This is a genomic window from Phytohalomonas tamaricis (assembly GCF_003012345.1).
Lineage (GTDB): Bacteria > Pseudomonadota > Gammaproteobacteria > Pseudomonadales > Halomonadaceae > Phytohalomonas > Phytohalomonas tamaricis.
The window spans coordinates 515,916-631,258 of record NZ_PVRV01000020.1 but is presented as its reverse complement, the minus strand read 5'-3'; the positions used below and the strand labels follow the sequence as shown (position 1 = coordinate 631,258).

Annotated in this window: 105 protein-coding genes, 1 tRNA gene and 1 pseudogene (2 of these 107 cut by a window edge); 50 read left to right on the top strand and 57 right to left on the bottom strand. The window is 55.0% G+C overall.

From position 1 onward, the window contains the following. Window positions 1-71, bottom strand: partial view of a monovalent cation/H+ antiporter subunit A gene (locus C3Z11_RS08340; protein WP_106477467.1) — the 5' end (the start) only. It extends 2,725 nt beyond the left edge of the window; the window shows 71 of its 2,796 coding nt (coding positions 1-71); its start codon is at window positions 69-71; the stop codon falls past the left edge of the window. A gap of 106 nt (window positions 72-177) precedes the next feature. Then, window positions 178-315, bottom strand: a complete 138-nt coding sequence (locus tag C3Z11_RS16790; protein WP_158700962.1) for a hypothetical protein — start codon at window positions 313-315, stop codon at window positions 178-180. Between the two features lie 414 nt (window positions 316-729). Between C3Z11_RS16790 and C3Z11_RS08335 the strand changes: the two genes are divergently transcribed. The 4 genes from C3Z11_RS08335 to C3Z11_RS08320 all read left to right on the top strand — a co-directional run bounded on the left by C3Z11_RS08335 (window position 730) and on the right by C3Z11_RS08320 (window position 4,147). Continuing rightward, on the top strand, window positions 730-1,203 hold the full coding sequence (locus C3Z11_RS08335) for a DUF3429 domain-containing protein (protein ID WP_106477466.1): 474 nt from the start codon (window positions 730-732) through the stop codon (window positions 1,201-1,203). A gap of 170 nt (window positions 1,204-1,373) precedes the next feature. Further along, the gene (locus C3Z11_RS08330) at window positions 1,374-2,441 is read left to right on the top strand and encodes a DUF748 domain-containing protein (protein ID WP_106477465.1); all 1,068 of its coding nucleotides are present in this window, start codon (window positions 1,374-1,376) and stop codon (window positions 2,439-2,441) included. A gap of 55 nt (window positions 2,442-2,496) precedes the next feature. Next, window positions 2,497-3,615 (top strand): mechanosensitive ion channel family protein, encoded by a 1,119-nt coding sequence (locus C3Z11_RS08325; RefSeq protein ID WP_262927303.1) that lies wholly within the window; start codon window positions 2,497-2,499, stop codon window positions 3,613-3,615. 37 nt (window positions 3,616-3,652) lie between these two features. Continuing rightward, a complete protein-coding gene (locus C3Z11_RS08320; RefSeq protein ID WP_106477464.1) occupies window positions 3,653-4,147 on the top strand; it encodes an OsmC family protein in 495 nt (164 codons plus the stop codon). Here the strand turns inward: C3Z11_RS08320 and C3Z11_RS08315 are convergent. Both C3Z11_RS08315 and C3Z11_RS08310 read right to left on the bottom strand, forming a co-directional pair. Further along, a complete protein-coding gene (locus tag C3Z11_RS08315; protein WP_106477463.1) occupies window positions 4,119-5,024 on the bottom strand; it encodes a cation diffusion facilitator family transporter in 906 nt (301 codons plus the stop codon). The genes C3Z11_RS08320 and C3Z11_RS08315 overlap by 29 nt on opposite strands. A gap of 86 nt (window positions 5,025-5,110) precedes the next feature. After that, a complete protein-coding gene (locus C3Z11_RS08310) occupies window positions 5,111-5,833 on the bottom strand; it encodes a 16S rRNA (uracil(1498)-N(3))-methyltransferase (protein WP_106477462.1) in 723 nt (240 codons plus the stop codon). A 264-nt stretch (window positions 5,834-6,097) separates the two neighbouring features. On the opposite strand from C3Z11_RS08310, the gene purD reads away from it, so the two are divergent. The 3 genes from purD to C3Z11_RS08295 all read left to right on the top strand — a co-directional run bounded on the left by purD (window position 6,098) and on the right by C3Z11_RS08295 (window position 8,843). Continuing rightward, the gene (purD, locus tag C3Z11_RS08305; RefSeq protein WP_106477461.1) at window positions 6,098-7,381 is read left to right on the top strand and encodes a phosphoribosylamine--glycine ligase; all 1,284 of its coding nucleotides are present in this window, start codon (window positions 6,098-6,100) and stop codon (window positions 7,379-7,381) included. 161 nt (window positions 7,382-7,542) lie between these two features. Then, window positions 7,543-8,415 (top strand): phosphoribulokinase, encoded by an 873-nt coding sequence (locus C3Z11_RS08300; RefSeq protein WP_106477460.1) that lies wholly within the window; start codon window positions 7,543-7,545, stop codon window positions 8,413-8,415. Between the two features lie 86 nt (window positions 8,416-8,501). Then, the gene (locus C3Z11_RS08295) at window positions 8,502-8,843 is read left to right on the top strand and encodes a histidine triad nucleotide-binding protein (RefSeq protein ID WP_106477459.1); all 342 of its coding nucleotides are present in this window, start codon (window positions 8,502-8,504) and stop codon (window positions 8,841-8,843) included. Window positions 8,844-8,853: 10 nt separating this feature from the next. On the opposite strand, the gene C3Z11_RS08290 is transcribed toward C3Z11_RS08295, so the two are convergent. Next, window positions 8,854-10,092 carry a CmpA/NrtA family ABC transporter substrate-binding protein gene (locus C3Z11_RS08290; protein WP_106477458.1) on the bottom strand — a complete coding sequence of 413 codons (1,239 nt, stop codon included), beginning with the start codon at window positions 10,090-10,092 and terminating at the stop codon, window positions 8,854-8,856. 1 nt (window position 10,093) lies between these two features. Further along, entirely contained in the window at window positions 10,094-10,672 is a 579-nt protein-coding gene (locus C3Z11_RS08285; RefSeq protein ID WP_106477457.1) for an ANTAR domain-containing response regulator, read from the bottom strand. A 348-nt stretch (window positions 10,673-11,020) separates the two neighbouring features. Here C3Z11_RS08285 and C3Z11_RS08280 point away from each other — a divergent pair, with 348 nt between their 5' ends. Then, window positions 11,021-12,376, top strand: coding sequence for an MFS transporter (locus C3Z11_RS08280; protein ID WP_106477456.1), 1,356 nt, complete (start codon window positions 11,021-11,023; stop codon window positions 12,374-12,376). 193 nt (window positions 12,377-12,569) lie between these two features. Next, window positions 12,570-13,211 carry a 2-polyprenyl-3-methyl-6-methoxy-1,4-benzoquinone monooxygenase gene (gene coq7, locus C3Z11_RS08275; protein WP_106477455.1) on the top strand — a complete coding sequence of 214 codons (642 nt, stop codon included), beginning with the start codon at window positions 12,570-12,572 and terminating at the stop codon, window positions 13,209-13,211. Between the two features lie 65 nt (window positions 13,212-13,276). Here coq7 and C3Z11_RS08270 read toward each other — a convergent pair whose 3' ends face one another. From C3Z11_RS08270 to C3Z11_RS08250, 5 genes are all read right to left on the bottom strand, one after another. Continuing rightward, on the bottom strand, window positions 13,277-14,335 hold the full coding sequence (locus C3Z11_RS08270) for an AI-2E family transporter (protein ID WP_106477454.1): 1,059 nt from the start codon (window positions 14,333-14,335) through the stop codon (window positions 13,277-13,279). A gap of 165 nt (window positions 14,336-14,500) precedes the next feature. Further along, window positions 14,501-15,295: an adenosylmethionine decarboxylase gene (gene speD / locus C3Z11_RS08265; RefSeq protein WP_106477453.1), complete on the bottom strand. Its 795-nt coding sequence runs from the start codon at window positions 15,293-15,295 to the stop codon at window positions 14,501-14,503. A gap of 178 nt (window positions 15,296-15,473) precedes the next feature. After that, window positions 15,474-15,893 carry an OsmC family protein gene (locus C3Z11_RS08260; RefSeq protein ID WP_106477452.1) on the bottom strand — a complete coding sequence of 140 codons (420 nt, stop codon included), beginning with the start codon at window positions 15,891-15,893 and terminating at the stop codon, window positions 15,474-15,476. Window positions 15,894-15,935: 42 nt separating this feature from the next. Then, window positions 15,936-16,604, bottom strand: coding sequence for an N-acetylmuramate alpha-1-phosphate uridylyltransferase MurU (murU, locus tag C3Z11_RS08255; RefSeq protein ID WP_106477451.1), 669 nt, complete (start codon window positions 16,602-16,604; stop codon window positions 15,936-15,938). Continuing rightward, window positions 16,601-17,617 carry an aminoglycoside phosphotransferase family protein gene (locus C3Z11_RS08250; protein WP_106477450.1) on the bottom strand — a complete coding sequence of 339 codons (1,017 nt, stop codon included), beginning with the start codon at window positions 17,615-17,617 and terminating at the stop codon, window positions 16,601-16,603. The genes murU and C3Z11_RS08250 overlap by 4 nt, the downstream gene beginning before the upstream one ends. 161 nt (window positions 17,618-17,778) lie before the next feature. On the opposite strand from C3Z11_RS08250, the gene C3Z11_RS08245 reads away from it, so the two are divergent. The 8 genes from C3Z11_RS08245 to C3Z11_RS08210 all read left to right on the top strand — a co-directional run bounded on the left by C3Z11_RS08245 (window position 17,779) and on the right by C3Z11_RS08210 (window position 26,172). Then, entirely contained in the window at window positions 17,779-20,187 is a 2,409-nt protein-coding gene (locus tag C3Z11_RS08245; protein WP_106477449.1) for an LPS-assembly protein LptD, read from the top strand. A 30-nt stretch (window positions 20,188-20,217) separates the two neighbouring features. Next, complete coding sequence (locus C3Z11_RS08240) at window positions 20,218-21,549, top strand: peptidylprolyl isomerase (protein ID WP_106477448.1); 1,332 nt, start codon at window positions 20,218-20,220, stop codon at window positions 21,547-21,549. Between the two features lie 8 nt (window positions 21,550-21,557). Then, complete coding sequence (gene pdxA / locus C3Z11_RS08235; RefSeq protein ID WP_106477447.1) at window positions 21,558-22,577, top strand: 4-hydroxythreonine-4-phosphate dehydrogenase PdxA; 1,020 nt, start codon at window positions 21,558-21,560, stop codon at window positions 22,575-22,577. A 16-nt stretch (window positions 22,578-22,593) separates the two neighbouring features. Beyond that, a complete protein-coding gene (gene rsmA / locus C3Z11_RS08230) occupies window positions 22,594-23,397 on the top strand; it encodes a 16S rRNA (adenine(1518)-N(6)/adenine(1519)-N(6))-dimethyltransferase RsmA (protein WP_106477446.1) in 804 nt (267 codons plus the stop codon). Next, complete coding sequence (apaG, locus tag C3Z11_RS08225) at window positions 23,394-23,777, top strand: Co2+/Mg2+ efflux protein ApaG (RefSeq protein ID WP_106477445.1); 384 nt, start codon at window positions 23,394-23,396, stop codon at window positions 23,775-23,777. The genes rsmA and apaG overlap by 4 nt, the downstream gene beginning before the upstream one ends. Before the next feature lie 78 nt (window positions 23,778-23,855). Continuing rightward, window positions 23,856-24,677, top strand: a complete 822-nt coding sequence (locus C3Z11_RS08220) for a symmetrical bis(5'-nucleosyl)-tetraphosphatase (RefSeq protein WP_106477444.1) — start codon at window positions 23,856-23,858, stop codon at window positions 24,675-24,677. Window positions 24,678-24,731: 54 nt separating this feature from the next. After that, window positions 24,732-25,046 (top strand): thiosulfate sulfurtransferase GlpE, encoded by a 315-nt coding sequence (gene glpE, locus C3Z11_RS08215; RefSeq protein WP_106477443.1) that lies wholly within the window; start codon window positions 24,732-24,734, stop codon window positions 25,044-25,046. Window positions 25,047-25,050: 4 nt separating this feature from the next. Then, entirely contained in the window at window positions 25,051-26,172 is a 1,122-nt protein-coding gene (locus tag C3Z11_RS08210; protein WP_106477442.1) for a polynucleotide adenylyltransferase, read from the top strand. 2 nt (window positions 26,173-26,174) lie between these two features. Here C3Z11_RS08210 and folK read toward each other — a convergent pair whose 3' ends face one another. The 3 genes from folK to tsaD are packed head-to-tail and all read right to left on the bottom strand — an operon-like array spanning window position 26,175 to window position 28,151. Then, entirely contained in the window at window positions 26,175-26,693 is a 519-nt protein-coding gene (gene folK, locus C3Z11_RS08205; protein WP_106477441.1) for a 2-amino-4-hydroxy-6-hydroxymethyldihydropteridine diphosphokinase, read from the bottom strand. Then, a complete protein-coding gene (gene folB / locus C3Z11_RS08200; RefSeq protein ID WP_106477440.1) occupies window positions 26,693-27,064 on the bottom strand; it encodes a dihydroneopterin aldolase in 372 nt (123 codons plus the stop codon). Before folB ends, folK begins: the two co-directional genes overlap by 1 nt. A gap of 55 nt (window positions 27,065-27,119) precedes the next feature. Further along, window positions 27,120-28,151 carry a tRNA (adenosine(37)-N6)-threonylcarbamoyltransferase complex transferase subunit TsaD gene (gene tsaD / locus C3Z11_RS08195; protein ID WP_106477439.1) on the bottom strand — a complete coding sequence of 344 codons (1,032 nt, stop codon included), beginning with the start codon at window positions 28,149-28,151 and terminating at the stop codon, window positions 27,120-27,122. A 279-nt stretch (window positions 28,152-28,430) separates the two neighbouring features. On the opposite strand from tsaD, the gene rpsU reads away from it, so the two are divergent. From rpsU to C3Z11_RS08175, 4 genes are all read left to right on the top strand, one after another. Further along, window positions 28,431-28,646 carry a 30S ribosomal protein S21 gene (gene rpsU / locus C3Z11_RS08190; protein WP_106477438.1) on the top strand — a complete coding sequence of 72 codons (216 nt, stop codon included), beginning with the start codon at window positions 28,431-28,433 and terminating at the stop codon, window positions 28,644-28,646. 171 nt (window positions 28,647-28,817) lie between these two features. Beyond that, window positions 28,818-30,686, top strand: a complete 1,869-nt coding sequence (gene dnaG / locus C3Z11_RS08185) for a DNA primase (RefSeq protein WP_106477437.1) — start codon at window positions 28,818-28,820, stop codon at window positions 30,684-30,686. 195 nt (window positions 30,687-30,881) lie between these two features. Next, entirely contained in the window at window positions 30,882-32,744 is a 1,863-nt protein-coding gene (rpoD, locus tag C3Z11_RS08180) for an RNA polymerase sigma factor RpoD (protein ID WP_106477436.1), read from the top strand. 638 nt (window positions 32,745-33,382) lie between these two features. Continuing rightward, entirely contained in the window at window positions 33,383-34,117 is a 735-nt protein-coding gene (locus tag C3Z11_RS08175) for a Crp/Fnr family transcriptional regulator (protein ID WP_106477435.1), read from the top strand. Here the strand turns inward: C3Z11_RS08175 and C3Z11_RS08170 are convergent, their stop codons facing one another. Then, window positions 34,118-35,023 carry a LysR family transcriptional regulator gene (locus C3Z11_RS08170; RefSeq protein WP_106477434.1) on the bottom strand — a complete coding sequence of 302 codons (906 nt, stop codon included), beginning with the start codon at window positions 35,021-35,023 and terminating at the stop codon, window positions 34,118-34,120. Between the two features lie 158 nt (window positions 35,024-35,181). Between C3Z11_RS08170 and C3Z11_RS08165 the strand changes: the two genes are divergently transcribed. Further along, window positions 35,182-36,291, top strand: coding sequence for an S-(hydroxymethyl)glutathione dehydrogenase/class III alcohol dehydrogenase (locus C3Z11_RS08165; protein WP_106477433.1), 1,110 nt, complete (start codon window positions 35,182-35,184; stop codon window positions 36,289-36,291). A gap of 78 nt (window positions 36,292-36,369) precedes the next feature. Beyond that, entirely contained in the window at window positions 36,370-37,224 is an 855-nt protein-coding gene (fghA, locus tag C3Z11_RS08160; protein ID WP_106477432.1) for an S-formylglutathione hydrolase, read from the top strand. 64 nt (window positions 37,225-37,288) lie between these two features. Here the strand turns inward: fghA and C3Z11_RS08155 are convergent, their stop codons facing one another. From C3Z11_RS08155 to C3Z11_RS08140, 4 genes are all read right to left on the bottom strand, one after another. Next, the gene (locus C3Z11_RS08155) at window positions 37,289-38,671 is read right to left on the bottom strand and encodes an amidase (protein ID WP_106477431.1); all 1,383 of its coding nucleotides are present in this window, start codon (window positions 38,669-38,671) and stop codon (window positions 37,289-37,291) included. A gap of 235 nt (window positions 38,672-38,906) precedes the next feature. Next, window positions 38,907-39,248 (bottom strand): AzlD domain-containing protein, encoded by a 342-nt coding sequence (locus C3Z11_RS08150; protein WP_106477430.1) that lies wholly within the window; start codon window positions 39,246-39,248, stop codon window positions 38,907-38,909. Beyond that, window positions 39,245-39,934, bottom strand: coding sequence for an AzlC family ABC transporter permease (locus C3Z11_RS08145; protein ID WP_106477429.1), 690 nt, complete (start codon window positions 39,932-39,934; stop codon window positions 39,245-39,247). Before C3Z11_RS08145 ends, C3Z11_RS08150 begins: the two co-directional genes overlap by 4 nt. Next, window positions 39,931-40,476: a helix-turn-helix domain-containing protein gene (locus tag C3Z11_RS08140; RefSeq protein WP_106477428.1), complete on the bottom strand. Its 546-nt coding sequence runs from the start codon at window positions 40,474-40,476 to the stop codon at window positions 39,931-39,933. The genes C3Z11_RS08145 and C3Z11_RS08140 overlap by 4 nt, the downstream gene beginning before the upstream one ends. A gap of 165 nt (window positions 40,477-40,641) precedes the next feature. Between C3Z11_RS08140 and mtgA the strand changes: the two genes are divergently transcribed. The 4 genes from mtgA to C3Z11_RS08125 all read left to right on the top strand — a co-directional run bounded on the left by mtgA (window position 40,642) and on the right by C3Z11_RS08125 (window position 44,140). Continuing rightward, window positions 40,642-41,334 (top strand): monofunctional biosynthetic peptidoglycan transglycosylase, encoded by a 693-nt coding sequence (mtgA, locus tag C3Z11_RS08135; protein WP_262927302.1) that lies wholly within the window; start codon window positions 40,642-40,644, stop codon window positions 41,332-41,334. A gap of 242 nt (window positions 41,335-41,576) precedes the next feature. Beyond that, complete coding sequence (locus C3Z11_RS08130) at window positions 41,577-43,337, top strand: putative bifunctional diguanylate cyclase/phosphodiesterase (protein WP_158700960.1); 1,761 nt, start codon at window positions 41,577-41,579, stop codon at window positions 43,335-43,337. Between the two features lie 10 nt (window positions 43,338-43,347). After that, on the top strand, window positions 43,348-43,500 hold the full coding sequence (locus tag C3Z11_RS16785) for a hypothetical protein (protein ID WP_158700958.1): 153 nt from the start codon (window positions 43,348-43,350) through the stop codon (window positions 43,498-43,500). A 40-nt stretch (window positions 43,501-43,540) separates the two neighbouring features. Beyond that, a complete protein-coding gene (locus tag C3Z11_RS08125; protein ID WP_158700956.1) occupies window positions 43,541-44,140 on the top strand; it encodes an HNH endonuclease in 600 nt (199 codons plus the stop codon). Between the two features lie 127 nt (window positions 44,141-44,267). Here the strand turns inward: C3Z11_RS08125 and C3Z11_RS08120 are convergent, their stop codons facing one another. Then, complete coding sequence (locus C3Z11_RS08120) at window positions 44,268-44,798, bottom strand: DUF421 domain-containing protein (protein WP_106477424.1); 531 nt, start codon at window positions 44,796-44,798, stop codon at window positions 44,268-44,270. Window positions 44,799-45,114: 316 nt separating this feature from the next. Here C3Z11_RS08120 and C3Z11_RS08115 point away from each other — a divergent pair, with 316 nt between their 5' ends. Then, complete coding sequence (locus C3Z11_RS08115; RefSeq protein ID WP_106477423.1) at window positions 45,115-45,525, top strand: DUF4168 domain-containing protein; 411 nt, start codon at window positions 45,115-45,117, stop codon at window positions 45,523-45,525. 205 nt (window positions 45,526-45,730) lie between these two features. On the opposite strand, the gene C3Z11_RS08110 is transcribed toward C3Z11_RS08115, so the two are convergent. The 4 genes from C3Z11_RS08110 to C3Z11_RS08095 form a co-directional block, all read right to left on the bottom strand. Then, window positions 45,731-46,612 carry an AEC family transporter gene (locus C3Z11_RS08110; protein ID WP_106477422.1) on the bottom strand — a complete coding sequence of 294 codons (882 nt, stop codon included), beginning with the start codon at window positions 46,610-46,612 and terminating at the stop codon, window positions 45,731-45,733. 124 nt (window positions 46,613-46,736) lie between these two features. Continuing rightward, window positions 46,737-47,231, bottom strand: a complete 495-nt coding sequence (locus C3Z11_RS08105) for a group I truncated hemoglobin (RefSeq protein ID WP_106477421.1) — start codon at window positions 47,229-47,231, stop codon at window positions 46,737-46,739. A gap of 54 nt (window positions 47,232-47,285) precedes the next feature. Beyond that, window positions 47,286-49,625, bottom strand: coding sequence for a bifunctional diguanylate cyclase/phosphodiesterase (locus C3Z11_RS08100; RefSeq protein WP_106477420.1), 2,340 nt, complete (start codon window positions 49,623-49,625; stop codon window positions 47,286-47,288). Between the two features lie 10 nt (window positions 49,626-49,635). Next, window positions 49,636-50,379, bottom strand: a complete 744-nt coding sequence (locus tag C3Z11_RS08095; RefSeq protein ID WP_158700954.1) for a hypothetical protein — start codon at window positions 50,377-50,379, stop codon at window positions 49,636-49,638. Window positions 50,380-50,750: 371 nt separating this feature from the next. Here C3Z11_RS08095 and C3Z11_RS08090 point away from each other — a divergent pair, with 371 nt between their 5' ends. The 3 genes from C3Z11_RS08090 (at window position 50,751) to fhuF (ending at window position 55,430) form a co-directional block, all read left to right on the top strand. Continuing rightward, complete coding sequence (locus tag C3Z11_RS08090; RefSeq protein WP_106477418.1) at window positions 50,751-52,409, top strand: multidrug ABC transporter permease/ATP-binding protein; 1,659 nt, start codon at window positions 50,751-50,753, stop codon at window positions 52,407-52,409. Between the two features lie 159 nt (window positions 52,410-52,568). Beyond that, the gene (locus C3Z11_RS08085) at window positions 52,569-54,686 is read left to right on the top strand and encodes a TonB-dependent siderophore receptor (RefSeq protein ID WP_106477770.1); all 2,118 of its coding nucleotides are present in this window, start codon (window positions 52,569-52,571) and stop codon (window positions 54,684-54,686) included. A 6-nt stretch (window positions 54,687-54,692) separates the two neighbouring features. After that, window positions 54,693-55,430 (top strand): siderophore-iron reductase FhuF, encoded by a 738-nt coding sequence (gene fhuF / locus C3Z11_RS08080; RefSeq protein WP_106477417.1) that lies wholly within the window; start codon window positions 54,693-54,695, stop codon window positions 55,428-55,430. Window positions 55,431-55,449: 19 nt separating this feature from the next. On the opposite strand, the gene fhuB is transcribed toward fhuF, so the two are convergent. The 5 genes from fhuB to lpxO all read right to left on the bottom strand — a co-directional run bounded on the left by fhuB (window position 55,450) and on the right by lpxO (window position 61,118). After that, a complete protein-coding gene (gene fhuB, locus C3Z11_RS08075; RefSeq protein ID WP_106477416.1) occupies window positions 55,450-57,453 on the bottom strand; it encodes a Fe(3+)-hydroxamate ABC transporter permease FhuB in 2,004 nt (667 codons plus the stop codon). Further along, entirely contained in the window at window positions 57,450-58,418 is a 969-nt protein-coding gene (locus C3Z11_RS08070) for an ABC transporter substrate-binding protein (protein ID WP_106477415.1), read from the bottom strand. The genes fhuB and C3Z11_RS08070 overlap by 4 nt, the downstream gene beginning before the upstream one ends. Next, entirely contained in the window at window positions 58,418-59,185 is a 768-nt protein-coding gene (locus C3Z11_RS08065; protein WP_106477414.1) for an ATP-binding cassette domain-containing protein, read from the bottom strand. Before C3Z11_RS08065 ends, C3Z11_RS08070 begins: the two co-directional genes overlap by 1 nt. A gap of 87 nt (window positions 59,186-59,272) precedes the next feature. Next, on the bottom strand, window positions 59,273-60,019 hold the full coding sequence (locus C3Z11_RS08060; protein WP_106477413.1) for a 4'-phosphopantetheinyl transferase family protein: 747 nt from the start codon (window positions 60,017-60,019) through the stop codon (window positions 59,273-59,275). 10 nt (window positions 60,020-60,029) lie between these two features. Next, the gene (lpxO, locus tag C3Z11_RS08055; RefSeq protein ID WP_262927301.1) at window positions 60,030-61,118 is read right to left on the bottom strand and encodes a lipid A hydroxylase LpxO; all 1,089 of its coding nucleotides are present in this window, start codon (window positions 61,116-61,118) and stop codon (window positions 60,030-60,032) included. A gap of 49 nt (window positions 61,119-61,167) precedes the next feature. On the opposite strand from lpxO, the gene glyA reads away from it, so the two are divergent. Together glyA and dkgB are read left to right on the top strand one after the other, a co-directional pair. Beyond that, window positions 61,168-62,469 (top strand): serine hydroxymethyltransferase, encoded by a 1,302-nt coding sequence (gene glyA / locus C3Z11_RS08050; protein WP_106477412.1) that lies wholly within the window; start codon window positions 61,168-61,170, stop codon window positions 62,467-62,469. 210 nt (window positions 62,470-62,679) lie between these two features. Then, window positions 62,680-63,480 (top strand): 2,5-didehydrogluconate reductase DkgB, encoded by an 801-nt coding sequence (gene dkgB, locus C3Z11_RS08045; RefSeq protein WP_106477411.1) that lies wholly within the window; start codon window positions 62,680-62,682, stop codon window positions 63,478-63,480. A 90-nt stretch (window positions 63,481-63,570) separates the two neighbouring features. Here the strand turns inward: dkgB and C3Z11_RS08040 are convergent, their stop codons facing one another. After that, window positions 63,571-64,152 carry a hypothetical protein gene (locus tag C3Z11_RS08040; RefSeq protein WP_106477410.1) on the bottom strand — a complete coding sequence of 194 codons (582 nt, stop codon included), beginning with the start codon at window positions 64,150-64,152 and terminating at the stop codon, window positions 63,571-63,573. Window positions 64,153-64,226: 74 nt separating this feature from the next. Between C3Z11_RS08040 and C3Z11_RS08035 the strand changes: the two genes are divergently transcribed. Next, window positions 64,227-64,303, top strand: a tRNA-Ile gene (locus tag C3Z11_RS08035). A 321-nt stretch (window positions 64,304-64,624) separates the two neighbouring features. Here the strand turns inward: C3Z11_RS08035 and C3Z11_RS17285 are convergent. Further along, complete coding sequence (locus C3Z11_RS17285) at window positions 64,625-64,843, bottom strand: DUF551 domain-containing protein (protein ID WP_394810204.1); 219 nt, start codon at window positions 64,841-64,843, stop codon at window positions 64,625-64,627. Between the two features lie 178 nt (window positions 64,844-65,021). Next, window positions 65,022-65,216 (bottom strand): hypothetical protein, encoded by a 195-nt coding sequence (locus tag C3Z11_RS08025; protein WP_106477408.1) that lies wholly within the window; start codon window positions 65,214-65,216, stop codon window positions 65,022-65,024. A 661-nt stretch (window positions 65,217-65,877) separates the two neighbouring features. Here C3Z11_RS08025 and C3Z11_RS08020 point away from each other — a divergent pair. The 3 genes from C3Z11_RS08020 to C3Z11_RS16780 all read left to right on the top strand — a co-directional run bounded on the left by C3Z11_RS08020 (window position 65,878) and on the right by C3Z11_RS16780 (window position 67,903). Beyond that, window positions 65,878-66,066, top strand: a complete 189-nt coding sequence (locus C3Z11_RS08020) for a YodC family protein (RefSeq protein ID WP_106477407.1) — start codon at window positions 65,878-65,880, stop codon at window positions 66,064-66,066. Between the two features lie 99 nt (window positions 66,067-66,165). Next, window positions 66,166-66,876: a hypothetical protein gene (locus C3Z11_RS08015; protein WP_106477406.1), complete on the top strand. Its 711-nt coding sequence runs from the start codon at window positions 66,166-66,168 to the stop codon at window positions 66,874-66,876. 766 nt (window positions 66,877-67,642) lie between these two features. Further along, window positions 67,643-67,903 (top strand): transcriptional regulator, encoded by a 261-nt coding sequence (locus C3Z11_RS16780; protein ID WP_158700953.1) that lies wholly within the window; start codon window positions 67,643-67,645, stop codon window positions 67,901-67,903. 1,021 nt (window positions 67,904-68,924) lie between these two features. Here C3Z11_RS16780 and C3Z11_RS08010 read toward each other — a convergent pair. From C3Z11_RS08010 to C3Z11_RS07950, 13 genes are all read right to left on the bottom strand, one after another. Next, the gene (locus tag C3Z11_RS08010) at window positions 68,925-70,832 is read right to left on the bottom strand and encodes an alpha/beta hydrolase family protein (protein WP_106477405.1); all 1,908 of its coding nucleotides are present in this window, start codon (window positions 70,830-70,832) and stop codon (window positions 68,925-68,927) included. Next, complete coding sequence (gene pqqE, locus C3Z11_RS08005) at window positions 70,798-71,946, bottom strand: pyrroloquinoline quinone biosynthesis protein PqqE (protein WP_106477404.1); 1,149 nt, start codon at window positions 71,944-71,946, stop codon at window positions 70,798-70,800. Before pqqE ends, C3Z11_RS08010 begins: the two co-directional genes overlap by 35 nt. Then, complete coding sequence (gene pqqD / locus C3Z11_RS08000; protein WP_106477403.1) at window positions 71,918-72,208, bottom strand: pyrroloquinoline quinone biosynthesis peptide chaperone PqqD; 291 nt, start codon at window positions 72,206-72,208, stop codon at window positions 71,918-71,920. The genes pqqE and pqqD overlap by 29 nt, the downstream gene beginning before the upstream one ends. Beyond that, window positions 72,205-72,957: a pyrroloquinoline-quinone synthase PqqC gene (gene pqqC, locus C3Z11_RS07995; RefSeq protein ID WP_106477402.1), complete on the bottom strand. Its 753-nt coding sequence runs from the start codon at window positions 72,955-72,957 to the stop codon at window positions 72,205-72,207. Before pqqC ends, pqqD begins: the two co-directional genes overlap by 4 nt. Before the next feature lie 9 nt (window positions 72,958-72,966). Beyond that, window positions 72,967-73,878 carry a pyrroloquinoline quinone biosynthesis protein PqqB gene (pqqB, locus tag C3Z11_RS07990; protein WP_106477401.1) on the bottom strand — a complete coding sequence of 304 codons (912 nt, stop codon included), beginning with the start codon at window positions 73,876-73,878 and terminating at the stop codon, window positions 72,967-72,969. A 94-nt stretch (window positions 73,879-73,972) separates the two neighbouring features. After that, complete coding sequence (gene pqqA, locus C3Z11_RS07985; RefSeq protein ID WP_106477768.1) at window positions 73,973-74,044, bottom strand: pyrroloquinoline quinone precursor peptide PqqA; 72 nt, start codon at window positions 74,042-74,044, stop codon at window positions 73,973-73,975. A gap of 192 nt (window positions 74,045-74,236) precedes the next feature. Next, on the bottom strand, window positions 74,237-76,726 hold the full coding sequence (locus C3Z11_RS07980) for a glucose/quinate/shikimate family membrane-bound PQQ-dependent dehydrogenase (protein ID WP_106477400.1): 2,490 nt from the start codon (window positions 76,724-76,726) through the stop codon (window positions 74,237-74,239). 373 nt (window positions 76,727-77,099) lie between these two features. Beyond that, a complete protein-coding gene (gene pqqF / locus C3Z11_RS07975) occupies window positions 77,100-79,892 on the bottom strand; it encodes a pyrroloquinoline quinone biosynthesis protein PqqF (RefSeq protein ID WP_158700952.1) in 2,793 nt (930 codons plus the stop codon). A gap of 568 nt (window positions 79,893-80,460) precedes the next feature. Continuing rightward, window positions 80,461-80,670, bottom strand: a complete 210-nt coding sequence (locus C3Z11_RS07970; protein ID WP_106477398.1) for a hypothetical protein — start codon at window positions 80,668-80,670, stop codon at window positions 80,461-80,463. Window positions 80,671-80,930: 260 nt separating this feature from the next. After that, window positions 80,931-81,911: an SDR family oxidoreductase gene (locus C3Z11_RS07965; RefSeq protein ID WP_106477397.1), complete on the bottom strand. Its 981-nt coding sequence runs from the start codon at window positions 81,909-81,911 to the stop codon at window positions 80,931-80,933. Window positions 81,912-81,974: 63 nt separating this feature from the next. Continuing rightward, complete coding sequence (locus C3Z11_RS07960; RefSeq protein WP_106477396.1) at window positions 81,975-83,441, bottom strand: dihydrolipoyl dehydrogenase; 1,467 nt, start codon at window positions 83,439-83,441, stop codon at window positions 81,975-81,977. Window positions 83,442-83,627: 186 nt separating this feature from the next. Continuing rightward, window positions 83,628-83,933, bottom strand: coding sequence for a hypothetical protein (locus tag C3Z11_RS07955; protein ID WP_106477395.1), 306 nt, complete (start codon window positions 83,931-83,933; stop codon window positions 83,628-83,630). A 257-nt stretch (window positions 83,934-84,190) separates the two neighbouring features. After that, window positions 84,191-84,685: a 20S proteasome subunit A/B gene (locus C3Z11_RS07950; RefSeq protein ID WP_262927300.1), complete on the bottom strand. Its 495-nt coding sequence runs from the start codon at window positions 84,683-84,685 to the stop codon at window positions 84,191-84,193. A gap of 265 nt (window positions 84,686-84,950) precedes the next feature. Between C3Z11_RS07950 and C3Z11_RS07945 the strand changes: the two genes are divergently transcribed. Continuing rightward, window positions 84,951-85,157, top strand: a complete 207-nt coding sequence (locus C3Z11_RS07945) for a hypothetical protein (protein WP_106477394.1) — start codon at window positions 84,951-84,953, stop codon at window positions 85,155-85,157. 70 nt (window positions 85,158-85,227) lie between these two features. On the opposite strand, the gene C3Z11_RS07940 is transcribed toward C3Z11_RS07945, so the two are convergent. Next, the gene (locus tag C3Z11_RS07940) at window positions 85,228-85,734 is read right to left on the bottom strand and encodes a hypothetical protein (RefSeq protein ID WP_158700951.1); all 507 of its coding nucleotides are present in this window, start codon (window positions 85,732-85,734) and stop codon (window positions 85,228-85,230) included. Window positions 85,735-85,832: 98 nt separating this feature from the next. Between C3Z11_RS07940 and C3Z11_RS07935 the strand changes: the two genes are divergently transcribed. Further along, the gene (locus tag C3Z11_RS07935) at window positions 85,833-86,267 is read left to right on the top strand and encodes a copper resistance protein NlpE N-terminal domain-containing protein (RefSeq protein ID WP_106477392.1); all 435 of its coding nucleotides are present in this window, start codon (window positions 85,833-85,835) and stop codon (window positions 86,265-86,267) included. Between the two features lie 205 nt (window positions 86,268-86,472). Next, on the top strand, window positions 86,473-86,697 hold the full coding sequence (locus tag C3Z11_RS07930; protein WP_106477391.1) for a hypothetical protein: 225 nt from the start codon (window positions 86,473-86,475) through the stop codon (window positions 86,695-86,697). Window positions 86,698-86,784: 87 nt separating this feature from the next. Here the strand turns inward: C3Z11_RS07930 and C3Z11_RS17280 are convergent, their stop codons facing one another. From C3Z11_RS17280 to C3Z11_RS07910, 4 genes are read right to left on the bottom strand one after another with little or no spacing between them, the layout of a single operon-like run. Next, entirely contained in the window at window positions 86,785-86,964 is a 180-nt protein-coding gene (locus tag C3Z11_RS17280; RefSeq protein ID WP_106477390.1) for a hypothetical protein, read from the bottom strand. A 58-nt stretch (window positions 86,965-87,022) separates the two neighbouring features. Then, on the bottom strand, window positions 87,023-87,409 hold the full coding sequence (gene nirD / locus C3Z11_RS07920; RefSeq protein WP_106477389.1) for a nitrite reductase small subunit NirD: 387 nt from the start codon (window positions 87,407-87,409) through the stop codon (window positions 87,023-87,025). Beyond that, entirely contained in the window at window positions 87,409-89,964 is a 2,556-nt protein-coding gene (gene nirB / locus C3Z11_RS07915) for a nitrite reductase large subunit NirB (RefSeq protein ID WP_106477388.1), read from the bottom strand. Before nirB ends, nirD begins: the two co-directional genes overlap by 1 nt. Further along, entirely contained in the window at window positions 89,961-91,235 is a 1,275-nt protein-coding gene (locus tag C3Z11_RS07910) for an NAD(P)/FAD-dependent oxidoreductase (protein WP_106477387.1), read from the bottom strand. Before C3Z11_RS07910 ends, nirB begins: the two co-directional genes overlap by 4 nt. Window positions 91,236-91,889: 654 nt before the next feature. Between C3Z11_RS07910 and C3Z11_RS07905 the strand changes: the two genes are divergently transcribed. The 5 genes from C3Z11_RS07905 (at window position 91,890) to C3Z11_RS07885 (ending at window position 99,751) form a co-directional block, all read left to right on the top strand. Next, the gene (locus tag C3Z11_RS07905; RefSeq protein ID WP_106477386.1) at window positions 91,890-94,625 is read left to right on the top strand and encodes a nitrate reductase; all 2,736 of its coding nucleotides are present in this window, start codon (window positions 91,890-91,892) and stop codon (window positions 94,623-94,625) included. An 82-nt stretch (window positions 94,626-94,707) separates the two neighbouring features. Next, on the top strand, window positions 94,708-95,505 hold the full coding sequence (gene cobA / locus C3Z11_RS07900) for a uroporphyrinogen-III C-methyltransferase (protein ID WP_106477767.1): 798 nt from the start codon (window positions 94,708-94,710) through the stop codon (window positions 95,503-95,505). A gap of 97 nt (window positions 95,506-95,602) precedes the next feature. Further along, entirely contained in the window at window positions 95,603-97,405 is a 1,803-nt protein-coding gene (locus C3Z11_RS07895) for an AsmA family protein (RefSeq protein WP_106477385.1), read from the top strand. Between the two features lie 104 nt (window positions 97,406-97,509). Then, window positions 97,510-98,130, top strand: coding sequence for a TetR/AcrR family transcriptional regulator (locus C3Z11_RS07890; protein WP_106477384.1), 621 nt, complete (start codon window positions 97,510-97,512; stop codon window positions 98,128-98,130). 70 nt (window positions 98,131-98,200) lie between these two features. Further along, complete coding sequence (locus C3Z11_RS07885) at window positions 98,201-99,751, top strand: efflux transporter outer membrane subunit (RefSeq protein ID WP_262927298.1); 1,551 nt, start codon at window positions 98,201-98,203, stop codon at window positions 99,749-99,751. A gap of 288 nt (window positions 99,752-100,039) precedes the next feature. On the opposite strand, the gene preA is transcribed toward C3Z11_RS07885, so the two are convergent. The 5 genes and pseudogenes from preA to C3Z11_RS07865 form a co-directional block, all read right to left on the bottom strand. Beyond that, on the bottom strand, window positions 100,040-101,374 hold the full coding sequence (gene preA, locus C3Z11_RS07880; protein WP_262927297.1) for an NAD-dependent dihydropyrimidine dehydrogenase subunit PreA: 1,335 nt from the start codon (window positions 101,372-101,374) through the stop codon (window positions 100,040-100,042). Then, window positions 101,371-102,285, bottom strand: coding sequence for an FAD-dependent oxidoreductase (locus C3Z11_RS07875; protein ID WP_262927331.1), 915 nt, complete (start codon window positions 102,283-102,285; stop codon window positions 101,371-101,373). The genes preA and C3Z11_RS07875 overlap by 4 nt, the downstream gene beginning before the upstream one ends. Window positions 102,286-102,426: 141 nt before the next feature. Then, a pseudogene (locus C3Z11_RS17275) lies at window positions 102,427-102,738 on the bottom strand (dihydropyrimidine dehydrogenase); the annotation flags it as partial. A gap of 56 nt (window positions 102,739-102,794) precedes the next feature. Next, a complete protein-coding gene (gene hydA, locus C3Z11_RS07870; RefSeq protein ID WP_106477382.1) occupies window positions 102,795-104,234 on the bottom strand; it encodes a dihydropyrimidinase in 1,440 nt (479 codons plus the stop codon). Between the two features lie 181 nt (window positions 104,235-104,415). Next, window positions 104,416-105,282, bottom strand: coding sequence for a nitrilase-related carbon-nitrogen hydrolase (locus C3Z11_RS07865; protein ID WP_106477381.1), 867 nt, complete (start codon window positions 105,280-105,282; stop codon window positions 104,416-104,418). A 610-nt stretch (window positions 105,283-105,892) separates the two neighbouring features. Between C3Z11_RS07865 and C3Z11_RS07860 the strand changes: the two genes are divergently transcribed. Next, entirely contained in the window at window positions 105,893-107,383 is a 1,491-nt protein-coding gene (locus C3Z11_RS07860) for an NCS1 family nucleobase:cation symporter-1 (RefSeq protein ID WP_106477380.1), read from the top strand. Window positions 107,384-107,457: 74 nt separating this feature from the next. On the opposite strand, the gene C3Z11_RS07855 is transcribed toward C3Z11_RS07860, so the two are convergent. After that, window positions 107,458-108,804, bottom strand: coding sequence for a peptidoglycan DD-metalloendopeptidase family protein (locus tag C3Z11_RS07855; RefSeq protein ID WP_317450659.1), 1,347 nt, complete (start codon window positions 108,802-108,804; stop codon window positions 107,458-107,460). 919 nt (window positions 108,805-109,723) lie between these two features. Between C3Z11_RS07855 and C3Z11_RS07850 the strand changes: the two genes are divergently transcribed. Continuing rightward, on the top strand, window positions 109,724-110,686 hold the full coding sequence (locus tag C3Z11_RS07850) for a LysR family transcriptional regulator (protein WP_106477378.1): 963 nt from the start codon (window positions 109,724-109,726) through the stop codon (window positions 110,684-110,686). 73 nt (window positions 110,687-110,759) lie between these two features. Beyond that, entirely contained in the window at window positions 110,760-111,764 is a 1,005-nt protein-coding gene (locus tag C3Z11_RS07845) for a glutathione S-transferase family protein (protein ID WP_106477377.1), read from the top strand. A gap of 6 nt (window positions 111,765-111,770) precedes the next feature. Here the strand turns inward: C3Z11_RS07845 and C3Z11_RS07840 are convergent, their stop codons facing one another. Beyond that, window positions 111,771-112,226 carry a YaiI/YqxD family protein gene (locus C3Z11_RS07840; RefSeq protein ID WP_106477376.1) on the bottom strand — a complete coding sequence of 152 codons (456 nt, stop codon included), beginning with the start codon at window positions 112,224-112,226 and terminating at the stop codon, window positions 111,771-111,773. Between the two features lie 458 nt (window positions 112,227-112,684). On the opposite strand from C3Z11_RS07840, the gene C3Z11_RS07835 reads away from it, so the two are divergent. Both C3Z11_RS07835 and C3Z11_RS07830 read left to right on the top strand, forming a co-directional pair. Then, window positions 112,685-114,421 carry a DEAD/DEAH box helicase gene (locus C3Z11_RS07835; RefSeq protein ID WP_106477375.1) on the top strand — a complete coding sequence of 579 codons (1,737 nt, stop codon included), beginning with the start codon at window positions 112,685-112,687 and terminating at the stop codon, window positions 114,419-114,421. A 138-nt stretch (window positions 114,422-114,559) separates the two neighbouring features. Beyond that, window positions 114,560-115,343, top strand: the 5' portion of a protein-coding gene (locus tag C3Z11_RS07830; RefSeq protein WP_106477374.1) for a DMT family transporter. It continues 140 nt past the right edge of the window; 784 of the gene's 924 nt are visible here — the first part of the coding sequence; it begins with the start codon at window positions 114,560-114,562; the stop codon falls past the right edge of the window.

Sequence of the window (115,343 nt, the reverse complement as noted above, 5' to 3'; positions counted from 1 at the left end):
CCTGCGCGTATGCCTATCAAAGGCACAAGCGTGCCTAGAAGAGGCAATAACACGATCAGCAGCAGGGTCATGGAAGACTCGCTCTTGTCGTTGAGGTGATGAAGCTACAGCAAAGGGTAGCTAACAAAACAGTGTAAAGCCGCGTACAACAAGCCCAGCGGCGCAAAATATACTGTTTCAGGCAGGTGGGTCTGTCAGATAGGGCCGGCGAACGGCGCGTGGAGCATGTATCCAGCGTGGGGCCTGATCAGCGTTACCCCTGGCAGAGTAGCGGGCGTTGCCGCAGCGCAGCAATGTCGCGCTTTTTGCTGTCATGAGGGTCTCCTTGCATCCCGAGCGCCTTGCTAAGGCGTCACGTAGGTCCGTGATCTTATTGAAAGTTTTAAGTTGTATCGCCTGTTAACCCCGGAAATGTACCATGTGGACCTGAGGTGGGCCAGTACGATAAGTTCATTATGCGGATGCATCCTCGCATGATGGCCTTAACTGGACTTGAGGCTGGCCTGCTATGCAGGCAACCGCCATCTTGCCGCCGAGCTGATACTGGCATATGCGACATATGTTCTTTTCAGGAGCGAAATGCGGGCGTTATCAAGCGCTAATGACGTCATCCGCTCAAGATGAAGCATTGCCGTAATAGTCATTGGCGTTCAACTTAGTCTCGTATAAACGGTGCCTCATCATTTTTTTGAATACGGCAAACATTCATTTCAGCGCTGGGGTGGGCTTATGGTCGATCATTATTCCAAGCCGTCGGAGAAACACTTCGGCGTGGCTCATGCCCTCGGTCTGGCCGGGCTGGTTCCTTTTATATTGGGGGCGTCAGGCGCGTTTCTTGTGCCGCTGCCTTGGCAGGGCCTGTTCATCCAGGCGTTTCTTTATTACAGCGCATTGATTCTTTCTTTCCTTGGAGGCATTCACTGGGGCGTAGGGATGAGCCTGGATCGCGTCAATAGCCCTGGATTCAATGCACGTCTTGGCATCAGCGTGGTGCCCAGTCTGCTGGCCTGGCCGGCCCTCTTTCTTGACGTACGCTATGCAACACTTGTGTTGATGGGGGGCTTTCTATTCATGCGCCTTTACGAGCGTCAGCGTGAAAGCATTGAGCTTTTGCCGGTCTGGTATAGAAGCCTGCGCACCTGGCTAACGGCTATTGTGGTATTGGCTCACCTGGCCATTATCGTGCGTGTATCGATGTTGTGAGCCGTTTGGTTGGCTATTTCCAATGGTTTTCCTAATCTTGCAGTAAGATGCTCCTGTCCACGCAACAGCTCTGCAAGTGAGTTGTGCGTGGCTGTTTTGTGAAGCAAACCTGCTGTGTATATCGATCGATACTCGGCTAGTCATCACCCGTACTTACAAGGCAGAAGACAATGAAGAAACGCTATGGATGGCCTCTCATCATTGTGGCTATTGTCATCGTTGCAGTCGTAATCCTGCGTGCCATGCTACCGGGGCTGGTGCGGGACTACCTTAATGACCAGCTTGCGGACATGGGCGATTACCGAGGCCATGTCGAAAATGTCGATTTACACCTCTGGCGTGGTGCCTACACCATTACCGATTTGAGTATCACCAAAGCTGACAATGGTGTATCCGTTCCGCTTTTTCAGTCAGATAGTATTGATCTTGCGGTCAGCTGGGGGGCGCTGCTGGATGGCGCACTGGTAGGTGAAGTGGATTTCAATAGTCCGAAAATCAACTTTGTCGATGCGCAAAGCGATGATGATGATCAGGCTGGTGAAGGTGTCGACTGGCGTGAGCAGCTAAAGCAATTATTGCCGATCCAGATCAACCGTCTCGGTATCCATAATGGCCGGGTGCATTTTCGCAACTTCAGCTCCGAGCCTCCGGTCGATCTGGAAGTGTCGGAAATCAATGGTCAGGTGACCAACCTGGGTAACAAGAAGCAGCACAGCGGTGACGGTGATCAATCTAACTCGCGTGTCGCCCATCTGTCGCTTGAGGGATTACTGCTCAATCAGGCGCACACCGAGCTGAGCGCTAGCTTCGATCCGCTGAGTGAACTGAAGAATTTTGATTTCAACTTTAAGACCACCAACCTTGATCTGACACGCCTGAATGAATTCGCGCGTGCCTACGGCAACTTCGACTTCAAATCCGGCGAAGGTGACTTCGTTATGGAACTCTCCGCGCGCAATAGCCAGCTTGATGGCTATGCCAAGCCACTGTTTCATGATGTGGAGATATTCGATCTTGACCAGGATGCCGATAAAGGCGCGCTTGAAGCGACATGGCAGGCGCTGGTCGGCGCAACGGCCTGGTTATTTGAAAACCACAGCAAGGATCAAATCGCTACTCGGATCAACATCCAAGGCAACCTGAACCAGGAAAATATCAGTGCATGGCAGGCATTTGGATCGATTCTGCGTAATGCATTCATCGAGGCCTATCGAGCCAACTTCGAATCAGGTGAGTGATACCTTATCAAGCCCACAGGAAAGTGGGTGAGTTTCCAACAGGGAGAAAGGACGCATGGGTGAGTTAGGCCGGTTAGAAGCGTTTATCGCTGACAGTTCGCTTTCGCAGTGGATTTTCGCGGTCAGCATCGCCGTTGTTATCATCGTGGTCACAATGGTTTTCAAAAAAAAGGGGCTGGACCGGCTTGAGCACCTGACACGCCTGACCCACTCGGTGGCGCTCAATTCTGCAGTGGAGGGGCTGCGTGCCACACGGCTGTGGCTGGTGGTGTTGTTCGCTATCCTGTTTGGCTGCCAGTATCTCGATCTGAGCTTGCGTCTGGACAGTATCATTACAAAATTGGCGACCATCGTTGCCTTTGTTCAGGTTGGACTGTGGCTCAATCGTGCGCTTGCTTATATCGTTGAGCAGTCCAAGCAGAAGGCGATGAAGACCAGTGCCAGTTCGGCCACCAGTCTGAGCGCAATTGGCTTCGTCGGGCGCATGGTGTTATGGGCCATCATTGCGCTGCTGATGCTCGACAATCTGGGTATCGATATCACTGCGCTGGTCGCTGGATTGGGGATCGGCGGCATCGCTGTAGCGCTGGCAGTACAAAGCACCCTGAGTGATTTACTCGCCTCGCTGTCGATCGTCATTGACAAACCGTTCGTACTCGGTGATTTCATCATCGTCGATGATTACATGGGCACGGTCGAGAATATTGGCGTGAAGACGACGCGGTTGCGCAGCCTGGGTGGTGAGCAGCTGGTGTTCGCTAACAGCGATCTGCTCAAGACCCGCATCCGCAATTACAAACGTATGTACGAGCGTCGCGTGGTGTTCGGCTTCAATATCACGCTCAACACCTCGCCTGACAAGCTTGAGTGGATAGGCGGTGCGGTTAAGAACATTATCACTTCGCAGCAGAATACACGCTTCGATCGTGCTCACTTCTTCGGCTTTGGCGAGAGCTACTTCACCTTCGAAGTGGTGTACTACGTACTTAGTCCCGACTACAACATTTACATGGATATTCAGCAGAGCATCAATCTGGCCATGCTGCGCGCCTTCGAGGAGAAAGAGGTCAAGCTGGCCGCGCCAGCGCGGGTACTCCATGTCGACAATGAAATGTTCAATTCTCCGCAGCAGAATAATGCCAGCGGTAGCACACCTCCGCTATCAACGAACTGAACAACGTTAAGTACTGCACCAAAAAGGATATGACACGATGGCAAGTGGGATAGAGCACGAGTATTCAGTCAAGACAGTATGGACGGGTAACAAGGGGGAGGGCACGAGCGACTATCGTGCCTATAATCGTAATTATGAGCTTCAGGTTGATGGCAAGGTGGTCATTTCCGGCTCTGCTCACCCTGCCTTCCTGGGTGATCCGACACTGCATAATGCCGAGGATATGTTTGTCGGCGCGCTGTCGACCTGTCATATGCTTTGGTATCTGCATCTATGTGCCGATGCAGGTGTGGTCGTCACCGACTATGTCGACCAAGCAGTCGGCATGATGGCGATAGAGCGCAAGGGAAGCGGCTATTTCAGCGAAGTTACATTGCATCCACGTATTTCAATCACGGCAGAATCGGATCGTGACAAGGCGCTTGCGCTGCATGAAGATGCGCACCGTTTCTGCTTCGTGGCTAACTCGGTCAATTTTCCGGTGCGCTGCGAGCCGGAAATCATCAGCATGCCCACTTCTCATCACCCGTAAATGAGATGGTCAGCCAGCGCTGCGGGCTGGCCTTGCCTAGCGCATCAGCGATTTCCTGGCGTATCTCGTCGAGGGTGCCGATGTGCGTCAACGGGTAGTCGGGTGGAAGTACGACATGGATCTCGATAAAGCGCGCCCGGCCTTCCTTCTGGACATAGGACTGATAATGACCAAGGCCGCGCCGGGCCACGATGTCATCCATAACGTCAGTGACTTTCTGGTCAAGCGCATCGGGTACGATACGCAGAATGTCCCGCAACGCGGGGGCCAGAATTCTCGCCGTGGTAGGCAGCATGATTAGCGCTACAACCACTAAAATGGCGGGATCAAGAAATGGCGTCCAATGTTGCCAGGCGGTGCCTGTCAGTAACCAGGCCAGAGCAAAGCTGCAAAATAGGCCTAACGTCAATAGGCCATCAGCCAGCCAGCCCACGCAGTCCATGCGTAGCATGTCTGAACCGATCTGACGGTTGCGGCGCTTTAGATAGTTGTAATAAAACAGGCTGGACACGCTGATGATCGCGGCATACAGCGAGGCGAAACCGAAGTTGACGTGATGGCCACCATGAATCAAGCCGAAGATGCCGTTGGCGAGGGCATAGATGCAAATCAGCAGCATCAGCGCGCCATCAAAGGCAATGACCATCGGTTCAAGATGCCAGAAGCCGAACTGGAAGCGCACGCTCGATTCCTTGGCAATCAGTCGCGCCGTGATCAGCATCATCACCTTAATGACCGCAGCGACCAACGAAAAGATGCCATCGAATAGAATCGATTGCGAACTGGTGAAAAGGCCAAAAACAAGGCCCGAGAATGCGACAAACAGCATCATTGCAATCGACTGCTTGAGCAGCCGCTGTTCATTAGTGACCGCCATTAAAACGCCTTGCTCATGAGAGCGTGGGGAAATGGGCCGAAATGTTCAGGCATAGATAAAAATACAATTCCCGTATAGCCCGATACTCAGAATAATCGTGCCAGCAGCGCCACTACGGCAGTTTCGACGCGGAGGATGCGCGCCCCGAGATGAACACCTTCAAAGCCGGCTGCTAGCAGATGATCCACCTCATAAGGAATGAATCCTCCCTCTGGCCCAATCGCCAGCACTACTTCCCGCGGTTGCTGTGCTGATATATCGTAAGGGCAGGCCTGCGCCATGCCGGGGTGGGCCAGGAGGGCGTGTCGATCACGGATCAGCTCGGGCAGCTGATCTTCGATGAACGGCTTGAATCGTGTCGCGAAGTCGACGTGTGGCATGATCGTGTCGCGTGCCTGCTCCAGCCCCAAAACTAAGTGCTCGCGGATGCTGGCGGGTGATAGCTCCGGTGATTGCCAGTAACTTTTCTCGACGCGCTGGGTATGCATTAACGTAAGACGTTTGACGCCTAGGGCCGCAATATTTTCCAACGTTCGCGCCAACATGCGTGGCCGGGGCAAGGCGAGCAGAAGATGCAACGGCAGCGCGGCGGGCGGGGGCAGATCGAGCTGCAGCTCGAAATCGGCTCTGTCAGCATCGAGACGTGTCAGCTGTCCGCGGCCCATATTGCCTCCTTCCAGGCCAACGGTGAATGCATCACCTAAAGCAGCGCGGTGCACCTCGTGTAAATGGCGCAGGCGGCGCGGATCGGTAATGGACGCATGATGTGCATCGGTGAGGTCTTGCTCGGACAGCAGTATCAGGTTCATGGCTTTGACAATATCGGCAGAAGCGCGTGCAGGCGCAGTGCATCACGCTGAAGAAGCTGGATGACAGAGAGGATGATGGAGCGGGATGATAGCGCAATCGCTTTGCGCCGTCAGATTCATTATCGGTGTCTAGTCTGGTGGGATCGACATGGGTTTCTTCAAGGCATGTCCGCATTGCGCTTTTTTGTCGTTACGCGCTGTATAGCTTACTTTTCTGCAATAATAAGCAACTGACTTTTTACTCCTGGCGCAGGACGATTAGAAATGAAGGTTTTGATTATCGGTGGCGGTGGTCGCGAGCACGCATTGGCCTGGAAGGTCGCACAGTCTTCAGACGTTGAGCATGTCTTTGTCGCGCCCGGAAATGCCGGTACGGCGCGCGAGCATAAGATGAGTAATGCTGCAGTGGCCGCCAACGATATTAATGGGTTGGTCGCTTTTGCCCAGAATGAGCGGATCGATCTGACCATCGTCGGGCCGGAAGGGCCGCTGGTCGCAGGCGTTGTCGATCGCTTCCAGTCACATGGGCTGGCAGTCTTCGGGCCGACTGCGGCCGCGGCGCAGCTCGAAGGCTCCAAGGCCTTCACCAAGGACTTCCTTGCCCGCCACTCGATTCCTACCGCTGCGTACAAGAGCTTCACCGCCGTCGAGCCAGCGCTGGCCTATCTGGCCGAACAGGGCGCGCCGATCGTGATCAAGGCTGATGGCCTCGCCGCTGGTAAGGGTGTGGTCGTGGCGATGAGCGAGCAGGAAGCAGAAGACGCGATTCGCGATATGCTGTCGGGTAACGCTTTCGGTGATGCCGGCGCCCGCGTCGTGATTGAAGAGTTCCTCGACGGTGAGGAGGCCAGCTTCATCGTCATGGTGGATGGTGAGCATGTGCTGCCGATGGCGACCAGCCAGGACCACAAACGCGTCGGTGAGGGCGACAGCGGCCCCAATACCGGCGGCATGGGCGCCTACTCTCCTGCACCCGTGGTGACCGAAGAAGTCTATCAGCGTGTGATGGATGAGGTTATCTGGCCTACGGTGCGAGGTATGGCTCAGGAAGGTAATACCTATACAGGCTTTCTCTATGCGGGCTTGATGATCGACACCACCGGTGCCCCCAAAGTGATCGAGTACAACTGCCGCTTCGGCGACCCTGAAACGCAGCCGATCATGCTACGCCTGAAGTCCAATCTGGTCTCGCTATGCCGGGCGGCGCTTGACGGTCGGCTTGATCAGGCGACATGTGAGTGGGACTCCCGCGCTTCGGTGGGGGTTGTGCTGGCGGCGGGAGGCTATCCCGGCGAGTACCGCAAGGGCGATGAGATTGAAGGCTTGGCCGCCGCTGAGACGACGGGTTGCAAGGTGTTCCATGCCGGTACCAGCGAAAGCGAAAATGGTCGTGTGATCACCAGCGGTGGACGCGTACTTTGTGTTACTGCGCTTGGCGATAGCGTGGCCAAGGCGTGCGAGCAGGTCTATCGCGGTGTCGATCAAATTGCGTTTGAAGGTGTATTTTGTCGCCGCGATATCGCCCATCGTGCGATAGGGCGAGGTTGATAAGCCCTTGCCACTTAGGGCAAAAAGCGGCTTGAATCAGTTGGCGCAACGCTAGCGGCTCGGCTAACGTGGGGTCAATCAACGACGCGCTGTAGAGGTTGCCGGCAGCGCGTCAATAATCTCAAGCCTATGACCCAGGGGTCGAGACGCAGGAGAAGCCGATGTCGCGCGAATATCCTATTGTCGCGGTGACAGGTTCGTCAGGGGCAGGGACCACTACCGTACGTCGGGCCTTTGAACGGATGTTTGCCCGTGAGGCTACGCATGCGGCGTTCGTGGATGGTGATGCCTTCCATCGCTATACGCGTGATGACCTGGCTCGCCTGCATCGTGAAGAACCCGATCGCAAGCATCAACTTTCGCACTTTGCCGTTGAGGCTAACCTGCTCGACCGGCTGGAGAATCTGTTCGTTGAATATGGCGAGCATGGCACAGGCACATGCCGCCATTATATTCACGCTGAAGACAAGCGTATGCTGGAGGCGGGTTATCGGGTGGGTACATTCACAGAATGGCGCCCGTTACCCAGCGGGACCGATCTGCTGTTCTATGAAGGATTGCATGGTGGGTTGGTCACTGCCGAACATGATATTGCCAAGCATGTCGATCTGCTGGTTGGCGTCGCGCCGACTGTGAATCTTGAGTGGATTCAGAAAATCGACCGAGACATCAACATGCGGGGTTATTCCCACGAAGCGGTTGTCGACACTATTCTGGGGCGCATGCATGACTACGTGCGCTATATTCAGCCGCAGTTCTCGCGTACGCATATCAATTTTCAGCGCGTGCCTACTGTCGATACCTCCAATCCTTTCGAGCCTCAGGCGATTCCGACCGATGCAGAATCGTTCGTCGTTATCCGCTTTCGTGACCGGATGAAAATCGATTTTCCTTATCTGCTGGCGATGATTCAGGACTCCTTCATGGCACGCCCACATACGCTCGTGGTACCGGGCGCGAAGATGCCGCTTGCCATCGAGCTGATTCTGGCACCCAAGGTGGAGGCCTTGCTCGCCCAGCGCCGTTTCCGCTAAGAGGCTCGTGAGAGAAGGCTGCTTGGCGTGGTATCCGCTAGCCGTTACTCTCAAGAGCGCTTTTTCTTTTATTACAAGGAACTGTCATGACGACATTATTTACCAAGATCATCAATCGTGAGATTCCCGCCGATATCGTCTACGAGGACGATGACGTGCTGGCATTTAACGACATCAATCCGCAGGCGCCGGTTCATATCCTGATCATTCCCAAGAAGCCGATCGCAACGCTCAATGACCTTACCGAGGAGGATCTAGCTCTGGTCGGCCGGTTGCACCTGACCGCCGCCAATATCGCCAAGCAGCAAGGATTCGCTGAAGAAGGCTACCGTGTATTGATGAACTGTAATGAGCATGGGGGCCAGACGGTTTATCACATCCACCTTCATCTAATGGGCGGGCGTCAGTTTACCTGGCCCGCCGGTTGATAAGCGGCATTTACGAGCGCTGCGAAGGAAGATGTTCCTCAAGGTGATACGGGTCGAACTGCGCGCCATCCAGAAATAGATCTGGCCCCATGAAAAGATCGCCCTTCGTCGTGGGGAGCGTCCATGGTGCAGCATGGGTTCCCTCGCTTTTCATATCTTCATCGGGGGACGCAAGGCCCAGATCATCGGCGGCTTGACGATACAGATCGGGACGCGTACAGCGTAGAACCGCGTCATGCACTATGGCGGTATCCTTGATGTGTCCCCAGCGGGCCATTTGCGTGGCAAACCACAGCGTATGCGAACGCCAGGGGAAGTTGGCGGAGTAACGGTGAAAGAGCACCCCATGCTCCAGCCCGTTGGCAACTAGCGTCTCTTCGACAATATGAGGGGGAACATCGAGGTAGCCGCCATCGACGAGGAGTGAAGCGGCGATGCGGCGATGCTCGATATCGGCATCAAGCCAGGCGCAGGCTTGGATCAAGGCCCGCAACAAGGCGCGATGTGTGTCAGGGTGCGTCTTGACCCACTCTTCGCGTACACCCAGCACTTTCTCCTGTCCGTTCTGCCAAATGTTTTCACTACTAGCCAGCACGACACCACTGGTACGCTTGGCCGCCATAGTGTTCCATGGATCACCGACACAATAGCCATCAATTTGCCCAGCCTCCAGTTGCGCTGCCATCTGCGGTGGTGGTACGACACGAAGATCAAGATCACGGTCAGGATCGATACCGGCGCTGGCAAGCCAATATCTCAACAAATAGCGGTGTGAAGAAAACGTATAAACGGTAGCAAAGCGTAGTGGCTCAAGCCCCTGTTGCTGACGTGCCTTGATGATCTGTGACAATGCCGCAGCCGTGGTCGTACTATCATGGGCCTGAGTGGGGGCAAGCGCGAGCATCTGCTGATAAACATCGTTTGAGACGGTAATGGCATTACCGTTCAGGTTGAGCGTCATAGCACTCAGTATTGCAGTCTTGCGTCCATCGAGGCCCAAGGATGACGCCAGCGGCATTAACGCTAGCATCTGAGCGGCATCAAGCGATCCAAGCTGCATTTTGTCGCGAATATTCGCCCATGAGGCTTCAACCGAGAGCGTAACTTCCAGTCCTTCACGTTCAAAAAAGCCATTATGCACGGCAACCACTAGTGGCGCTGCATCGCTGAGCGGGAGCATACCTATCGACAGTTGGGGCTGTTCAGGAGGAAGCCGCTCAGCGTTGGTGATGACCTCATCGTTGTTCATCTCAATCTCCTTTCTCGATCGCCTTGAGTAGATCGCGCGCCAGCTCATACATCGACAGCCGGCGGTCCATGGCGATCTTGCGAAGATACTGATAGGCAGCATCTTCGCTCATGCTCCGGCGCTCCATGAGCGTGGTCTTGGCGCGGTCGATCGTGCGCCGCTGAGTAATGGTTTCCCTGGTGCGGTTGAGTTCACTCTTGAGGGCGTGATGCGACTCGAAGCTGGAGATGGCGACATTGACCATGGAGCGCACCAGCGCGGGCTGAAGATGATCAACCACATAGGCGCTGACGCCGGCTTGGGTCGCTTCACGGGTGAGCTCTGGCGTTTCTTCCTGTGCCAGCATGATCATCGGTTTGGGGTAACGCTTGCCGAGTTGTCCCAGATGCTCAAGCGTGTCACGGCTGGGCAGGGAGGTATCGATAATGACAGCATCGGGTTTCAGCCGCTTCATCACGGCATAAAGATCATCGTCTTGACTCACCGTCATGAGGACATCGAAGCCTGCTTCACGCAGGGCTTGATCCAGTGCCTGAGAGCGCTCCGCCTTGGTGTCCACGATCAGTACGCGCACATTCATGCCATCTCCTCACATGCCGTGACCTTCGGGTTGTTGTCTTCAGCGGACATCTATCTTGCCGTGTTAATGAAAGGTCTTGCCAGTATTTATCGCTCGCCCACATCATGTTGCGATGCAGTGCGCACTACTCGCTTGGTGCACCATCATGTGCCGTCGAGAGCCAATCATGTCATCAGGAACCAATGTATACCATTGATTTTGTATAATTAAATTAAAATGGCACGCCAGTTGCTTGTCTTATCGCATGTGAGACGTGGACCAGGCTTGCCCGGCAAGTACGAGTGCGTCGAATGAGCGGTCCTCAATAATGAGGGCTTCCGTCGACCGTGCGACTTGAGGGGAAGCGCCATGGAGTTTCGCAACAAAGCGACTCGTATCCGCCTGTTTGATTTCAAAACGCCGCAGATGCGGGCATTTCATATGTCCTGGCTGGCATTTCACGTCTGTTTCTTCGGCTGGTTCGGCATCGCGCCAATGATGGCTGTAGTGCGGGATGATCTGAACCTTACCAAATCCCAGATCGGTAACACCATCATTGCCTCTGTAGCCGTGACTGTATTGGTGCGCCTGATGATTGGGTTGTTATGCGACAAAATCGGGCCGCGTAAGGCGTATACCTGGCTGTTATGTCTCGGCTCGCTGCCGGTAATGGCAATCGGCTTTGCAAACAGTTTCGAATCCTTCTTGTTGGCACGCCTGGCCATTGGCGCCATTGGTGCCTCCTTTGTCATCACCCAATATCACACCTCAATCATGTTCGGGCCCAATGTCGTCGGGACGGCGAATGCGACAACGGCGGGGTGGGGCAACCTTGGTGGCGGTACAACGCAAATTCTGATGCCGCTCGTGCTAGGCGGGCTGTTGATGCTTGGCGTCAATGAGACACTTGGCTGGCGTCTAGCGATGGTGGTTCCGGGTATCGTGTTGTTCCTGATGGGGATTGCCTATTACTTTCTGACCCAGGATGCGCCTAACGGCAACTTCAAGGAGCTACGTGCGCGTGGTGAACTACCGGAGGCAAACAAGGAAAATGGCGCCAAGGCCAGCTTTATGGCGGCAGCCAAGGATATCCGGGTATGGGCGCTATTTGTTGTCTATGCCGCCTGCTTCGGTGTTGAGCTGACCATCAATAATATCGCGGCGCTTTACTACTTCGATAACTTCTCTTTGAGTCTGGGAACGGCGGGGCTGATTGCAGGCCTGTTCGGTTTGATGAACCTGTTCGCTCGAGCGCTTGGCGGCATGTTCTCTGACTTCTTCGCTCGCAAGAGTGGCGTACAAGGCCGTGTGCGCTGGTTGTTCATTGCGATGTTTTGTGAAGGCATCGCACTGATATTCTTCTCTCAAATGCAAGTATTGGCCATAGCCATTGCGACAATGCTGGTCTTCAGCCTGTTTGTACAGATGGCCGAGGGTGCGACATTCGGCGTGGTACCGTTCGTCAACAAGAAAGCGCTGGGTGCGGTAGCCGGCATCGTTGGCGCGGGGGGTAATGCCGGTGCGGTAGCTGCGGGCTTCTTGTTCAAGTCTGAGTCACTGACTTATCAGCAAGGGCTTTTGTATCTGGGAATTGCTGTAACCCTGGCTGCCTTCTGCACGCTGCTGGTGCGCTTTTCCAGTCAGGCGCAGGCGGAGGAAAAATACGCTTACCAGCAATCTGCAGAAGGCCAGACACCGGTTTATTCCGCTAGCGTAACAAACTAGCCTGCCTTAATAGACGCAGCTCTACGGACAGAACGCCGCCTTCGTGCCTCTTCGGTGCGAAGGCGGCGTTTTAGTGAGGCGGTTTAGTCAAACACAGTAGACTTTGCGTATCGACGTCGCTTATACAAACGCCTACTCTGTGGGGCATGTTAGTTCCTCCAACGTGCCAGACATCCTTGCGGAGATTTGCTTAATGGCTCGCCAGTTGACTCGCACCGATCATATGATTCGCCAGTTTGATACCGTGCTGCGTACGCTTATGCCTGGAGGTGCCCAGGCAACGCGGCCGTCACCGTCTACGCTCGTTACGGATGATGTTATGAGCGAGCAAGAGCGCCAGCACTCTGCCGGATTGATGCGGGTGAATCATACTGAGGAGGTATGCGTTCAAGCGCTCTACCAAGGCCAGAGCCTGACGGCTGGATATACAGAGGGGCATGAGCAATTAAATACAGCGGTCAATGAGGAACTCGATCATCTGGCATGGTGCAAGGCGCGTCTGCATGAACTCGATAGCCACACTAGTCGACTTGATCCGCTTTTCTATGTCACCTCGTTTGGCGTCGGTGCGATTGCCGGGCGGCTTGGCAATTCGGTCAGTCTTGGCTTCGTCAATGCTGCAGAAGAGCGGGTCGGTAAACGGCTTGAAGATCACATGACGCGTTTGCCAATGGCTGACAGACGCTCCAGGGCGGTGGTTGAAAAGATCATCGAAGAAGAAGCCCACCATGCTCACAATGCGCTTGAAGCAGGCGGCAAGCGGTTTTCATTGCCGGCACGCCTGGGCATCAGAGCTGTGGATGCTCTGGTGAGCAGGGTGGCTTATCGTCTCTGACCAGTTCGTGTGACATGCGTTATCAACGTGCGCTGGACGTCGATAACGCGTTTGTCGCGTCCTGGTTAGCTTTCCTGCTCATTGCCTTTGTTTTCACTGAACAGTGTCCAGGCGGCAATGAACAGCGCCGCGATCAATGGGCCGATGACAAAACCGTTCAGGCCGAACAGCGACATCCCGCCCAAAGTGGAGATTAGCACCACGTAATCGGGCATCTTGGTATCCTTGCCGACCAGAATCGGACGTAGCAGGTTATCGACCAGTCCAATCGCAAAGACGCCAACAATAATCAGCACGATGCCCTCCAGGTGTGCTCCGGTCAGCAGGAAGTATATGGCCACCGGTAACCAGACCAGCGCGGCGCCCACCGCCGGTATGAGTGATAGAAAAGCCATCAGCACGCCCCACAGCAGCGCACCTTCAATGCCTAGCGCCCAGAAAGCCATGCCGCCGATAGCCCCTTGAGTAGCTGCAACGATGATGTTTCCTTTGACGGTGGCGCGCGTCACGGCAATGAACTTGCTCAAAAGGTTTGATTTGTGCCGTTCGCTTAGGGGAATGGCCTTTTTTATCTTGCTGGCCAACTGCGGGCCGTCCCTTAGCAAAAAGAACAGTAAATAAAGCATTACCCCGAAGCTGACCATGAAGTGCAGCGTATTCTGACCAATGTTGACGGCTTGGGAGGCCACCAGCTGACTACCTTGCATCGCGCCAGAAGAAAGCTTCTCGCGTAGGCTGGAAAAGTCATCTACCCCGAAGTGCCCCAGCAGTTGTTTGGCCGAGGAGGGCAGCGCCATCCTGGCTTGCTCTACGAACATGCCTAGATCCAGATTGCCTGACCTGATGCGTTGGTAAAGACTGGTGCCTTCCTGAACCAGGGAGCCGGCGATGGCAATGACCGGGATAATGACAATAACGAGACAGACCATCAGCGTGATCAACGCGGCAAGATTGCGTCGTCCCTTTAACTTGGCCTCCAGACGGCGTTTCAGCGGGGAAAAGAGCAGGGCAAGAATCGCGCCCCAGAAGACCGCGCTGTAGTACGGTAGCAACAGCCAGATGAAGGCAAGTGAAACGATCACGAGCAGCAGGATGAATGCCTTCTTTTCAATTAGTTTTTCCATTGTCTCTCCTTAATGAGAGGGCTCTGCATTGAACATTGATCAGCTTAACGCATTCGGCGTCTGGTGCTGCTCGTACTTTTTGATTTGGCTGTTCCGATACAAAACAAAAAACCCAGCGATTACTCGCTGGGTTTTTCTTTTCTTGCCTCGCTGGTGCGCGACGGCTTAATCCAGATTGCGGGAATAAAAGATTTCCAGCATCTCACGACGCAGACGACGTTCGATATCGTCGGCTTCCTCGAAGGATAGATCTCGGCGGGACGTACCGAACAGATAATTATCGAGGTTGAAGTCTTTCAGGAGCATTTTGGTATGGAACATGTTCTCCTGATAGACGTTCACGTCAATCATCTGATAGGCACGCTTGGTGTCTTCAGCCAGATAATCCTGAATCGACGTGATGTCATGGTCGATGAACAGCTTGCGGCCATCAACATCACGCGTGAAACCACGTACGCGATAATCGGTCGTGACGATATCCGAATCGAAACTGTGAATCAGATAGTTCAGCGCCTTCAATGGCGAGATCATGCCGCAGGTCGAGACATCGATATCGAGTCGGAACGTACTGATACCGTTATCCGGATGGGATTCCGGATAGGTATGAACAGTGACATGACTCTTGTCGAGATGACCGAGCACCGTCTGGGGCAGCGGGCCGGGACCCGGCTCTGTATGTCCTGATTCGCTCTGTTCCAGTTCGTGCTCAGCGATCAGAATTGTCACGCTCGCACCGTGCGGTTCATAGTCCTGGCGTGCGATGTTGAGAACGTGAGCACCAATGATATTGGTGACGTCCTTTAGGATCTGCGTCAGACGTTCGGCATTGTAGAGCTCATCGATATAGTCGATGTAAGCGCGACGCTGCTCTTCCGTCTTGGCGTAGCAGATGTCATAGATGTTGAAGCTCAACGAGCTGGTCAGGTTGTTGAACCCGTGGAGTCGGAGCGTGTCGGTCAATTCCGAGCCTCCTGATGTGCAGGTGTGGTCCATCCGGCGAGCTTGCACCGGAACCCGGGAGGATGCCTGACGGCACTCCAGATAATCATGGCGAAGCGCCTTTTGAGAAGGCGCGTATTATGCACACGTGATATGGCCGATGCACTCGTCTTTTTCAAATTGAGGCAAATAGCCACATTCACGCGTCGTGAATCTCATAAGAATGGCTGACATCGACGCCGCCGCGTACAAGCATCAATGAGGCGCTGCAGTATTTCTCTGCTGACAATTCGACAGCGCGTTTTACCTGTGCTTCCTTGAGCCCGACGCCGCTAACAACGAAATGGACATGAATCTTGGTAAATACGGCAGGCGTACCATCGGCGCGTTCGGCCTCCAGTTCAGCGACGCAGCCGGTCACCTTTTGACGCGCCTTCTCAAGGATGTTGATCACATCATAGGATGTGCAGCCACCCAGTCCCATTAATACCATTTCCATCGGCCGCGGGCCGGTATTGCGTCCGCCATTATCAGGGTTGCCATCAATGACCACGGCATGGCCGCTGCCGGATTCGGTCACGAACTGGCGGCCATCGGTCCATTTGATAGTAGCTTTCATTACAGCATCATCCTCGGCTGAAAAGTAGTCGATGTTGGGTGTTCATGCCTGGCTGAGATGTGATTGCAGAGCGGTAAGACGTTCGGGTGTGCCGATATCGAACCATTGGCCACGGTGATGCAGGCCACCGACGTAGCCATCATTCATCGCATCTTTCAGCAGGGGAGCGAGTTTAACGGGGTGGCCTGGCGTAAGCGAGACCACCAACGCCGGGTCATACAGGCCAATCCCGGCGTAAGTCAGTTGAGGCTGGCCGGTGACATGCACGCGTCCTTGACGGTCAAGATGGAAATCGCCATTAGGGTGATGCGCCGGGTTATCAACCAATACCAGCCGGGCTAGGTCATTGCCCAGCGGAGCAAGCGTTTTCACATCAAAATCGCTCCATACGTCACCGTTGACCAGGACGAAGGGAGCGGCGCCAAGCAAAGAGATTGCCTTGCGAATGCCGCCGGCCGTTTCCAGCGGCGTCTGCTCACGGCTCCAGGCAATCGAGACGCCATAGGCCGAACCATCGCCGAGTGTCGTGATGATGCTGTCGGCCAGATGGCTGACATTGATGACCAGTTCAGTAATGCCCGCGTCACGCAACCGCTCGATATGGTGCACGATAAGCGGCTTACCGCCAGCTTTCAGTAGTGGTTTGGGGCAGTGGTCGGTGAGCGGACGCATTCGCGTGCCGAGCCCTGCGGCGAGAATCATCGCTTTCATTGTGTCCTCTCTATGGTGACCGAGTGGCGTTGTAAGGCTGAAGTAAGTGAGGGGGTGAAATCGTTATCGAGCCACGCCGTGAAATTTTCATGGCCAAGCAGGCTTAATGCTTGACGCAAGTGGGTAAGGAAGTGGGGCATCATGGCGAGATAACGATGTTTACCGTCACGCAGGCTGAGTCGACAGAATAGACCCAGTACCTTTAGGCTGCGTTGCGCTGTGGTCTGTGCGACCAGTACCTGAAAATTTTCAGCACTCATCGGGGCAAGCAGGCCAGCTTGCTCGGCGCGATATTGGTAGGCTTCGATCCAGTGCTTCTGAGTAGCGGCAGGCCAGGGTGCATTGCGGTCGCGTAACAACGAGGCAAGATCATAGGTCAGAGCGCCGCGCCATGCTCCCTGGAAATCGATGACCCACAGACGCTCGTCATGGCATATCAGGTTCTGTGCATGATAATCACGGTGCGTGGTGACCTGCGGTTGGGCGAGCACGCTGGTGATCAGATCATTGCGCAGAGCTTCCCAACTTGCGGGAGCCGCAATATCCAGCCATTGTAACAAGCACCATTCAGGAAACAGATCGAGTTCGAACGCGAGGCGTTGATGATCGTAAGGTGGCAGTTCATCAGCGGGCTGAAGAGCAATATCGATCGCCAGAGAGAGTGCCTGTTGGATATAGGGTTCGGCGCGGTGTTCATCTTCAAGCCGTTGACGTAGCATAACGTCGCCAAGATCCTGCATTTCGATGAAGCCGGCATCCAGATCAATGGCGTTAAGGCGCGGTACAGGTAGACCGCCTTGCCGCCAGCGCTTGGCGATCGTCACGAAAGGACGGCTGTCTTCCTTGTCGGGAGGCGCATCCATCAGGATCCGCGTCGAGCCATCAGGTAGGCGGACACGAAAATAACGGCGAAAACTGGCATCATCGGCGACAACGCAGAGATTTATGGCGTCGGGGGAAAGGCCGTGACCCGCGGCAATCCACTGTCGCAGGGCATCAATACGTGCTGTCATGAAATCTCCTAGGTTGACGGTCCCCGCTGTGCGCAGCATGCTGAGCACTATTCGGCTCGCAGCGTGGAGGCGAGCTGCGGATTCGTGGCGTTTTATAAAGCAAGAACATCAAATTGTTAAAGCAACAACACCGATTCCATAAAGCAAGGATACAAAGGATCATGGGCCAGCGTACCTTCTGGACCACCGCCTTGACGGGGTTGATCTCCTCGGCGACCGTCCATGCGGCACCACCGGCATCACTGCCGGCTGATCAGCTTGACTGGCAGCGCTGGGGCGATGATAAACCGTCAAATGCGTTGTGCACTGGACATTATGTTATTCCCGGTTATCAGATCGATGTGGCTCCCAACCCGACACAGATACGCAGTGAGTCAAGCGGGGCTGGGTATGGTGATAACGGTGAAACCATCCTGCAAGGTGAGGTAGTGCTGCGCAAGGAAGATCAGCAGCTCGAGGCTCCCGAAATCATCATTAACCGCGAGCGTACCAACGCCCATGTCAATGGCCCTTTGGCCTATCGTCGCAACGGGATGCTGGTGCGCGGTGACTCGGCCGATGTCGCACTAAACAGTGATGCGGCACAGATCGATAACGCACATTACGTTTTTCATGATGCCCAGGCGCGTGGAGATGCCACGCAGTTGGCACGCCTGGAAGATGGCAGATACCAGCTGACCGAGGCGACCTTCACTACCTGTGAGCCGCAGAGCAGTTTGTGGAAGATGGTCGGCAGTAACGTGATCATCGACCGTGCTGCTGGCTATGGCACAGCCCACCATGCCCGTCTCGAAGTCGAAGACATTCCGGTCTTCTACTGGCCGTGGATTCGCTTTCCTATCGATGATCGTCGTCATACCGGCTTGCTGTGGCCGACATTAGGTTATGGCAACGACAACGGTTTCGACTATTCCCAGCCGATCTATCTAAATCTTGCGCCCAACTACGATGCCACGATTACGCCGCGCTATATTCAGCGCCGTGGCGAGATGCTGGGTGGCGAGTTCCGTTATCTGTTCGGTGAAGAGGCAGGCACTGTTGAAGGGGCGTACATGGCCCATGACAGTGGCGACGAGGACGACGATCACGAGGGAGAGAAACGCTGGTATTTCAACTATACCCACAACGGTCGTTTCTCGCCGCGCACGGTCTATAACCTGCGCTACGGAGCGGCCAGTGATGGCGATTACTTCGACGATTTCGGCCGCGACTTCGCCGAGCAGGACACCGACAACCTGCAGCGTCTGGCGCGCATCGATTACGCCGGCGACGTCTGGCATCTGCAGGCCCGCGCGCGCGGCTTCCAGAAGATGGACGACCCGTTATCTGATAATGACAAGCCGTTCTACGAGCTGCCGTCATTGACCGCCAATGGCCGCTGGCATCAGCAAAGCGGCTTCTACGAGGAATGGAACTCCAATGCGACCTATTTCTGGCGTGATGTCGATGCAGAAAAAGTTCGGCCTTACGAATCAGCAACAGGCTCGCGCGTTCACCTGGCACCGGCGCTAGGCTGGCGCCAGGCGCCTTCGTGGGGATTCTTTGAGCCGCGTGTCGAGATGCTCTATACCCAGTACGATCTTGATTGGCACAACCGCACCGGTACTGAAGGGCGTGATGAAACGCCGGATCGCACCTTGCCAGTATACTCAGTCGATTCGGGATTGGTCTTCGAGCGCCAGACTGAGCTGTTCGGTCGCAATTGGCGTCAGACACTGGAGCCGCGGTTGTACTATGCCTATGTGCCGTATCGCGACCAGTCGGAATATCCTGAGTTCGATACCGATGAATTGCCGATCTCCTACGGTCAGCTATGGTCACCGTATCGCTTTACTGGGGTGGATCGTATCGGTGATGTGAACAAGCTTTCCTATGGCGTCTCGACGCGCTTCCTTGAGGATGCCAGCGGACGCGAGCGCCTGGCACTGTCGGTCGGCCAGAGCCGTTACTTCGAAAACCGCCACGTCGTTGATGATGCAGATTACGCCGCATCGCAGCAGGAAGGCTCTGAACAGTGGTATCAGAATCACCGTGATCGCTCGCCGGTTATTGGGCAGGCTGATTGGCAGGTGAGCGATCGCTGGCAGGCGAGTCAGGCGATCTTTTACGACACGCATCGTGACATGACCGAAAAGTCCGCTACCTATCTGCGCTACCGTCACCCTGAAGGGCATGTATTGAACCTTGGCTATCGCTATGAAGTCGAAGGCTTCGACCCTTCCGGTGACGCGGAGGATCGCCTCGGTTACAACCGTGACGAATACGATGTCTCGTTTGCCTGGAAGGCGACGCCGGCGGTGTCAGTAGTGGGCCGTTACCTGTACGATCATACCAATAGCCGCTCGCTGGAAACGTTAGCGGGCCTACAGTTCAATGACTGCTGTTATGGTGTCGAGGTCGCCTGGCGTGAGTGGGTCGATGACGAAGACACCGCCAATGATATTGACGATGATGAAACCAAGCGCGGTCTGTTCCTGCGCTTCATCTTCAAGGGGCTAGGCGGTATCGGCCAGCAGGCGGATCCTTATCTGACCGAGGCGATCCCTGGTTATGATCCTCAGCAGTTCTAATTTTGAGACAGTGAGAGCAACGCAGTGAGAGTGAGCGCCCTACGCAAGTTTGCAATTGCCCCTCTGGGCATGGCTTTGGCCTTGGCATTAACGCCCATGGCAGAGGCGGCCGTACAACCGCTTGATCAGATCGTGGCGGTGGTCAACAAGGACGCCATCATGCAGAGCGATCTCGACAGACGCGTGACGCAGGTGCGTCAACAGATGGCGGGGCGCAACATTCCCATGCCGTCTGACGAAGTGCTGCGCCGTCAGGTGCTGGATCGCATGATCACTGAGCAGATCGAACTGCAGATGGCACAAAAGGCTAACCTGACCGTTGATGATGAGCAGCTCAATCGTGCATTGCGCGATGTTGCCGCACAAAACGATATGTCGCTTGAGCAGTTTGCCGATACGCTTGAGCGTGAAGGTATGTCAATTGCCGATGTCCGCGAGCAGGTGCGTCGTGAGATGTTGATCAGTCAGGTGCAACAGCATAATGTTGCCTCGCAGGTGCGTATCTCCGACCGCGAAGTCGATCAATACCTCGACAATGCCGGCAGTGGTGCCAACGTTCAGTATCATCTGGCTCATATCCTTGTGGCCGTACCGCAGAGCCCTACGCCAGAGCAGGTCGAAGCTGCGCGTCACAAGGCTGAAGCGCTACGTCAGCAGATTGTCACTGAACACGCCGACTTTCAGCAGGTCGCGGCAGGGCAGTCCAATGGGGGGGAGGCTTTCGAAGGCGGTGATCTTGGTTGGCGGCCGCGTGCGGAACTACCCACCATTTTTGCTGATGTCGTACCCGGTATGACAGTGGGTGAGGTCAGTGAGCCGATCAGAAGCCCGAGCGGTTTTCATCTTGTCAAGCTTGTCGAGAAGCGCGGTGATACACAGCAGATGATCGAACAGGTGAAAGCGCGCCATATTCTTGTCAGCCCCAACCCCAATCGTAGCGATGAGCAGGCCAAACAGCTTGCTACTCAACTACATGACCGTATTGCCAGCGGTGAAGATTTTGCCACCCTGGCGCAGCAGTACAGTGATGACAAGGGAAGCGCACTCAATGGCGGTGAACTGGGTTGGGTCAATCCCGGTGAATCGGTACCAGCCTTTGAGCAGGCGTTGTCGTCACTGTCAAAAGGCGAGCTTTCTCAGCCGGTACATTCGCGTTTTGGCTGGCATGTCATTCAGCTGGAAGATCGCCGTCAGCGTGATGTGACGGCCTCCAACCAGCGTGATCAGATTCGCCGTACCCTGTTCCAGCGCAAGGCCAATGAAGAGCTTGAAGCCTGGCTGCAGCAAATTCGTGCCGAGGCTTATATCGATAACCGTCTGGAAGATGACAGTGCTTCCGCTAACAATGGTGGTCAGGGATAAGCGCAGTGATGGTTGATCTTCCTGTAGTGGCGTTGACGGCAGGCGAGCCTGCTGGCATCGGTCCTGAATTGATCGCGGCGCTTGCCTGCCAGGGCTTTGGCAAAAAGCGTGCTCGGGCACGCTTCGTCGCGGTGGCTGATCCTGCGCTGCTGGCCGCTCGAGCCAGTGCGCTGGGCTTGGCATTGACGATACGGGAATGCGATACCAACCAGCCAGTACAAGAGTTTACCGCTGGCGTGCTTGATGTCTGGCCGGTGACGCTTAGCCAGTCCAGCCAGGCCGGTAAGCTTGATGTGGCCAACAGTGACTACGTACTGAAGACGCTCGACGTTGCCATTGAGGCGTGTCTGCATGGACGTGCTCAGGCGATGGTAACGGCGCCACTGCACAAGGGCGTGATCATCGAGGCTGGCCATCTGGAGTTCACTGGCCATACCGAGTATCTGCGTGATGCTTGCGGTGTCGATGAGGTTGTGATGATGCTGGCAACTCAACGGCTGCGTGTGGCGCTGGCAACTACGCATCTGCCGCTGCGTGAGGTGGCCGATGCCATCGCTGCGCCGTCACTGACCCGCGTGCTACGCATTCTCAACCATGATTTACAGCGCTATTTCGGCATTGCACAGCCACGTATCGCGGTATGCGGACTCAACCCTCATGCCGGAGAAGGAGGGCATCTCGGCCGAGAGGAGCTCGACGTCATCATTCCTGTCTTGGATGCGTTACGCCAAGAGGGCTTGAAACTCGATGGTCCTCTACCCGCTGATACCTTATTTACACCGCGTCACCTTGACCATGCTGACGCCGTTTTGGCCATGTATCATGACCAAGGCTTACCGGTACTCAAGCACGCCGGTTTTGGCCAAGCTGCCAACATCACGTTGGGACTCCCCATCATTCGTACCTCTGTCGATCACGGCACTGCGCTGGATCTCGCGGGAACCGGACGCGCAGACAACGGAAGTCTTAAGACCGCGATCGATGTCGCCATTGAAATGGCATTGGCTTCACAGTCAGGTTCCGCCTGAAAGGATTTTTCACTTCATGTCGCAACAACCCTTGACGCATCGGGCGCGTAAGCGTTTCGGGCAGAATTTTCTCAATGATCCCGGCGTCATCTCTCGCATTATCAAAAGTATTCGCCCGCGCGAAGGAGACCGCTTGGTAGAGATCGGTCCGGGCCAGGGCGCATTGACCGAGGGGCTGCTTGACGCGACCGGCAAGCTTGATGTTATCGAACTTGACCGTGATCTTATCCCACGGCTTCGCACGCAGTTCTTCAACTATCCTGATTTTCATATCTTCGAGGGTGATGCGCTGGCCTTTGACTTTACTGCGTTGAAAGGCGAGGGCGAGCCGCTAAGGGTGGTCGGAAATCTACCTTACAATATTTCTACTCCGCTGATCTTCCACCTGCTTGAGGCGAAGGATGCGATTCTCGATATGCATTTCATGCTGCAAAAAGAGGTCGTCGAACGGCTCTCCGCCGAGCCGGGGTCAGGGCAGTGGGGGCGGTTATCAATCATGGCGCAATACCGTTGTCAGGTCATGTCACTGTTTGATGTACCTCCTGAGGCGTTCACGCCAAGCCCCAAGGTCGACTCAGCGATTGTACGCCTGATTCCACATCGGGAACTGCCGCATCCAGCCGATGATGAGCAGGTGCTGGCAGAGGTGGTACGTCAATCCTTTGGGCAGCGGCGCAAGACACTTCGGAACAATCTAAAAGGCGTGATCGATGCCGATACGCTGGAATCTTTGGGCATTTCCCCATCGCGGCGCCCCGAAACGCTGACACTTTCCGAGTACGTGTCGCTGGCTAACCATATTGCCAAGGAGCGTTCATGAGTGAACTGTCGCAACAGGTAAAGGTAATGGTTGAACCTTTCTATCTTGATGGCGATTCTTCCATGACAGAAAACCGATTCGTGTTCGGTTATACCGTGACGATTCGCAACGACAGTGAGCAGGCAATTCAGCTATTGGCTCGCTATTGGAAAATCACCCCAGGCAATGGGCAGGTGCAAGAAGTGCGTGGAGAAGGCGTTGTGGGCGAGCAACCCTTAATTGCAGCCGGTGAGCACTTTCGTTATACCAGTCGAGCCGTACTCGACTGCGCCGTTGGCGTAATGGAAGGCACTTACACCTGTATTGATAACGCTACGCAGACGACCTTCGAAGTACCTATCAAGCCGTTCCGGCTAGCCAGCCCATTACACGTTCACTAGGGTGTGGATACACCGCTAGCGTATCGTGCCGGTACGTACGCGGCTTTGCTTATTGCTGAAAACATTAGGCCAAAAAATATGAGTATGTATGCCATAGGTGATCTTCACGGCTGCCATGTGGAGTTCGAGGCACTACTTGAGAAAATTGGTTTCGAACCTGCCAGGGATATGCTTTGGTTGACAGGCGATCTAGTCAATCGCGGCCCAGATTCGCTGACCTGTCTGCGTCGGGTCAAAGCGCTGGGTGAGAGCGTGCGCGTAGTGCTGGGCAATCACGACCTGCATTTGCTGGCGGTTGCTTATGGCGCGGGGAAGCTTAAGAAGTCCGATACGCTGGATGCCATTCTTGAGGCGCCTGATCGCATCGAGTTGCTTGACTGGCTACGCTGTCAGCCGTTGATGGTAGCCACTTCAGACAGTACAACCGTCATGACGCATGCGGGTCTTTTGCCGCAGTGGTCCGTAAAAAAAACCGCCATATTGGCGCGTGAGGCTGAAAGTGTGTTGTCGTCTGACCAGGCTGGCGATTTCATTCATCACATGTACGGTAACAGTCCCGCGCGCTTCGTGGACGATCTTGAGGGTTGGGATCGCATCCGTGCGATTGTCAATGTGTTTACCCGCATGCGTTTCATTGCGGCAGACGGTACGCTCGATTTTGATGCCAAGGAAGGCATTGAGACTGCCCCGGGCGGTTTTGCCCCTTGGTTCCAGTTTGCTCGTGAACATGATGATCCTCGAATCATCTTCGGACACTGGGCCTCGCTTGAAGGGCGAACACCTAAGGCACGGGTGAATGTCGAAGCCCTTGATACCGGTTGCATGTGGGGCGGCGCGCTTACAGCGCTGGATCTGACAAGCGGTGAAAGAGTTGCGATACCGAGCCAGTCGGCACGTTAACGTTTACGATATGTGGAACACCTTTTCATACTCATCCTGCTTCGGAGCAAGGCGATGGCATTCAAACACCTCGATATCAAGACGCTGAGCACGTGGCTCGAAGAAGGGCGCAGCGTCAGCTTGGTGGATATCCGCGACCCACTGAGTTTTGCCAACGGTCACATTGCCGGAAGCTGCCATCTGGATAACACCAGCGTCGCTGAGTTCGTCGATAATACTTCTGCCGAACAGCCGGTCGTTGTGGTGTGTTATCACGGCAATTCAAGTCAGCAGGCTGCTGCATGGCTCGATGGCCAAGGCTTTGAGCATGTCTATAGCCTGGACGGTGGATTTACTGCCTGGCAGGCTGTACATCCGGATAACGGTTGAGACGATGCGCCAGTCATTTTGTGATGCCGATCCCGCCCTTGATGGGCTCGAGGTTTATCGTGTTGGCGGCGCGGTGCGGGATGAGCGGCTAGGTCGGCCTTGTTTCGATCAGGATTGGGTCGTGGTGGGTGCTACACCCGAGCAGATGCTCTCACGTGGCTTTCGCCCGGTAGGGCGTGACTTTCCTGTTTTTCTTCATCCTGAAACGCATGAAGAGTATGCGCTGGCGCGTACCGAGCGTAAGCAGGGGCACGGCTACACAGGCTTTACGGTGCACGCCGAGCCGAGCGTGACGCTTGAAGAGGATCTTGAACGGCGCGATTTGACCATCAATGCAATGGCCCAAGCATGCGATGGACAGTTGATCGACCCCTTTGGCGGCGCTCATGATTGCGACGCGCGTCTGCTGCGTCATGTCTCGATGGCCTTCGTTGAGGATCCGCTGCGCGTGCTGCGCGTGGCGCGATTTTTGGCGCGTTTCAAGCCACTGGGATTTACTATCGCCAACGAGACACAAGCGCTAATGCGTCTCATGGTTGAAAGCGGCGAAATTGAGCATCTGGTAGCTGAAAGGGTATGGCAGGAAACCGAGAAGGCACTCGGGGAGCCTTGTCCGCAGGCGTACTTCACCGTATTGAAAACCTGTGGTGCGCTAGAGGTGCTACTGCCTGAGCTGGCAGAAAGCAACCGCTTGGCCACTGCGCTGACGCGAATGACGCAGGCAGATCAGCGTGAACAGCGTTGGGCATTGCTATTGGCGGAGATGGATAGCGCAGTGCTTGAGACGCTGTGTCAACGTTTGCGGGTGCCGAATGCTTACCGCGAGCTGGCTATTCTGCTTTCCCGAAGCTGGGGGCTGGCTGATGAAGAGCTCGATGCCGAGCGTATTGTGGCATGGCTGGGGCTTGTCGATGCCTGGAGACGTCCAGAGCGTTTCAAGTTGCTGCTAGATACTCTGGCAGCAGGAGGGCAGACAAACATGGCAGAGCAACTTGAAAGCGCTTATCAACGCGCTAGTGAGATATCGCCACAGCAGCTAATGCAGCAAGGTTTCAAAGGAGCGGAACTTGGCAAGGCGCTGACACGGCACCGGTGCGAAGCGGTTGCACAGATACTCAATACCTGACATTAGTCAGCGCGGGATACCTGTTTCCCCTGCCAGAAAAAATCGACGGGCCACAGACGTTGCGCGCCTGGATTAAAAGCTTTCCACATATCGATATAGCGCTGACCACTGAGCGGATGGCGGCTCTCAGGAAACAGCTCTGCCAAGGGTTGCAGCACGAAAGCGTTATGACCGATTTCGCTGCGAGGAAGCGAGACGCCATCGATGTCGCCGCTGAGGTCGTCTACGCACAAGATATCGATATCCAGTGAGCGTGAGCTAAACTTGGGAGCGTTGGGCTCGCGGCCGTTGGCGAATTCGATGTTCTTGCACCAACGCTGCAGTTTGCCAACCGCCATCGGACAGCTAAATCCCACGACAAGATTGTAGAAGTTGCGCTGACTGGCAAACCCCACAGGTTCACTTTCAAAGACGCGTGAAATGGCCAGTTCACCGAACTGCTCATATAACGCATCAAGTGCCGTCCGGATATGATGCTCGCGGTCGATATTGCTGCCAAGACTCACCAGTACATGCGCCATCAGTTTACCTCGCTGGTGCGGTATTCGCCCCGTTCTATACGTACCCCGACGAAGGAGGCGTTGGCCACTGCGCCCGGCTTCTTGAGGGTGAGCCGCACCCATGGCACAGCGAACTCGTTGCGTAGTAATTCACATATACGTTCTGCGAAGGTTTCGACCAGTTCGAAGCTATTGGCGGTGCAGTAGTCACGAATACGCTCGCTGATAGCGGCGTAATTAAGCGTTGCGTCAAGATCATCTTTTGCAGCCGCTGCGCGGATATCCCAACCGAGCGCCAGATCGATGAGTAAATGCTGGCGAATGCGCTTTTCCCATTCATACACGCCAATAACTGCTTCTACGGCAAGTCCTTCAATTAATACAGTATCCATATGAGCGGCCTCGCTATAACTGCAATATTGAGTAATCGTAATGGGTAACATGGCATCATGACTGCGGCGGAACGAGGTCCTTGATCGGCCAGCGCGGTGTGGCGCGCATTGTGCTGTCATCATGTTCTCCGGCGACCAAGCGTTGGGCGCCGACATAGGCAATCATTGCACCATTGTCGGTACAGAAGCGACCGCGTGGGTAGTAAGTCTTTATATTGCGCTTGGCCAATGCTTCACAAAGACGCTCGCGAAGTCGAACGTTGGCACTGACGCCACCGGCAACGACCAATCGCTTGAGACCGGTCTGCTCAAGCGCCCGGCGGCACTTTATCGTTAGCGTATCGATGGTAGCGTCCTCGAAGGCGCGCGCGATATCGGCACGTGCCTGATCATCAAGCGTTCCGGCAGCCTTGAGCTGATTGAGTGTTGTCAGCGTATGCGTTTTCAGCCCGGAAAAACTGAAGTCGAGCCCTGGTCGGTCGGTCATGGGGCGCGGAAAGCGAAAGCGTGTCGGATTACCTTGTTCCGCCAGCTTGGCGACTTGAGGTCCGCCAGGGTAGGGTAACCCTAACATTTTGGCTGTCTTGTCGAAGGCTTCGCCAGCAGCGTCATCAACGGATTCGCCCAGCAATTTGTACTGGCCTAACCCCTTTACTTCGACCAGCTGTGTATGGCCACCGGAAACCAGTAGCGCAACGAAAGGATACTCGGGGGGCTCATCTTCAAGCATGGGGGCAAGCAGATGCCCCTCCATATGATGAACGCCAAGGACGGGTATCTTCCATGCCTTGGCTAGCCCATGTGCTGTTGATGCGCCAACCATCAGGGCGCCGACCAGACCCGGCCCGGCGGTATAGGCGATGCCGTCGATATCTGCTCGGCTAAGTTCGGCTTGCTTAAGTACCTGTTCAATCATGGGCAGCAGTTTGCGGACATGATCGCGCGAGGCAAGTTCCGGTACGACACCGCCATATTCGGCGTGCATGGCAATCTGACTATGCAAGGCATCGGCCAGTAAGCCATGTTCGGTGTCGTAAAGGGCGACGCCGGTTTCGTCGCAAGAGGTCTCGATGCCCAAAACACGCATGATGGCGAAGCTGCTCCTTTGAGATAAGCTACGGACACTGAAAAAAGATAGAGTTCCATTTTACGCATTTTGCGGTCTGTACGTCAGTGAGATTTGCAAAGGATGGCGGGCATCACTATAATGCTCGACTCTAAAAGATGGGCTGTGCTTGAACTGTAAGGCTTGCCGTTGAGAGGCGGTTATCCTGATGCATAGTTACTTGAATATGCAGTGAGGGATAGGCTTACGGCAATTAAGCACGTTCTAACTGATCAAAATACCCAAGGTGGTGATTGCTTAATGCCTTCTGTCAAAGTACGCGATAACGAGCCGTTCGACGTTGCTCTGCGTCGTTTCAAGCGCTCTTGCGAAAAAGCAGGTGTTCTTTCCGAAGTACGCCGTCGTGAGCATTATGAAAAGCCTACGGCAGTGCGTAAGCGTAAGGCAGCCGCTGCTGTCAAGCGCCATGCGAAGAAAGTGCAGCGCGAGCGCAAGCGTTTCGAACGGTTATATTGATCCGTACGTGAAGCGGTAGCCCACCGCTTCAAGAGGGATGCCAAGCGGCCGCCATTAGGTGGCCGTTTGTTTTTGATATGTTCCGTTTTGGCACGCTAGCTTGCAGAAGGGTAGAATTGATGCTCTTTGCATGCGTTACAATGTAATTCCCGCCCAATTGCTGCGAACATCATGGCCGGTCACATACCTCAGCGCTTCATTGAAGACCTGCTTGCCCGTGTTGATGTAACGGAAATTATTGGCGAGCGGCTAAAGTTAAAAAAAGCTGGACGTAGCTTTTTGGCGCTATGTCCTTTTCATGATGAAAAATCGCCGTCATTTAACGTGGTGCCGGATAAGCAGTTCTATCACTGCTTTGGCTGTGGGGCGCACGGCAATGCACTACGCTTTTTGATGGAATATGACCGTATGGCATTTCCCGAAGCCGTAGAACATCTGGCTTCCCGTATGGGGCTTGAGGTGCCTCGGGAAGGCAATGATGATCCACATGCTCGGGCCAGAGATAAAGCACGTGATCAAAAGCGGGAAGAAGGGACTAATCTTCTAGAGTTGGCTGTGCGTTTCTATCGCAATCAGCTCACGCTTGAAAATGCATCACATGCTCGCGACTATCTTGAGGGCCGTGGCCTTTCAGCTGACATCATCGATAGGTTTGCTATCGGTTATGCCCCGGACAGCTGGGACAGTCTCAAGCATTATTTGAATCAGCAGAATGTAACTGAAGCGGTGCAAGTTGAATATGGCCTGCTGGTACAAAAGGAAGATAGTGGACGCACCTATGATCGTTTTCGCGACAGGGTGGTCTTTCCTATTCGTGATTGGAAGGGACGCACTGTAGGGTTTGGCGGCCGTGTGCTTGGCGATGCTAAACCTAAATATCTTAACTCGCCCGAAACGCCGGTATTTCACAAAGGTCGAGAACTCTATGGTCTCTACGAGGCGCGTCAGGCTGATGTAAAGCTTGAACGTTTACTGATCGTTGAAGGCTATATGGATGTTGTGGCGCTGGCACAGTACGGTATTCGTAATGTCGTTGCGACATTGGGGACAGCCACGACAGAAGACCATCTGCGGCGTCTGTTCAGACTGGTGGGAGAGGTGGTGTTCTGCTTCGATGGTGATAACGCTGGTCGTCAGGCGGCGCGTCGAGCGTTGAATACTGTCTTGCCATTGATGATCGATGGTCGTCAGGCACGTTTTCTCTTTTTGCCGGAAGGGGAAGATCCAGACTCCCTGGTTCGTCGAGAGGGGCAGGAAGGTTTCGAGCGGCGCGTAGTATGTGCCAGTCCGCTTTCAGAGTTTCTTTTCGAGCAGGCCGAAGAGGGTAGAAACCTCAAGCGTATCGAAGAGCGCGAGCGTGTTATAAGCGCATCGATAGAATGGCTTGGGCACTTGCCGGAAGGTGTATTGAAAACCTTACTGTTGCGTGAGGTGTCTAAACGCTATGACATTGAAGAGGCTCGTGTCGAAGCGTTGATGAACGGTCGGGAAGAAATGCGCTTATCTGACGATAAGTCTAGGCAGAATGGCAGCGTTTCTACGTCATCGTCTTCTCAGGTACAGAGAAACGGTGGCGCTCAAAGTGGTCGGCACGTACGCCAGAAGCAAATCGGGGCGCTATCGATGAGTGCCAAGGCTCTTCATCTTCTGATGCATTCGCCTGCGCTTGTCGAGCACTTGCCAGAAGGCGATAGCTGGTGCCCTGATGATGATGATGGTCACTTGTTGCGTGAGGTAGCCATGCTCTTGAGAGCCGGTCGCTATCGTTCTTCACAGGTTATACTCGCCCATTTCCATGGCTCGAGCCATTTTGAGCGATTATGTGAGCTGATGCAGCGTGAGCCGTTGATTCCCCAGGCATCACGCGTAACCGAGATTAAGGGCCTGCTGGCGCACTTCGATCATCAGCGCATTCATGTATCGCCGCGCAGCGAGTACGAGGCATTACTTGCCAAGGAGAAGCAGGGCGAGAAGTTATCCAGGGAAGATGCGCTGCGTTTGTGGCAGCTCATACAGGAGCTAAAGCAAAGTAGGGGTTGAAATACGTATTTTATCCCATATTTAAGGGATATACGTATTACAAGATAACCGACCAAACTAGCACACCTGGAATGCGAAACAAATAGGCCACGTGGCAGTATGTGGGTAGTAGCGCTATAATGGCCTGCTTGACGCTTAGGCTTTTCTACTTAATGCGTCCAGGTGCTTCATTCTTCTTCGTCGAGATAGGTTTCTATGGCTGGAAATACACAGCAGTCACGTCTGAAGGAGTTGATCGCGCGAGGTAAGGAACAAGGCTTCCTGACCTACGCTGAGGTCAACGACCATCTACCTGAGGATATCGCGGACCCCGATCAGGTGGAAGACATCATCGGCATGATCAACGACATGGGTATCAGTGTCGTCGAAGAAGCGCCTGATGAAGATACGTTGATGATGTCCGATCAGTCTGCGGACGAAACGGCAGCTGAAGAGGCTGTTGCCGCTTTGGCGGCGGTTGAAAGTGATGTTGGACGTACGACTGATCCCGTACGCATGTATATGCGTGAAATGGGGACTGTCGAGCTTCTGACGCGCGAAGGTGAAATTGAGATTGCCAAGCGTATTGAAGAAGGTACGCGTGAGGTTATGTCTGCACTGGCTTATTTGCCGGGTGCTGTCGATTCGATTCTAAGCGCTTATGATGCCACGCAGGATGAAGAGATGCCGGGCCGTTTGTCCGATCTTTTCAGCGGTTTCATTGATCCTGATGAAGGCGTGCCTGGTGTAGCTGAGGTTGAGGAAGTCGAGCCTGAATTCATTGTTGCCGCTGTCGAAAGCGATGAGGATGAAGATGAAGGCGAAGAGGGTGAAGAGGGCGAAGACGACGATAACGCCAGCGAAGGCGGTCCAGATCCGGAGCTTGCGCGCGTTCGCTTTGAGCAGATTCGCGAGCAGAACGACCATGTCAAGACACTGATCGACAAGTATGGCCCGAACTCGCCGGAAGTTAAGGCTGAACAGGAGCGTCTTGCCGAGCTGTTTGCACCGATCAAGCTAGTGCCAAAACATTTCGAGCGTCTGGTTGGGCAGGTCCGCTTGAGCGTTGAGCAAGTGCGTGGTCAGGAACGGTTGATCATGCAGCTTTTCGTTAAGAAAGGAAAAGTGCCGCGCAAGACGTTTATTGCTTCTTTCCCAGGTAATGAGTCTAATCTGACTTGGGTGGATGAATTTGTCACGGGTAACAGCAAGTACGCTGGCAATATTGAGCCTTTCCGTGGCGACATACAGCGAGCTCAGCGCAAGATTGCTTTTGAAGAAGAGCTGGTCAACCTGCCTGTCAGCGGTATCAAGGAAGTCAATCGTAAGCTGTCAATTGGCGAAGCCAAGGCACGCCGCGCCAAGAAAGAAATGGTTGAGGCCAACCTTCGTTTGGTTATTTCGATTGCCAAGAAGTATACCAATCGTGGTTTACAGTTCCTGGATCTGATTCAGGAAGGTAACATTGGCCTGATGAAGGCTGTTGACAAATTCGAGTATCGTCGAGGTTATAAATTCTCAACCTATGCGACATGGTGGATTCGTCAGGCGATTACCCGTTCGATTGCCGATCAGGCGCGTACTATTCGTATCCCTGTGCATATGATCGAGACGATCAATAAGTTAAATCGTGTTTCTCGGCAAATGCTTCAGGAAATGGGACGAGAGCCGACGCCTGAAGAGTTGGGTGAACGGCTTGAAATGCCGGAAGATAAAGTACGTAAAGTGCTTAAAATCGCCAAAGAGCCGATTTCGATGGAAACACCGATCGGGGATGATGATGATTCACATCTTGGTGACTTTATCGAAGACGGTGCTATGGTATCACCGATCGATTCTGCCACTGGCGAAGGCCTGATTGAGGCGACACGCAACGTGTTGGGTGGCTTGACGGCACGTGAAGCGAAAGTATTGCGCATGCGCTTTGGCATCGATATGAATACCGACCATACGCTTGAGGAGGTTGGTAAACAGTTTGACGTCACGCGGGAGCGTATTCGTCAGATTGAAGCCAAGGCGTTGCGTAAGCTTCGTCATCCTTCACGGTCCGAGTCGCTGCGCTCATTCATTGATGAATGAGTATAGGTAGTTAGGTTAAAAGGCGCCTTTGGGGCGCCTTTTTTTATGCAGGCTGTTCCGTTGCCAATGTGCATCAGGCCGTCTGTACTGATAAGTGCCCTCCAGAAAGCAGTCTTGAATACAATTTATTCGCGGATCGCCAGACGGATAAAAAATCTCTTGAGTAGAGCGCAATGCCGTCGCCGCAGTAAAGAAAGTCAATGCAGCACAACTGGCACTAAATGGTGGGCGGTATACATAGTGTTTTTCTTGATAAGGCGACCCGTACCATGTGTGAGAAGCGACGCAATATGCTAGAGAGATATGGAATGTTCTCCCGAGGAAACTTAGCCCAAGTTTAATAAAAGGCTAAGTTGGTCATTAGGTTTTCTTATCAAATGTACTTGAGAATGCTTTTTAGTCGGAAGAGGTTGAAAAACCTAATAATTTTAGCGAAATCATATAACTCAGGTTATACCTGAACTACGCAGTTAGCACTGACAATAACCCTTCTCAACAACAGGCTGACGAGTGCGGCAAAGATTGTGAGGCGCCAAATTGGTAATGGCTTGAATTAGAAAGGTACTGACGCATCTACCTTGGATTTTTGCGTCCATGCCAAAGAGGAATATTCAATCTTCTGTTAAGGAGGCTGCCTTATGAGCAATCCCGAAAGCTGCATTGTTCGTCACTTTAGTCATTACTGCGATTTGACTGAGCACGACATGGACATTTTGCTCGAATTGGAAAAGAGCCCACTGAATGTTTTTGCCAATGACGTGCTCTGGGAAGAAGGTGCCAAGGCCGATAATATTTGTACCGTGAAAGAGGGGTGGGCCTATTCCTACCGCTCAATGAACGATGGTACACGTCAGGTAATGGATATTTATCTGCCCGGCGATGTTATCGGCATGCGTGAGTTTGCTTTTCAGGAACGTCTTACCGGTGTTGCCATGCTGACCGATGGGATTGTCTGTCGCTTTCCTAATAAAAGCATGATCGACATTTTTACTAATTCTCCACAATTGACCGCGGTATTTTTTGCCATTTCTGCGCGCCAGCAGGCCTTGTTGACCGAGCGCCTAGTTAATCTTGGACGCCGAAACGCACGCGAAAAAGTGGCTCATTTCGTGTATGAAATGTATGTTCGCTTAAGACGCACCAACCCTGATATTGGCAATTATTTCAGTCTGCCGCTCTCTCAGCAGATATTTGCCGACATTCTTGGGCTTAGTGCCGTACATATCAGTCGCACGTTTTCCGAGCTGCGTGAGGAAGGATTGATATTTCGCGACCGTAATCGCGTCGAGATTCCTGATCTTGCTCGTCTTGCTGAAGTCTCGGGTTTTTCAGACAAATATTTAAATGACCATTTAAACGATTACTTTACTTGATCATTCTTCTTGTGCGTTTTTCTTTCTAGCATGATCAATCGCCATCCGTTCAGCCAGAAAGTCGACGAAGTTGCGGACCTTAGGCGAAAGATGGCGATGGCGCGGATAGACGACCCATATACCCATTTGGGGATATTGGTAGGCCTCCAACAGAGCGACGAGTTCACCGCTTTTCAGATAGTCAGCTACGTAATAGTCGGGGAGCTGGGCAAGACCCAGCCCCTTGAGCGTTGCATCAAGCAGCGCCGGACCTGAATTGGCGCGCCAGTTGCCAGAAATGCGCACCTCGCGGCGCTGTCCTTTTACTTCGAACAGCCAACTCGGTTTCGAACCAACCAGACAGTTATGATGGGTCAGGTCAGCCAGTGTATTTGGCTGTCCATGTCGTGCCAGATAATCTGGTGAGCCCACTACATATTCATGACGGGCACCGAGGCGGCGTGCTATCAGAGTTGAATCTTCGAGCACGCCCAGGCGGATCGCCACATCGTACCCTTCATCGATCAGGTCTACGCGCCGGTTGGTGAAGTGCATATCAATTTCAAGCTGAGGGTGGCGGCGCTGGAAATCATTGACCAGCGGCGCGATGTAGCGCTCGCCGAATGTGGTTGCCGAAGTCAGCTTGAGCACGCCTTTGGGCTGATCCTGTAGTTCCTGAATCGCCTGGTGAGCGCTCTTAAAGCCCTCGAACAGCTGATGGCAATGCTCAAAATAGACACGTCCCGCATCGGTCAGGCGCAGCTGGCGCGTCGTACGATAGAGCAACTGCGTGCCCAGTTGACTCTCTAGCTGTCCGATTAAACGGCTAACATGTGAGCTTGATACACGAAGCTGCCGAGCAGCAGCGGAGAAGCTGCCGAGACGGACAACTTCGACGAAGGCTTCGATGCGATCCCAACGCTGCATGCTTGGCTATCCTATGGGTTGCGACGAATGCCGTAACTCCCGTGATTATTGCTCGCTGGCAATACTCTTGTGAGTCGGGCAGGGTTCAATGGTACTCAATGATTCCCTACACTGCTGAGCTATATGCTGTTTCGCATTGATTCGTACTGGAGAAATAAATGAAATCACGTGCCGCTGTCGCCTGGGAGGCAGGTAAGCCTCTTGAAATTGAGGAGATCGACGTTCAGGGGCCCAAAGAAGGCGAGGTGCTGGTGCGCGTCGTTGCCACCGGTGTCTGCCACACTGATGCCTACACGCTTTCTGGCAAGGACCCCGAGGGCCTGTTTCCCTCCGTGCTTGGCCACGAAGGCGGTGCGATCGTCGAGGAAGTCGGCCCGGGCGTCACCACGCTTAAGCCTGGCGATCATGTCATCCCGCTCTATACCGCCGAGTGCGGCAAGTGCAAATACTGCCTGTCCGGCAAGACCAACCTGTGCCAGGCCGTGCGCGCCACCCAAGGCAAGGGACTGATGCCCGATGGCACGTCGCGCTTCTCGCATAATGGCAAGATGCTCCACCATTATATGGGCACCTCAACATTCTCCGAGTATACCGTGCTGCCGGAGATCTCGTTGGCCAAGATCAGTAATGAAGCCCCGCTCGACAAGGTTTGTCTGCTCGGATGCGGCATCACCACCGGCATCGGCGCGGTGCTCAACACGGCTAAGGTTGAGCCGGGCTCGACGGTGGCCGTGTTCGGCCTCGGCGCGATCGGCCTGTCGGTGATCCAGGGCGCGGTGCTGGCCAAGGCTTCGCGGATCATCGCCATCGATATCAACGAAGGCAAGTTCGAGTTTGCCCGCCAGCTCGGCGCTACTGACTGCGTCAATCCCAACGACTACGACATTCCGTTCCAGCAGGTTATCGTCGACATGACCGACGGCGGCGTCGACTACTCGTTTGAGTGCATCGGTAACGTTAACCTGATGCGTCAGGCACTTGAGTGTTGCCACAAGGGCTGGGGCGAGTCGGTGATCATCGGCGTCGCCGGTGCCGGTGAAGAGATATCCACCCGACCATTCCAACTGGTGACCGGCCGCGTCTGGCGCGGCAGCGCCTTCGGTGGCGTCAAGGGCCGCTCCGAGCTGCCGGGCTACGTCGAGCGTTACATGCAAGGTGCGATCAACATTGATGACTTCGTCACCCATACCATGGGCCTTGAGGACATCAACAAGGCGTTCGACCTGATGCATGAAGGCAAGAGCATCCGCTCGGTCATCCTGTATTGATCTGGCTTAGATACGTTTAACGGCATGCAGGGCCTCGTTGATACGGCGAGGCCCTGCTGCCTTTTCAGGGAGGATTTCATGGCTACGCAACAACTCGAACAGATCGCCGCCAATAAGAGCTTCGGTGGCTGGCACAAGCGCTTTCGTCATCACTCGGACGTGCTCGACTGCGACATGATCTTTGGCGTCTATATACCGCCCCAGGCCGAGACGCAGCCGGTGCCGGTGCTGTGGTGGCTGTCGGGCCTGACCTGCAATGATGAAAATTTCTTGCAGAAGGCCGGCGCGCAACGTCTGGCCGCCGAGCTAGGCATCATGATCGTCTGCCCTGACACCAGCCCGCGTGGCACCGATTTTCCGGGTGAACACGACAGCTACGACTTCGGTTCCGGCGCTGGTTTCTATGTCAATGCCACGCAAAAGCCATGGTCGTCGCACTACCGCATGTACGACTACGTCACCGAGGAGCTGCCTGCGCTGGTCAAGGCCAACTTCCCTGTTTCGGAGCAGGAATCGATCAGCGGCCATTCTATGGGCGGTCATGGCGCGTTGATTTGCGCACTCAAGCAGCCGGGACGCTACGCCTCGGTATCGGCTTTCGCGCCGATTGCCAACCCGATCGCCTGCCCGTGGGGCGAGAAGGCATTTTCCAACTATCTCGGTGCGGATCAGGCTGGCTGGATTGAATACGACGCCTGTGAACTCGTGCTCAATGGCAAGTCGAAGCAGGAGCTGTTCGTTGACCAGGGCGAAGCGGATAACTTCCTCGCCGAGCAGCTCAAGCCCGATCGTCTCGAGAAGGCGTGTCACATTCAGGGCGTACCGTTAATCCTGCGCCGTCAACCCGACTACGACCACAGCTATTTTTTCATCGCCACCTTTATCGACGATCACCTGCGCTATCACGCGCGCTACCTTGGCTTGATTGACTGACACAAAGTCGCAAGACGACAAAGCCCGCCAATGAGCGGGCTTTGTCGCGTCAGGTGAAGAGATATTAGCCTGCGGCGAAGCGTTCGCACCACGCCTCTAGCACGCTGGCGGTCTGCAGCAGGCGCGCGTCCTCGCCCTGTGGCGCCGCCACCATCAGACCAATTGGCAGCGCCGCGCCCGGCGCGATGAACGGCAGCGACAGCGCTGCGGCGTCAAGATAATTGAAGACGTTGGTGTTGCGCAGCGCACGGCGATTGGCGTCGATGAAGACCTCGCTTTCTTGTTCGAGGCGCTCACGTTCAGGCGGAAGTAAAGGCGCGGTCGGCAGCAGGACGGCGTCGAAGCCGACCAGCTCGGCGCAAAAATCGCGCTGTAATGCCGCACGTGGCTGCAGCCGCTCGATATAAGCGTGAGCGGGAATGTCGAGCCCGCCTTCGAGGCGCTTGTAGACCTGTGGATCGTAAAGCGCACCGTGTCGGGCCAGCTGCTCGCGATGCAGCGCGGCGGCTTCAGGCACGACCAGTCCGCCGCGTTGGTTAATAGCGTAAACCGCATCAAGGGCGTTAATCGTCAGGTGTTCGAGGTGACAGCCTTGGGCACGCAGATAATCGCAGGCCAGTGCAAACGCCTGGGCGACTTCGATGTCAAGCTCCTCAAGTAATCCGCCTTCGGGTACGGCCAAGCGCAGTGGCCGCGGCGTCTCGTCGAGAGTGGGCATGTCGCGGCGGGCCAGCACGCTCCACAGCCGCGCGCAGCAATCGACACTGGGAGCGATCGGGCCGACGCAATCAAGGCTCGGCGCGAGCGGGTAGGCACCATCGAGCGGCACGCTCGCTTGCGATGGTTTGAAGCCGGTTAGGCCGCAGAAAGCGGCCGGAATGCGCAGCGAGCCACCGGTATCGCTGCCAAGCGTCGCCGCAGCGAGTCCGAATGCGACCGAGGCAGCGCCGCCGGAACTCGAACCGCCGGTAATGCGTTTGCCATCGAACGGGTTGGGCGGCGAACCGTAGTGCGGATTGAGGCCAAGCCCGGAGAAGGCAAACTCTGTCATGGTGGTGCGTCCGCACAGCTGTGCGCCAGCACTGCGCAGGCGCGCGACGGCGCTGGCATCGCGTTCGGCCGGCGCGGCGCCGGCCAGCACACGCGAGCCGGCCCGGGTTACCTCACCCGTGGTGTCGAAAAGATCCTTGATGCTGACCGGCACGCCCGCCAGTGGTCCGGCGCTGAGCTGCCACTGTGCCGGTGCGCTGTCGCGCAGACGATTGGGCTCGAACGCGATATAGGTAGCACGTGTCACCTCGGGTAGCGACTCGACGCGACGAATCAACGCCTCGCTCGCCTCCTGGGGTGAGAAATCGCCGCGCTGATACGCTGCTTCGAGATCGCGCAATCGCCGACTGCGTGGCGCACGCTGCCAAAAGGCATCGGCCTGAGCCGTGGTGGTCATCGGAGTCACTCCGCTATCGGTAGAGAGGAGAATGATACGTGTATGTCAGCATCTCGCCATATATTGATATATTGACTCAAGCGGTTTTGCGAAAACACGCCTAGCCGAATAATTAAGATGATGGTTCTATCTCCTTGAAATCGACCATGTCTGCGCCGTTATAGGCACTGACATGTGGTATATGCTTGGCATCGTCCACCGTCACGACCGCAGGCCTTATCCACGAAGGACCAGCCTACACCAGCGCAGCGGCGAGCCAAATCACAACGCCGTAGCTCAACACGCCGGCGAGAATCGGTATGCCTAGCGCGCGATATCGCCACCACACCAGTGCGGTCACTGTCAGCCCGACCGCGACTGCGCCCCATGCTGCGGCACTTGGTGGACTCGGCACGCTTGAGACGCCGAGCAGCGCGGCGATCAATAGTGGCCCCGAGAGGCCCAGCCAGGCGGGCGGCGGTGCGCTCTGCTCGCTGCGCCGCGATAGGTGGCGTTGCATCCAATGCAGCGGCACGGCGCGCATCAGGAACGTGCCGCTGGCAACAATAAGCAAAGCGATAGCGACTTCGGTGGTCATGACAGCCTCCAGTAGGCCAGGGCGCCACACAGCGCAGCGAGTGGCAGGCCGAGGTTAGGGAGATCGAAGGCGGCGAACAGCGCCCCTGCGATGGCGGCGATTGTCAGCGCTGTACTCCAGCGCTTTGATCCGAAGCGCGGTGCGATCAGAACGAGGAACAGTGCCGGTAGCGCGAAGGGCAATACTTGAGCCAGCAGCGGCCAGTGGCTGGTCAACCACTCGCCTGCCAGGCTACCGATCAGCGTGCCTGCAACCCAGCTCGACCAGGCACCGAGCGCCACACCGGTCAGCCAGTCAATGCGCTGCGCCCAAGGCTGCCGAGTCAAGCCTGCACTGGCCAGGGCGAAGACCTCATCGGTCAGCCCGTGTGCCAGCCAGCGCAGCCGCGGATGGCAGGGCAGTTCGGCGGCCAGACTTGGCCCATAGACGATGTGACGCAGGTTGATCAGCAGCGCCAATGCGGCGGCCAGCCACGGCGATGCGCCATTGGCGAGCAGGGCGATGAACAAAAACTGACTGGCACCGGAATACATCAACGTCGACACGAGTGTGGCGGCAAGCGGGGACAGTCCAGCCTGGGTGGCGATCACGCCAAAGGCGACCGCTACCGGCATGTAGCCGCTGACGATAGGCAGACTATGGCGTAGACCGAGACGAACACTCGGCAGGATGATAACGGATGTCATGCCGGATGGTCCTGGGTGACGGGTGGATAGATGATGGTGACCAGCATCGCGACATCTTCATCAAGGGCGCGATAGATGTGGACATGATCGGCCGCAAAACGAGTCGTCTCGCCGGGCCCGAGCTGCCTTGTAGCGTCATGATGACCAACTTCGACCTCACCCTTGAGCACCATGATGTGCTCCTCGCTGCCACAAGTATGCGGTTCGGCCAACCGGCTCGCGCCCGCCTCGACGCGCATCAGATAGGCATCGATCGGGTGGGCGGCGCTGCCCTGGCCGAGCAGAGTGATATACATGCCATTGTCAATCACACTGGAGGCCATGCCGACCTCGGTGGCGATCAGAACACCGAACGGCACTTTGAGCTGCTTGGCCAGCCGCCAGAGGGTGTCCAAAGTCGGGTTACCTCGTCCCTGTTCGAGATTCGAAAGGTTGGATTTGGCGACGCCGGCCTTGACCGCCAGCGCCGACAGTGACAGTTCGCGTGCCTGACGCAGCGTGGTGATGCGCCGGCCGAGCGCCTCGAGCATGGCGATATCCATGGGAATTACCTGCGTTCTTTAAAACGAGCGTTCTATATAAAGAACAAAGACGTGTCAAGACGCTTGCCAATCAACGGGCTCAACAAGATAGGGGTAAGGAGAGACGGTTGATATACTGCAGCGAATACAATCTTCAAGAGTCGCTTCATGGTGCAGGGAACCTTCATGCAACGCTTATGGCGAGCCCTCGGGGTCGCGCTCGGGCTGTTCGTCGGCGTGTCAGTGCTGGCTGTCGTGCTGTTTCGCTTCGTGCCGCTGCCATGGTCTTCGGTAATGCTCGAACGCCAAATCGAATCGTGGCGTGATGGTGAACCACTTCAGCTGCAGTACGTCTGGGTTCCCTACGAGCGAATGTCCAGCCAGGCCAAGATCGCCGTGATCGCCAGTGAGGATCAGCGCTTTCCCTTTCATCACGGCTTTGATACCCATCAGATACAACTGGCGTTCGACGCCTGGCTGGAGGGCAAGTCACTGCGTGGGGCGAGCACGATCAGCCAGCAGACCGCCAAGAATGCTTTCCTGTGGTCAGGCCGCAGTTGGGTGCGCAAGGGGTTGGAGGCGTGGTTCACCGGGCTGATCGAACTGATCTGGCCCAAGCAGCGCATCCTTGAGGTCTATCTCAATATCGCTGAATGGGATCATGGTGTCTTCGGTTTGCAGGCCGCAGCGCGCCATTACTACGGTGTCGACGCTGGCCGCTTGAGCGCCGAGCAGGCGGCGCGCCTCGCTGCCGTGTTGCCCAATCCGCTCGGCTGGAGCCCGGTACGCCCCACGCCGCGCGTGGCGGGGCGAGCACGCTGGATTCGCCAGCAGATGCGTCAGCTAGGCGGCCCCGATTATTTGCGCCATCTCAAATAATGAATGCCGTTACTGTCATTCGTATAAGCAATAAGCGTTCCTGCATCGATAAAAGTGCCGCTGGAACGCACGTTGCGTTGACCGTTGCGTTAATTCTGCTCGTAAGCCAAGCCACGTTTAACTGATAACATACCTGGCCTATATTGCCGGGCTGTCAATCGCATAAGCCTAGGGAGAGTGCGTCGCGAATATGTGACTGCCTGGCGTCATTTCCTGAATACAACAAAATATGGGGCAAGGCGGTGAGTGAAACACATGCAGCGGAGCGGGTCAGTGACAGCCTGTTGAGCTGTGATTCAATCGAGGAAACGCCGGAGGCGCGCGACCATACGCAGTGCGCCTCTTCCGAGTACCAGCATCTCGTCCACGGCGGGATCAACGCCTCGGTGGACGGCATCATCATTACCGATGCACGTGGGGTGATTCAGTCGGTCAATTCCCGCTTCACGCTCTTGACCGGTTACAGTGCCGAGGAGAGTGTTGGCAACCGTCCCGGCCTACTGAGCTCAGGCCGCCAGTCCGCGGGATTCTATCGCACCATGTGGCGCACACTGCTTGAACAGGACTACTGGCAGGGCGAGATCTGGAGCCGGAACAAGAACGGGGAGGTCTTTCCCGAGTGGCTGACGATCAATGCGATCCGCGATGCCAGCGGCCAGCTCCAGCAGTTCGCTGCGATATTCAGCGACACCACGGCCCGTAAACGTCAGGAGGTTCAGATCCGCAGGCTCGTTTATTGCGATGATCTGACGGGGCTGGCCAACCGCCGGCTGTTTCTTGAACGGCTCGAACAAGCGCGCGCCATGGCTCACCGCGAAAGTCGTCGTATGGCGGTGATAGTGCTTGATCTCGACTTGTTTAAACGCATCAATTGTACCCTTGGTCATCGCGTCGGCGATCAGGTGCTGAGCACGATCGCCACACGCCTGCAGGCTACCGTTGGTGAAGAGGAGTCGGTGGCGCGACTTGGCGGCGATGAATTTAGCGTGCTGGTACACCAAGTGGAAAGTCTCGATGCGCTTGGAACGCTGGCCACGCAACTGATCGAGAGCATTTGTTGTCCGTTCGAGATACATGACTCTCCTCTCACTCTTTCGGCCAGCATTGGCATCAGTGTCTATCCCGAGCATGGCGAGAGCAGCGAAGCGTTGCTCAAGCACGCCGACACGGCGGTGTACCGTGCCAAGGCGGCGGGCCGTAAGCAGTGGCGCTTTTATCAGCCGTACATGGGCCAGCATAACCAGCAGGTGCTGACGCTGGAGCAGAGCCTGCGCCGTGCGCTCGACGCCAACGAACTGGACGTGGTTTATCAGCCTCAGGCCACCCTGAAAGAGGGACGGTTGGTCGGTTTCGAGGCGCTGCTGCGCTGGACCGATCCCGTGCTGGGTGTAGTGCCTCCGCTGCAGTTCATCCCGCTGGCTGAAAAGCTTGGCCTCATCGATCATATCGGTCGCTGGGTGCTGGATCGTGTCTGTTCTCAGCTCCACGCCTGGCGCCATTTGCCCCGAGTGCCGGTAGCGATCAATGTCTCGGCGCTGCAACTCAACGACGAGCGCTTCGTGGATGAGGTCGAACGTTGTCTGGCGCGCTACTCACTGCCGCCCGAATTGATCGAGCTGGAGCTGACCGAGAGTTGTCTGATCCCGAATGCCGAGGTGGTGCACAAGGTATTGCAGCGTCTGCGTGAGCGCAGAATTCGGCTACTGCTTGACGATTTCGGCACCGGCTATTCGTCGCTCTCCTACCTGCGACGGCTGCCGATCAGCGTGCTCAAGATTGATGCCAGCTTCATTCGTGAGTTGCCCGGCAATTATGAGGATGGCGAACTGGTCAGTGCGATTCTCAGCATGGCAAAGGCGCTGGGATTGGAGGTGATCGCCGAAGGACTTGAAACCGACGCCCAGGCCGATTTCCTGCGTACGCTGGGCTGCGGTGTTGCCCAGGGATTCTGGCTGGCACCCCCGCTTAATGTACCGAGCGCTACCGACTGGCTGATGCGCTAGCCTCTGGCGAATGTACCCACGCAATCACGTTCATCCGCACTACGGCGAGATCCAGGCGCAGGGCGTCGAGGCTGTTCTGGTCAACAAGGCGTTATCTGAAAAAGCCTACTCTGTCATGATTTTTCTTGACAGCTGGGCAGTTGTCATCGTAATGACACGTTAGCTTAAGATCGTGGTTAGACCGTTTGGCGGGGAGAAACACCGTGAGCAGTCCCATGGTATTGCGGCTATACGCATCCGGCGTTCCTATCGACTGGCTGACACTTGAAGAAGCAGCCGTTCTCATGTCACGCCGCTCCGAGGGGGCGATTGTCTGGACCGATGGTGACGGCACTCATCGGCTCCATGGCGGCACCAATGCCCTGAGCGGCAAACAATCCTATATCGACATTCCTGACGTCATCGGCGTCGCCCAGCACGCCAACACACCGCTGGCCTATGAACACACCGGCTTTAACAGCGCGCTATGCAAGCATCGAGAAGGTTTGCAGTGTGCCTACTGCGGCTCTTCTTTGTCACGCCAGGCACTGACCATTGATCATGTGCTGCCGCGCTCGCGCGGCGGGCGATTATCTATGCTCAATGCGGTTGCCTGTTGTCAGCGATGTAACAGCTTCAAGGCCAATCGCACCCCTGAGGAGGCGGGCATGGCGTTACTGCTTGAGCCCTTCGTGCCGACCATGGCGGAAGTGCTTTACATGATGCGGCCCCGCCAGGTCACGCCGTTGCAACTGTGGTATCTCAGGCAGCAATTCAGAAATGCCGCTCTACGCACTTACCTCAGCGAGGCGCTGGCGGCGTGAGCGATGAAGCGATGCGAGGCCGTCAGATTATTTTTGGCTAAGCAGCTGCGCCCTTGCTTTAAAAAGCAACGGGCGCGGCTGAGCTGAAAGGAGTGATTAATGAAAAGTCGCCATGATGGCCAACTGATCAGCGTGGCGTTTGCTCCTGGTGTGCATTGCTCTCGCTGCGAAAGGGCTCGACATCCTTGAGGGCAGAATTGGTGTCGCCAAGTTCTGGAATGACGCTGAAACCGCCGTCTGTCTCCAGAATAACGGCACTGACCTTTTCGACATCAGCAATACCGTTCTCGCGGATTGCGGCGCGTACCTCCGCTTCGACAACTCGTTCGCTGTGCATGGTGTCGTAGCGATACTCACCGCGATAGAACAAAAGTGTCGGCTCAGCCTTGATGAGCTTGCGCATGCCCACTGAGCGGACCGAGAAGAAGGTGATCACGAACTGCAATAACACGATGACGATAAATGCGGTCACGCTTTGCCCCAGTGTAACGCTATTCGACATCAATGAGGTTGCCAGCGTGGAACCCAGGGCGATAGTGACGATGAAATCAAAGGCGTTCCATTTCGACAGCGTGCGCTTACCCGAGACGCGCAGTACGATAATCAGGGCGATGTAGCTGAGTGTTCCGATAATGATGGTGTGCCAGATCGGTGACATGTTGGCCTGCTCCTTGGCGATGATTTAATAAATGATCCTGTATTAGCGTAGATCGAGTGCAGCGATGACAACAGCCGCTAGCCAAAGAGCGCATACAGTCAGCGTGAAAAAAATGTCGGGCGAGGTTAACGAGAAGACCTGAGGAGGCGGAGGTTTAAAGACGTAAAGTCACCGTTACGGGCTGAAAGATCCGCCTGGGTAGCGCTTGCCTTTCAGCATGAAACACATCTTTTCATTAAATTACTGTTGTTATTTGAACTCTTTAGCTTCAATGCCCTCTGATAGGATGTCACAAACGTGAAAATGGAGAATGTTCATGAAACGGACCACCGCGCTTTTTTCTGCCGCACTTCTTGCCTCGGGGATGGCAGCAGGAACTGCATATGCTCAGAGCAGCTCCGCACAAACCCAGAGCAGCTCAGCACAGACTCAGAGCGGCGTGCAGCAGGGTCAGGCTCAGCAAAACTTCTCCGATAAGCAGCTGCAGAACTTTGCTTCCGCTTCTCAGGAAATCGCTGGTATTTCTCAGAACTACACCCAGAAGCTGCAGAACACTCAAGATGCCGATAAGCAGCAAGAGGTGCGTCAGGAAGCCAACGATAAAATGGTCAAGGCTGTTCAAGACAGCGGTCTTCAGGTTGAGCAGTTCAACCAGATTGGCCAAGCCGTACAGAACGATCCAAAGCTGATGCAGAAAGTTCAGCAAATGGCGCAACAGAAGCAGTAAGCCAATAGGTTCGCTCAGTATGCAAAAAGCCACCTTTTGGTGGCTTTTTTTATGGATATTTTTACCGCTGACGGGGCCAGCCGGATCAGCTAGTAGACCGTATAGCCGCTGGCAACGGTGCGACCAATCGCGGTGAATGCAGCCATATCGGCTACTGTCCCGGAGCAAGCCGCGCGTAATTTGATGATGTGTGGAAAGCTGTCGGTCAATCGAGAGATAGCACCCAAGAGAGCAGGATCGGCAGATAAAGAAACGACAGTAGCGTCGAACACAGTACCAGGCTCGCTACCTTTTCGGGCGAGCGTCCAGCCTTGAGCGCGAACAGATAGTTATAGACCGCCACCGGCATGCACATCTGCAGCATCAGCTGGGCCATTTCCTGCTCGGGCAGCGACAGTGCCCAGCCGATGGCGAGGCTGATCACGGCGGCAATGGCGACGCGCATCAGGCCGAAACTCACCCCGACGCCGATATTGCGTGCCCTGATACTGGCCAGCGACACGCCGAGCGTGATCAGCATCATTGGAATGGTAAAGCCGGCCAGCAACTCAACGCTATTAGCCAGCCACTGCGGTAGGGTAATGCCGTAGGCCATCATGATCAGGGCGATGACGATGGCATAGATTGTCGGCGTGCGCACAATGCTGCGCAGCGGGCGTTTGCTTGCTGTCAGGCTACCGACCACGAATTGCAGCAGCGACATCACCACGAAGACAGCGACAGCGTAACCGAAGCCCTGCTGACCGAAGGCATAAAGTGAAATCGGCAGGCCCATGTTGCCGGTATTAGGAAAGGCCATGGCGGGAACAACGGTTTGCCATTCGAGCTTGCGCCAATACGCCAGTGCCGCGCCGATTAGTGCCATTATCGCGACGACCAGGAGTGTCGCCAGCGTCATGTCCTTGAACGCTTCGATGTCGATGTGAGTCTGTGACAGTGAACCAATGATCAGACATGGCGTACCGACGTTCAACACCAGCTTGGTAATGAACTCGGTAGGGTAGGGCTGCTTGAACTTGACCCAGAAAAAACCAACGCCCGCACCGGCCAGTACCGGCGCCATGACGGCGAAGAGTTGCGCAAACATGGATGATCCTTTCGATCAGATTTAACTATCTACGTCTAAGTGCTCAAGTGCTGAGTATTGCGTCATTTTAGGCATGAAGTTCGTCAATAAGCCACATGACGACTTGTCCCCAGCCACGTGGTACTTATAGCCCGACGATGCCGTCATGCAGTTGAGCCATGCGCTCAAGTAACTGTTGCTGGGTGGGGACGGGAACATCCTGCCGATACAGGGCATAGGAGAAATCTTCCACCACCGCCTGATATTCAGCTTCTGTGATCTTCATGCCTTTATGCACGCGTACCATGGAATCCCCGCTGTAGTGACACGGGCCGCCGCTCAACATACATACCTGCTCGTTAAGCACTTTCTGGACGTAATCGATCTGTCTGGGGTCGAAACGACGCACGACGCGATCATCATCAGCTAGGCGGTAGAGAAAGGTTTCGACGATGGCGGCAATGCCCGTTTGGCCGCCTAATGCCTGATAAAGCTGGTCTCCTTCATACTTGGCGGCGATCTGAGCGGTTAGCGTGGGAGTGGTGGCATTATCGGTGGCGGGGGATGTTGTGCCACAGCCTGACAGGATGACAAGAGGCAGGCATAACAATAGCGAAAGCGTGCTTCGCGCGATGGACATCACTAATTCCTCAGAAGAAAGATAAGGGCGGATATCAAGGGCATGGGGTGATGGCTATGACGTGGTGTCGGTGCTTTTTGCCGTATGGCGCCGGTAGTTCTCTAGCCATTCGGGGAGCTGATCGACCTTGAGGGGCCGGGCAAAGAAATAGCCCTGTGCCGTGTCGCAGCCCATTTCTTGCAGCAGTGCCAGACTGGCAGCATTCTCGACGCCTTCTGCGGTGACCTTGAGCCCCAGGTTGTGACCTAGGTCGATGGTCGAGCGCACGATCATCATATCCTCGGGCTGACTGTCGAGCTTGAGGATGAATGACTTGTCGATCTTGAGTTCGTCAATAGGCAGCTGCCGCAGTTGCGACAATGATGAGTAGCCAGTGCCAAAGTCGTCGATTGCGATTGAGAAGCCATGCTCGCGCAGCGTACTGAGCAGGCTCGTGGCTTGTACCGGGTCTTTCATCAACGTGCTCTCGGTGATTTCCAGCGAGAGTTGATTAGGATCCAGGCCACGATCCTTGATCCGCTGTACGATGCGTTTGGGCAGTGTTTCATTGCTGAGGTCATGCACAGAGAGATTGATCGCTACGCGAAAGTGCTGGCCTTGCTGGATCCAGTCATGGAGCTGACGAGTAACATGTTCGATGACCCAGTCGGTCAGCAAACCGATATTGCCCGAGCGCTCGGCCAAGGCAATGAACTCATCGGGAGGCACATAACCCAAGGTCTTGTGCTGCCAGCGGATCAGCGCTTCGAATTCGTAGACGTTGCCGCTGGCCACATCGATCTTGGGTTGATAGACCATATACAGTTGATTGCTTTGAAGTGCATCGCGAAGGTCATTGATGAGCATGACCTGACGCAGATGATTTTCGTCCATGCCAGGCACATAACTTAAACATTTCTGTGCCGAGCGACGCGCGCTGTGCAGGGTTATTTCCGAGCGCCGCGCCAGTATTTGGGCATTGTCGCCATGTTCGGGGTAATGCACTTCACCTGCCGACAGAGACACGATGACCGGTGACAGGTCGCGCACCAGTGGGGTCATCGTCAGCCGGACGAGGGCACGCCGGCGCACGTCGCACGGCGCAAAAGGCGGCATGTAGAGCAACAGATACTCATCGCCACCGATGCGGAATACATGCTCGGGCGCGACGGCTAACGTCTGTAGACGCTGTCCCATTTCGATCAGTACTTTATCGCCGATGGTGTAGCCAAAGGTGTCATTGATCTGCTTGAAGTCATTAATGCATACGCGCTGCATTACAAACGACTGCTGGCGCATGACCAATGTCTCTATAGTGAGCTCGGCCGATTGCCGGTTGGGTAATCCTGTCAGCACATCCTGACGAGACTTCGCGAGCAGTTCGGTTTCTCGCTGCGCCAGGTCATCCTGCATGGTGATCAAGGTACTGGCGAGCAGCCCGATCTCTCCATTGTCCTTGATGTTCGGGTCCACGCGCTCGCCGCGGCCGATGCGTCGGGCAGTGTCGGTCAGACGCTGAAGAGGACGGCTAATGGTGCGCGAAGCAAAATAGGCCATGAGCAACGCACCGATGATCGTCACACAGAAGATCACCAGTAACTGCAGCTTGAGATGTTCATAGGGCGCCAGCAAGGCGGCTCTCGACATCTGCAGGATGGCCGATACTTGACCGTCCTGCGTACGGCCGAGCAGCACCTGACGAGACAAATAGTTATCACCATGGCGCATGAAGGCGTGTCCGGAGTTCGGCACGCTTTCATCCAACGGAAGGTCAAGCAAGCCCCAACGTTCGTGACTGGTGCGTGTGGATGATAGATAAGGCAGGTAAGTGTTCTGTTGCCCTATAAAAGCAACGTCCAGATGAGTGATATGCCCCAGCGTATGGGCTATGGCGTCATCAAGAAGAAACCCCATGCCGACCCAGGCGATGATGTTTGGGGCATAAACAGGAACCAGCACGAACTGATAGGGGGCTCCCTGGAGCATGACGATGGCTGATGTGCCGCTTTGGGCTTGCGCTTTCTCCCATACGCCGGGAAACGGGAAACCGGGATGCGTACTTACATTATGATGACTGCTGGCGACTAATTGCCCATCGGTGTTGGCCAGCATAACCAGATCAGCGGCGATGCGTTCGCCATGGTTGGCTAATACCGATGCAAGCGTCGCGGTGTCTGCCGTAGCGATGGCCGCTTTAAATCCATAGTCTGCCGCCAATATCTCTACGCCGCTGCGCAGACGCAGGCTACGATCATCAAACATGCGTGTAAGCACACGTGAGCCGATATCAAGGCTCTCGCGGCCGCGTTGTAGGGCATCGATATTGCCAGTACCCAGAACGGCAACAATGACCGCAGCCTGCGAGATGAACAGCAGGGCGAACATCATGAGATAAAGGCGAGTTCGGAAGGCCATGAGGATTGTCTTAATGTGCGGTTGCTTCGCGGAAGCGGCGCTGTAATGCCGATTCCGAAGGCATGACGCGTTTGGGCATCGTCAATGCCAAGGCGACATCGAGAGTCTGAGCGTCATGCAGGTTAATCTGTTTTTCCCAACGATAGTTCTGGTTGGTGGATAACCTGGGGTGCCATACCGTGACGCGGTAGGGGCCGTCAGGGAGATCGATAAAACGAGCGCTACCGTTAGCATCGGCCTGGGCGAAATAGGGGGCGTCAGAGACTAGAATAAAGGCCTGCATCTGATCATGGATATTGCAGCCGAGCGCGACGATGCCGGGTTTGTCAAAGCTGATGGGGGCCTGTGGCTCGCCGACGTAGAGACGGGTGGTGAACACCTTGGCCTCTGACAGCGAGTAAACCTGATGACGCGTAGTGTCTGCATTAGGGAAATTGACCACATCACCTACCGCGATGGCGAGCACATGCGGAACGAAGCGCATGTTTTGCTGAGCCATGGTGGCTGTCATCGTGATGGAGGAAGTTTTCTTGGACGTATCGGTTTTCAGCGGAAAAAGTTCCACGACGGCGTCATGCAGCGCACTCTGTGTAGACTCATCATGAATGGAAGCGGTAAGCATCGCTGCTTCAAGCCGGGGCGAGAATGAGATCAGGCCTACCGTCATCAACCCTACCAGGGTCCAGGCAAGCAACCGTGAGCTACGGTGACTCCGGAAATGCGAAAATAGAGAAGAGTGCACGTCGATAATCAATTGGCCAACCTAGCGATGTTCAATGAAACGATCCATGACGCCGTTCCGATATTCGTCGTGCTCGGCATGGGCTAATGTCTTCTGAATGTCGAATGAACAATGACCGATTGCTTGATATGGTCTTTGTTTATCTCCTCTCTAACGGCTGGCCTGCGCTTTTCTTAAGAGGAAGTCACCCGTAACGCGATGTTTTTAGCCAGGCTGCGCTGTGCCAAGGCTATGTACCGAAAAAGGATGGTGCACCGGCAATCATTGGACGCTCTGCGGGTCGACCCCTTATGCTTGGCCGCCGGTTTTTGGCGCGATTACTGCTCGCGTGTCTACGTCAGTTCTCCTCCTTCGGTTAGACATGTTTATTCACGGATACTGTCATGAAACTGCTGAGTGTCGTATTTCATCACTATCGTTGGCCGTTTCTGGGCGTGCTGCTGCTAAGTGCGGTCAGCGCGGGGCTGGGGATCGGGGTGATTGCTTTCATCAACCAGCGCCTGATCGAGTCCAGCGTTGATTCGTTGGCAGCGCTGCCGCAGTTTATAGGCCTTGTACTGGTGCTGTTGGTCATATCCATCGCTGCCCAGCTGTCATTGACCGTGCTCGGACACCACTTCGTCTATCAGCTACGCGGGCGCTTGATCAAGCGTATCCTCGATACCGATATCGAGCGTCTTGAGCGCCTCGGCAGTGCGCATCTGCTGGCCAGCCTGACTAGTGACGTGCGTAACGTCACCATTGCCTTCGTGCGCTTGCCTGAGCTGGTCCAGGGCGGCGTCTTGACCGCCGCTTCGATCACTTACCTGCTGTGGTTGTCTCCGAAGATGCTCTTGGTCACAGCCCTGTGGATTGTGGTGACGATGGCGGTGGGCTGGTGGCTGGTCTCGAAAGTCTATCAGCACCTTCACCGCATGCGTGATGCCGAGGACCGACTTTATGAGGACTTCGAGGCGGTGATCGACGGGCGAAAGGAGCTGGCGCTCAATCGCGACCGCGCGCGACGGATATTCAACGAGCGTTATGATGTTGATGCCCGCACTTACCGACACCACATCATCCGCGCCGATACCTTTCATCTCACGGCCAATAACTGGACCAATATCATGATGCTCGGCGCGATTGGCGTGGCGTTCTTTCTCGCCAACGGTTTGGGCTGGGCCACGACTTCCGTAGCGGCGACCTATGCGCTGACGATTTTGTTTTTACGTACGCCGCTGATCCAGGCTGTCGGTGCGCTGCCGACACTGCTCGCCGCCCAAGTCGCTTTTGACAAGCTGGAGGCGCTGACATTGGCCGACTATCGCCCCGACTTCGATCTCGAGCACGCAGAGTTCACCGGTTGGCAGACGCTGGAACTACGCGGGGTGACCTATCGCTACGCCGAGCAAAGTGGCGTCGAAGGCTTCGATGTCGGCCCGATCGATCTGCGCCTTGAACGCGGCGAGCTGGTCTTTTTGATCGGCGGCAACGGCAGCGGCAAGTCGACGCTAGCCCGGCTGCTGACGGGTCTTTATATCCCGCTCACTGGCGAGATTCTGATCGATGGTCAAGCGCTGAGCGCATCACAGTGGCAGAGTTATCGTCAGCGTTTCGCAGCGGTATTCACGGACTTCTATCTGTTTGATCGTTTGATGGGCCCAAGCGGTGAGCCGGCTGATACGGTATTTGTCGAACAGTGGCTAAAGCGCCTGGGAATGGTTACAAAACTGCAGCTGGAGCAGGATCGGATTATTAATCCTCAGCTTTCCCAGGGGCAGCGCAAGCGCGTGGCGCTGCTGCTGGCCGTGGCCGAGCAGCGTGACATCCTGCTACTTGACGAATGGGCAGCCGATCAGGACCCGGTATTCCGGCGCATATTCTATCGTGAGCTGCTGCCGCAGCTGCGCGCCCAAGGCAAGACAATCTTTGCCATTACCCATGATGACCACTATTTCGAACATGCCGACCGGCTATTGAAGATGAGCGGTGGACAGCTATGTGAGCTTACTGGCCATGAACGTGAACTCGCCACTTGCGATGTGGTGCGCCAAGTTGAGTGAGCCTCGTTGTCAATGTAGGAACGGCGTTCCGCTTTTCAGGTTGAAGTAATTGCGCTTAGAAATGATTTTCATTACCGTGACGGAATTCAAACTACTACTATATTAACGGTCGTGGCCGCGCCCCCGTGGCCGGGCCGATGCTCGGGATCGAAAATGAACATGTCACGGTCGCATGCTGTCGCGCCTCGCCTTGCTTACCCCTCGCTTTTTCAGCGTACTACTTTAGCCTCCGCCGTTTTCTTGGCCTGTACATCGCTTGCCCATGGTGAGACGGAGAGCATCGAGACGCAGCAAGCGGACACGATAGTTGTCGTAAGTACTGCACTCAAGGTGGCTACACCGCTGGCAGAGACGCCACGCAGCGCCTCGAAGGTCGAGCGTGAAGACATGAACTTGCGCAATGCTCAGACGATTCCCGAAGCGCTCAATTACACCGCAGGTGTGCTGGCGGCGCCCTATGGCGCCGACAACAAGGCGGACTGGCTCAAGTCACGCGGTTTCGATCAGTCGTTCTACCGTGACGGTCTGCGTCTTTTCAGCGAAGGCTTCTATACTTGGCAAATCGAGCCATTCGGACTGGAGAGCATCGAAGTGCTCAAAGGACCAGCCTCGACCCTATACGGCCAGACGCCCCCGGGCGGTATCATCAATGAGGTCAGCAAACGTCCAACTGATGAGCCGTATCATCAGTTGCAGCTGCAGGCGGGTAACTGGGATCGTAAGCAGATCGCGATCGATACCTCCGGGCCGCTGAACGAGCAGGGTGATATCCGTTATCGTGTAGTGGGGCTGATCCATGACAACGGCAGTCAGGTGCATCGCCTCGGTACAGACCGCTACTATCTGGCACCGAGCCTGGCGATCGATCTGGGTGATGATACCCAGCTGACGCTGCTTTCCAGCTTCCAGAAGGATACTGGTGATCCGCTGGCGCAGTTCTGGCTGCCGACCGGTACGTTGCATGACACCCAGTACGGTGAAGTCGGTAGTGACAAGACCGTCGGTGAACCTGATTATGATCGCCTCAACCGTAGCCAGCTGATGCTGGGGTATGAATTCGATCATCGATTCAATGATACGTGGTCATTTGCACAGAATTTTCGCTACAACCATCTTGATCTTGACCTGCGTACCACTTATGGCCTGAGCGTCAATGACGAACAGCGTACCATCAATCGCGGCCTGACCTACCGTGACGGCACGGCGCGTGATTACACTATCGACAACCGTTTTGTGGGGCATTGGCGCGGTGATCGGTTGGAACATACGCTGCTGCTGGGCGTCGATTATCAACATCTCGATATTGACAGTCGTGAAGCGGACGCTTACTCATTTGGCGCGCCACTGGACATGTACGATCCGGATTACGGCAACTATACGCCGGTACAGAGTAGCGACATCATCAGGCGCGACATTACCCGCGAGCAGCTCGGACTCTACGTTCAGGATGAGATCCGTCTCGATGACCGCTGGGTAGCGACAGTAGGTACCCGCTACGATCATGCCAAGGCGGATAACGACAACCGTACGGCTGGCACAGGCTTCAGTCTTGATGATGAAGAGATGTCCTGGTCGGCGGGACTGATGTATCTGGCCGATAACGGTCTGTCGCCCTATATCAGCTATTCCGAGTCATTCGAGCCGACCGCCTCAACCGATATCAATGGCAATGCCTATGAGCCCACCACTGCCAAGCAGTACGAAGCCGGTGTCAAATATGCACCCGAAGGTTTCGACGGCTTCCTTTCGGCCGCGGTGTTCGAGATCCATCAGGACAATTTGCTGACTACCGATCCCCAGAATCCTTACTATCAAGTACAGACCGGCGAAGCACGTTCACGCGGTGTTGAACTGGAAGGTACTGCTTACGTAACTGATCAGTGGAAGCTACATGTGGCGTATACCTATACTGAGGCCGAGCAGCGTAAATCTACTAACGAAGACTATATCGGCAAGCAATTGCCGTTAATTCCCAAGCATCAGGCCAAGCTATGGAGTGACTATAGCTTCGAAGGCGGCGCTGCAGAGGGGCTGGTCGTGGGCGGAGGCGTACGCTATGTCGGTCACAGCTACGGTGATCAGGATAATAGCAGTGAGTACCGTGTCGGCTCCTATGCGCTGCTTGATGCAATGGCGCGCTATCAGCTTGATGAGAACTGGCAGCTTCAGCTCAACGTTGACAACCTCACCGACCGTGAGTACGTCGCCAGCTGTAATTATTACTGCTACTACGGTCAGCGTCGCAGCATCCTGACGACCGTCAGCTATAACTGGTAAGCCCTGATGCAGGCTGAGCTGGCGATATTATTTGCGGGTGAGTTCGCCCCTTTCGCAAGCTTCGCGGACACTCTGGTTATCGACTCTTCCCGCTCGGCAATGCCCGGGCGGGATTATGTCAGCTTTGCGAATATGAATGATCATTTGATCCGTTTTGCTCCGCAGTGGTGGCATGCAGATCGGCGGGCGTTGGTCTCGGAGTGGTCTCGTTATTATCTAATGCGTCTGGTGGTGCCCGTTGTCGCAGCGCAGATGTTGTTGGAGCGGGCCCTGCCGATTGGCTTCGATGATGTGGGGATCATCGACAGTGAAGATGGCACTCCTCGGCAGTTCGTACTGAGGGGATTGGGAGAGTGCAGGCCGGAAGAAATGGGCGCGGCGCGTTTCCTGCCGCTGATCGATGGCTATCTTGCGCCGCTGTTCGACGCGCTCTGTATGTATGCGCCGCTGTCATCGCGGGTCTTATGGAGCAATGCCGGCAATGGCCTGGAGTGGGCGGTGACGACCTGGGCGCGTCACCCTCAGGTCTCGCCAGTGGCGCTTCACGACGCACAGACGCTATTGAAGACGGAAACATTGCCTGACGGGCGCAAGAATCCTTTCTATCAACCGGTGCGCTATATCGATGTCGGGGAAACCGAACCCTGGCGGCAGCGGCGTCTGTGTTGCATTCGCTACTGTCTGCCTGGCGAGGAATTGTGCTCCAATTGCCCGTGTAGAAAAGCACCTCATCCGCTGAGCTAAGCGTGTATGTACGACCGGTCTACAGCCGACGCAGCCCCCACATGAAATAAAGCCCGCCGATCAATGAGGCCACCAGTCCGGCCGGGATCTGGTTGGGGAAAAGCAGTGTACGGCCGAGCCAGTCAGCCAAGACCATCACTAACGCGCCGAGTAGCCCGGCGCCGAGCAGTTGCATACGCGCATTCGAAAGTCCCATCAGCCGGGCCATATGCGGCGCCAGCAAGCCAATGAAGGACAGCGGCCCGATGACCAGCGTGGCACTCACCGTGAGCAGCGTCATCAACATCAATAAAACGAGGCGGCTGCGGGTAACATTAAGCCCCAATGCCTGTGCGGTTTGCGCGCCGAGCGGCAGCAGTGTCAGCCAGCGCGAAAAGGGCAGTGTGGCGATAAGCAGTATCACGCCCAGGAAGACGATCCACAGCGCCGTGGCGCTGTCGGCGTAGTAGGTCGAACCTGACATCCAGGCAAGCAGCTGTTGGCCACGTGGGTCACCCCCCGCCAGCACGATGCCCTGCAGGGCATCGAACAGCGCAGTAATGGCGATACCGGTCAGCAAGAGACGCTCGGGCAGAAAGCCGCTGCGGTGATTGAGCAAAAGCAACAGGGATAGCGTTGATAATGCTCCCACGCTACCTGCAATCAGCGTAAACAGCGGGCCGGCGAGCGGTGCAAGCATGATGACTGCAATCACCCCAATGGCCGCGCCGGCACTGATACCAAGCACTTCCGGGCTTGCCATTGGATTACCGGTAATACGCTGCAATAAGGTTCCGGCAAGTGCCAGCATTAAGCCTGCACCGGCTGCCGTGAATACGCGTGGCGCGCGCCAGACCAGCATGTCATTAAGTTGCGGCGGTACAAGCCAGCGCCAGCCGCCAAAACCCTGGCTTGGACTTTCTCGACCCAGGCACAGTGCAACAGCGCCGATCGCTATCAGCAGGATCAGCAGAATGACCAGTACACGCCCTTGCGCGGCGTGGCGCGGTAGGGTGATACCGACGCTGCTTCGTGGCCGGTCGACGCCGATTTTCAGACGCGGTAGCAACCATAAGAGCAGCGGAGCGCCGAGCGCGGCCGTCATCGCACCAGTGGGCAGCAGCGTAACAGCGCCTACAGAGAAGTACTGCACGGTAAGATCGGTAACCAGCAACAGCAGCGCGCCGAGCAGCGTCGACCAGATCAGACGTGCCCCCAGTCGCCGCGCCCCGAGAATGCGAACGATGGCAGGGGCAGCAAGGCCAATAAAGCCAATCATGCCGACGGCACTGACGACGCAGGCGGTGATGAAGACGGCAAGCCCCAGGCTCGCGATACGCAGCTTGCGTAGCGAAACGCCTAAGCTGCGGGCATTGTCATCATCGAGATCAAGCACTGCCATGGGGCGTACCAGCAGCCATGCCAACACGGCAGCAATGCCAAGGCGCGGGGCGAGAAACAGCGTGTCCTGCCAGCTATCCTGTTCAAGCGCTCCCGAACCCCAGATGAATAGTCCGCGCAGGGTTTCCTGATGAAAGAGCATCAAACTAGTGTTGAGCGCGCTCAGGTAGAGGCTAACCACTAGCCCGGCGAGCACAATCACCATCGGCGCAAGGTGCCGCTTCCAAGCCAGCGCGAACACCACGGCTGTGGCAGCACTGCCACCAGCCAGAGCGACCCACTCACGTCCCATTGACAGCAGTCCTGGTGCCCATAGCGATGCGACGACTAACGCAAACTGGGCACCGCTGGCCACGCCCAGGGTCGTCGGTGAGGCGAGCGGGTTGCGCAGCACCTGCTGCATTAACGTTCCGGCCAGGGCGAGAGCGCCACCACAGAGCAACGCCACGCATAGCCGCGGCAGAATGGCGTAGTGGACAACGATCTGTTGAATATCATCGCCATGCGGAGCGAATATCATGCCTATCCAGCGCGTGTAATTGAAAGGCAGCTGAGCGTTGATGGTCTGCCAGGCCAGAATCAGACCGGCCAGCAAAAGCGCCAGGCACAAACGTGCCGGGGTAATCAAGGGTGCTCTGTTCATGGCGCAAGCGACTCTTTAGGCACGCCTGAGGTAGCTGCTACGGAAGGAGTTAACGGAGTGGTGCACTGAGCAGTGCTGCCAATGGGAGAGTCCACGGCGGCACCTAGCGCATGCTGTAACAGCAGAGTAAAGCGTATAAATGAGGGTAGGGCCCCGAAGATCCAGACCGGGGGCAAATAATAGACCTCACCGCGTTGAATCGCTGGGAGCTGCTGCCAGATCCGGCTAGTGCGCAGGGCCTGCTCGGTATCGCCAAGCATGGGAGCGATCACGATGATATAGGCGTCAGGCACTTGGGCCAGGGTTTCGATGCCGACATTGGCAAAGCCCCAGGTATTGGTCTCGCCTTGCCAGGCATTATTCAGGCCCATACGGTCGAGGGCCGCCTGAATCAGGCTGCCATGGCCGAACAGGCGAACATGGCGTGCATCGCTGAATTGGATGATGTAAACGGGGCGATCGATAGCCTGTAGTACTTCGCGTGCCGTGTCGAGCGTGTTTTCGGTGCAGGCAATGAGGGCTTCACCTTCTTCTTCATGCCCGGTCAGGCGTGCAACTTCGCGAGTGGCGGCAAGCGCATGAGCATAAGGGGCGCCGTCTGCACTATAGATATCGATCGAGCGGGTCGGCGCGATACGTGCTAGCCGTTCACGATCGGTGGCAAACATCGCACTGGTCAGGATCAGGTCAGGGGATAGCTGGTTCAGACGCTCAAGATTGGGCTGGCTGCGCAGCCCCATATTGAGTGTGCCTTCCGGAAGTGGTGGTGCATCCACCCAGGTGCGATAGCCGGTGGTATCAGCTACGGCGAGCGGAGTAATGCCCAGTGCTATGACGGTTTCAGCCACTCCCCAGTCAATGACGGCGATACGTTCGGCAGGGTTGTCAGTGGCGTTGGCATTGACACAGGTCAGCAGCAAAAGCAGCACGAGTGCTGTGCGCAGAAAAGAAACTCCAGTGGTCATCAGTGTAACAACGCGACGGGGTGCGCACCGCTGGGATGAGTAATGACATGCATGGCGATGCCGTAAATGGCTTCCAGCGTGTGGTCATGCATCAATTCATGCGGCGCTCCCTGGGCAAGCAGGCGTCCGCCGTGCAGGGCGACAAGGTAATCGCAGAAACGTGCGGCCATGTTGATGTCGTGCAGCACGATGATCACGCTCAGACCAAGCTCATGGCTCAGCTTGCGCACCAGCTCAAGGACTTCGACCTGATGGGCAATATCAAGGGCGGCAAGTGGCTCATCGAGTAACAGAAAGCGGCTGCCCTGGGCTAATAGCATCGCAAGCCAGACGCGCTGACGCTCCCCGCCGGAAAGCGTATCGACCAGGCGTTCGCTGAACGCCTCGGTATGCGTCAGGGCAATGGCATGCTCGACCGCTTCGCGATCCTTGCGACCGAAGCGGCCCAGCAAACCGTGCCACGGGTAGCGGCCAAAACCGACCAGCTCGCGGACGGTCAAGCTTTCCGCGCTGGGCAGATGTTGAGGAAGATACGCAACACGACGAGCAAAGTCACGTGGGCGCCACTGCGTCAGCGGTTTGTCATCGAGGCGGATGTCGCCGCTGCTGGAGGCCTGTTGCTGAGCGAGCAATTTCAGAAGTGTCGATTTACCGGAACCATTATGGCCGATCAGGCCGTACACCTGACCTTCGTGGAAAGACAGATCAACGGGCTGGAGCAGGCGTTTACCGGCGACTTCGAAGGTGGCAGCAGTGAGTTCGAACATGGACGGCTCGCGGCGTTGGGAGCGACAGCTGGAAAAGCTTGGGTAACGCGGCTCGAACTGTAAATTAAATGGGAATTATTATCAATGTTACGCCATGTTGGGAACGGCGACCAAACTTAATAGCTGGCCTTCCAGCTCAGCGTAAAGTCCCTTGGCCCGTGCACCAGCGCACCAGAAAGGCGAAAGCGTCACTAAAAGCTCGAACTCGATACTGCCGCATGATTCATCCCAGGCACTCAATTGTGCATCGTGGAAATAAAATGAGCGTCCGACCAGGGGATAGAGTGTCTTATAAAGGCTCTCCTTGGCCGAAAAGACCAGGGTGACGAACCGCGCCAGTTGAAGAGGTGAAAACGCGGCGCTCATGGCAAGCTCGGCGTCTGTGAGGATCTCGCCTTTCAAGCGCGCAGCGCGCTCAACATCAAGATAGTGCTCGGCGTCGATGCCGACCCCCACCCAACGCGAGGCATCAGCCACAAGCGCAGCGGCAAAATCGCGGCTGTGAGTGATGGCGCCCACCGTGCCGTCTGGCCAGGCAGGGCGGCGATCAGGCAGGGTATTCAGCTCATGATCATGACGATCATATTCACGCAGTGCTTCACGGGCACAGACACGCCCGGCCAGGTATTCGGCTTGTCGCTTGGCGACGGCTTGTTCGAGCCTGACAGGGAAGTTAATAGCGTGATGGGCAAATTCATCACGCTGGAAGGCATTGAGCTCAAAGCGAGTGTGGCGCAGCGTGGCGTCTGCCGGTGCCATGAAGGCATCGGCAGCAAAAGGCCAGAACGAGGATATATCCGAGAGGAAGGCGCGACGGTCAGGAAAATGGCTCATGGGGCTTCGCTTAGATCGACAAAATAGCTACCACAATGCCGCCGAAAATCAGCCATTTCACTATGTAGTAAACCGTCTTGTTCTTCTTCTTGAGGCGTTTACCGGCTTCGCGAATCTTGTAGATATACTTGAAAGCCCGGTTAAGCCCGCCGGTATGGTCGTTTTCATCATTGGGTGAGGATGCCGCAGCCATGACATTGCGGCTGAACCAATGGTTCACGGCGGCAGCCCAGCGGTATTTCATGGGCCGCTCTATGTCACAGAACAGAATCAGACGGTTCTGATCACTCTGATTTTCAGCATAGTGAATGAACGTCTCATCAAACATTACCGCCTCACCGTCACGCCAGCTATAGGGCGTGCCATCGACATTGATGAAACAGCGGTTGTCATTGGGCGTACGCAGGCCAAGGTGATAACGGATCGAGCCAGCGTAAGGATCGCGATGCTTCATCAGTTTACTGCCCGAGGGAAGCTCGGCGAACATGGCAGCTTTGATACTGGGAATGGCGCCGAGAATCTCGGTCGTCTTGGGGCAAAGCTGACGTGCCGATTCGTGACTTTCGCCGTACCACTTGAGATAGAAACGCTTCCAGCCACGGCGGAAGAACGAGTTGAAGCCAGCATCGTCATACTTTTGTGACCCCTTGATGTGGTCTTCCAGCGTCAGCGCTTCGTCGCGGATTTCCTCCCAGCGGCTGGTCAGTGCGGCGAGCTCGGGAAACTCGTTAGGCGAGTGGTAGGGCTTGTCAGGTACCTTCGAGAACAGATACATGAAGGCATTAATGGGGGCCATGAAAGATGAATGGTCTGAAAGCTGACGAAACGGCTTGTGACGCACCCTGCCGCGATAATGCACATAGAGAATGCTGGCCACGATAAGAGCCACAATAGTCCACTTGATCATGCTGTTTCCTGGCGGTGAATCGGTGAGCCCCATCGCCACATCAATGAATATGGCGCTCATATTACGGTTACTGCCTGGCGAGAAGGGCTTTATGAAGTAGGCAAAAGTCTCGCATGCTGTCGGCACGCTGTCATCCTGTCGTGCTGTATCGCTGCCTTGTCGACTATCGCGCAAACGATCATTGCCGACCATGCTGAAGCAATAACGACACCTTCTATCACCACGGCAGGGAGCCGAGACCATGTTCAGGCACGAACAAAAGAAAGAAACAACGCTGGCGGATACTGACACTGCGCTTTGGCAAGCAATAGATGAAGAGCATCGTCGCCAGGAAAGACAAATCGCCCTGGTCGCTGCGGAGAACTATGCCAGCCCCCGTGTATTGGCTGTGCAGGGGTCACGGCTGACCAACAGTTATGTTGAAGGATATTCCGGTAAGCGTATAACGTCGTCTCATTCCCGCTGCGCAAGCTTCGATTATATTGAACAGCTCGCTATCGGGCGCGCCCGTACGCTGTTCGGCGCATGCTACGCTAACGTTCAACCCTATGCGGGCGTACAGGCCAATGCGGCCGCCTACCGCGCACTGCTCGCGCCAGGAGATACCGTGCTCGGCATGCGCCTCGATCATGGCGGTCAGGCCACTCACGGTGCCAAGGCAAGCTTTTCGGGCCAGTTCTATAATGCCGTGCAGTTCGGGCTTGATCTCGCTAGTGGCGATATCGACTATGCCGAGGTCGAACAGTTGGCCCGAGAACATCAGCCGAAGATGATTATCGCTGGCTTTTCCGCTTATGCCGGCACTATTGATTGGGCGCGCTTTCGCACCATTGCCGATGAGGTCGGTGCCTGGTTTGTCGCCGATATGGCCCATGTCGCTGGGCTGGTCGCTGCAGGCGTTTATCCCAGCCCGTTGCCTCATGCGCATGTGGTTACCGCGACGACGCATAAAACACTGCGTGGCCCACGCGGTGCGGTGCTGCTTTCCGCCGATGACAATACGGAGCTGCATTGTCGCCTTGATGCTGCGGTGTATCCCGGCTCGCAAGATAGCGCGTTGATGAATGTCATTGCGGCTAAGGCGCTAGCGTTCAAGGAGGCGATGGCACCGGAATTCATCGCCTATCAGCGTCAGGTGATCGCCAATGCGCGGGCCATGGCCAAGGTCTTCGATCAACGTGGTTTCGAACTTGTCACTGGCGGCTCGAAGCACGGCACCGACAACCATCTGCTGATGGTCTCGTTGATCAAGCAACAAATGACCGGCAAGGACGCCGATGCTGCCCTGGCCCGTGCTGACATTGTCGTCAATCGCAATACCGTGCCTGAAGATCCGGAAAGCCCGTTTGTCACGTCAGGGCTGCGATTGGGTACGCCAGGTGTGACAACACGCGGCCTCAAGGAAGAGCAGTGCGAGCAGCTTGCTGGCTGGGTCTGTGACATTCTCGAAGCGCTGCCCGAGCATGGCGCAGACAACGTAGTCGAGCGCAACATCAAGTGCCAAGTCGATGCTCTGTGCCGGGCCTATCCGGTCTATTCGTGACAATACGCTTGGTTTTCCTCTCCCTCGCGCTTGCTACAGCGTAAGGAGCCACTAGCATCTAGGTGATTGAGAGGCACTGACAGGGCAATCATGGGGGGCGCTTGTGCTGGTTACGGTCTACACTATTTGCAGGCTAATGGCTTAAGCATGGCGCTTATCGCACACATGGTTATTGTTTAAGCCAAGGACAACTGCAGACAAGGAGGTCGTATGATTCCCGCTATAGGCATGGGGACTTATCGCTTGAAAGGGCAGGAGGTTATCGATGCAGTGACCTCGGCGCTTAAGCTGGGTTATCGTCATATCGATACCGCACAGGTCTATGGCAACGAGGCTGAAGTCGGTCAGGCGATCAAGCAGAGCGGCGTGCCACGTGAAGAGATATTTCTAACTACCAAGGTATGGACTGATCGCTTCAAGCACGATGATCTGCTCAAGAGTTTAGAGGAGAGCCTCGGCAAGCTGGGCACCGACTATGTCGATTTGGCATTGATCCACTGGCCGTCACCTAACGACGAAGTGGACATGGCCGAGTACATCGGGGCGCTCAATGAGGCAAGAGAGAAGGGGTTAACCAAGAACATCGGTGTTTCCAACTTCACTAACGTACAGCTTGACCGAGCATTGGCGCTGCCTGGCGGTGACAATATCATTACCAATCAGGTTGAGGTGCATCCGTTTCTGGCCAACCGCAAGGTCGTCGATCATTGCGAGTCAAAGGGCATTAAAGTGACCGGGTATATGCCGTTGGCCGTAGGTAAGGTGATGGAAGATGAGACGCTTAAAGCGATTGCAGAGGAATATGACGTCACGCCAGCACAGATCGCGCTGGCCTGGGTCTATTCACGTAACGTGGTGGTAATTCCATCGTCTACCAAGCCCGATCACCAGAAGGCCAATCTGGAGGCGATCAAGCTGTCACTGTCTGCTGATGCAATGATGCGTATCGACGGGCTCGACCGCGGTGAACGCATCGCCAATCCTGATTTTGCCCCGCAATGGGATGAATAAGCGTTACTTTCGTCATTACGCTAGCTGTTGAACAACAACGCCCCGCCTATTAGCGGGGCGTTGTTATTTTCGATAAAGCGCTTATCAGCTTTATTGCTGCTGGAGACGCGCACTGAAATTGATTGGAATCGTCCCCGTTAGTTTGTGATAGCCCAACATGGACATGATAGTCTGGGCGTTTTCGAGCTGCATGAGCTGTTGGGTATCGACGTTAATGGGCTCGGCGGTTGTTACCGTATAATCATTCTGACTGAGCCGCTCAAGACGCAACGGGACACGTTCGCTGCGCGTGAAGCGATCACCGCGTACCGTAATCGGCAACGTGCGCGTCATCGTGTCACCGACACCCAAGTTGGTTAGCCAACTAGGCTCAATATCCGCTTCTATGATCGCCATCTGCGAGTCGGAAAAGCTCGACAGCCACGGCGGCAATTGACCAAGGTTACTGATGACATCCAACTGGCTCAGTTTGAGAGGCAGCGTCATTTGGCCGTCATCACTGATCGTACCATTGAGTTTGTTGATGCGATGGGTATGGGTGACATTGCCGCTTGCGGTTTGGTCGGTTACAGCGGCGGTAATTTGGCTTTGTGCTGGATCGAACTGCCAGGCGGCATGCGCGCCCGTAGCGAACAGCAGCGTAGTTACGGCACAGAATGTGCGAAGGCGCATAAAATCTCCCACCATATAAAGTCAATACTGGCCTCACGGCGAGGCTTCAGGTATCATACGCAACCACTTCTTCAGGGCCTATAGCTCAGTTGGTTAGAGCAGGGGACTCATAATCCCTTGGTCGTAGGTTCGAGTCCTACTGGGCCCACCATTTAAATCAAGCGCTTAGCTTGTATGTCGCATTTTCCCGCTGTGGCTTTCGCTCGCTCCCTTCGCGACTCTTAGCCTTGATATAAAATATTCGGTTAAATCACTGGGTAATAAGCATCATGTGATGCGCGGCCCTTCAGATCATTACTCGATTTAAAATCTTTTATAAGACTAGCAGATTGCTGCCATTCATGATGATTAATTAATGCTCGTTTATTTTGAATGATTGCAGCATTGTCTCTTAAGAAAAATTATTGGATATGACTCATAAAAATAAAAAAAACCGCTCGGAAGCGGCACGGCAATCTTGCGAAAGCAGTTTTTATTTATCTAGCTCTGGTGGAGAGGGCAGTGACATCCAATGCGTTACAGTTGGGTTCTCATTATACGTCTGCCTAAAATCCTCCTGATTTTCGAAACATTGAAGGCCATACGAAAGACCATTATAGGTCAAGACAATGGTACCTTCAGGCGGTAATTCTTGAGTTATTTTGGTCCACTTACTCGCGACTATTTTCTTCTTTGAAGTTGATTTTCGCATGATTAAGTAAGTGATGGTTAGGCAAATTAGTGGTGCCAAGAATAAAAGAAATAAAACGGACTCTCTCATCTACTACATATCTCCTGTGAGCGTGAATGGTGGCTGTCTCCGCCGCCGGTAAGGATCGCCACGCCGCTGCCAATGAGTAGGAATACGAGAAGTGCAAGCCATAGCTGATTCATGATTTTTCCCTCCATGAGTCAATAGTTATGATGTTCTGTTCCCTTGCCTGTACATCACGCCAAACCAGGTATTTATTTATCCCAGCATTTTGTTTTGGTGGTGAACGTGGCGATAAGCCATCGGCGAGATAAGCCAGCACAATGAGTACTGGAGCAACGAAAGCGGTTAGCGCTACGACGATCAGATTCATGACTGCCTCCAATAAAAAAGCCCACAGTGAGCGGGCTGGGAATGGTCATCACGATGTCTCCCTAATTACTCAACCATGGTTTATTAATAATCTCTTTCATGGCATTGGCGCGAGCGGTCACACGTGTAGCACTAGTGGCTTACATATTTGTCTTCGTTATGTGGTTGTCAGGCTCTGGAGGATAAGTGGCACGAGCTTGTGCCATATCAGTAGACAAGGAAGATCAATAGCTTCGGGAGGGTATTTTATGTTTTGTTTTTGACCGGGAGGTATACGTTTTTTGAATGATTTCTCATCTCAGGAGTGACTGATTAAGCTATATGATTATGGAAAAAATTGTTTATAGGGCGGGTTGGCTTACTTGTTTTTAATCAGAAAGTTAGAAATAAATAATAGAAAGGTTGTCTTTTTTAGCGTGGGATATGCTTTTCTACGAAAATATGAATGCTGTGCTTATTCTCGTCATCGCCACTGCAGGCATTCATATTCATACCGCACCGCGGCAGATTCTAAGCTGCCAAGACATTACCCTGTTGTGACCAAATCAAATGTTCCCATCCGTGGAATAGTTAGACTGAATTTTTTTCGATGCTTGAAAATATGGGCAGATTGAAAGAAATTAGGACTTTCTTAAAAAGTAACAAGGGTGAGGGAACACACTATGAAAAATCCTTATGTCGTTGGGGATGTCGTACGCTTGAAGTCAGGCGGTCCAAAAATGACGGTAACAGAGGCCAGCTTCGACGATAGCGTGGCGGCTCATTGGTTTGATAGTCATGACATACTCCATACGGGAGTGTTTCCTACCAATGCCCTGGTCCGCTTTGAGGCAGATGGAAAGATTCTTTGAGCCAAGTGCCAAGGCCTCGCTACAGCGGGGCTTTTTATTATGGGTGCTGATGGCTCCTGTATCGCGCCAATGGTGCTATGCGAAGAGGAATATGTCGTAATGAATAACAACAGCGAATGCAGCCAACACGGTGAGCCGCGCCTTGGTGATGACATTGTTATGTTGTTCGGAGTGAGCCTCAAGCGTAGGACCATAGCTTTTGGCGTAGCGGGTGTACTCGCTGTGATGGGGTTTATTTTGCTGTTCACTGGCTACATGAACGGTGGCGCATTCGTCAGCATGTTGACGCTGGCCTTCGGCAGTGGATTATTCGTTCTGGTTTGGGAGCGTGTCGAAAAGTTCACCCTGTTTGGCAACGAAATCAAGCTGCGCAGGTTGTCTCGAGACGCTGAAAACATGCTGGCGGGACTTGAAGCGAGCAAGAGCGAACTTTATGCGACAGCGCTGCGAGTTGCGCTAAGAACATCTAGCGGGAGTGACGTCGCTAGCGAAATATATGATGAGCGTAACGATGATGTACTCCATGTATTGCATCAGATCGAGAATGCTGGACTTCTGAAGCGAATGTCTAAGGACGTCTTACATGCAACGGACACGCTTATCAAAAGCACCATTACGAAAATTGGCTCACGGCAAAATCCTTTGTGGGAGCGGTTTGACGCATCTGAATACTCTGATTCTGAAGAGCTGACCATGCGCTACGATAGGTGGCGGGAAGAGGTGCAAGACGCAGACAGTGACACCGAGTTAGAGCGCACTATTGATCAACTGAAAGCTCTGCAGCGCTATCGACGACTAGCCATGTATTGAAGGTCATGAAAGAAGCCAGCCGTAGCTGGGCAGGGCATGATAGCAGCAACCAATCTCCAGGCTTGCTCATGGTGGCTTATGAATTCTTGACTTTGAGTATATTTATTATAGTAGTGAGAAAATAAGTTGTACTTAATGCCGTTAAACCGCAGGTGAACCCCATCTGATTTATTTAGCCTAAGCGAGTTATGTGTAAAGCTGTGCGCTTAATAAAGCGTCTCTTACCTATCACATGCAGTTGATAATAATATTGCGTTGGCTTAGTTATAATGAGCGATAGAATGTCAATGGGTTTTGCTTATAAAATGGCTTTTGTTCATAAAAATATTAATTAAATAAATTGTACTTATGATAACAATTTGTCTTGAAATGATTATATTTAACGTCATAAGTAGCGTGTTTGGTGATTTGTGTTTGGTGATTTCTTTTACGTCATATCAAATTAATTAGCTGTTCAAGCAATAAAATATTTGTTGTTATGGGTATGTGATTCTATAGAAGTAGCGGAGATATAATTTATCCATCCCAGTTTTTAATAAATCACGAAAGTGCGCGGACTTTTGGATAAGCCTGAAGGCACTTTGATTTGTGTAGTATGTAACTATAATTAGTTAGTTTAAATAACTATAATTCCCTCACAAGTATTAATATTTCTCCTTTTCCTTTTTTTATACCGTTTATTTTCATGCCAAATCCTATCTTTGCACCGTTCCTCCATTCTTAATTGCACAGGCTTACCGCAATTGACGCAATGATGGGAAGGGTCATGAAAGAAGGCTCTGGAAGAACGGCAATCCGCGGTAAATGTCCACACTGCGGTACAGTCGCCTTAATAAGAAAGATGGAAAAGGTGGATTCAGCGGGGCTTGGCTATACGGGAGTCATGGAGTGTCAGGATATAGATTGTGGCTTTCGAGCCTTCTTTGATTTATCAATTATATGTACGTTGACTGAGAGCAAGATGCCCAATAAAAAAGTCAATCTACCATTAAGTCCACGTAAGAAATGTGAAGAAGAAAGCAAATAGCGGTAAAAGGGTTAGCAAATAAAAGATACAGAATTTTATGGCTATACAAAAATTATCGCTTATGATTTTATACTTTTATATGCAGCTAATATATAAAAGGAAGAGCAAGACTCTTCCTTCTCTCAGCAGTTTAAACGCATCGCACATCCTTGCTCGTATTTTTTGCTGGCCTAGCCTATCCATAGCTTCTCGCTTGGTTGCTGAACATAGTCATTAATTTATTTTAAATTACTTATCACCACCGCCGTGATGTTCAGCCATATTTTTTACCTCTGTAATCAGTAGCATAATTTCCAACTAGCGTAAGATCCTTTATACATGCGTGAGTGAGTCAATCCTTTAACTCAGCTCTATAGGGTAAATCCTCTACACTTGGGGTGAGCTTTTGCTCTATTGATTGCTCATCATTGATCAAATTTACGTAGGTTGGGTTAAAGTATTGTCCAAAGGAAGGTTGGTAAAAAATGGAGTAAAAGTTTTCATTCTTAAAAAGGAAGGAACGCTAACGTGAGGTGAGATGATGAAGGCTATCAAAAGCATACCCGGTACTATTCTTGGGCTTATCATAAGTTTTCTTATATGGGGGCTATGGGGTAACTATGTTTTAGGGATGGGACTTGGCATCATACTGGGTGGGATATGGGATGTGCTGAGTGAAGAAGATGAAGTATCTAGTTAGCGGTAGGCCGTTTCTTGAATAATCAGTAATTTCACTTGGCAACTTTGCTATTTAGCTGTCACTAAGAAGGGCTGCTCAAGGAGATTATTGATAGTAAACCTTAGCTCATAGTAGTAGATAGCATCATATGCTATTTAGATTTTAATCTATCACTAGATTTAATTGAAACTTAATGTCTAAAAGTTTCGTTTATTTTATATTAGTTTCTGCTTATATTGAAAGTGCTCTGACAACTACTTGGCCTCGTTATCCCATCCTAAACGAGGCTTTTTTTTAGTCAGAGATTAGTTTCAGAGATTAATTAAAAACCTCTTTTATAAATATTCCATGTCAGTGCTGCGGTTACAGCCAACGTTGATAAAAACGCCACTCATGCTCTAGGGCATGGGCAAGATTCGCTGCTTGGCGGAAGCCATGACGCTCGCCAGGATAGGAGTAATACTCTACCGGGATTTCATGCCTTTTTAAGGCAGCTACCATCGTCTCTGTTTGCTGCGGTACTACCACGGCATCCAACGCGCCTTGAAAGAAGATAACGGGCACATTAATCATATCGGCATGCAATAATGGCGTTCGTGCCTTGTAGCGTTCGATCTCCTTTTCGGGATCCCCTATTAGCCAATCTAGATAGTCGCCTTCAAATTTATGCGTCGCTTGACCCAGTGCGATTGGATCGCTGACGCCATAAAGACTCGCACCAGCGCAGAAAACATCATGAAAAGCCAAGGCGCATAGCGTGGTAAAGCCACCAGCGCTTCCTCCGCGAATAAATGCGCGTGTTGGATCAATCAGATCTTGCCCAGCAAGATAGGTAACCGCCGCGCAGGCATCTTCTACATCAACGATGCCCCAGCGCTCATGCAGGCTTTCTCTATAGGCTCGGCCGTAACCGCTACTTCCGCGGTAATTGAGATCAGCAATGGCAAAGCCGCGTTGCGTCCAGAACTGAATTCGTGGATCAAATACCGGATAGCGCGCTGCGGTGGGTCCCCCGTGGATAAAGACGACTAACGGTGGTTTTTCACTATCCTTTGCGGCTTTACCCGCAGGAGGGTAAAAGAACCCATAGGCTTCTTCAGTCGTGCTGTGATCTTTGATTGCCTGAACTGAGCCGGTGGGATAGCGGATGGGATATGGCTGGCTGATTTGCTTATCATCTAGTGGTGCTTGCCCGCCTGCAAGAAGACGGAGCTCGCCTGAAATGCAATCGATTGCCAGTACCGCCGACGGGCACGTGGGCGAGGCTGCGATACAGTAAATAGTGTGGTTGTCCATCGTCAGCTGACGAAAGTGAGTGAAGTCGGACGCCAAACGGCGCGCTTCTCCTTGCGGTGTAAGCGTGGCCAATAGACCAAAGCCTTCCTCCAGCCAAGTGGCCAGCAGACTGTCATTTTCCAGCATAAGGTAGGTGCTGGCGCCGAGCTGCCATTGCGCGCTGGCATGGTCAGCGGCAGCTGAAGGTATAGGATGCAGGCTGTTTTCCACTTCCCGCCACGGTTGCCACCAGCCGCCACGGTCGGACAGACAGGTCAGACGGCCCTGATCATCAAAGCGTGGCTGCTGCAGCGATTCATTCGGTCCTCCAGCAATACATTGCGCTGTCAGCCAGTGCCCGTCAGATCCGCGAGTCATCGCCATCAGACGGGTGGATACCCAGGGCTGATAAGGACGATCCCATTCGATCCAGGCGAGGCGCTGGTCATCTGCACGGAGCACGGGCGAAGCGTAAAAGTCAGCGCCTTCGGCGAGAAGCGTACGCTCACCATCGGTAATTCGGATCGATACCAGCCTATGGATGACAGTATCTGCTTCGTGGCTCTCCTCAACAGCTAATACGGCATCGCTTTGCGCAGTGACGTGAAGATCACCGTAGCGCCGCGTATCGCACGCTGTCAGTGCTTGCGGTGTCGAGCCATCAAGCGGCTGATAATAGAGCTGCTGGTCGGACTCATTGACAAAGACCAATCCATTATCAGCAGGGCAAAACGCGCCACCGCCGTACTCATAAACACGACTGCGCACTGAAAACCCTTGTGGAGTCAAACAGCGTGCCTGCCCTTTATCCTCTTGCCAGTGCCATAACGCACTACGGGCGTCTTCAGGGCGATATTCGGCCCAGAACACGCCATGACGGCTTATGCGCAGCTCGCCAAAATCACGGCTGGCCGCTGCCACTTGGGCGGCGCTGTAATCACTGGGCCAGAAGCCGTAGGGCTCAGCCTTTACAGATGAGTCGGGACGTTCGGTCATTGCGAAAGCTCAGTTGGTCAATAGCGAGGGTGCTGGTTTCAGCCTCTTCACGTGCGGCAAGAATGACATCGTGATGGGCGGATTTAGCGCATACCGGATCAGCCTGGCTGGCGTCGCCGGTTAACAGATACGCTTGGCAACGGCAGCCACCGAAATCACGCTCTTTCTCATCACATGAGCGGCACGGTTCCGGCATCCAATCATCACCACGGAAGCGGTTAAAGCCGAAAGAGTCATACCAGATATGCTGCAAGCTGTGTTCGCGCACATTGGGGAACTTGATCGGCAACTGGCGTGCACTATGACAAGGCAGGGCAGTACCGTCCGGCGTAACGCTGAGAAACAAGCTGCCCCAACCGCCCATGCAGGGTTTGGGCCGTTCCTCATAATAGTCTGGCGTAACGAAGATCAGTTTGCAGTGATGTCCTTCTGCCGCCAACTTGTCGCGGTATTCGTTGGTAATTCGTTCGGCGCGCTCAAGCTGGGCACGGCTTGGCAATAATCCGGCACGGTTAAGCTCAGCCCAGCCGTAGAATTGACAGGTGGCAAGTTCAACGGCATCGGCTTCTAACGCAATGCACAGCTCGATAATGCGATCGATCTGGTCGATATTGTGGCGATGTGTGACGAAGTTAAGCACCATCGGATAGCCATGCGCCTTGACTGCCCGTGCCATCTTCAACTTTTGATCGAATGCCTTTTGCGAACCGGCAAGCAGGTTGTTCACCTCCGCATCGCTGGCCTGGAAACTGATTTGAATGTGATCTAGCCCGGCGTCCTTGAACGCGGCAATTTTCTTTTCGGTCAGCCCGATCCCTGAGGTGATCAGATTAGTGTAGTAGCCGAGGTTGCGTGCCTCGCCAATCAGCGCAGCGAGATCCTGACGCACCAGCGGTTCCCCGCCGGAAAAGCCCAGTTGCGCGGCGCCCATCTCTCTTGCCTGCTTGAATACTGTCACCCATTCAGCCGTGGTCAGTTCTTCACCGTGCCCGGCGAAATCTAGCGGGTTGGAACAGTAGGGGCATTGCAGTGGGCATTTGTAGGTCAGCTCGGCAAGAAGCCACAAGGGTGGCCCCTGGATAGGTTCAGGTAAACTGAATCCAGAATTGTGCATGCGCAGTCTCCAGAAATCCCAGAATGTCCTCGTCTATATCGGCCGCGGCGGGAAAGCGCGCCTTCAGCGTGTCGATGATGTCGGCGACTTTGCGCTCACCATCAACCAGCTTGAGGATTTCACTAGCACTGTCGTTGAGTTTGACCATACCTTCCGGATAGAGCAGCACATGAGCTTTCTGTGCCGGCTCCCACTGAAAACGATAACCCGGGCGTAGCCGGGGTGTCTGATCAAGGCTCGGTGTTTTTACATTATCGCTCATGGTGTTAACCCCTTGTGCCATACGCGCTCGTTGGTCACGGTATGGTAGGGCGGACGCTTGAGCTCGTAAGCCATGCTCATTGCATCAAGCATGCTCCACAGGATGTCGAGCTTGAACTGCAAAATTTCCAGCATACGTTGCTGAGATTCGACGCTACGGTAATGTTCAAGCGTGATACGCAGGCCATGCTGAACGTCGCGGCGCGCCTGGCCCAGCCGCTGGCGGAAATAGTCGTAGCCAGACGCTTCGATCCAGGGATAGTGTTTGGGCCAACTGTCGAGACGCGACTTGTGGGCCTGCGGCGCGAACATCTCAGTCAGCGAACTGCTCGCTGCCTCCTGCCAGTTGGCGCGGCGGGCGAAGTTAACGTAGGCGTCGACGGCAAAGCGCACGCCGGGCAGTACCAGCTCCTGAGATAGCATCTGCTCGCGAGCAAGGCCAACCGCCTCGCCAAGTCGCAGCCAGGCTTCGATACCACCTTCCTCACCAGGGGCGCCGTCATGATCGATGATGCGCTGCACCCATTCGCGGCGGACGTCACGATCAGGACAGTTGGCCAGGATAGCGGCGTCCTTGAGCGGGATGTTGACCTGATAGTAAAAGCGGTTGGCCACCCAGCCCTGAATTTGTTCGCGAGTCGCACGCCCTTCATACATGGCGACATGATAGGGGTGATAAATATGGTAATACGCGCCCTTGTCACGCAGTGCCTGTTCGAACTCGGCTGGAGAAAGCGGTGTTTCGGCCATGTCTACTCCTTATAATTCAATGCTCATGCCATCCCAGGCGACCTCGATACCGCGACGGTCAAGCTCCGCGCGCTCCGCTGAGTCCTCGTCCAGGATCGGATTGGTATTGTTGATATGAATCAGTATTTTGCGCGGCTGGCTCATATCTTCCAGCACTTCTAGCATCCCGCCCGCGCCACTCTGCGGCAGATGCCCCATCTCAAGACCGCTCTTGGTACCAACACCGCGCTGTTGCATTTCATCATTGCGCCAGACGGTGCCATCCACCAGAAGACAGGACGCCTCAGTCATGCGCGCCTTGAGCGCTTCATCGACCTGGCCCAGGCCTGGTGCATAAAACAAAGTGCGGCCGCTTTTTACATCTTCGACGATCAAGCCGAGGTTGTCGCCTGGATGAGGGTCAAGGCGATGCGGGGAATAAGGGGGCGCTGCGCTACGCAGGGGCAGTGGCGTAAAGCGTAGCCCAGGGCACGCAGGAATGATAAAGCTGCCTTCCAATGGAATCGGGTTCCAGCGCAGGCCACCGTTCCAATGCTCTAGCATGTTGAACAATGGAAATCCTGTGCTCAAGTCCTGATGAACCATTTCCGTGCACCACACCTCATGAGGACAGCCTTCACGTAGGCTCAGCAGCCCGGTGGTGTGGTCGATCTGACTGTCGAGTAACACGACGGCTGAAATGCCTGTATCACGCAATTGGCGTGCAGGTTGTAACGGTGCAAAGCTCTCCAGCTGAGTGCGGATATCTGGGGAGGCGTTGCACAAAATCCAATTGATACCGTCATCGGACAGCGCAATGGATGACTGAGTACGAGATTGCGCGCGCAGAGTGCCTTCGCGCACGCCACGGCAGTTAGGACAGTTGCAGTTCCATTGAGGAAAGCCTCCGCCCGCCGCCGAACCGAGAATCTGGATATACATGGAAAAGCTCTGGCTGCCGCCTGAACGTTAAGTAGTGCGTTTGTAGAGAGGCGGATGGAAAAGAAAGCCCCAGACAGGCTGGGGCTTTGGAGGATCAACGGTTTGAAATGTACAGAGTTACTTCAAAACCGAGACGCATATCAACATAGGTAGGTTTGGTCCACATAGTGTAGTCCTCTTCATTCATTGGTGAGTCGAGAAACTCCGACCCCGTAATTATACGCCTTTAAAAGCATTGTGTGGTTTTACAAGGCGTTCGGATGACACTGTTTCAGCATAAATCAAGAGAGCGAATGCTTCATGCCTGTTTGCAAGGCGGTAAATAAGCGGCTGCCCTCGGGCAGCCGCCGAACATATTTTACTTACCGCTCTCTTGGCCGTCCGGCAGGGCATAGGCAACGACATAGTCACCCTGCTTGGTGCCGAGTGAGCCGTGACCGCCTGCCATGACCAGCACATACTGGCGTCCGTCTTTACCGGTATAGGTCATCGGTGTGGTCTGTCCACCTGCAGGCAGGCGACCTTTCCACAGTTCCTTGCCGTTATTGACGTCATAGGCGCGCAAATACTGATCGAGTGTACCGCTGAGGAAGGCCACGCCACCGCCGGTCATGATCGGACCACCCAGCGCAGGTACCCCCATCTTCAACGGCAGCGGAATGGGCGAGTTGTCTTCCACGGTGCCATTCTTGTGCTTCCAGATCGTCTGATGGTTGGTCAGATCGATGCCTTGCACATATCCCCACGGCGGTGCCTGGCAGGGCAGACCGATCGGTGAAAGGAAGGCCTGCAGAATGACGCCATAAGGCGCGCCCTTGTTCGGCTGGACGCCTTCGGTTTCGCTGATGCGGCCAGGGCCTGAATCGGCTGTTTCACGCGGCACGAGTTGCGAAGTGAAGGCCATGTAAGCCGGGCTGGTAAAGGCAATCTGACGGACCGGATCGACTGCAATACCACCCCAGTCAAATACCCCGAAGTTACCCGGATAAACCATTGAACCCTGCAGGGACGGCGGCGTATAGATGCCTTCGTAGCGCAGTGACTTGAACTGGATACGACACATCATCTGATCGAAAGGCGTTACGCCCCACATGTCTCGCTCACGCATGGTGGGCGGAGTCATGTTCAACTCGGAGTGCGGCTGGGTCGGCGAGGTATGATCACCTTCGACGGCGCCCTGCGGGGCAGGCTCTTCATTGATAGGCACGATCGGCTCACCGGTTTCACGGTTGAGCACATAGATGCTGCCCTGCTTAGTGGAGGCCATAAGTGCCGGCTGGACACCATCGGCAGTCTTAATGTCAACCAAGGACGGCTGACCACCGACATCCATATCCCACAGGTCATGATGGGTGAACTGATAATTCCAGCGCACCTGTCCGGTATTGATATCGAGCGCGACAACGCCAGCGCTGTATTTCTCTGCTTCTGGCGTGCGGTTACCACCCCACTGGTCGGGCATCTGATTGCCCATCGGCAGATAGATCAGCCCGAGGTTTTCATCGACGCTCATCACCGACCACATGTTCGGTGAGTTGCGCGTGTAGGTTGCGTCATCAGCAATCGGCGCTGTCTCGGTCGGGTTGCCGCTGTCCCAGTTCCAGACCAGATGACCATCATGGACATCATAGGCGCGAATTACACCGGAAGGCTCATCGGTAGAGACGTTATCGGTAACGTGGCCACCAATAATCACCAGATCACGAGTCACTGCAGGCGGAGAGGTAGAGTAATAGCCACCGGCGTTGAAGGTACCGATGTTCTGGGACAGGTCGATTGAACCGTTGTTGCCAAAATCAGTACACATTTCACCTGTATCAGCATTCAGCGCAATCAGGCGTGTGTCGGCAGTTGGCAGGAACAGGCGACGCGGACAGGCATTGGTAGACTGACTATGGGCGCTATCCGCCGTGCTGTCTTGGCTGGCAGTCGCGTCATCAGATGCAGAAGCCGCCATCGCAGATGAGGCATTGCCTTTGGCATTATTGGCAGCATAGGCGTTGTCATCATGGTAGGAGACGCCACGACAGGTCATGTGCGCCCAGCCCTTGAAATTATCGGCGTTTTGCGTGCTCAGCTTGGGATCGAAGCGCCACAGTTCCTCACCGCTATCCGGGTCAAGCGCAATAACCTGGCTGTGTGGTGTACAGACGTAAAGCTTACCGTTGACCTTGAGAGGGGTGTTTTCAGCGGTGGTTTCTTGGGGATCGTTGGGACCAGGAATATCGCCGGTACGATAGCGCCATACTTCCTGGAGCTGATCGACGTTATCAGGAGTGATTTGTGTGAGCGGCGAGTAGCGCTGACCGAATTGCGTGCGCCCATAGGAGGGCCACTCTCCGTCGGGAACGTCCGGCGCGGCATTTTCAACGCCCGCAGTATCGCGGTCGAGATTGCCCGGCATATCATGCGGATTGGTGAACAGGCTGATCACAGCCACCACGCCAGCGATAACCACCGCGCCAAGCAGCGGTGCGGTGCTGGATGAAGCCATCTTGGTAGCACCGGCTGGGCGACGCACCCAGGGAATCAGCAGGATGAGGCCGAAGACGAACCACATCGCCAGACGCGGCACCAGTTGCCACCAGTCCAGCCCCACTTCATACAGCGCCCAGATGGTTGAAGCGAGCAATACAAGCGCATAAAGCCACAGCGCAGCACGCTTAGCCGCGATCAAAAGCAGACCGGTTAAAATAATACCAATGCCAGCAATAAGGTAGTACCAAGACCCGCCGAGCATGCTCAGCTTGATACCGCCGACTAGCATGGCAATACCGAGCAAGGCCAGTACCAAGCCTATGAGGCTAGGCAGTAGGCGTGTTTTGCTCAACACTCCATCACTGTTCATCTATTTGTCTCCATGACATTTCATTTAACATCTTTGTAATGATCTCCTGAATAACCAAACCGTTAGCGCTAAGCGATGTGGTGTATTACTTGAGCTGTAACTTCACCTTCCAGAGTGTGGCGGCCCTGAAAGGCATTGCTACCGTTGAGGGCGCAATAGGAAACAGCCCATAATGACGCTATGGACAATTACTGGGATCGGCAGGAATAGACTCCATCATCACCCGAGTGGAATCCTCAGGCAAAGATGCGCATGTATTTCCCGCAATACCATACCGACCTAGTGGGAATTGAGCGCTGATACAAAAATACACCAACTCTTCAATAGACTAAAGTTTAATTTAAGGTAGCAACACTACATCAGGCGCTGATGATCAATGCCAGCGTTCATCTGGAGGAGGCGCATTGGCTAGACAAATCCAGTTCCCCTGGGCCTGTTGCAGCGCATCGTGACTAGCCAGCACATGGGTACTGTCTGTGGTATGGAGGGTATGACGCATATTTTTAAGATAAGCAGATAAATCATTTGATTGCGCATTGGTATGCGCTTGCCAAAGCTGATCTGCCGCAGCGCGAAAACCGACTGAGGGGTCTCCCAACAGATGGCCTAGTGCTGTGGCGCGTTGATGGACCTCCTCATTATCTAAGCAAGCCAGCACGTGGCGCTGAGCGACTAGAAACGCTTCAATGTGAGCAAGTATCTCTGCACCTGATGCATGCGGCGATTGAACTGCGAAGAGTATCCCCGATTGGGCACCAGTCTGACGGAAACCGCAAAATACGGCATAGCCTAATTGCAGCTCCGTGCGCAACCGCTGGTAAAAGGCGTTCTGATAGCATTGAGCCAGCAGGCGCCAGCGTGCTTCGGTCGGTGCATCATGAACAGGCAACGGGCAGAACAACAGCACAGCACATTCAGGACTTGGGATCGCCGCATCGCACCATAAGTAGCCATGTTTCGACGCTAAACGACTCGGTATAGGCGAGACAACAGGCTGACCTGCTATCGATGGCAGACACGCTTTAAGAGCAGATTCCAGCGATAGCGGAAGTCCTAGAGCAAGACCGGTCCAGTGTGCTGATTGAAGAATCTCGGCGAGGGCTTGGGGCTCTTGTTTCGTTATATCACCTGTGACTGCAGTGTCATCTGGTTCGCTAGCGGTGCCGTTAATCACGCTCGGTAGCCGATGCAGTAGCTGACGGATTAGCAGTTCTCCGCTGATCCGCTGCTGTTCATTGTGTTGATGATGTAAACCTTGCACCCAGGAGGTGCTGGGAGGCGTTGCCATGACGTTCAGCACGGCCTTGAAGATGCCCGGCAGTGGCTCGGCCAGACCGGTCAACGTCAGGAGCCATTGATTACCTTGATTCTCAAAGCTCACCTCGGTACCGGCTTGTCGTGCCAGGCTGGTAATGGGCAGTAGTGCGGCGCTCAAGACATGATAAATGCGCTTCTGATCGGGATGCGACGTAGCATGATGCCAGCGCAGGAACACAGCTGCTTGATATCCACTACGTGGTAAAACACTGGAGAAATTAAAACCGCCGCTAGCGATGTGTGGGGTCTGCAATGGTCTCGTTGAGGATGACGAGCGTAAAAACGGGTTGGGTTGTGGCAGTTGCCAAGGAATGGATGGCGGATGTTTCGCTGCGAAGTGGGGAGCGTTACTCGTAACGTCGTTATCCGCTTGGCAAGCTTCCTGATCTGTATCAGGACGAGCCAGTATCTGGATCACTCGCTGTGTTGATAGCTGCGCAAGTATTCTATGCAGTGCGCTCATATCCGTAGCCGAGAGTCTCTCCGCCGATGTGATATCCGTGTCATCTCGTGGCGATAGGCGTTCGGCCCAGTAGCGGGCCAGCTCTAAAGGAGACATGCATATCATTCGACGACACAGCAGGCGATGGTATTCATCTTGCAACGTGAGCCAGGGGGGTTGGGTGGTAAAGAAATTCAGCCAATCAAAAAAGAGCTGCGCGATGACTTCTGTAGGCTGAGAGATATCCTCGCTTAAAAAGAAATCAATCGCTAAAAGGGCTTGGCCGGCATAGTGATAGGGCACTCTCACACGCAGTGACTCAACCATATTTTGATGGCGCAACTGATCAAGAAGACAGTTGTGACTCTCGTGTTCCAGCCAGACGGACAGGAAGTTGATAGCATTGATGCTGCCGGGGAGAAGCTTTTCAAGCGGAAAGAAAAAACTTAATCGCGGTAGTCCACCATCCACGTACAACTGCAGAGATTGCGACGCAATAGGGAGCAAGCTGGGTGGCTCAGGCTGCTGAAAATGAGCACTTGCTGGAAAGTGTTGACCGTATGTTTCAGCAATGAGTTGCAGACTGTCCAGCGATTGAGGTCCGGTCAACACCAGACGCATTTGTCCGGCCCGATAAAATGTCTGATGAAAATCCTTTAGCGCTTGCTGAAATTCCGGTTGTTCAATAGGGAGACTGTCCCGGTTACCGGCATGAAATTCCAGTAAGGGATGCTTTGCGGGCAACGCTTTTGCCAAGGCTTCTGTACAGCGTACCTCTGTGTCACGTTGCCATAACTGAAATTCGGAATGCAGTATTTCACGTTCGCGGTGCTGGCTAGCGGCGTCGAACCTAGGGTGAAACAACATATCACACAGCCGGGCCACACCTTGCTCAGCAACATCAGGCGGTAGCTCGAAAAAGAAATAGGTGTCCCGCTCGCGAGTGCTGGCATTGACCCGTCCTGAATGCCGCTGAACAAAAGGCATCAGGCGTTGTTCGCCGGTAAAGGCATACCCGCCAAGGAAAAAGAGGTGTTCAAGAAAATGGGCTGTGCCGGGATAGCGAGCAGGTTCGTCATGACTACCGATGGCTACCCGGATGGCGGCACCTGTCTGAGTCGCTGCAGGAAAATGAATCAATGTCACTGCCAAACCATTGGCCAGCGTTAAGTGCCGTGAGGTAGGGGGGCATGGTGTAGCGGCGGTATTCGTCATTGAAGCGACAGGCATTACAAGTAGTGTAAACGGCAAAGGAGAGCGGACATTCAGAAGTAGAAAGAGAATATTTCCATGGACTATCCAAAAATATCCGCCAGATTTCTGAGAAGCTCTAACAGATTGCTTAAAAAATCGACCATGGTATATCCCTATCAATACGCTAACTGTAGTGCCTACGGAAATATGCACCTCAGCCCTGATATGAATCAGACTTTCCTGTAAAGCTTATCACAAGCTCTCATGGTTGATATCGCAAACTGTGTAAGGGGCTAAGCGATAACGAGAAAGCAGAAGAATCTAAAAATGGCGTAAAAAAAAGCCCGCAAGTAATGCGGGCGGACCGAATAATCAATCCCGCTCAGGGAATGAAGGGCAGGGCCAATATGAGTCATTGAGTGATGTAATGGAATCAACTTTTACTTATGGTCATTAATTTTTACTAATGCTTGGACGATAATTATGGCTATTCCCCACTATAAGTAAGGTGTTTAGTCTTGAGCTGGTGACATGAATAGACGCTCTCAGTTTTAATTAAGTCTGCTTTAACTTAAATAAAGTTGAAGAGTTAGTTGTCTGAGGGGTAGGTTAGTGTTGATGTGATTAGGACTGAACTGCCGTTCTTATTTAGAGTCACCCGCTTAGTAGCGTTACCTATAACCTCGTACCAGACTCTCAAAAGAGGCGATAGCTGCGCAGCGTAGACATGAAAATGCCGAAGCAATAAATGCTTCGGCACTAATAATTGTGATGGCGGTGCTTAGCCAATATGGGTAGCGAAACTGTTGCGGTAATCAAGCTTTCCCAATCCAGTATAAACGATGAGATCGCACTGCTCCCGGCGTGCAGCCTCCTCACCCCATTTGAGTGCGGTTCCTTTAGTATAGGCACGTTTGATAATTTCATCGTTCTCTTCATAACACACCAGCCAGCGACACCCACGCTGTTTGATCGCAATATTACGCTGCATTAGTGACCCCTCGCTGTTTTTAGTATCAATATCTATATGAAACCAATGAAATGATCATTTCCAAGTACATTAATAACAAAGAATATAAGATTAAAAATCTACTTTTCATATAATAATTTCTAATTTGCATAGAACTAATACATAAAAAAACAAACTAATGGTTATGAGCAATATTAATTGCAAAAATATACATTTTGTTTCGTATTTAAATATATTTGCTTTATGTATTAATATTTTTCCCAAGACTTCATATGCAATATCTATTTTGAGTGCAGGCTTTTTTTATAAAGATAGAGTCCCACAGCGGCACCCAGTAAACCTCCAGTAATAATCCCTTTGTACCTCGCGGTGGGCATGCGCCAGCCACCATCTATACGTCGTTCGCTCTCGGGAGGCGTATAAAGATTCCCCATTGAAGCAGCCTTGGGTTTCGCATGTTCGAATGCAGCGTCCATCATGCGTGTACTGCCTTTGCTAAAACTGTTAGGCATTAATCCATGCATGAGACGGTCAAGCAGGACGACGCTTCTGCCTACTGTTAAAGTGCTACGAGGATGCTGGACAAGTTTGACCATCTCCCGAGCGACTTTACGAGCATCGTAAACGGGAGGTGCCGGTCTGATCGTTCTCTGAATAAAATTGGCGCCGTCACGAAATCCTGGTGTATCAATAAAGGCGGGAAAAATATCGCAGACATGAATATCGGGCCAACGGCTGAGCTCGCCACGTAATGTCTCGATGAAGCCTCGCAGTCCGAACTTACTCGCCGTATAGGCACTGGCGTAAGGCTGCGGTACCCAGCTGCCGAGTGAAAGCGTGTTAATCAGCGTGCCATGACGTTGACGTTTGAAATACGGCAACACCGCGTACGTGCCACGCATATAGCCTAGCAGGTTAGTATCGACCACTTTTTCGTGAGCCTGCAGCGGTGTGCGGTCGAAATGACCGACTGCACCCACACCGGCATTGTTGATCCAGACATCGATGCCACCGCCAACGTCTGCAGCAGTCTCTGCCAACCGTTGCAATGCCTCGCTATTGCCCACATCGGTAGGAACAACAAACGTATCCCCGCCAAGGCGGTCACATTCTCTGGCCACTTGTTTAAGTGCCCGCTTGTCTCGGGACGCGAGGATGAGGTGGGCTCCGTGCCGAGCAAATTCATGCGCCGTTGCTCGTCCTATTCCGCTGGAGGCGCCCACGATCACGACGGTAGCATTTGCCAGATGATGTTTTTTCATGCATTGCTCCTTTGTGTTGAGCGTCGATGGGTGGGATGAGCTCTGTCCGTTCTTAGATTGAAGTCATGCTCCTGGCCCGCATTCCATGCACTGTTCGACAAGCGCTGCGTCGAGAAGCAACCGAGTGCTAAGGTCGCGTAAGGCCGTTCTTAATCCTTCCTCAAGCGTTGGGTGGTAATAAGGCATGCTGAGCATTTGCGTTACGCTCATCCTCTGCTGATGAGCCCAGGCTAGTAGGTGCGCGATATGCTCGCCCTGCGGCATGCAAATTTCAGCCCCCAGAAAGTGGCCGCTGCCATATTCACCATAAAGACGCAGAAAACCCTTATTGATCCCCATGACGCGGGCACGCCCTTGGTTGTCGAAAGAGTATTCGCTGATCGCAACGTTCTTGTCGCCGTAGCGGGCGCTGAGTTCGGCATGGCTTAACCCTATTCGGGCTATCTGCGGATCACTGAAGACGATACTGAGGGGAGAGCGGCGATGACTGGAATAAACACTGTCAAATCGTCCGGCATTATCACCGGCAATACGACCTTCATCAGTGGCTTCGTGGAGGACAGGTGATTCATTATCGACATCGCCTGCAATGAATATGTGACTGAGCTGGCCGTCGGTGTTGCGACAGCGCATTGTATAGCGGTCAAAGCTCGGCATGCCCTTATCATCAAGCTTGAGACCCGCGTTAAGCAGATCAAGGGCGTCGATGTTGGGCTGGCGGCCCGTGGCGATCAGGGCATAGTCGAAGCGCTCAGTTAAGGTGTTGCCGGTCGAACGTTCGGTAAACGACACGATGACCTGATGGTTGTCGCGCTCGATAATCTTGGCATCGCCTTGCGTATCGACATAGAACTCTTCATTAAAGATACGTTCGGCCTCCTTACGCACCACATCGTCGCTGAGTATGCCAAGACTGCCGTGTCGGCCAAAAAGCCGTACTCGAACGCCAAGACGTGCCAGTGCCTGCGCAAGCTCAAGCCCCGTAGTGCCAGGTCCGAAGACGACTACCGACTCGGGCAAGGTAGCCCACTCAAACAGGGTGTCGCTCGTCACCAGACGGTCACCGGCAAGCTGAAAAGGCTCTGGTATGGTGGGACGTGAGCCGGTAGCAATGATAATGCGTTCAGCCTCAAGACGAATCTGATCATCAATGACGAGCGTATTCGCATCTGCGAAACGGGCATGCCCTCGATATTTATCTTGCTCTGGAATGCGCGCCATCGAGTCGAGCACGTGGCCTACAAAATAATCTCGTTCACTACGAACACGGGTCATAACCGCTTCACCATCGATGCGCACAGTACCGTCAATGTCAATGCCGAACCGTTCAACATGGCGAGTATGCTGAGCGGCGTTTGCAGCAGCAATCAGTAGCTTACTGGGCATGCATCCTACCCGTGCGCAGGTTGTGCCAGCGGGGCCACGCTCAATAAGTGCAACGGATTCAGTATGCGCTTTTGTGGCCTGATAAGCGGCAAGCCCGGCAGTGCCGGCACCAATGATGGCAACATCAACCTTGCGGTGTTGCATTATGTCCTCCTTGACTCTGCCCGAGACGTGCCCGGGCACATGAATGCTTTAGCCTTCGCTTTAATTTAGTTCACATAGGCTACACCGGGGCATTATCGGATAAGGCTTTTAATGACACTGGGTTGCAAAGGAGGGAATTAGTACGGCAGGCAACGGGGGAACAAGAGCAGCAGACACAACGTAAAGTTAAGAGTGAGGATGCTTATGCCTGGCGTTGGCAAGACGTTGCATTGAGCGCTCTGTCTGCCGGTTGATGCGCTGTGGCATTGCTCGAGGCGTCCTGTCATGGAAGAAGCAGAGAAAAAGTATGCTCAGGCACAGTAGTGCAACCAAACTCCATGCCACTAAACCGCCGATTTCACTTAATGCAGCAATGGCTGCGCCACACGCCATGAGCAGGATCTTTTTGCAAACATTCATCGAGAAACCACGAACCATGCCGTACCCGGCCAGCATCGCAATGAACATGGCGATCCAGAATACCGTGACCATAGATTCCCTTTGCTTGTTACCGTGATCCAATTCAATAATTTAGCGCTGAATCGCTAAAAGAGCATAGCTTCAATATTGAATGGCACCATTAAAAAGACTGTAAACGTGAGCTAGGAAGCCACTCAGCTGATTAATTAATTTTTAGCAGACACAAGCAGAAAGTATATCGGTTAAAAAGCTATTAAAGCAGAGCTATCATGAAGCCGGCAGGTTAACCCTGTCGGCTATCAATCATGACTGTGGTAAAGAAGGTAGTGCTAGGCTAGTGCTGGGCTGATGGCGCTTTCCTGGCAGTGCGTCACGAGCGATTTGACCAGCGCTGCAGGAATAGCGTCATGGATCTTGATGGATTGAATGTCGCCTCCACTGTCGTGATCGCGTGTTATCGCATATTGCACGGCTTCGATGGCATGCTTGCCGTGATCCATGGCGGCGAGTGCCCACTTCCAACCTGTGCCGTAGGATACGGGGCCATTAACCGGCATCCTGACGAGGCGGTCGAACATTTCAAAGACGCCATTGGGGCCGGCGATGATCATTTCGATCCGTGAAACATGGGGTTTGTCATGTTTCGGCGCACCAGCATTAAGCCACTCCATGACTTCCCACCATCCCTGCTGTTCACCTGCAAAGGCAACCCATTCGCCATTATCGAGCTTGAACAATTTCTGAGCATGGTTATAGGTCGCGCCGCTTACACTAATCAGTGAATCGGTAGCTAGTGTTGTGCCGTCCCAAACGATAGTGGTCATGGTGTTACCTCACAAATGTCTAAATCTTGTAATAAGTAATGTGGGCTAACTTACTTGGCTGGTGCAGCTTCAGAGGTGGCTAGCGGCAGGGCTAAGTAGTAGATATGTAAGTAGTGTATCTTTCCTTTACATAATATGGGTTTCAAAAAACGCATGATTTATAGGCTATATCTTGATTTTAACGATTGGTACGGTGCCAACTCGAAGTCGAGATGAAATCGAACTAAGGTAGGTATAAATCAGGGCTATAACGAAAGGAGAAACTATGGATATCAAAACGCTTACACAAGCTCAGATGTGGTTCGTCAGTAGCCGTTATGTCGATTGGGAATGGTATGAAAACTTCGATGAAGATCGCTTGATCGGGTTTGTACATCGTCATGGACCTGCTTATGACGATGAAGAGCAAATGGTCGCTGATTTTCTGATTGCCGAAGGACAAAATCCGGAAGATTTCGGTCTGCCGGGATGATTGCCCGCTGAATGGTGATCACTGTTATTCCCTATGACTATCATCACCCCCCTGGCGTTGTCAGGCCTTGTTAGCGTTGTGAAGAGGGCGTGACTGAATAAACGAACGTATCGTTTTTCACGTCATAGTGGCTTTGACCTAATGCGTGGCCTCGCGCATTTGGTAGTTCACTATCTGCCTGGCGGGCTTCACAGGTGATACTCATCGGGGTAAGGAAAGGACGTGCGCCAGCTTGGATAGCCTGTTTAAGCATACCGAAGCAGACGCCATCGGTATGGGCTGACAGTTCTTCATTCGAGAAATGTTCACCAGGCTTGTACCAGAGGACAATATGGATATTTCCTTCTGAGAGATGAGTCACGTCATATCGATCGATGGCAGTATCCTTGGCAAACTCTTCGAGTTGCTGATTAAACGCTTGATAATGCAGCGCCATCGTGTCTGCAACGGTGGGCCGAGACAAAAACAAAGCCAGTACCACAAGAAGGAATTTACACATACAGGACAATAACGTGGTGAGAAAACGTAAGCGTATCACGTTCTGGCCTAATATCTTGTGCCGTTGCTTACTCTTCACATTCAATCCATCAAATGTGCAATGAGTAGCCCTACTTTGCAGAGATAGGAAAACCTGACTAGGCTCAAAGTGCATCTTTTCGAAAAGGAGGTTCGATAATGCGGCTTAAGACTATGACTTCAGTATTTGCTCTTTCGGCTGTTACCGCACTTGCGGGTTGTGCCAGCGGTGGCCCTGATCAGCAATCGCCTTACCAGCGTGCGGCAGGAACTTATGAAGGCGTGCTGCCTTGCCCCGATTGCTCAGGCATTCGCACCCAGTTGGAAATAAAGAATCAGGACAATATCGCGGCAAATTACACGCTGAAGAGTACCCGTCTCGGTAAAAGTCAGGAGCCCATGACTAACAAGGGATCTGTACTGGTACTGGAAGATGTTGGTCCTAATAGCTATCCCGTGGTGTATCAATTGAAAGGACCTAATGGCAACGATATTTACAACCTCTTGCCTTTAGGTGACGGTGATCTGCAACTTCTGGACCGTAACTTCACGAAAATGCAGTCAAGCAATGATTTAACGCTTAAGCGTCGCTAATGAGGCTAAGGGCTTTATCGAAAACCCGGTCATGGACCGGGTTTTTGCTATCTCTACCCTGAAAGTTGCGATGCAGGCTTATGGCTGCTTATACACCATTCTGGCTGGCAGCCCCTTTGTTCAGCAGTATCTCAGCAATAGTGTCGATGATGGCAAATGAGTGGATTAGACTGACGATTGGTTATCATTGACAGGGAGTGTGATCATGACTGATTTATCCGAAGAGTTGCGCATGCCAACGCCATGCCCGAGTTGCGGTAGCCATCGAGTACGTGTCTCTGAAGTACACAACCCGGACAACAAAGTATTTTGTTCTTCTTGCAATACCTATCGAGGTATTTACAGTGAATTTGAAGAAGAACTGCGCACGGCGCCCAAGAGCGAAAAAGAGCGACTGATCGAAGAGGCGGTTAACAAAAAAGACAGCTGATCGGACATGGAATCGCTTAATGCCTCAATGAATAGTAAAAGCCCGCATCGTCAGATGCGGGCTTTTTATGGGCTATCGCTTATTCCGTCAGGACTTAAGACCACCCCAGCCATGATTGTAGCAGTCGCATTCTGGATCCTGGCACGGTTGGCGATCCGGGTGAGCCGAGGCGCAGGCTTCACAGCAAAATACCTTGCCATTAATGGTCACGGCACTTTCTGGCACGACGACATCACAATAGGTGCAGTCGCAGACACGTTCTTCCATGTGGCTTAATCTCCCAACAATCGATTGTCACCTGCCAGTGTAGTCGAGTGACGGAACATCAGCCTGATATCTGTACTTCATCACCCTGCAGTCGCACTTGCCAAGTGCGTAGCTGCACTGTTTCATCCTCTAGACAGATACCATCCCTGAGACGGAAATGCTGCTTGTAGAGAGGTGACGCGATAACGACTTCCCCTCCTTTGTCGCCAACAATGCCACGGCCCAGAACGTTCGCATTGGAGAACGGATCGTGATTATCGATGGCATAAAGTTCGGTCTTTCCTGAGCGGCCCTTGGGTACATAAATCAGCGCGACCTGATCATCCTGCCACCATGCCACGACGCCAGAATTAGCGACCAGATCGGCCTTGTTACACAGCCGCTGCCAGCGAGTGTCCTGCAGGGTGTCATTTTTCATGGCAGTATCTTTGAGCGCAGTTGTCATCAGCTGATCTCCTTGGCAATGATCTTGTTGGACAATTCCTCGGCCCGCATCGGCCGCTTCTGGCCGCGTTCATCAACGAAGGTGATCGCCGGGTCAGGGCGTTGGTCGTTGACGAAGGTGCGGAAGCGCTTGAGCTTCTCAGGATCCTTCAGTGCGTTGGCCCATTCACATTCGTAATGATCAACCACGTGTTGCATCTGCGCTTCAAGTTCAGCGCCGATACCCAGGCTGTCCTCGATAATGACCTCCTTGAGATAATCCAACCCACCATCGAGGCTCTCGCGCCACACCGAGGTGCGCGTGAGTTTGTCGGCAGTGCGGATGTAGAACATCAGGAAACGGTCGATGTACTTGATCAGCGTCTCGTCATCGAGATCGGTAGCGAACAGCTCGGCATGGCGGGGACGCATTCCACCGTTGCCACTGATGTAGAGGTTCCAACCCTTGTCAGTAGCAATGACACCGACGTCCTTGCTTTGTGCCTCGGCGCATTCGCGGGTACAGCCGGAAACGGCGAACTTGAGTTTGTGGGGGGAGCGCAAGCCCTTGTAACGATCTTCGATCCGCAGTGCCATTGCCACGCTATCCTGCACGCCGTAACGGCACCATGTACTGCCGACGCAGGATTTCACGGTACGTGTCGACTTGCCGTAGGCGTGGCCGGTTTCGAAGCCGGCCTCGATCAGTTCCTGCCAGATGTCCGGCAGATCATGAAGTTGCGCGCCGAACAGATCGATACGCTGGCCACCGGTGATCTTGGTATAGAGATCATATTTCTTGGCCACGGCACCAATCGCGATCAACTTGTCAGGGGTGATCTCGCCGCCCGGAATACGCGGCACTACCGAGTAGGTGCCGTTCTTCTGCATGTTGGCCATGAAGGTGTCATTGGTATCCTGCAACGGTACGTTCGATGGGTCCGTGATCGGCTTGTTCCAGCTTGATGCCAGGATTGAGGCCACCGCAGGTTTGCAAATATCGCATCCCAATCCGCCGTTACCGTGTTTTTCCATCAGCGCGTCAAAGGTCTCGATGCCCTCGACGCGAACAAGCGAGTAGAGCTCCTGACGAGTGTGAGAAAAGTGTTCACACAGGCTCTTGTCGACTTCAATGCCACGTGATTCGAGTTCATGATCAAAGACCGACTTGAGCAGTGCCGCACAGCCGCCGCAGCCGGTGCTGGCCTTGGTCTCGGCCTTGAGCGAAGCGAGATCGCTGCAGCCGGCGTCAACCGCCTTGCACACCGCTCCCTTGGTCACGTTGTGGCACGAGCAGATCATTGCCGTCTCGGGCAGGGCGTCTGCACCAAGGGTCGGAGTGCCCTCTGACTGCGGCAGAATAAGACTGGCCGGATCGGCGGGCAACTTGATGCCGTTCTGGGCGTACTGCAGCAATGTATCGTAGTAGCTATTGTCACCGACCAGCACCGCGCCGATGACATGCTTGCCATCAGCGGAGACGACCAGGCGGCGATAGGCGCTATTGGCTTCGTCGATATAGCGGTAGCTTTTGGCACCCTCGGTCTTGGCATGGGCATCGCCGATCGAGCCGACATCGACGCCCAGCAGCTTCAGTTTGGTCGACATGTCGGCGCCGGAAAATGACTCGCAGTCACCCATCAGGCAGCCGGCGACGGTGCGTGCCATGGTGTAGCCGGGCGCTACCAGGCCGAAGACCTGACCATTCCACAGCGCGCACTCGCCAATCGCGAAGATTTCCGGGTCGGATGTACGGCAGGTGTCATCAATGATGATGCCGCCGCGCTCGCCAATTTCGAGGCTGCATTCACGGGCGAGCTTGTCTTGCGGACGAATCCCGGCCGAGAATACGATCAGATCGGTTTCGAGATGCTCACCGCCCTTGAAGTTCATCCGATAGCGGTATTCATCGCCCGCCACGATTTCCTCAGTCGCGCAGCCGGTATGCACGCCAACGCCCAGCGCTTCGATCTGCTCACGCAGCGCCGCGCCGCCTTGCTCGTCGAGTTGCACCGGCATAAGCCGTGGTGCAAATTCCACCACGTGAGCTTCGATACCTAGTGATTTCAACGCATTGGCCGCTTCGAGGCCAAGCAGCCCACCGCCAATTACCACGCCGCGCTTGGCATTCTTGGCGGCATCGCGAATCTGGTCGAGATCATCAAGCGTGCGATAAACCAACCGGTTGGGCTGGCCTTCCTCGGCGCCGGGGATCGGCGGCACGAAGGGATAGGAGCCGGTAGCCAGGATCAGGCTGTCGTAATGATAGCGGCCGTCGGTAGTGAAAATTTCACCGGCATCACGGTCGATCTTGCTGACGCATTCGCCCAGGTGCAGTTCGATACCATGAGTGCGGTGCAGGTCATGGTCACCCAGGGCGAGTGCCTCGGCGTCACGGCCCGAGAAATACTCAGACAAATGAACACGGTCATAGGCACGGTGACGTTCTTCACCGAAGATGTGAATGGTGTAGTGCTCGGTGGCGCCGCGCTCAATCAATTGCTCGATGCAGTGGTGACCCACCATGCCATTGCCGATGATGATGAGTTGTTTCTTGGTCGTGGGAAGAGTGGTCATGCGGCCTCCTCGAGTCGCTGAGTAGCGTCATGGGCGCCGAACAGCAGCGCGTCTCGGCAATGGCTGAGATCGCGGCTGTCCAGAGATTGTTGGAAATACCAGGGACCGGCGGCGGTGTCGCCGTACAGCACGGCGCCGATCAGGCGGTTGTCGCGCAGTATCAGGCGGCGGTAATCGCCGTTTTCCGGATCGAAATAGGTCAGTACGTCATCGTGAACGGCGGGCTCGTCGCTCGCATCGAGCACGCCAAACGCATAAAGGTTGATACCGCTGACTTTAAGCTTGGTGGCGGTCAGGGCGTCACGGTAGCGCGCGTCTTTACCGCACAGGCGTGCGGCGAGAACTTCGGCTTGCCGCCAGATCGGCTCGACCAAGCCATAAGTCGTTGTTTCGAATTCGCAGCACTCGCCAAGCGCGTAGATTGATGGGTCACTGGTCCTCATGCCGTCATCGACGATGATCGCACGGCCGCAGGCGAGCCCGGCATCGCGTCCGAGTTCGGCGTTGGGCGTAATGCCGGCGGCCACGACGACAGTGTCAGCCTTTAGCGTATGGCCGTTTTTGAGGGTGACACTACTAACGCGCCCTTGACCGTTGTCATTAAAAGCGGTCGCCAGCGTACCTAGCTCAAAGTGAAGCCCACGGGTTTCAAGCTCCTGCTGTAACAGCCTGGCGGCATATTCATCGAGTTGTCGGTTGAGCAGATGATGACCCAGATGCACGACCGTGATGCTCATGCCACGCTTGCGCAGTCCTTCGGCGGCTTCCAGGCCGAGCAGGCCGCCGCCAATCACCACGGCGTGTTCCCCGTGCTCTTGAGCGCGAGTCAGCGTGTCTACATCATGGGTAGTACGAAAACCATGAATGCCGTCCAGCTCGCTGCCCGGCAGTGGAAATTTGGTCGGACGTGAGCCAGTGGCCAGTACCAGCTGGTCATAAGGCGTGCGCGTACCTTCGGCGCTAACGACTTCGCGACGCTCACGATCAATGGTCATCACGGGACTGTCGCAGTGCAGCGTGATGTCGTTGGCGGCATACCAGTCGCGGTCATGCAGGGCAATGGCGTCTGGGGTGATTTCGCCGGCCAACAGCGGCGACAGCATAATGCGATTGTAGGCTGGAGAGGGTTCATCGCCGAAAACATGGATCTCCTGCGAACGATCGTCGCGCGCCACCAGCTGCTCCAGTAGACGATGGCCGGCCATACCGTTACCAATCACGACCAGGCGCTGGCGGTGCTGTGCTCGCTGTATCTGTCTTAGCTCTGTCATAGGGCGTCTCGCTATGCGGTTGCGAAGTCCCGTCTGTCCCAGAAACGAAAATGGCGCCTGAGGCTGGCGGAGGAAATTCTCCGGCTCAGCCATCAGGCGCCATTGCCTAAATGCTTTAACGTGTAGACGGTCTTCTTGCTTGGTCTTGCTTAGGTCAACGTTGACCAGGGTTGTCTAAATTAAGCGATTACCATGCCATTCTTAATTTAGTTATTTAAAATCAATAACATAATGTTTGGAGATGGGTGAGGGGAGGCCACAGCTTATCGATTAATGTCCGCTTGATGTGCACGGCGCATGCAAATTGCACGTGCATGGTGCGTACAGCCGGCAGAATCATTCATGGTTTGAATTGTTTTAATTACAAGTTAATGATTTTTAAGGTAATTTATATAGTGGGTATGATATCTGCTTGGTTTATAGGGCTGGGAACGTTCCTTTGCATACGCCAACGACGGCGTCAGACCAGCATCGACTAATCGCACGAACAGATAGTCGTGCGATATACGAAAGATTTTGACAGGCAAAGAGGCCTGGCTTCACGTCACCGTGAGGCCAGGCCTCTTTGTTTATGGCGTACCCTCATAGCGTTTATGGCGCAGCTGTGAACGCCAAGCAAACGGCGAGGGCGCCAACCAGACGGGAGAACATGACATGCGAGCGACAACCACCTGCCCTTACTGCGGTGTCGGCTGCGGCGTCATTGCTGATATAGAAAAACGCGACGGTTGTGAGGTTATGGTCGGCGTTCAGGGCGATCGGGAACATCCGGCCAACTACGGTAAGCTCTGCGTCAAAGGATCGGCGCTGCACGAAACGCTCGGATCAAATGATCGCGTGCTGATGCCGCGCGTCGATGGTCATGAGGTCAGTTGGGATGAGGCGTTGGATAGTGTTGCTACTCGTCTGGGCAGGGTCATGTCGCAGCAGGGCGGCGGCGCGATCGCCGGTTACCTGTCGGGACAGTTGTTGACCGAGGATTACTATATAGCCAATAAACTCTTCAAGGGGTTTCTTGGCACCCCGCATGTCGATACCAACTCGCGGCTGTGCATGGCCTCGGCTGTGGCGGGCTACAAGCGCGCCTTTGGCGCCGATGCGGTGCCCTGTTGCTATGAAGATATTGAAGAAGCCGAGTTATTGGTCCTGGTGGGCAGCAATCTGGCCTGGAACCACCCGGTACTCTACCAGCGTGTACGCACCGCCAAGCGTCGCAACCCGTTGATGCGCGTGGTGGTAATCGATCCGCGTGTCACCGATACCTGCGAAATTGCCGATCTCTATCTCGGCATTACGCCGGGCAGCGACACACGGCTGTTCAACGGATTGTTGACCTACATGGCGCAGCGCGGCCATCTCGACAAGCCTTATCTTGAGGCGCATACCCAGGGCTTTCAGGAGGCTCTTGCCGCTGCGAGTGCCGATAGCGAGTCACTTGAAGATATCGCGGCGTATTGCGATATCGATATGGAGGCGCTTGAGACGTTCTACTACTGGTTTGCCACGCAGCTTCACGTGGTCACGCTATATTCTCAAGGCGTCAACCAGTCTACCTCTGGCACCGACAAGTCCAACGCGATCATCAATTGTCATCTGGCCGGCGGAAAGATCGGCATCCCAGGCGGTGGGCCGTTCTCGATCACTGGTCAGCCCAATGCGATGGGAGGGCGCGAAGTGGGTGGGCTTGCCAATCAGCTTGCTGCCCACATGGATTATCACACCCCCGGTGCGATTGACCGTGTCACGCGCTTCTGGGCCACCGATACCTTGATACCCACGTTGCCGACGCAGCCGGGGCACAAGGCGGTGGATCTCTTTGATGCCATCGAGCGCGGCGAGATCCAGGCGCTATGGGTGATGGCCACTAATCCGGCCGTCAGCATGCCGGATGCCAACCGGGTACGGCGTGCACTTGCCAAATGCCCGCTGGTGATTGTCTCTGAGTGCATGACCGGCACCGACATGATGAAGTATGCCGATATCGTGCTGCCAGCGACGTCATGGTCGGAGAAGGACGGCACGGTAACCAACTCCGAGCGGCGTATCTCGCGCCAGCGTGGCCTGATGACGCCTCCCGGCGAGGCCAAAAACGATTGGTGGACACTATGTGAAGTCGCCAAGCGGCTTGGTTTTGCTGACGCTTTCACCTATCAGCACCCTCATGAAATTTTTGACGAGCATGCCCGGCTGTCAGGCTTCGAGAATACTCAGGAGCATGGCCGGCGCCTGTTCGATATTTCCGGCCTCGTTGGCCTGGGGCGTGAAGGATATGACGCGATCAAGCCGATTCAATGGCCGGTCACGGCTCAAGCACCGGGTGGTACCGCGCGGCTGTTCGAGGACGGCCGCTTCATCACGCCCAATGGACTGGCGCGTCTGGTCCCGGTACGTGCTCAGGCGCCTCAACAGCAGCTCACGGACGCCACGCCGCTGCGCCTCAATACCGGCCGAATTCGCGATCAGTGGCATACCATGAGCCGCACCTCGCGCGCGCCGCGCCTGATGAATCATCGCGCCGAGCCCTACATCGACGTTCATCCCGACGATGCCCATAAGGTGGGTGTCGTCGAGGGTGGCCTTGGCCGGCTCAATAACGCGCAAGGTGAATATGTCGCTCGCATACGGCTGGCTACCGCTCAGCGGCGGGGCGAAGTATTTGTGCCGATGCACTGGAACGATCAGTTTACCGGCCGGGCGCGGATGGGGGCATTGATCGAGGCGGTTGTTGATCCCGTTTCCGGTCAGCCTGAATCCAAGCATGGTGCGGTGCAGTTGGCGCCGTTCGCTGCACGCTGGGAGGCGTGCCTGATGCTGGCGGAGGAAACCAATGAACGCTCGGCAGCACGGGTGAAGGCGGCGGTCGATTATTGGGCGCGTATTCCGATGGCCAATTGTCAGAGACTACAGATGGCGGGCAGCGAGACGCTCGATTGGTCAGTGTTCTGTCGCGACGTGCTGGGTAGCGCGCCGACGTTATGGTGCGAAGATACGCGTCAGGGTACTTTCCGCGCAGCTGCGCTGGAAAATGGCCGACTCAAATGGTGGCTGGCCGTCGCGCCACCCGCTGGGCTTCCCGCGTTGAACTGGCTAGATGAGCGCTTTGGCGAAGAAGCGATAGATGCCGACGCGCGGCGACGTTTGCTGGCGGGCAGCGAAGCGGGGGGCGAAGATACCGGCCCGGTAGTGTGCAGCTGTCATCAGGTCGGGCAGAAGACCATTACCAAGGCGATCCAGGAAGGCGCTAACAGTGTTGAGTCGTTGGGTGAGCGGTTGTGCTGCGGCACTCAATGCGGCTCATGCATTCCGGAATTAAAAACACTTATTCAGACTACACAAGTCAGCGAGGAACGTTCCCATGATCGGGTTCATGAAGCGACTCAAATGGCATGACATCGTCTTACGGAGCGGAGTTGCAAGAACCACGGTGTCATGGGAGCGCTGGTGTTTTTCATGGGCCGATACGCGTTCGAGCATGAGCAGAGGTGACGTTTGGCCATCGGTTAACGGCAACGTCGAGCCGGGTAAGGTCTACCTGGTCGGTGCCGGGCCGGGCGATGCCGAGCTTTTGACGCTGAAGGCGTGGCGGCTGATTCAACAGGCCGATGCGGTAGTTTACGACCGGCTGGTAGGTGACGATATTCTTGCGATGATCGGCTTGGGCGTCGAGCGCTATTACGTTGGAAAGGCGCGCGGTCATCACAGCGTGCCCCAAGCCGAGATTGGCGCGCTATTGGTGCGCCTGGCGAGTGAGGGCAAATCAGTGGTGCGCTTGAAAGGAGGCGATCCGGCGGTGTTTGCCCGTATGGGTGAGGAGCTTGCCGCGCTGGCGGACCATGACGTGCCGGCTGAAATCGTGCCGGGTATTACCGCAGCGTCTGCGGCTGCGGCAACCATGGGAGTTCCGCTGACCGACCGCGGCCATGCCCAGCAGCTACGCTTCATCACTGCCCAGCAGTGTCGTGAAGACGGTGAACCGGACTGGCAGGCACTGGCCCGCCGCGATGAGACACTTATCTTCTATATGGGACTCTCCAAGGTCGGACTGATCTGTCAGCGGTTGCGTGAGGCTGGCCTGCCTGATGACTGGCCGATCATGCTGGTGGCCAATGCCAGTCTTGCTGAACAACGCTCACTGACCGGAACGCTTGCTGACATGGCCGAGCAGCTTGCGGCTACGCCTCTGCCATCACCGTGTCTGATCATGGTGGGCAGCGTGGTCTCGGCCTGCGCCACTTCTCCCGCGAGGCAGGTGATGGGGGCAGTACGTTAGGCAATTTTAGTATGACAGTTAAGTGGCACTACACCGGTTAAGGTGCCATTTTTAAAGCGGCCCCCTGAGGGCCGCTTTTTATTGTCAGGAGCACATCATGTCAGAAACACGTACAGAGCACATGAAGCGAGGGCGGCTGCCATCCAAGCGCTGGTGGCTACCGCCGTTAATCGTGTTGGGGCTGCTAGGCGTGGGGCTGGCGCTATTGCCATATTATCTCGAACATCGCATCGTCGAGCAGCTGAGTACGCTCACCGGGCGTGAAGTGACGCTTGAGGATGTCGATGTCAATCCGTTTGTCGCCAGGGTCACGCTGGATAATATCGCTATCGCGGGCAGCGCCCAGGATGAGCCGCCGGTGCTGGCCAGTAAAAAAGTGGTGGCCGATATGGGGTGGTCATCGCTTTGGCAAAAGGGCTGGACAATCGAGGCGCTACGCTTCTCGGCGCCTCGGGTGCGGCTTGTCTGGCGGCAAAATGGTGAGTGGAATCTGACCCACCTGTTCAGCAGTAGCAGTGGCGGTGCGGAGGCTTCAGCGCTGCGTATTGATCATCTGCATATCGACGAAGGACAATTGAGCTGGATCAATCGCCATCGAGCCCAACCCGCGACGTTGACGCTTGAGCATATAGCCCTCGATGGCCAAGGGTTCAACAGCGAAAGCCACACGCCTTTTTCGCTAACCGGACAGGCTGCCTGGAATGGCGGTACGCTCAAGACCAACGGTAAGCTCGGCTTTGCGCCGTGGCTGGCTGATCTTGAGTTTTCGCCCCAGGGCATTCCACTTACTACCTTCTCAGCTTACCTCTCGTCGTTGATGCAGGCTCAGGTAGTACAGGGCGTCATCAAAGGCGATATTCATGTACTGGCCGGACAGGCTAGCGACGCGGGTCTCAAGCTCAGTGCTGACATGACATTGACTGGGCTTGAGCTTCATAGCGCCAAGAATGCAGCGTTGGCCCGCGCAGAGCGCATCACGATGAATGATTTTTCCTACACATCTTCTCCGGCAACGCTGAACATTGATCATATCGATCTTAAGGCGCCTTTTCTCAGGGCAATCATTACTGAGCAGCTAGGCACCAACCTAACAGCGTTCACGCCACCTGCCAGTGATGAAACGCCCGCATCCTCCCAAACCGTGTCGTCACAAACGCAGGATGATGAACAGCGCAGCTCGACGATGCCCTTTTCGCTTTCCCAACTGAGCGTGTCGCAAGGTGAACTCCAGTTCAGTGACCGCCATCTGCCTCAGCCTTTCAATGTCGATATTACCGCGCTGTCCGGGCAACTTACTGGCTTGTCGACGGCCGCTGAAAACCAAGGAAAACTCAAACTGGTCGGTCAGGTGGATAAAGATGCGCCGATGCGCATTGAGGGCACTCTCTCCCCGCTCGGTCAGCCTCTTTCCGGTGATCTGCAGATGCATTTCGATCACATGAAACTAATGACGTTTGCGCCTTATGTGCGCCAGTTTGGTGGCTATAAGGTGGAAGGAGGGCAGGTGAACCTCGATCTCGATTACCGGATACAAGGCAGTACGCTGCGAGCTGACAATCACGTAGTGTTGCATCGCGTCGATCTCGGCGCGCCGGTGCCCGATGTCCAGACACAGTTGCCCCTTAAAAAGCTGGTGGCAGTGCTGCAGGGTGATGACGGCGTCATCAATCTCAATATTCCGTTACAGATGTCGCTCGACGGTGCCTCGTTGGATATCGGCAGTGTCATATGGCAGGCCATTGGCGAAGCGCTTGAAAACATGGTGACCTCGCCGGGTGAGACGCTATCTGCACTGCTCGGTAACGATGAGAATACCAATGAAAGCCATAAAGAAGGCGATCAAGACGAGATTGGCTGGATGTCGGCGGTGAAGAAGCAAGCACCTCAATCAAACGATTGAGATGTGCGATGTGACCAGTGGCGACGCTTTCTCCCGTACGGAGAGCGGAGTAAAGTAGCGATGGGGACTCAAGTCCCCTTTTTCGTGGATGCGGTGGAGGAAGCGTGGCGAATCGCAAAGGTGCCATCCGGCGCCGCAATGTGGAGAAAATTCTGCTGGCTGCGGAATCTATCTTCGCAGAAAAGGGCTTTGCCGGGGCGACGATGAATGACATCGCGCAGCTTGCCGAATTGCCCAAGTCGAATCTGCACTATTATTTTTCGACCAAGGAACAACTCTACCGTGAGGTACTGTTAGAGTTGCTCGAATTATGGAAGCAGGATGCACTGTGCTTCGAACTCTTTGATGATCCACGTGTCGTGTTGACTACCTACATCCGCGCCAAGATGACCCATTCCCGCACACGAGCGCACGGCTCGAAGATCTGGGCCAACGAGGTCATGCACCGTGCGCCGGTGCTCGGTACACAGTTGAGCGACAGCCTGGTCGAGTGGACCAAACTCAAGCAGGCCAAGATCCGCAAGTGGGTGGATGAAGACCGCATCGCCTCGGTCGATCCCGCGCATCTGTTATACATCATCTGGGCCTCGACCCAGCATTACGCCGACTTTGATTATCAGATCGAACTACTCAATGACGGGCAGGCGTTGAGCGACATGCAGTTTGAGCGAGCGGTGCAGAGTGTCACGAGTATTGTCCTGCGTGGCATCGGGCTTGAAGCCTGATGCGCTTACCTTTCAACCTGTATTCGTAACGCCCTTGGCTCGGTTAGAAGTGCCGCATTGGAGAACGCAAGTGAAGAAAGGACGTGCCCTGACAGGGTTTGAAAAAAGCATTGGCCATTATCTGCGCATGGGTGGCCTGAGCGCCGTATGTGGTGTGATGCTTGCCGGCTGCGCCAATTACGCAGGTATCGAGCCGCAGGGAGAAATGACCGACCTCGCTCAGTTGAATGCTCATCAGATGCTCTCCGATGTCACTATCTCACCGGCCAGCTGGCCGAAAAGCGACTGGTGGAACGCACTCGGCGACCCGGTGCTGGATCAGCTGATTCACGAAGCGCTGGCGGACAGCCCCGACATGGAAGTCGCTCAGGCCCGGCTGCGTCAGGCTAATGCAGAGGCCGAGGCGGCCGGCGCCGAGCGGCTGCCGACCGTCGATGGCTCGGCCAGCATCAGTCGTTCGCGCGTCTCGCAGGTACAAGATCCGAGTGGCGTCGGCGGCTTTTACAGCACTTCTCGTGCGCTGAGCGCCAACTTCAATTACGACTTCGACCTATGGGGGCGGGACGAGGCTGACTTTCGCGCTGCACTTGGCGAGGCGCGTGCTTCCGAAATTGATTACCATGCCGCTGCGCTGACGCTGTCGACCAACGTTGCGCGTGCCTACGTGCAACTGGCGGATGCCTATAATCAGCGTGATCTGGCCCAGGAAGAGCTAGAGCGTGCGCAGAACGTCGCCGATATCAACCGTCAGCTCGGCCAAGCTGGACTGCAGAACGAAACACCGCAGTTGCAGTCGCGCTCAAGCGTGGCGAGCTCGCGTCAGGCGCTGAGCGCAGCCGAACAGACGCTGCGCAGCGCCGAAATCCAGATGGCGGTATTGCTTGGCAAGGGTCCTGACCGCGGTGCCGAAATTCCGCGTCCCAGGGTGCTGACGCCGGCGCTGCTGGCGCTGCCGTCTAACGTGCCCGCCGAGCTGCTCGGGCGACGCCCTGATATCGTCGCGGCGCGCTGGCGCGTCGAGGCGGCAACGCAAGACATCAAGGCCGCCAAGGCACGCTTCTATCCCAACCTCAATCTCTCAGCAATGATCGGCTTTCAGTCGTATCTGGGCAACTATATCTTCAGCGATGCAGCCGAGGCGGCGAACATCGAGCCCGCGATTTCTCTGCCGATTTTCGAAGGCGGCCGGCTGCGCGCTAACCTTGAGCGCACCGATGCCAGCTACGATCTGAACGTGGCGCAGTACAACCAGACGCTGATCAATGCACTTGGCGATGTCACCACCTACATCACCGAACTGGACGCGATGAAATCCCAGCTCAAGGATCTCGAAGAGGCACGCAAGACTGCACAGAGCGGTTTCGATCTTGCCGTGAGTCGTCAACAGGCCGGGCTCGAAAACTATCTGACCGTGCTGAGCAGCCAGCAACAGCTGCTCAATGCTGAGCAGCGGCTAATCGATTTCAAGACGCGTCAGCTCGACACTTCCATTCAACTGGTTCAAGCGCTCGGCGGCGGCTTTGAACCTGAATCGCCTTCCCATCAGGAGGGCGGAGTTCCCGCTGCTCCCGCGCCGCAATACAAGCGTGTCACGCAAGAGTCTCTAACCGATCACTCTTGATCGGCTGATATCCTCGAAGCGAGCGCTTTGACCAGCAGGTGGGCAAAGCGCTGCGCCGAGGGCAAGGGGTTGAAGCTCCACTGCATCAAGATGCAGAACCCTGTTATGGCGCACCGCGTCGAGATGGCACCCTATACCGATTTTTAATAGTTGCGCTTTTAATAGTGCGCTTCTTGTTAATTGTCCTTCGACCCCTGACTAGCGCGTGGGCATAAAAGCTCTAATGAAAAAGCCCCAGCACGGTGCCGGGGCTTGGTTTGGCATGCAGTTGTCGCAGGTGACGTCTGTTTACATTGCAGCGGCGGGTTCCTGCACTTCGCGGTGCGGGTTGCGCGGATCCTGAGTCCAGTTCATGTAGGGCCTGCCGGTCTCGACGGCGACCATGTCGATGCAGCCCTCGACCGGGCAGGTGATCTGACACAGGTTGCAGCCGACGCAGTCCGCTGCCTTGACCTCGTAGCGGCGCGTGCCGTCATCGAGCCGATAGTGGGCGATAGCCTGGTGCGAGGTGTCCTCGCAGGCGATGTGGCAGCGCCCACACTGAATGCACTTGTCCTGATCGATGTGGGCGATCGAGACATAGTTCATGTCGAGATACTTCCAGTCGGTGGTGTTGGCCAGCGCACGGCCGCTGAAGTCGCCGATCCGTGCATAGCCGTGCTCGCCCATCCAGCGCGCCAGGCCGTCCTTCATCTCCTCGACGATGCGGAAACCATGCAGCATCGCTGCAGTGCAGACCTGCACCGAACCAGCGCCGAGGGCGATGAACTCGGCTGCGTCGCGCCAGCTTGAGATACCGCCGATGCCGGAGATCGGCAGCCCTTGAGTCGCCGGGTCGCGGCCGATCTCGGCGACCATGTTGAGTGCGATCGGCTTGACCGCCTCGCCGCAGTAGCCGCCGTGAGTACTGCGTCCGCCGACGATGGGGTGGGCGACCATGCGATCAAGATCAAGTGAGGTGATCGAATTGATGGTGTTGATCAGTGACACCGCGTCGGCGCCGCCTCTGAGCGCAGCGCGGGCCGGGGCACGAATGTCGGTGATATTAGGGGTCAGCTTGACGATTACCGGTTTGGAGTAATATTGCTTGCACCAGCGCGCAACCTGCTCGACCAGATCAGGGTTCTGGCCCACGGCTGCACCCATGCCGCGCTCCGGCATGCCGTGGGGGCAGCCGAGGTTGAGCTCGATGCCGTCGGCACCGGTCGCTTCGATCAGCGGCAGGATCGTGCGCCAGGCTTCCTCCACGCAGGGCACCATCAGCGAGATGATCAGTGCGCGGTCGGGCCAGTTGCGCTTGACCCGCTCGATCTCGCGCAGGTTGAGCTCAAGCGAACGGTCGGTAATCAACTCGATGTTATTGAGACCCATCACCTGGCGATTGCGCCCATAGAGCGCCGAGTAGCGTGACGAGACGTTGACCGCGGGTGGATCCTCACCGAGGGTCTTCCAGACTACGCCACCCCAGCCGGCGGCGAAAGCCCGTTCAACGTTGTAGGCCTTGTCGGTGGGCGGCGCCGAGGCGAGCCAGAAGGGATTTGGCGCCTTGATGCCAGCGAAGTCGATGCTCAGGTCGACATCGTTGGTGCTATCGATGATGCCGGAAACGTTTGTTGCCATCATGCGGCCTCCGCCTTGCCCATCAGTTCGAAGTGGATCGCTTCAGCGGCGAGCTTGCCGTGCTGTACCGCCTCGACGGTCAGATCCTGTCCGAGGTTGACGCAGTCACCACCGGCGTAAACGCCGGGTAGCGAGGTGCGAAACGCATCATTGACGCGAATGCGGCCGCTGTCGCGGGCCAGCGTCTGTGCCTGCATGTCACTCAGCGCCTCGACATCGAATGCCTGACCGATCGCGGTGAACACTGCCTGGGCAGCGATGTCGAGCGTCTCATCGCTCGCTTCGAGCCGGCCATCGGCAGCAAGCCGCGTGCGCGTGAAGCGCATCCCGGCGACATGGCCTTGATTGTCGAGCAGTATGCGCTCCGGCTGGGCGTAGGTGACGAGACGTACGCCGGCGTCGCGGGCGATCGCCTGTTCATGTGGGGTGGCCGTCATATGTTCGATGCCGCGGCGGTAGACCAGCGTCACCTCTTCGCTGCCGAGGCGCTTGGCCTGGACGGCGATGTCGATGGCAGTATTGCCAGCGCCGATCACGATGGCGCTTGCCGGCACCGGCAGGTCGGTCAGATCTGCGCTCTGGCGCAGTACGCGAATATAGTCGGTGGCGGCGGTGGCGCTAGCATGGGAAGACTCGTCGAGTGCCAGCGCGCGGCTGGCCTGCAGGCCGAGGGCGAGGAATACACGGTCGAACTCGCGCCTCAGCGTGGCAAGCTCAAGCCCGCGGCCCAGTGCTTGGCCGTAGCGGATTTCGATACCCCCAATCGAAAGCAGAAACGCAACTTCTTCCTGGGCGTAGTTGTCGGTGAGCTTGTAGCGGGCGATGCCGTATTCGTTGAGGCCGCCGGGCTTGGCCTGGGCTTCGAAGATCACCACGTCGTGGCCGTGCATGGCAAGACGGTGAGCACAGGACAAACCCGCTGGACCGGCGCCAACCACGGCGATGCGTTTGCCCGTCATAGGGGCGCGCTCGAACGGGTGCCGACGGAAGGTCATGCCGTCGATGGCGTGGCGTTGCAGCAGCGCGATCTTGACTGGCTCGGCTTCCTGATCGTAGTTACGTACGCAGGCGCGTTCGCAGAGGATTTCGGTAGGACAGACCCGCGCGCAGCTGCCGCCGAGGATGTTGGCGTCGAGGATCGTCTTGGCCGCGCCGTTGAGATTGTCATACGCGATCTGGCGAATGAACTTGGGCACGTCGATGCCGGTCGGGCAGGCCTCGACGCAGGGGGCATCATAGCAGTACAGGCAGCGCTCGCTCTCGATCTCGGCCTGGCGCGGCGTCAGCGCCGGATGGAGGTCGGTGAAGCGGCTGGCCAGCTCGGCGGCGCTGGCCGCCGAGCGGGGCAGGTGGTTCAGCTTGTTCATCACGGTTCCAGCCTGTTGTTGTTGGTGGCTTGTTGTTGGAACTTGCCAAGCGGACGTTAGCGCACAACCGCTTTAGGCGTGGCCAGCTCGTTGCGCTTCCTAAGCGAGTCGTAGAGGCCCGGATAGGGCGGACGATCAACGTAGCGGCCGGCGCCGCTCTCGGCGCGCAGTTCACCGTCGCTCCATACCAGCTTGCCGCGGCTGATGGTATGGCGTGGAATGCCGGTAACCTCAAGGCCTTCGAAGATGTTGAAATCGATGTTCTGATGATGAGTCTTGGCCGACAGGTTGCGTTTGCCGTGCGGGTCCCAGACGACAAGGTCGGCGTCGCTGCCGACGCTCACCGCGCCCTTGCGCGGGTAGAGGTTGAAGATCTTGGCGGTGTTGGTGGAGGTGACGGCGACGAACTCCTGCATCGAGAGCTTGCCTGCGTTGACGCCGGCGTCCCACAGCAGCGCCATGCGATCCTCGACGCCGGCGGTGCCGTTGGGAATCTTGGTGAAGTCGTCGCGTCCCATTGCCTTCTGTTCAGCGCAGAAACAGCAGTGGTCGGTGGCGGTGGTCTGCAGGTTGCCGGAGCGCAGGCCGTTCCACAGCGCCTCCTGATGGCCCTTGGGCCGAAACGGCGGACTCATCACGTAGGCGGCGGCAGTGGCCCAGTCCTCATTCTGGTAGACGCTATCGTCGAGCAGCAGATGGCCGGCAAGCACCTCGCCGAACACGACCTGGCCGCTAGCGCGTGCCGTGGTGATCTCGTCTAATGCGTCCTTGGTCGAGACATGCACCAAATAGACCGGCGCGCCAAGCGTGCCGGCGATGCGAATCGCCCGTCCGGCAGCCTCGCCTTCCACTTGGGGCGGACGTGACAGTGGGTGCGCCTCCGGTCCGGTGATGCCCTGGGCGAGCAGTTTCTGCTGCAGATGGGCGACCAGGTCGCCGTTCTCGGCGTGGACGTTGGGCACGGCACCGAGTTCGAGGCAGCGCGTGAAGCTCTCGACCAGAATATCGTCGGTCGCCATCAGCGCGTTCTTGTAGGCCATGAAGTGTTTGAAGCTGTTGACGCCGTACTCGCGCACAAGCGTGCCCATCTCTTCGGCGACGCTGTCGGCCCACCAGGTCACGGCGACGTGGAAGCTGTAGTCGGCGGCGGCTTTCTCCGCCCAGCCGCGCCAGGTTCGATAGGCCTCAATCAGCGACTGGCCAGGGTTGGGGATCACGAAGTCGATGATCATCGTCGTGCCGCCGGCCAGCGCCGCGGCGGTACCGGTATAGAAGTCCTCGCTCGCCGTCGCGCCCATGAACGGCATCTGCATATGGGTGTGCGGATCGATACCGCCGGGCATCACGTATTGCCCTTTGGCGTCGACAATTTCGGCGTCAGCCGGCGCGTCGAGGTCGGGGCCGACCGCGATGATCGTGCCGTCTTCACACAGTACGTCGGCGCAGAAGGTAGTATCATGGGTGACGACGGTGCCGCCACGGATCAGTAGTGTCATGATCTGTCGAGCCTCATTAATTGTTATTGGTCATGCATGGAGGTCTAGCCTGGAAGTTGTCGAGCGAAGCTGAGACAAGGCGAACAAAGCCGAAAGCGCGGAGTTTACAAGGGGTAAATGAGCACCTTGAGGCTTTGTTCAACGCCGTATCGGCAAGCGCAGACACTTCCGGACAGACCGATTATTCGCCGTCGGTCAGACGCCTATAGGTCTCCGGCCGGCGGTCGCGGAAGAACTGCCAGCTGTTGCGAATCTCGCGCACTTCGCCAAGATCGATATCGTGAATTAGCAGCTCGTATTCGCTGGCGCTGGCCTGGGCAACGATCTGACCGCGCGGGTTGCAGATGTAGGAGCTGCCGTAGAATTCGCCGATGTCCCACGGCGCTTCGGTGCCGACGCGATTGATGGCGGCAATGAAGCAGCCGTTGGCGGCAGCGGAGGCAGGCTGTTCCAGCTCCCATAGATACTGTGAGACACCGGCAACAGTCGCGGAGGGGTTGAAGATCACTTCGGCACCGTTGAGCGCCAAGGCGCGCCAGCCTTCGGGGAAGTGGCGGTCATAGCAGATATAGACGCCAATTTTTCCATAGGCGGTATCGAATACAGGCCACTCTGACTTGCCGGGCTTGAAGAAGAACTTCTCCCAGAAGCCGGCGACATGGGGAATGTGGGTCTTGTGATACTTGCCGAGGTAGTTGCCGTCGGCGTCGATCACCGCCGCGGTGTTGTAGTAGACGCCGGGCATTGCTTCTTCGTAGAGCGGCACGATGATCACCATCTTGTGCCGGGCGGCATATTCGCGCATCAGAGTGACGGTCGGGCCGTCGGGCACACGTTCGGCGGCGGCATACCACTTGGCGTCCTGGCTAGGGCAGAAGTAGGGCTGGTTGAACACTTCCTGGAAGCACAGCACCTGTACGCCCGCTGCTCCGGCCTGATCGATCAGTGGCAGGTGCGCCTCGTTCATGGCGTCACGGATCGCCTCGGGGGAGAGATCGATGCTGGCCTTGAGACGCATCTGAATCAGGCCGATCTTGAGTTTTTCCATCTGTCGCTCCGTTGGTTGTTATTAATAGACGGTTGCGGATTGCTTGGGCCAAAAAATGGCTTCTTGTGCTATCGGTTGTTTTTTATTTTCTGACTGGTGAGTCAACTTTACTTGAATCTAATAACTGAATCGGGATGAAGGCAAGTCTTTTTTAAAATCAGCTCAGGCATAGCGGTAGCTTTTGTAATTGCATAATTATTAAAGAATTTATTGAATGATTGCAGGATTTGTGCGGTTTTGGTGCTGGCTTGAATCAAAAAGGTGAAGTAGTTAAATATTTAAAAAGAGAGCATATTTTATTAAGTCAAAGTCAATTATCTGTATTTGATTAAACTTACTGCACCTTTATGAACAACATTAATAACGTTAATGGTTGATGTTTTTTTGCGCTTAAGCGCTGCACTTTGGCATAGCGGCAACCCATGTTGCCGCAGTTAACGCAAGAGTTAACGCGGTGGTCAACTTATGGTTTAGCTGTAATAAGGACACACAAAATAGGACGACCATGATGTGGTCAGTGCGTTAATGACAGGGATAGGCATGTTTATTGCGTGGCAATGATCGAGGCGATTCATTCTCGGTTTCGATCCTGACCATGAGGACAACAATAATGCCAGTTGCAAGAGCCCAGACCGTTCATTCGCCAGAACTCGTTGAAACGCCCCTCAACGACCGCAGGATACTCGACAGCCCACGCTTCAACCACGATATCGCGCCCACGCGGCTTACAGAACGCAGCTGGACGAAGTGGCATATTGCCGCGCTGTGGGTCGGGCTTTCGATTTGCGTGCCGACGTATACGCTAGGCGGTATTCTGACCGCTTACTTTGGCCTTTCAGTGGGTGAGGCGCTGATCACCATTCTGATTGCCAATATCGTCATTCTGATCCCGCTGACGCTCAATGCCTTCCCTGGTACCAAATTCGGCATTCCGTTTCCGGTCGTGCTTCGCTCGTCGTTCGGCATCCTCGGCTCCAACGTGCCGTGTCTGATCCGTGCATTGGTCGGCTGCGGCTGGTTTGGTATCCAGACCATGTTCGGCGGTCTCGCCATCCACCTGCTACTTTCGGCATTGTTCGAGCCGTGGCAGGCGCTGGGCGGTACCGGCGAGGTGATCGGTTTTTTCCTCTTCGCAGCGATGAACCTTTACATCGTGATCAAGGGGGCGGAGTCGATCAAATGGCTCGAGACGCTGTCGGCGCCGCTGCTGCTGCTCGTGGCGGTGGGGCTGCTGGTCTGGGCGCTGCCGCATATCTCGGTCAGTGAACTGCTGGCGCAGCCGCCGTCGCGCCCCGCCGGCGAACCGGTATATGGCTACTTCTTCGCCGGCCTGACGGCGATGGTCGGCTTCTGGGCGACATTGTCGCTGAACATTCCCGACTTCAGCCGCTATGCTAGGAGCCAGAAGGACCAGATTGTCGGTCAGATCATCGGTTTGCCGTTGACGATGTTTTTGTTCGCGGCACTCGGCGTGGTGATGACGGCGGCGTCCAGCTCGCTGGTAGGGGAAACGATTGCTGATCCGGTCAATCTGATCGGGCGTATCGACAGCACTGGCTGGGTGGTGGTGGCAATGATTCTGATCGTGATCGCGACGCTTTCGACCAACAGTGCCGCCAACGTAATCTCGCCGACAAACGATTTTCAGAACTTGGCCCCGAAACTGATCAATCGCACGGTCGGCGTATTGATCACAGGCGCGGTAGGCGTCCTGCTAATGGGCTACGACCTGCTGCAGAAGCTGGGTGTGATCACCTCCAACGTATCGTTGGAAAGCCTCTATTCTAATTGGCTGCTCGGTTATTCAAGCCTTCTCGGCCCCATTGCCGGGATCATGGTGGTCGATTACTTCCTGATCAAGCGTCAGGAGCTCGATGTGGCAAGCCTCTATATCGATGGCGGGCGCTATCCGGCCTATAACCCGGCGGGATTCGTCGCGTTCCTGCTGCCCGTCGCATTGACCGTTTTTTCGCTGCTTAGCGGGACGATGCAATGGTTCTACGATTACGGTTGGTTTACCGGCTCGCTACTCGGCGGGGCAACCTTCTGGATCGCAAGCGTGATGATAACCAAGCCGAGTGTGGCGATGGCGCGCGGGTGACCCTACTTGCCCAAACGAGAAACGCCCCGGATTCCCGGGGCGTTTTCATGTGGCTTTGGCTCATATCGCAGTGATCAGCTTTCGTTGTCGTGATCATGCTTTTGGGTGCTGGCGACAGCACGGGCATTGTCAGCGGTATCCAGCTTGGCGATAAGTTGCTTGCTCTTTTTCTTGAAGACTGCCAGTTCCTTTCCTGACAGCAAATGGCCATCAGGCAATTTGACACGCATGGCGTCGACTTGCCGATTATTGACCATGACTTCGTAGTGTATATGGGCGCCTGTGCTACGGCCGGTATTGCCGGAAAGCGCGATGCGCTCATCCATCTTGACACGTTCGCCTTTCTTGACCAGCGGTTTTGAAAGGTGCAGATAGCGTGTCTTGTAGCCATTATCATGGGCAATGACGATATAGCGCCCTGCGGCGGGATGGTTGCCCACCTTGATGACACGACCATCTCCCGTTGCAAGTACAGGCGTGCCTACAGGTGCTGCAAAGTCCGTACCCAAGTGCGGGCTTATGCGTCCGGTGACCGGGTGGCGGCGCTTGAGATTATACGGCGAGCTGATGCGGTAGTGGCCGCGGAAAGGATAGCGTTCAAAGGCAGTGTCGAGCCCTTTGCCTTCCGGTGTATAGAAATGATCGTTGTGACGTAACACGGTAATGTCGGCACGTGTGCCTTCATAGTGCGCCGCGAGGATACGAGAATCCAGCGGCTTGCCGTCGATCATGTCGGATTCAACCAGCACCTGGAAGCGGTCGCCCTGGCGCGCATCGCGCTGGAAGTTAACCTTCTTGCTGAGGATCTTGGTCAGCTCAGCCACTTCCGCGCTTGAGAGTCCGGTTGACTGGGCAGAAACACCGAAGCTGCCTTCAAGCGTTCCTGCGAACAGACGCTGAGTGGCTTGCGAGGCGCGTTTGACATCCGAGTATTCAAATTCGCTCTCGGCGTTGTTGCGCTCGAGCAGATAGCCATCACGCGAATTTTTCATTACTTTCAGCGCGAGCAGCTGGCCATGTTCATCGAGCATGTAGTCGATATTGCGGCCAACGCGAAGATTGGTCAGTACCTTCTTGTTCGGTACGATTTTAAGCAGGTTCATCACTTCACTGTAGCCAAGCCCGAGGCTACGCTCGGCCATGACGGCAAACGTGTCACCATTTTGAACGGTATATGTTTGCCATTCAGGAACGTAGGTTTCCTTGGCAACAATCTCGTCGCTTAGATCTGTCTCGCCGTCCGAAACATCATCCAGCTCGACCGGGTCAGAGGAGAACTCGCCGGAAGAATCAATGCCCAGAAGGCTGCTGAGTTTAACCACAGAGGCCAATGCCGGCTTGCTCAGCGGTGTCTCGGTAGCCTGTGCATCATGACTTGCCGCTGCCGGATTTTGTACAACCTCAGCAAAATCGGTGGGCACAAGTGAGGGTTGTATCGTTTTTCCAGAAGCGTTCGCGCTCGGCTCGCTTGGACTGTTCGTCGTTGACGCGTCTGTCGTTGAAGCGATTGTCGCCAAAGCGTTTGTCTGAGCAGGCGCGGTAGATTCAGCCGGTGCTGACGGGAGCGTTGTCAGATTTTCGATCCGCAGCGAACTGGCATCGGCCGGAGAAACGGGAAGCGCCGCCTGTTGGATATCGGCAACGAGGGGTGAAGAAGTAACTGTATACTTTTCGATAAGCTCGTGCGCGCCCAGCACAGTGACCATAGTGGTTACAGGTAAAAGCAGTAACCTATGGGGGCGGGGCAGCGAATGGAGAATTCGCAACATAAAAGGCCATATAAAAATTAAGGTGAAGAAGAAAAGGCTCGCTCACCTTAACCTAACGACCTGAATGTGCAAAGACCCTATTAGGAAGAAAAAAGGCTCTTTTTAAGCTTAGTAATAGCTATAAAGTCTGATGTACAACTATTGTTTAATTGGTCACTGGCGTTGCTTAGCTGTTCTCGGCGCTTGTTGTGATGAATGGGGTCATATAAAGGAAAGAGAGGTTGTTACTTTATTTTAATGGATAAATTGAAATGAGCTTTTTATGTATCTGATAACCGGATGCAATCCACTTTATCAAAAAGACTTTACCTTACTTGACGTTTGCTCGGGTAAAGCAGCACTGCATGGAGCAGTTAATGCAATATTCATGATTCATGAAATGTCAAAAATATAAATGGTATAACGGAAAATTGGATGTAAGTTGTACAAGTTGAAGTGATATGTTCTTGATAGGATCAAAGCAGGCGCAAAATATCCACCGTCTCAGTACGCTTATGTCGCTTTTTTCGAAAATTGAAGGCATGGTTTTACTAGTTGCTTTCGATTTTTTGCGAGGATAAAGGATGTCGCTATGGCGCGAGTGACATTAGCACAGTGGCAAATGTTGGCGGCGGTCGTGGATCATGGGGGCTTCGCCCGTGCCGCGGACATGATTCATAAAAGCCCATCGACAATTAACCATGCTGTCCACAAGCTGGAAGAACAACTGGGCGTACGCTTGCTCGAGACTGTGGGGCGTCAGGTGAGGCTGACCGAGCAGGGGGGTATGTTGTTACGCCGTGCCCGCCAGCTGCTGGAAGGCGCTGATGCGCTTGAGTCGGTAGCGTCAAGTCTGGCTGGCGGACTTGAAGCCGAAATATGTTTGGCAGTGGACCAGATATTTCCCTCAGACGCGCTTTCATATGCACTGGCGCGCTTTTCCGAACGATTCACTCATACGCGTATTCAGCTTTTTGAAACCGTGCTAAACGGCGGCGTCGAACTTCTCCGGGATGGACGCGTCGATCTCATGATCAGCGGTATCGTCGCGTCGGGCTTTCTAGGAGAGCCTCTGGTGACGGTGCGCTTTATTGCCGTGGCGCATCCGGAGCATCCCTTGCATAAACTCGAACGTCCACTCGACCTGCGTGATTTACGCCACCATCGCCAGATAGTGATTCGTGACTCGGCACAGCGCCAGTCCAGCGATTATGGTTGGCTGAAGGCTGAGCAGCGCTGGACGGTCAGCCATGTGGCGACCGCGCTCGATATGCTTGCGCGTGGTCTTGGGTTTGCCTGGGTGTCAGAAACAAGGCTTGCTGAGATGCTGGTGAGCAACCGCGTCAAGCCGTTGCCATTGACGGCCGGGGCGGTACGCGAGATTCCGATACAGCTGTTCTTTCGTGACGCTGATGGTGCTGGTCCGGCCACACATGCCCTGGCTGATGCGCTGCGCGAATCGGTCAGCCTGTGCCGAGGGCACCATCAACCTGCTGCGTCTGCCCATGCGATGGTATCGACTGATACCTCCGCTACTACGGCGCGCGAACGCTGAGTGGGGCGACTACGCTGACACGTCCTTGAACATATAATGCACGTGTAACAAGCAGCACGTGGGGAGAAAACCGATGGGATTGCTGGTTAATGGTGAATGGCGTGATCAGTGGTATGACACCAAGAGTCACGGCGGTGAGTTCGTGCGGGACTCGGCCAAGTTGCGAGACTGGGTTACCGATGATGGGGCTGCAGGACCAAAAGGGCAGCCAGCGACTCGTGCCGAATCCGGGCGCTTTCATCTCTATGTTTCACTCGCCTGCCCATGGGCGCACCGCACCCTGATCATGCGTCGGCTCAAGGGCCTTGAGGCGCATGTCGGCGTGTCAGTCACCAGTCCTTACATGCGTGATGAGGGCTGGACTTACGAGCGAAGCGAAGGCTCAACGGGCGATCCGATCAACGGGGTCAAACGTCATTACCAGCTTTATACCCTGACCGAGCCGCACTACAGCGGGCGCGCTACCGTGCCGGTACTGTGGGACAAGAAGAAGAACTGTATCGTCAACAACGAGTCGTCCGAACTGGTGCGCATCTTAAATGACGCCTTCGACGGGATTACTGACAACGATCTCGATTTCTATCCTGAGCCGCTGCGCGAACGGATCGATGCAATCAACGCACGGGTCTATGACGAGATCAATAATGGTGTCTACAAGGCGGGCTTTGCGACCGCACAGGACGTGTATGAAAAGCACGTCACGACGTTATTCGAAGCGCTTGACTGGCTGGAAGAGCTGCTTGATACGCAGCGCTACCTGGCCGGTGAGTACCTGACTGAAGCCGATATTCGTCTATTTACCACGCTGGTGCGCTTCGATGCGGTCTACTATGGCCATTTCAAATGCAATCTGCGGCGCATCGACGATTATCCCAACCTCTCGAATTATCTGCGTGAGCTCTACCAGTGGCCGGGGGTCGAGGAAACGGTCGATTTCGATCATATCAAGCGCCATTACTATGGTAGTCATCCGACTATCAATCCGACCGGCATTGTGCCCAAGGGGCCCATTCTGGAGCTCACTCGCCCTCATGATCGTGAACGTCTGGAGGGCAAGGGCGTCTATAGGCACAGCTAGGCAGCATCAGGCCTGTCGCATCTTTGCCAATTGGCGGTCGAAGGCGTTGGCAAATTCCCGAATATCGCGTTCGGAAAGCGCCTTGGGGCCGCCGGTATGTTCTCCGCTGGCGCGCATTGTTTCCATGAAATCTCGCATGTTCAAGCGGGCACGAATGTTGTCCAGCGTTAATGCCTCTCCGCGTGAGGTCAAAACCACCGCACCTTTGGCTAGCGCGTCACCGGCCAGCGGCAAGTCTGAAGTAATGACGAGGTCACCGGGTTCGGCACGCTCAACGATTAAATTGTCGGCCGCGTCTGCTCCGCTGGGTACGGACAGAGATTGGACCCAGGGGGAACGGGGCACCGGTAGCTGGTGATTGGCTACCAAGCGGGTGGGGGTCGAGGTGCGTTCGGCAGCGCGAATAATGACGTCGCGAACTGCCTTGGGGCAAGCGTCGGCGTCAACCCAGATAGTTGGCATTGAAGGCGGTATCCTGAGAGCAAGTGTAAAAAAGCATGCACGCTAAACATTACTATGGTAGTATGCCTGCTCCTCGCATGTGTAGACCCTACCATCCTGCTGATTCGATCCCCTGCCAATATCTGTTGAAGATATCTGAGCATATGCAATCGGGGCGAGTCTCCGAGAGCGCACTGGTATGCCGAATGGTTCGGCATAGACCACTAGATAGTGCGCCAAGATGCATAGATGGATAGCGCTTGCCATACCTTTTTAATAGGCTGGCGCGCGACGGTCGCCACACGCTGCGTGTGTCGTTACAGCCATATTCCTGCACAAGAGCAGGATTGCTGAGCGGCACCAGGTGCGACCCGGCTTTCCCAAGCGCTTAGACAAAGCGTGTCACGAAGGCCACGACATTCTTCTCGCCGATGACTGTTGCCACCATAGAGTGACCAGCTCGGCTCATAAGGTGTGATATGACCTCGAATTCTGTTGCCTCGCCGAGCTTCGGCGACCTGGCGCTGTTGCCTGCTGTTCTTTCTTCACTTGATTCACTGGGTTACGAAACCCCGTCACCTATTCAGGTGCAAACTATTCCTTCGTTACTGGAAGGCCGTGACCTGATCGGTCAGGCGCAAACCGGTACCGGCAAGACTGCGGCTTTTGCATTGCCGCTGTTATCACGGCTTGACCTGAGCCGTCGCGAACCGCAGGTGCTGGTGCTTGCACCAACGCGTGAGCTGGCTCAGCAGGTCGCTGTAAACTTCAGCCGTTACGGGCAGAACATTGAAGGGTTGGGTGTAGTCACGCTGTGTGGCGGTCAGGAATACCGTGAACAGCTGCGCGGCCTGAAAAACGGCGGCCAGATCGTTGTAGGCACGCCTGGACGTGTAATTGATCACCTTGATCGTGGTTCTTTGAGCCTTGAAGGCCTCAACGCGCTGGTACTCGACGAAGCCGACGAAATGCTGCGTATGGGCTTTATCGATGACGTCGAGCGTGTAGTCAAGGACACGCCCAAGAACGCTCAGCGTGTGTTCTTCTCCGCGACCTTGCCGTTTGCGATCGAGAAGATCGTTAACCGTTATCTAGTGGATCCGGTCAAGGTCCAGATTGAGTCCAAGGCCGCCACTACGACGATTTCACAGCGGGTTTGTCGCGTTGAGGGCAGTGCCAAGATCGAAGCGCTGTCCCGTATTCTGGAAGTCGAACCGGTTGATGCGGCGATCGTTTTCGTACGTACTCGTGCAGCCTGTACCACATTGGTTGAACAGCTCTCTGCGCGCGGTATTGCGGCTGCAGCGCTGTCAGGTGATCTGGATCAGAGCCTGCGTGAACGTACCGTCATGCGCCTCAAGAAGGGCAAGATCGACGTGCTGATCGCCACTGATGTCGCTGCGCGCGGTCTTGACGTGCCGCGTATTACGCATGTTATCAATTTCGATCTGCCGCACGATACCGAAGCCTATATCCACCGTATCGGCCGTACTGGCCGCGCCGGTCGCGAAGGCGTGGCAATCACGTTTGCCGGTTTCCGCGAGTCGCGCAAGATTCGCTCTGTGGAGCAGGCGACGGGGCAGAACATCGAAGTAATGGAGCTTCCGGATGAGAAGACCATTCGCGAGCACCGTGACAGTCGCTTCAAACTGCGTGCTGAAGCTGCACTGGACAAAGGCGCTGAAAACCAGCGCGCCTTGGTGGAAGGGCTGATTGAGCAGGGCTTCGATCCGATCGAGCTGGCGTGTGCCTTTGCCAGCCTTGCTCGCGCCGATGAAACGCCGGTGCGTGAATTGCCCAAGGCTGATCCACGCCGCGAGCGTACTAGCGGTGGAGAGCGTCGTGACAGCCGTGGTGAAGGTAAGCCGCCACGCCGTCGTGAAAGCGGCCCGAGCGAAGGCATGACTCGCTACCGTGTCGCCGTAGGTCATCGTGACGGTGTCAAGCCGGGCCAACTGGTTGGTGCGCTGGCGAACGAAGGGGGTATCGAAGGTGCTCGTATTGGTCGAATCGATATTCGTCAATCGCACAGCATCGTCGAGTTGCCGAGCAGCCTGCCGGGCACGATCCTGACCAAAATGGCGCGTGCTCGCGTCAGTGGCAAGCCGCTTGAAATCAGCGAAGACCAGGGCCGCGCCGAGCGCAGCACCGGTCGTCCCCCGGAGCGTCGTCGCGAGCGCAGCGATGAGCGTCCGCGTCGTCAGCAGGCGTCATGATCGCTAGCTAGATTAAGTGCGTCGAAAGCCGGAGACATTGTCTCCGGCTTTTTTTATGTCTGGATGCGGCGAAAATTATGATCTCATCTGTGGTAAAAGCATCGGATAACTGCTGAATATCGAAGAGAAAAGAAAACCATGGCCTTGTCCGATGCTGTAAGACTGCTGATGCTATCCGCCATGTGGGGCGCCAGCTTTCTGTTCATGCGCATTGCCGCGCCCGTACTGGATGCTATTCCGACGGCGTTCTTTCGCGCCCTGTTCGCTACTCTTGCCCTAATTGCTTTGCTGCTTGTGATGCGTTCGCGCTGGGTCTTTCGAGGCAAGTTTGGGCTGATGCTGTTGATCGGCGCGCTTAATTCCGGTGTGCCATTCGCCTTGTACTGTACGGCAGCCAAGCTGCTCCCGGCCGGTTATTCGGCCATTTTCAACGCGACTACGCCAATGATGGGCGTGCTGATCGGCGCGGTGTTCTTTCATGAATCGCTGACCTTTGCCAAGGCATTGGGCGTGGTGCTTGGCCTGGGTGGCGTCGCGATACTGGTAAATTCAGGGCCGGTCGCTGTCGATGGAAACCTGTTGCTGGGCGCATTGGCCTGCCTGGGGGCGGCGACCTGCTATGGCCTTTCCGGCTTTTTGATTCGGCGCTGGATTACCCAAAAGGGCGGCCTGGATAGCCGGCTCCAGGCGGTCGGAAGCCAAGTGGGGGCAACGCTGGTATTGTTGCCGTTCTTTGCTATCGAGGTGGGGAGGACCTCTTCATTCGCGCACTGGCACGTGCCGCAGGTCTGGGGCGCGCTCGCCATATTGGGCATCGTCTGTACCGCACTGGCCTATATCCTGTTCTTTCAACTGATTGCCAACGTAGGTCCCATCAAGGCTTATACCGTTACTTTGTTAGTGCCTCCTTTCGGTGTATTGT

Bases quoted from the DNA above. Each gene is read 5' to 3' on its own strand.
- C3Z11_RS16790 (WP_158700962.1), bottom strand. From the start codon at position 315: ATGACAGCAAAAAGCGCGACATTGCTGCGCTGCGGCAACGCCCGCTAC.
- C3Z11_RS08335 (WP_106477466.1), top strand. From the start codon at position 730: ATGGTCGATCATTATTCCAAGCCGTCGGAGAAACACTTCGGCGTGGCT.
- C3Z11_RS08330 (WP_106477465.1), top strand. From the start codon at position 1,374: ATGAAGAAACGCTATGGATGGCCTCTCATCATTGTGGCTATTGTCATC.
- C3Z11_RS08325 (WP_262927303.1), top strand. From the start codon at position 2,497: ATGGGTGAGTTAGGCCGGTTAGAAGCGTTTATCGCTGACAGTTCGCTT.
- C3Z11_RS08320 (WP_106477464.1), top strand. From the start codon at position 3,653: ATGGCAAGTGGGATAGAGCACGAGTATTCAGTCAAGACAGTATGGACG.
- C3Z11_RS08315 (WP_106477463.1), bottom strand. From the start codon at position 5,024: ATGGCGGTCACTAATGAACAGCGGCTGCTCAAGCAGTCGATTGCAATG.
- C3Z11_RS08310 (WP_106477462.1), bottom strand. From the start codon at position 5,833: ATGAACCTGATACTGCTGTCCGAGCAAGACCTCACCGATGCACATCAT.
- purD (WP_106477461.1), top strand. From the start codon at position 6,098: ATGAAGGTTTTGATTATCGGTGGCGGTGGTCGCGAGCACGCATTGGCC.
- C3Z11_RS08300 (WP_106477460.1), top strand. From the start codon at position 7,543: ATGTCGCGCGAATATCCTATTGTCGCGGTGACAGGTTCGTCAGGGGCA.
- C3Z11_RS08295 (WP_106477459.1), top strand. From the start codon at position 8,502: ATGACGACATTATTTACCAAGATCATCAATCGTGAGATTCCCGCCGAT.
- C3Z11_RS08290 (WP_106477458.1), bottom strand. From the start codon at position 10,092: ATGAACAACGATGAGGTCATCACCAACGCTGAGCGGCTTCCTCCTGAA.
- C3Z11_RS08285 (WP_106477457.1), bottom strand. From the start codon at position 10,672: ATGAATGTGCGCGTACTGATCGTGGACACCAAGGCGGAGCGCTCTCAG.
- C3Z11_RS08280 (WP_106477456.1), top strand. From the start codon at position 11,021: ATGGAGTTTCGCAACAAAGCGACTCGTATCCGCCTGTTTGATTTCAAA.
- coq7 (WP_106477455.1), top strand. From the start codon at position 12,570: ATGGCTCGCCAGTTGACTCGCACCGATCATATGATTCGCCAGTTTGAT.
- C3Z11_RS08270 (WP_106477454.1), bottom strand. From the start codon at position 14,335: ATGGAAAAACTAATTGAAAAGAAGGCATTCATCCTGCTGCTCGTGATC.
- C3Z11_RS08260 (WP_106477452.1), bottom strand. From the start codon at position 15,893: ATGAAAGCTACTATCAAATGGACCGATGGCCGCCAGTTCGTGACCGAA.
- murU (WP_106477451.1), bottom strand. From the start codon at position 16,604: ATGAAAGCGATGATTCTCGCCGCAGGGCTCGGCACGCGAATGCGTCCG.
- C3Z11_RS08250 (WP_106477450.1), bottom strand. From the start codon at position 17,617: ATGACAGCACGTATTGATGCCCTGCGACAGTGGATTGCCGCGGGTCAC.
- C3Z11_RS08245 (WP_106477449.1), top strand. From the start codon at position 17,779: ATGGGCCAGCGTACCTTCTGGACCACCGCCTTGACGGGGTTGATCTCC.
- pdxA (WP_106477447.1), top strand. From the start codon at position 21,558: ATGGTTGATCTTCCTGTAGTGGCGTTGACGGCAGGCGAGCCTGCTGGC.
- rsmA (WP_106477446.1), top strand. From the start codon at position 22,594: ATGTCGCAACAACCCTTGACGCATCGGGCGCGTAAGCGTTTCGGGCAG.
- apaG (WP_106477445.1), top strand. From the start codon at position 23,394: ATGAGTGAACTGTCGCAACAGGTAAAGGTAATGGTTGAACCTTTCTAT.
- C3Z11_RS08220 (WP_106477444.1), top strand. From the start codon at position 23,856: ATGAGTATGTATGCCATAGGTGATCTTCACGGCTGCCATGTGGAGTTC.
- glpE (WP_106477443.1), top strand. From the start codon at position 24,732: ATGGCATTCAAACACCTCGATATCAAGACGCTGAGCACGTGGCTCGAA.
- C3Z11_RS08210 (WP_106477442.1), top strand. From the start codon at position 25,051: ATGCGCCAGTCATTTTGTGATGCCGATCCCGCCCTTGATGGGCTCGAG.
- folK (WP_106477441.1), bottom strand. From the start codon at position 26,693: ATGGCGCATGTACTGGTGAGTCTTGGCAGCAATATCGACCGCGAGCAT.
- folB (WP_106477440.1), bottom strand. From the start codon at position 27,064: ATGGATACTGTATTAATTGAAGGACTTGCCGTAGAAGCAGTTATTGGC.
- tsaD (WP_106477439.1), bottom strand. From the start codon at position 28,151: ATGCGTGTTTTGGGCATCGAGACCTCTTGCGACGAAACCGGCGTCGCC.
- rpsU (WP_106477438.1), top strand. From the start codon at position 28,431: ATGCCTTCTGTCAAAGTACGCGATAACGAGCCGTTCGACGTTGCTCTG.
- dnaG (WP_106477437.1), top strand. From the start codon at position 28,818: ATGGCCGGTCACATACCTCAGCGCTTCATTGAAGACCTGCTTGCCCGT.
- rpoD (WP_106477436.1), top strand. From the start codon at position 30,882: ATGGCTGGAAATACACAGCAGTCACGTCTGAAGGAGTTGATCGCGCGA.
- C3Z11_RS08175 (WP_106477435.1), top strand. From the start codon at position 33,383: ATGAGCAATCCCGAAAGCTGCATTGTTCGTCACTTTAGTCATTACTGC.
- C3Z11_RS08170 (WP_106477434.1), bottom strand. From the start codon at position 35,023: ATGCAGCGTTGGGATCGCATCGAAGCCTTCGTCGAAGTTGTCCGTCTC.
- C3Z11_RS08165 (WP_106477433.1), top strand. From the start codon at position 35,182: ATGAAATCACGTGCCGCTGTCGCCTGGGAGGCAGGTAAGCCTCTTGAA.
- fghA (WP_106477432.1), top strand. From the start codon at position 36,370: ATGGCTACGCAACAACTCGAACAGATCGCCGCCAATAAGAGCTTCGGT.
- C3Z11_RS08155 (WP_106477431.1), bottom strand. From the start codon at position 38,671: ATGACCACCACGGCTCAGGCCGATGCCTTTTGGCAGCGTGCGCCACGC.
- C3Z11_RS08150 (WP_106477430.1), bottom strand. From the start codon at position 39,248: ATGACCACCGAAGTCGCTATCGCTTTGCTTATTGTTGCCAGCGGCACG.
- C3Z11_RS08145 (WP_106477429.1), bottom strand. From the start codon at position 39,934: ATGACATCCGTTATCATCCTGCCGAGTGTTCGTCTCGGTCTACGCCAT.
- C3Z11_RS08140 (WP_106477428.1), bottom strand. From the start codon at position 40,476: ATGGATATCGCCATGCTCGAGGCGCTCGGCCGGCGCATCACCACGCTG.
- mtgA (WP_262927302.1), top strand. From the start codon at position 40,642: ATGCAACGCTTATGGCGAGCCCTCGGGGTCGCGCTCGGGCTGTTCGTC.
- C3Z11_RS16785 (WP_158700958.1), top strand. From the start codon at position 43,348: ATGTACCCACGCAATCACGTTCATCCGCACTACGGCGAGATCCAGGCG.
- C3Z11_RS08120 (WP_106477424.1), bottom strand. From the start codon at position 44,798: ATGTCACCGATCTGGCACACCATCATTATCGGAACACTCAGCTACATC.
- C3Z11_RS08115 (WP_106477423.1), top strand. From the start codon at position 45,115: ATGAAACGGACCACCGCGCTTTTTTCTGCCGCACTTCTTGCCTCGGGG.
- C3Z11_RS08110 (WP_106477422.1), bottom strand. From the start codon at position 46,612: ATGTTTGCGCAACTCTTCGCCGTCATGGCGCCGGTACTGGCCGGTGCG.
- C3Z11_RS08105 (WP_106477421.1), bottom strand. From the start codon at position 47,231: ATGTCCATCGCGCGAAGCACGCTTTCGCTATTGTTATGCCTGCCTCTT.
- C3Z11_RS08100 (WP_106477420.1), bottom strand. From the start codon at position 49,625: ATGGCCTTCCGAACTCGCCTTTATCTCATGATGTTCGCCCTGCTGTTC.
- C3Z11_RS08090 (WP_106477418.1), top strand. From the start codon at position 50,751: ATGAAACTGCTGAGTGTCGTATTTCATCACTATCGTTGGCCGTTTCTG.
- C3Z11_RS08085 (WP_106477770.1), top strand. From the start codon at position 52,569: ATGTCACGGTCGCATGCTGTCGCGCCTCGCCTTGCTTACCCCTCGCTT.
- fhuF (WP_106477417.1), top strand. From the start codon at position 54,693: ATGCAGGCTGAGCTGGCGATATTATTTGCGGGTGAGTTCGCCCCTTTC.
- fhuB (WP_106477416.1), bottom strand. From the start codon at position 57,453: ATGAACAGAGCACCCTTGATTACCCCGGCACGTTTGTGCCTGGCGCTT.
- C3Z11_RS08070 (WP_106477415.1), bottom strand. From the start codon at position 58,418: ATGACCACTGGAGTTTCTTTTCTGCGCACAGCACTCGTGCTGCTTTTG.
- C3Z11_RS08065 (WP_106477414.1), bottom strand. From the start codon at position 59,185: ATGTTCGAACTCACTGCTGCCACCTTCGAAGTCGCCGGTAAACGCCTG.
- C3Z11_RS08060 (WP_106477413.1), bottom strand. From the start codon at position 60,019: ATGAGCCATTTTCCTGACCGTCGCGCCTTCCTCTCGGATATATCCTCG.
- lpxO (WP_262927301.1), bottom strand. From the start codon at position 61,118: ATGGTCGGCAATGATCGTTTGCGCGATAGTCGACAAGGCAGCGATACA.
- glyA (WP_106477412.1), top strand. From the start codon at position 61,168: ATGTTCAGGCACGAACAAAAGAAAGAAACAACGCTGGCGGATACTGAC.
- dkgB (WP_106477411.1), top strand. From the start codon at position 62,680: ATGATTCCCGCTATAGGCATGGGGACTTATCGCTTGAAAGGGCAGGAG.
- C3Z11_RS08040 (WP_106477410.1), bottom strand. From the start codon at position 64,152: ATGCGCCTTCGCACATTCTGTGCCGTAACTACGCTGCTGTTCGCTACG.
- C3Z11_RS17285 (WP_394810204.1), bottom strand. From the start codon at position 64,843: ATGCGAAAATCAACTTCAAAGAAGAAAATAGTCGCGAGTAAGTGGACC.
- C3Z11_RS08025 (WP_106477408.1), bottom strand. From the start codon at position 65,216: ATGAATCTGATCGTCGTAGCGCTAACCGCTTTCGTTGCTCCAGTACTC.
- C3Z11_RS08020 (WP_106477407.1), top strand. From the start codon at position 65,878: ATGAAAAATCCTTATGTCGTTGGGGATGTCGTACGCTTGAAGTCAGGC.
- C3Z11_RS08015 (WP_106477406.1), top strand. From the start codon at position 66,166: ATGAATAACAACAGCGAATGCAGCCAACACGGTGAGCCGCGCCTTGGT.
- C3Z11_RS16780 (WP_158700953.1), top strand. From the start codon at position 67,643: ATGAAAGAAGGCTCTGGAAGAACGGCAATCCGCGGTAAATGTCCACAC.
- C3Z11_RS08010 (WP_106477405.1), bottom strand. From the start codon at position 70,832: ATGACCGAACGTCCCGACTCATCTGTAAAGGCTGAGCCCTACGGCTTC.
- pqqE (WP_106477404.1), bottom strand. From the start codon at position 71,946: ATGCACAATTCTGGATTCAGTTTACCTGAACCTATCCAGGGGCCACCC.
- pqqD (WP_106477403.1), bottom strand. From the start codon at position 72,208: ATGAGCGATAATGTAAAAACACCGAGCCTTGATCAGACACCCCGGCTA.
- pqqC (WP_106477402.1), bottom strand. From the start codon at position 72,957: ATGGCCGAAACACCGCTTTCTCCAGCCGAGTTCGAACAGGCACTGCGT.
- pqqB (WP_106477401.1), bottom strand. From the start codon at position 73,878: ATGTATATCCAGATTCTCGGTTCGGCGGCGGGCGGAGGCTTTCCTCAA.
- C3Z11_RS07980 (WP_106477400.1), bottom strand. From the start codon at position 76,726: ATGAACAGTGATGGAGTGTTGAGCAAAACACGCCTACTGCCTAGCCTC.
- C3Z11_RS07970 (WP_106477398.1), bottom strand. From the start codon at position 80,670: ATGCAGCGTAATATTGCGATCAAACAGCGTGGGTGTCGCTGGCTGGTG.
- C3Z11_RS07965 (WP_106477397.1), bottom strand. From the start codon at position 81,911: ATGAAAAAACATCATCTGGCAAATGCTACCGTCGTGATCGTGGGCGCC.
- C3Z11_RS07960 (WP_106477396.1), bottom strand. From the start codon at position 83,441: ATGCAACACCGCAAGGTTGATGTTGCCATCATTGGTGCCGGCACTGCC.
- C3Z11_RS07955 (WP_106477395.1), bottom strand. From the start codon at position 83,933: ATGGTCACGGTATTCTGGATCGCCATGTTCATTGCGATGCTGGCCGGG.
- C3Z11_RS07950 (WP_262927300.1), bottom strand. From the start codon at position 84,685: ATGACCACTATCGTTTGGGACGGCACAACACTAGCTACCGATTCACTG.
- C3Z11_RS07945 (WP_106477394.1), top strand. From the start codon at position 84,951: ATGGATATCAAAACGCTTACACAAGCTCAGATGTGGTTCGTCAGTAGC.
- C3Z11_RS07935 (WP_106477392.1), top strand. From the start codon at position 85,833: ATGCGGCTTAAGACTATGACTTCAGTATTTGCTCTTTCGGCTGTTACC.
- C3Z11_RS07930 (WP_106477391.1), top strand. From the start codon at position 86,473: ATGACTGATTTATCCGAAGAGTTGCGCATGCCAACGCCATGCCCGAGT.
- C3Z11_RS17280 (WP_106477390.1), bottom strand. From the start codon at position 86,964: ATGGAAGAACGTGTCTGCGACTGCACCTATTGTGATGTCGTCGTGCCA.
- nirD (WP_106477389.1), bottom strand. From the start codon at position 87,409: ATGACAACTGCGCTCAAAGATACTGCCATGAAAAATGACACCCTGCAG.
- nirB (WP_106477388.1), bottom strand. From the start codon at position 89,964: ATGACCACTCTTCCCACGACCAAGAAACAACTCATCATCATCGGCAAT.
- C3Z11_RS07910 (WP_106477387.1), bottom strand. From the start codon at position 91,235: ATGACAGAGCTAAGACAGATACAGCGAGCACAGCACCGCCAGCGCCTG.
- C3Z11_RS07905 (WP_106477386.1), top strand. From the start codon at position 91,890: ATGCGAGCGACAACCACCTGCCCTTACTGCGGTGTCGGCTGCGGCGTC.
- cobA (WP_106477767.1), top strand. From the start codon at position 94,708: ATGAGCAGAGGTGACGTTTGGCCATCGGTTAACGGCAACGTCGAGCCG.
- C3Z11_RS07895 (WP_106477385.1), top strand. From the start codon at position 95,603: ATGTCAGAAACACGTACAGAGCACATGAAGCGAGGGCGGCTGCCATCC.
- preA (WP_262927297.1), bottom strand. From the start codon at position 101,374: ATGATGGCAACAAACGTTTCCGGCATCATCGATAGCACCAACGATGTC.
- hydA (WP_106477382.1), bottom strand. From the start codon at position 104,234: ATGACACTACTGATCCGTGGCGGCACCGTCGTCACCCATGATACTACC.
- C3Z11_RS07865 (WP_106477381.1), bottom strand. From the start codon at position 105,282: ATGGAAAAACTCAAGATCGGCCTGATTCAGATGCGTCTCAAGGCCAGC.
- C3Z11_RS07860 (WP_106477380.1), top strand. From the start codon at position 105,893: ATGCCAGTTGCAAGAGCCCAGACCGTTCATTCGCCAGAACTCGTTGAA.
- C3Z11_RS07850 (WP_106477378.1), top strand. From the start codon at position 109,724: ATGGCGCGAGTGACATTAGCACAGTGGCAAATGTTGGCGGCGGTCGTG.
- C3Z11_RS07845 (WP_106477377.1), top strand. From the start codon at position 110,760: ATGGGATTGCTGGTTAATGGTGAATGGCGTGATCAGTGGTATGACACC.
- C3Z11_RS07840 (WP_106477376.1), bottom strand. From the start codon at position 112,226: ATGCCAACTATCTGGGTTGACGCCGACGCTTGCCCCAAGGCAGTTCGC.
- C3Z11_RS07835 (WP_106477375.1), top strand. From the start codon at position 112,685: ATGACCTCGAATTCTGTTGCCTCGCCGAGCTTCGGCGACCTGGCGCTG.